Raw genomic sequence first — 99021 nt, 5'->3', positions numbered from 1 at the left:
TTACACGCCAAGATTGCAAATAGTCGAAAAGATCATTTGCATAAAGCAAGCACCAAGCTTGTGAATGAAAATGCATTGATTATTGTAGGTGACTTGAGTGCTAAAAAATTAGTAAAAACCAAAATGGAAAAATCTGTTTTGGATACAGGATTTTCGGCACTAAAAACAATGCTCAAGTATAAATGCGAGAACGCAGGCGTATTGTTTGAAGAAGTCCAAGAAGCCTATACCACCAAAATCTGTTCGTGCTGCGGTGAGATCACCTCAAGTAGTCCCAAAGGTAGTACAGATCTTGGAATAAGAGAATGGGAGTGCATGAGCTGTGGTACAGCTCATGATCGAGATATAAACTCAGCTTTAAACATTCTTGCGCTTGGGAATAAGCGTCTAGCTGTAGGAATCACCCTCTTTTAAGGGGGGGAGGATGTCAAAACCTCAAAACCGAGCACATGGTTTTACTGCATCGACCTCACCCTGAAAATGAAATCAAAGGTGGGGCATTGAAAGCTGTAAAGCAAGCACTCAAGCAGGAGGGTTTTTTATGAGTTATTTTAAATACAAAGGTTATCTCGGGACGATTGAACCAGACCTTGAAACAGGTGAGTTGTTTGGAAAATTGGCGTTCATTCGAGATCTTATTACTTATGAGGCTGAAACCTTAAAAACACTTGAGCAAGCTTTTCAGGAATCGGTAGATGGATATTTAGATTCTTGTGCAGAATTAGGGAAGAAACCTGATCAGCCATTCAAGGGAACATTTAATGTTCGTATCAGTCCTGAATTACATCGCAAAGCTGTTTTAGCTTCGGAGGAGAGTTCTTTGAATGCATTTGTGAGTGATGCAATTCAAGAGAAATTAATGCGCTTAGGTGTATGATTTTATCAATGCTATAAACTTTATTCTATATTCAATTTAAAGCATAGCGACCTATTGCTATACAGATCGCTATGTTTTTTTGTGTGAAAATTACTTCTTCTTACGTTTTAAGCGTTTCTTCGCCTGTTGTGCAGCAAGAGCCTCTAACGCCTCACGCAATTCTTCATCGCTAAAGGTGGTGATGTGTTGCAGCATCTGTAAAGTCACATCATCCAACACCAAATTGGCGTATTGTGCGACGTTTTTAAAGTTATCATCAAACACAATCGCATTGTCACTGTTGGTGCTGATATAACCTTGCTGAGTTAAGACTTTAATAAAGCTTTGGAACAAGGCTTTGTCAAAGAATTCAGGTGAGTTGAATTCATACAGCACCGACAAACGCTGACCGACCAAATGGCTGAGTTCTTCGACCTGACGTGCCGAAATATTGCCTGAGCCGCGTTGTGTAATCAGCGCCAGTGTCATGTAATAACGCTCTAAACTCTGCATTACAGGTGCAGCCAATACTACCAACTGGTTATGGTCTTCACTATTTGGTGCAGGTGAAATTAAGTTGCCTTCCGCATCTTCAGAAATCAATTTGGCCTGAATTAACGCTTCTACATAGGCACAAATCCGTTCTTTGAGTTCCTGATCTTGCCATTTCAAGAACAACTCGGCTTTCAGGAACGGATATAAGGTGCGGATGACGTTGATTAAATCGCCACGACGAATCGAACCATTATGTTTCACCAATGCTGCAATTAAAGATGGTAAGACAAAGGCATGCAAAATATTGTTGCGGAAGTAGGTGAGTAACACCGCCTGATGGTCTTCAATCGCGATAATATCGCCCAAAACGTGCTGCACTCGTTTAATCAGTTTGAGTTTTAAGCCGTAGGCAATAATTTCTTTACCTGATAATGGTGTGACTTGAGTGCGCTCATCATAAGGCAGGGCAGTGAGCAGATTACGGTAAGTGTCTAACTGCTTCACACAAATTTCTTCATCCAAGGTATGTTTTGGTGTTGCCAGTAAAATCAGCGATAACAAAGATACCGGGTTAATTACCGCAGCACGGTTAATGTTTTCCAAAATCGCATGTGCTGAAGTATTCACTGCATCTGACACTTGTGGTGGAATAGGATCATCATTTTTTTCAATGCTGATGTGTTCGGCATCGTGTTGTTTTAGAACATCATCTAAAAACACAGGTTCGCCAAAATTGACATGCACCTTGCCAAAAATCCGTTCAATCTTGCGCATGGTTTTTAAAATGCCCATTAGCGATTCAGATTCTTTTGGCTTGCCTTGCATTTCACCGACATAGGTTGAACCTTCCATCAGGCGTTCATAACCAATATAAGTTGGCACAAAAGCAATCGGTTTAGCACGACCACGCAAATGACTGTGAATGGTCATGGCGAGCATGCCTGTTTTTGGTGGCAACAAGCGGCCTGTACGTGAACGTCCACCTTCAATAAAGTATTCAAGCGGCGTGTTACGCGACAAAATACTGAATAAATATTCTTTAAAGACGGTTGTGTATAAGCCGTTGCCACGGAAAGTACGACGGATAAAAAACGCACCGCCACCACGAAGCAATTGACCTACAAATGGCATATTCAGGTTATCGCCCGCAGCAATGTACGGCACCATCATGCCGCGTTTGTAAATCACATAAGACAGCAATAAATAGTCGATATGACTGCGGTGACATGGGGTATAGATAATTTCATAGTCTTTGGCCAGTTCGCGCACGGTACTAAAATTATGCACTTCCACGCCATCGTACAATTGTGTCCATAAGCGGGTCAGTGCCATATCGGCAAAGCGTACCGCTGCATGAGAGTAGTCCGACACGATTTCATTTAAATAACCAATCGCACGACGCTCGGCTTCAATCACGCTAATTTTACTGCGTAAACTTTCACGACGAATGGCATCTTGCACATCGGGAGATTTAATCAGACTGAGCATGACATTGCGGCGGTCAGACAAGTCTGGGCCAAGTACGACTTCACGTTGTCCATCTAAGTAATTATTTAGCGTGTTAACAATAAAGGTCGCAGGCGACAGGTTGGGATGCTCGGTTTTGGCATGTTCAATCAAAGCACGTAAAGATTGCGGCTCATGAAACTCCAAATAAGACTGACGACCATGTACCCCAATATTCATCAATTGTTTGACTGTACCTGGGGTTGCCCATGTATCGGTAAACAGCAATTTAAACCATGAATCTTCTTTGTCGGGAGAGCGTCCCCACAACACGGTTACAGGCACCAACTCAATATCAATTTCTGGGTGCTGTTCTAATTGTTCAATTAAACGCAGCAAGCGTGGTGGGAAAGCATAAGGTGGTGGATTGAGTAGGTTGTTTTCATCGTGATGCTGTAAAAACAGAATCGAGGCTTTTTCCTTATGTGAACCCATCACTAAAGGATCCAGCGCAGGGCTGAGTTTTAAACGACGTGTTTCACCATCAACGACCAAGGCATTACTGCGAGAGTGGTTCTGCAATACATAACAGGTGATGGTAGTACGTGAGGTATCTGAGTCTGCATTTGCTGCATCCTTGACAGGGACTTCACCCAGAACATGCGGTGTCACCACAAGGTCAAGCAGCTTGCCTGAAAGCTGACGATACATTTGACCAAAACCACGCTTGGACATACTCACTCCTACTTCATCACCCAAGTCCCTAGCTGGTAGGGAATTTATTTTGCGCCATTGTATCTAATAATGGCACAGCATTTTTAGATAATTTGCATGAATATTGTTAGATTTTATCGTTAAAAATCGTCTTTTTAGCAAAATAAACGTAATTCAGGGTGACACAAGGGTCAGTCTTAGATGAGTAAAATACTCAGAATTTATGGCAAAATAGCGCTAAGATTTTACGGTTCAGTTTCTGAATCGATTTCGCTGCAACATCCCGCCGCTTGGCCATAAATAAGGTTAGTCATGAACGCACTTACGCAAGAATTGGTTGAACTTCTTCGTTTAGAAAAGTTGGAAGAAAATATCTATCGAGGCATTAGCCGCAACTTGGTAGGCAAGCGCGTCTTTGGTGGGCAGGTTTTAGGACAGGCTTTGCGTGCTGCTTCTTATACTACAGATCGTCCTGCGCACTCCTTACATGCTTATTTCTTGTTTGGTGGAGATGTCAACGCACCCATTATTTATGAGGTTGACCGCTTACGAGATGGTAAAAGTTTTTCTAGCCGTCAGGTGCGTGCCATTCAGCATGGACGTACTATTTTTACGGCAATAGTGTCGTTTGCGCCATTGGAAGAAGGCTTGAACTATCAAATTTCAGAGCCGAATTATCCCGCCGCTGAACTTTTAAAAAATGAAGCTGAATTAAAACAGCATATTGTTGAATTTGTACCTGAAAACGTTCGCGCCAGTTTTATGCGTGATCGTCATGTTGAAATTCGTCCAATTAACCCGAGCAATCCTTTTTTACCCCAGCCTGAAGCGCCTGTTTATGCGCACTACATTCGTACCCATGACAGCATTTCACCAGAAGTGGATGAAGTTTCTTTACATCAGGCCATTGCCGCATTTTATTCAGACTTCACGTTAATGACCACAGCACTGCGTCCACATGGTTTAAGTTATTTATCGCCAAGTTTGCAGTGTGCCAGTATTGACCATGCCATGTATTTCCATAAGCCATTCCGTGTAGATGACTGGATGCTATATGACATGGATGCGACCATTAGTAGCAGTTCGCGTGGTTTGAACTTTGGGCGTATGTGGCAAAATGGTGAATTGGTGTGTAGTACTAGCCAAGAAGGACTGATTCGTTTACGTGAAATTGAAACTCAATAATACATTTTGGGTGAAATTTACCTTAATTGGCCGACTGTCATGCAGTCGGTTTTTTGTTGCCTGTATACATGTGCTTGGGCTGTGCTCAAAAATATTTCTCGATTCAACCCACGCTGCATGGCATAGTCCACACATCACATTAAAAAATTAAACAGCGTATGAGCCTCAATACACAAATATTCATTGCCGCAATTTTGGGTGTGGTGTTTGGTTTTATACTGAATTTATTTCCTGATACCGCATTTTTTTCTGCCAGTTTGTATGGCATAGGCATTGTGAGCAGTATTTTTATCGGCTTACTGAAAATGCTGTTAATCCCGCTTATTTTTAGCTCGATTGTGGTCGGGGTATCGAATTTACAAGCCGTGGGGCAGTTAAGTCGAGTCTGGAAAATTACTTTGGCATGTTGTGTTACCACTACTACGCTGGCTTTAATTCTAGGTTTGGCCTGTGCGCATTTATTCGCTGTCGGCAAAGGTGTAGATATTGTAATGTTTCAGGATGCGATGGCGCAGCATCAACCTCCAGATACGCTTACACCTTCTTCTTTTTTTACCAACTTCATTCAAAACACCTTAATCAATCCATTTAAAGCTTTTGCTGAAGGCAATGTTTTGGCGGTAGTGATTTTTGCCTTGTTGGTGGGTGTGGCGTTGGTTAAAGGCGGTGAGCACTTTAAAACGGTACGTAAACTCAGCCAGCAATTTTTTGAAATTATGATGTTGATGATTGGCTGGGTAATGAAACTGGCACCATTTGGTATTTTTGCCTTATTGGCCAAGTTGGTTGCCACTGAAGATATTTCGGTGCTTAGCCGTTTGGCAGAGTTTGCCGCCGTTGTGACAGGTACCACCATTTTTCATGGTGTGGTGGTCTTGCCTTTGCTGTTATGGGTTTTTGGCAAGATGGATCCGATCACCTTTTTTAAAGGTACACGTGCGGCGCTGATCACTGCTTTTGCCACTAGTTCCAGTTCGGCCACCATGCCGCTGTCTATGAAATGTGCACAGGAAAATTTAGGTGTACGGCCGCAAACAGCAGGCTTTGTGATTCCGCTAGGTACACAATTAAATATGGATGGAACGGCCTTGTATGAGGCAGCCGCAGCACTGTTTATTGCCAACTTAATGGGGCTGGATTTAAGTTTGGGGCAACAACTGATTGTCTGTGCGACGGCCATGATTGCCTCACTCGGTGCGCCTGGTATTCCAAGCGCAGGTATGGTGACGATGATTATGGTATTACAATCGGTGGGTTTGCCTGCAGAAGCGATTGCGATTTTATTGCCGATCGACCGTTTGTTGGATACTGTGCGTACTGTGGTCAATGTGCAGGGCGATATGATGGTTAGTGTGGTGGTCGATCGGCATACTCGTGATGACCCTGCACTGCATTCCTGATAATGGGTTTAAAATCGAATCAAGTTTTCAGCATCATCCTGTTTTATTGTGCTATGTAAAGACATGAGCCAAAGCAGATTAATCCCAACATGGGCTGTAGGCCACTTCCCAAATATGACCATCTAAGTCCTGAAAATAACCTGCATAACCGCCGTAAAAGGTGCTCTGTGCAGGTTTTAAAATTTTCGCACCTGCATTTTTTGCTTGTTTCAATACCTGATCGACCTCGAGTGGGCTATGTACATTATGTCCTAAAGTGATTTGTGCAGCACTGCTGGCTGTACCTGTTAAGCCTGTATCTTGTTGTAAACTTTGTTTAGACCATAAAGTCAGTTTTAAGCCTGCTTGCAGTTCAAAAAAGACCACCGCACCTGGTTCAAATTCCTGTCCAATAATGCCTTCAGTTACAAGTCCTAAGCCGTCGCGGTAAAAGTCGAGTGCACGTTGTAAATCTTCTACCGCTAAGGTAATCACTGAAATGTGTGCTTGCATGTTTGATCTCCTTATCGCATGTAATTGTTTAATGTCTAATTGTTATGATCTTGACAGTAGGGCATTTCTGGCTGCGTTGTAAAGTGCAACTTTGGTGGTGAGAGAGATTGTGATTACGGCGTAAAACTGAAAGTGGACATACAAATAAAAAGTCCTATTCGAGATTGAACGAATAGGACTTTATGTTATCGACCAATAGTCAGTAATTTAACGGACTATTTGGTTTTGGTATCAGATGTGGCTGGATCGTCTATATCTAAAGATTCAGGCTGATCAACATCAACATCAACATCAACATCAACATCAACATCAACATCAACATCAACATCAACATCAACATCAACATCATCGCCAGTGGCTTCTGGAATGCTGTCTAAATCAAATTGATGCGCTTGTTCTAAGGTGAAGTTTAAGCGTCCGCCCATCACACTCGCAAGCTCTTCCAAACCTTGTTTGTTGAGTGATGAAAATAATTGAATCGAGAAATCTAGTTTCATCTTTTTCAACTGCTGTTTGACTTCAAGCAATACTTTATTGGCAGGGCCGCGGTTGAGTTTGTCCGATTTGGTGAGCAATACATGCACGAACAATTTACGTGAATATGCCCACTCCAGCATCATCACATCAAAGTGCTGTAAGGGATGGCGAATATCCATCAGTAACACCAAGCCTTGTAAACTTTTACGATGAATCAAATAATTTTCGAGTTCTTTTTGCCACACAATTTTCATGGCTTCAGGTACGGCTGCATAACCATAACCGGGTAAATCGACCAAACGCTGTTCGGGGTTGCCCAAACTAAAGAAGTTGATCATTTGAGTACGACCCGGTTTTTTAGAAGCACGTGCCAATTGTTTTTGATTGGTTAAAGCATTAATTGCACTGGACTTACCTGCGTTGGAGCGTCCTGCAAAAGCCACTTCGTAGCCAGTATCTTCTACACATAAATTCAGTTTAGGCGCACTCATTAAAAACTCGGCTTTACGCAGCCAGTTTAAGGCGCGAACAGAGTATTCAGTAATGGCAGGGTCTACTTTTTTCTCGTAGCTAATTTTCTGCCGTGGCTGTGCTGCTGCCTTACTGTTTTTCGATTTTCCTCTGCTATGGTGCATAACTTAACTTCAATTCATGGTCTACAAACAGGCATTATAAAGCAAGTCATACAGGCAAGCGACCTTTGCGCCCTGAATGCCCGAAAAAAGCAACATCTAGGATGATATTGCTTTGACCGTTTAAGTTACTTTAAAGATGAATCAGCGGGATTGGAGATTGTGTACTGAACTGTAAATTGGGTACAGGCTGTAGCACTTCACCCAAGCTGTATTGATCTAAGCTTTGATAAAACTGTTCCATTGCCTGATTGAGAATGCCTTTTAGTCCACATTGCGCACGCAGCACGCAGGGCGGGGTATTACACTCTACAATTTGATTTTCACCTTGCAGGATTCTCACCACATGACCTAAACGCAAAGGCAATGCTTCAGGATGCAAGCGAATCCCGCCACCTTTACCACGAGTGGTAATTAGCCATCCTTGCTTACCCATAAAGTGAACGATTTTTACCAGATGGTTCTGGGAAACATGCAAATCCTGTGCAATTTCCGCAATGGTATAGGGTACATCTCGAGGACGCGAGATATACATTAAAATACGCAGCGCATAGTCGGTGAATTTATTTAATTGCATGATCGCACAGATGTTTTTTTTAAATACAAATAAATTAAGGCTAGTCTAGCATAACTAGACTAGCCTTACCTATTAGCTTTTAACGCTTTAGATTAGTGGCGAACACCACCTGTACCAAACGCTTCGCTATGGATTTGCTCATCTTTGATGCCACGCGCAAGTAAAGCTTTACGCTGTTCTGCCATGAATGGCATTGGACCACATAAGTAGTAATCTGCATCGGCTGGTAACAGCGCTGCATCTACAGTGCTGAGGTCTAAACGACCTGCAACATCGTAATCTTGACCCAGTACATCACCTTCGTTCGGGAACTCATACGCAGTCAACGTATGAATACGTGGACATTTTGCAGTTAAGTCTTGGAGATGCTGTTTCATGGCATGTACTTGTTTGCTACGACATGCGTGAATAAATGTCACAGGTTGTGGCACATCTAAAGTCACCAATTGATTCAACATTGCAATCATTGGTGTTAAGCCAACGCCGCCACTAATGAAGACATTGCGTTTGTTGCTGTCGATGAGGAAGAAGTTACCTGTTGGTGCAGATACTTCAACTTCAGAACCTTCTGGTAATTGGTGCAATACGTTCGATACCCAACCTGCAACTTTATCTGCACCATTGCCTGGCTCACGTTTTACAGAAATACGTAAGTAATCTTGTTGTGGGCTAGTCGATAGCGTGTATTGACGTGGTTGCTTCAAGCCAAGTTCAGGTACAAATACGCGTACTGAAATATATTGACCTGCTTCGTATTTTGGTAAATCGCCACCATCTACTGGCTCGAAGTAGATTGAAGTGATTTCGTCACTTTCTACAACTTTCTTGGCAATTTTGAAATTACGCCAGCCTAACCAGCTGCCTTTAGTTTGTTCGTGTTGTTCGTAGATTGCACGTTCAGCATTAATAAACACTTCTGCTAACTGACCATAAGCAGCTGCCCATGCATCAATTAGAGGATCTTCCATTGAAATATTTAATACTTCGCTAATAGAGTGAAGTAGGTTTTCGCCCACAATATTATAGTCAGGTGCTTGAATGTTTAAGCTCACGTGTTTGTGGGCAATCAATTCAATCACAGGCGCAAGCACAGAAGGATCTTCAATGTTTTCAGCATAAGCCAATACAGCACCTGCAAGCGCTTGAGCCTGCGCACCACTACGTTGGTGACCCATGTTAAAGGTTTCTTTTAGATCAGGATTATTCCCCAACATGCGGTTATAGAAATAACCAGTCAGTGCGACACCATTTTCACGGAGTACAGGAACAGTTGCTTTTACAAGGTCAATTTGCTGTGGAGTCATGTTCGATCTCTCATGGCTGTTATTTATAAGATGTATTTAAAATACATCTTATAAATAAGGATTGCAAACATTTTTTTGTGAAACCTTAAAAAAATTATGGATTATAAAAATATCCCATTATTTTTAAAGTTTTTATGGGGTTTGTAGATGTGATAACTAGAGTTTTGTAAGTATTCATTCAGGTTTTGGGTGGCACATCCATGAATGAAATCTATGCAAACCTCATCGTTTATAACATGCTATTTCTTACCAAATAATGACCCTAACAAACCTCGTACAATTTTCTGTCCTGTAGCCCCCCCTAAGCTGCGTGCTGCGCTTTTGGCAAAGGTACCCACAATATCTTGAGTCAGTTTTTCACGCTGTTTGGCAGCGCGTTCTGCTTCTTTTTGCTGTTCGCGGGCTAGACGTTCTTGCTCGCGCGCTTGTTGTTTGGCGAGTGCTTCGGCTTCTTTTGCCTCTTGCTTGGCGCGAGCTTCAGCTTCTTTGGCTTCAATTTTAGCTTGTTCTGCTGCTGCGGCTAGTTGCTGACGTTGTTCAACTTTTTGTTGCAGCATTTCATAAGCACTTTCACGATCTAATTGCTGCTCATACACACCTGCAATAACACTCTGGCTGATACAGGCTTGACGTTCTTCTGTGCTAATTGGGCTAAACGATGAGTAGGGCGGCATTACCCAAGCGCGTTCTACAATTTGCGGTGTGCCTTGTTCATCTAAGCAACTAATTAAGGCTTCACCTACCGCAAGTTCGGTAATGGCTTGTTCAACTTTAAAGTCTGGGTTGGCACGGAATGTATCTGCGGCAGTTTTTACTGCTTTTTGGTCTTTGGGTGTAAAAGCACGTAAGGCATGCTGAACACGGTTACCCAATTGTCCCAATACGCTTTCAGGCAAGTCCAGCGGGTTTTGGGTCACAAAATAAATCCCCACGCCTTTAGAGCGAATTAAGCGTACCACTTGTTCAATTTTTTCTTGTAGCGCGCTGCTGGCATTGTCAAATAACAAGTGTGCTTCATCAAAAAAGAACACCAGTTTTGGCTTGTCCATATCGCCCACTTCAGGCAATTGTTCAAACAGTTCTGATAACATCCATAATAAAAAGGTGGCGTACAGTTTTGGCGTGTTCATGAGTTTGTCTGCAGCCAAAACATTAATATTGCCGCGTCCCTGACTGTCAGTTTGAATAAAATCCAAAATATCCAAACTCTGCTCACCAAAGAATTTATCACCGCCCTGATCAGCTAAAGCCAGTAAATTGCGCTGAATCGCACCCAAACTGGCTGGAGAAAGATTGCCATACTCAGCTTTAAATTCACTGGCGTGTTCGCTGACATAGGTCAGCATGGCTTTTAAATCTTTAAAATCAATCAGTAATAAACCCTGATCATCGGCAATACGGAATACCGCAGACAACACGCCCTCTTGGGTGTCATTCAGGTTCAGCATTTGCGCCAATAATAACGGGCCAATTTCAGAAATGGTGGTACGAATCGGATGACCTTGTTCGGCAAATAAATCCCAAAACACCACAGGAGATGCTGCAAACGGAATGCTTTCGATACCTAAGCTCTTAATACGTGCATCAAACTTTGGGCTGCTGCTGCCTGCTTTGGCTAGACTGGAAACATCGCCTTTGGCATCGGCTAAAAATACGGGTACACCAATTCGTGAAAAGCTTTCTGCCAAGACTTTTAAGGTGACGGTTTTACCTGTACCTGTTGCACCTGCAATTAAACCGTGGCGGTTGGCAAACTGTGAATGTAAAACCACGTCTTGTTGAACGTCGGCAGTTTTTTTACCAATAACGATTGGTGTATTCATTGACTTGAAAACCTCTATATAAATTTTTGTCTTTTGGAATACTTAAATTTCCCTTATGCACGGATTCGTGATTTAAGCCTCTTTTTTGGTTTATTGTGTTACATGTTAAGGTATTTTTACTTTATTGTTGAAATTGTATCCATTTTTTTTGTAATATTCACCATTCATTTTATTTTTAATAACATTATGAAAAATAAAATTTTAATTTAATAGCTTTTATTAAATAGTTTGAAAACGGTTAGAGGGTATAAATGAAACTTAACAAACAATTATTAGCAATGTTAGTGGGAACATCTGTATTTTTAACGGCATGTGGTGGTGATTCAGATAGCTCAATATCTACAAAGCCTACTGATCCAGTTCCACCAGAACAGCCAGACGAAACGCTTACTACTATTCAAGATGTTGCAACTGTAGTAAGTGAAAAGGCAAATATTGCAGTTTTTGGTGCAGTGAATCCTAAATATTTTACAGAGACAGCATTAACATCAGGTCGGACTGTTTTATTGTTAGATGATAATGTGACAAAAGCAGCTGGATTTGCTTCACAGGTTGATTTAACTGCTTCATCGGCACAGAATCAAGCGAAAGTGAGATCCGTTGTATTAAATCAAAATTTAGATGAATTTAGTAAATTCTATTTAGCTGCATTTACTGATGCTCTTATCCAGCAAAATGCAAAAGTCAATATTTTAACTAATCGTGTATCTACGAATGCTCAAGGTGAAGTGGTTAATGTAATCTTGGATATTGATTTTTCTAATGCCAATGAACTGACTAAAGTTCGTGATCTGTTGTTATCTGTATTAAATTCAAATTCATCTGTTACTACTCCTGTAGCCGTACAAGCAAGTGATAAAAAATTACGTCTCAATCTATCTTTTTGGCTTGCAAACCAATTAGGTTATATTTGGGGAAATACTTACGTAGCGAGTAATAGTGATCAAGTTAACCAAGTATATGGTGATTTGAATATTGCTAGTGCTTTAAGTAGCAATGCGGTTATTGAAGTGGCTACAGTAAAAGAAACTTTTACTCAAACAACACAATCTGCAAATGCGGTTGACATTTTATGGAATATTGATTCTTCAGGTTCAATGTCTGAAGAACAGCGTAACTTGGCTAATGGTGCTGCACAGTTCTTTAAATCATTGAATCAAGCAGGTGTAGATTATCGTTTAGCAGTGAATACGCAGGATGCGTACGCATGTAAGTCGCTTAGAACTTTAAAAGATAAAACGACTAATTTTATTGATAGAAATACACCTGATGCAGAGCAAGAGTGGGCAACCTTGGCTCAACCTGGAACTTATGGTTCAGCTACTGAAACAGGTTTTTACTGCGTTCGTGAAGCAGATTTGACTGGTTTTGACCGTCCAAACGTGAAGAATTTAGTGGTGTTTGTTTCAGATGAGCCTGAAAATGAAACATATTGGCAGTCCAGTCCAGTATATAGTAACTATACACGACGAGATTTTAATGATTATAAAAATTATTTCTTGTCTACAAACACTACCTACTTTTCGATTGTAGGTACATCTGATCATATTCGTCCAACTTTTGCAGATCCTACAATTTCTTGGAGTACACCAGGATTCGAATGTAATGGTCAAGGTGGATCAGCAGAGGGCGGTGGTCATTTTAAAGAGATTGCACGGTTGACTGGTGGGGCTTCTGCTTCAATTTGTGCGGATGCCACAAGCTGGAATGTAGTATTTGATGACATTATTCGTGTAGCAACCGGTCTTGCAAGTCAGTTTAGTTTAAAACAGGTACCAGTACCTTCAACTGTTAAAGTGACAGTAAATGGTCAAAATGTTGCGCGTGATACAACACATCGACAAGGCTTTGATCTAGTTTATAGTAATTCTGGCGTAAGTTTAGTGTTCTATGGAACAGCTTTACCAAAAGCAGGTGAGACTGTTTCAGTAAGCTATGATTACTTTAAGTAAAGCGAAACAATAATGTAAAAAATTGGGCAAATTGCCCAATTTTTTATGTCGATATTTAAGCTAAGACTTTTAAAGCTTGTTGAATATCCTGAATCAGATCTTCCGGATGTTCCAGACCAATACAGAAACGAACCAGAAAACCCTCCTTCAAATGTGAATGTTCAAGCACACGCATTTCTTTTAAGTTATATAGCATGACCAGACTGACAGGACCACCCCAGCTAAAGCCAAGCTTAAACAGTTTTAAGCTGTCACAGAAATTGCGAATATCTTGCAACTTGTAGTTATTGTCAAAAATCACGCTGACCAAACCTGCGCTGTGTCCATCGCGGCAAATTTCTTTCCAATACGCATGCCCCGCAGATGTGGCATCGGCAGGGTGCAACACCTGAGCAAATTGTGGTTGTAGTTTCAGCCAGTTGAGTAATTCAATTGTGCTTTTTGCTTGGTGCTCATAACGTAGTTGCATCGAAGCCAAACTGCGTTGTACTTGCGCGACATCATCCCCCGATACGCAAATACCTTGAATGGCATGCATACGAAACAGTTGATGATGTAAGTGTTGATCACGGGTCACGACAGACCCCATTAAAATGTCACCACCACCACTTGGGTATTTGGTCAGGGCATGCACGGTCATATCGACACTTAAATGTTCATTGCCAAAATCAAAAGCATTAAAGGCAAGACCTGCACCCCAGGTATTGTCCAGTGCAGTCAGAATGTTATGGGCTTGGGCTTTTTTTAACAGACCAACTAAGTCCGGAAACTCCAGTGTCACCGAACCAGCCGCTTCGAGCCATAACAGTTTGGCTTTATCGCTTGGGCTAAAGCTTTCTACCTCCAACGGGTTATAGACCTTGACGGCAATGCCATAACGCTGCTGCAGATTACGCAGATGCTCCATATTCGGACCATAAATATTGTCCGGAACCCAGACCTCATCACCCTGGCTTAACAAGCAGGAATTGACCAGATTAATCGCAGAGAGGCCGCTCGGCGCCAGCAGGTGATACAGACCGCCTTCGATCTGCGCGATGTGATCACCTAACGTAAAGGTCGTCGGTGTGCCATGTGTGCCATAGCTATAATCATAAGCATCAGTCCAGTGTCGATTAAACAGTGCATCTGTGTTTTCAAAGATAATGGTCGATGCACGAAATAGGGGAGGCTGTACCGTTTGAATATATTGTGGGGCACGTCTTGGTGCATGAATTAAAGCAGTTTGAGCATTTTTCTTCACAGGTTCACTCAGAAAATAAGCAAATATTGAGTTTAGCTTAAGAGAAATACTGGCTTTAGGCTATAAAAAGCTGCACTACAAGACATGCCTTGAACTTGGCGCTATTTTTGCAGAAGCTGAAGTATAGAAAATACAAAGGATGATCCAGATGAAAGCACCACTAAGCGTGCATTATTTTCAGCATAGTGCAGGTGAAGGTTTTGGAAGTTGCTATGACTATTTAAAGCAGATGGGGGCGAATATCACTGCAACCGAATTTTTTGCTTTACCGCCTGAGCAAAATATTGAAATTGAAGCCTTACCCAAAGTTGAAGATATTGACCTGTTAATTGTGATGGGCGGTGCCATGAGTGTAAATGATGAAGTACATTATCCATGGTTAAAAACAGAAAAACGCTGGATTAGGCGTTATTTGGCGATGGGTAAACCTGCAATCGGTTTGTGTTTAGGTGGGCAGATGATTGCCAATGCGTTGGGTGCAGCAGTGAGTCCTAATCCTGAACAGGAGCGCGGTTGGCATCCTGTCTATAAAGTCGAAAATATACCAGAAAGCTGTTTCCAAATGCCTGATCAAATCTCAGTGATGCAGTGGCATGGCGAAACTTTTGAATTACCTAAGGGCGCGGTAAGACTTGCCAGTAATGCCGCTTGCACCAATCAACTGTATCAAATTGGGAAAAACGTACTAGGATTTCAGTTCCATCCAGAAATTACCCCACGGGCTTTGCAGTTGTTTTTGGACAATGCTGAAATGAAACCTGCATTTTCAGGCATGTATGTACAACCCGCGCATGAATTAAAACAGATGTCTGCAGCACAATTTCAGGCAGGCAACCAATTAATGAATCGTGCAATAGATTATGTTTTAGCACAAAGCAAACTTAGGGAATAAAGTCATGGATTGTGGAGTGAACACAAAAAATGAAAGTTAGTCATGGTGAGGATGATTTGCGCTGTCAAGGTAGAGGAAATGGTCAAAAAGCAGATTACCTACATTTACACTCAATAATTGGATAGGAATGCTGCCTAACTCATATATAAAGTGCTAATCGTATATTTTAAAAAGAGAAATCGGCAGAGCGTGAAAAATAAAGCAATAAAGCCAAAAAGAGATTTGCTTATGCATTAAACAATCGTTATAATGGGCGACCCTTTATGCAAGGGGGTTAACTGCGAAGAAAGTAGTTAACATCGTGACAGTCGTGGCATCGATCATGACCTTAGTGATAATTCACTGCCTTTGACACTTGCCTTAAATTAGTGGGGTGAGATGCGTCAAGGGTGATTCTTTATATATTTGGCTTGGAGTTAACTGGTATGTCTAACCAGAGAATTCGTATCCGTTTGAAGTCTTTTGATCATCGTCTGATCGATCAATCTGCTCAAGAAATCGTAGAAACCGCTAAGCGTACTGGCGCACAAGTTTGTGGTCCAATCCCGATGCCAACTCGCATCGAACGCTTCAACGTTTTAACATCACCACACGTAAACAAAGATGCGCGCGACCAGTATGAAATCCGTACTTACAAGCGTTTGATCGACATCGTTCAACCTACAGATAAAACTGTTGATGCGTTGATGAAATTAGATCTAGCAGCTGGTGTTGATGTTCAGATTGCATTGGGTTAAGGCTTTCGGTTAATTAACACTCTAAGTTAATTAGGCCGCTTTTTTAGAGGTTTATGCACATGGCTATTGGTTTAGTCGGTCGCAAGTGCGGTATGACCCGTATCTTTACAGATGCTGGTGTTTCTGTACCTGTTACAGTGATTGAGGTTGATCCTAACCGCATCACTCAAATCAAAACGCTTGAAACAGATGGTTATCAAGCAATTCAGGTTACTACTGGTGAACGTCGCGAATCTCGCGTAACTAACGCTCAGAAAGGTCACTTCGCTAAAGCGGGTGTTGCTGCTGGTCGTTTAGTTCAAGAATTCCGTGCTACAGAAGCTGACCTTGAAGGTCGTGAAGTTGGCGGAACTATCGGTGTAGATTTGTTCACAGTAGGTCAGATCGTTGACGTAACTGGTCAGTCTAAAGGTAAGGGTTTCCAGGGTGGTGTTAAGCGTTGGAACTTCCGTACTCAAGACGCTACTCACGGTAACTCTGTTTCTCACCGTGTTCTAGGTTCTACAGGTCAAAACCAGACTCCTGGTCGCGTATTCAAAGGCAAAAAAATGGCTGGCCATTTAGGTGCTGAACGCGTAACTGTACAGGGTCTTGAAATTGTATCTATCGACACAGAGCGTTCAGTTCTTGTTGTTAAAGGTGCGATTCCTGGTGCGACTGGTGGTGACGTAACTGTACGTCCTACGATCAAGGCTTGAGGGGAAATAACGTGAATTTAAATACTGTTTCCGGCTCTGCTGTTGAGTTATCTGAAGTTGCGTTCGGTCGTGAATTCAATGAAGCACTTGTACACCAAGTTGTTACGGCTTACTTAGCTGGTGGTCGTCAAGGCTCTAAAGCTCAGAAATCACGTGCAGACGTTGCTGGCGGTGGTAAAAAACCATTCCGTCAAAAAGGTACTGGCCGCGCTCGTGCTGGTTCTATTCGTAGCCCAATCTGGGTTGGTGGTGGTAAAACTTTTGCTGCTCGTCCACAAGATTGGTCTCAAAAAGTTAACCGCAAAATGTACCGCGGTGCAATGCAATGTATCTTAGCTGAACTTGTTCGCCAAGATCGTCTTGTATTGGTTGAAGAGTTTGCTGTTGAAGCTCCTAAAACTAAAGAGTTGCTTGCAAAACTTAACGACTTGAATGCAACTCGCGCATTGATCGTAACTGAAGCTGTAGATGAGAATCTATATCTTGCAGCGCGTAACCTTCCACACGTTGATGTGGTTGATGCTACTGCAATCGATCCTGTTAGCTTGATCGCGTTCGACAAAGTTGTAATGTCTGTTGCTGCTGCTAAGAAAATTGAGGTAGAACTCGGATGAACAACGAACGTTTATATCAAGTCCTACAAGGACCTGTATTTTCAGAAAAAGCACAAGTTTTAGGCGAAACTGCTGGTGTTCAAGTATTCAAAGTTGCATTAAATGCAAACAAACTTGAAATCAAAAAAGCAGTTGAGCAATTATTTGGTGTGGAAGTTGTTAAAGTTAACACGACTATCACTAAAGGTAAGACTAAGCGCTTTGGTCGTACATTAGGACGCCGTTCTGATGTTAAAAAAGCATACGTCACCCTGAAAGCTGGCCAAGATGTTGAAATGGCTGACTTGGGCGATACCGCTGAAAGCGCAGCGGAATAAGGACGAAATTTATGCCGATTCAAAAATGTAAGCCAACGTCTCCAGGACGTCGCTTTGTAGAGAAAGTCGTTCACGACCATCTTCACAAAGGTGCGCCTTATGCGCCGTTGGTGGAAGCTAAAAAACGTACTGGTGGTCGTAACAACAACGGTCACATTACTACACGTCACGTTGGTGGTGGTCATAAGCAACACTACCGTATCGTAGACTTCAAACGTAACAAAGATGGCATTCCTGCTGTTGTAGAGCGTATTGAATACGATCCAAACCGTACTGCACACATCGCATTGTTGAAGTATGCTGACGGTGAACGTCGTTATATTATTGCGCCTAAAGGTTTACGTGCTGGTGATCAAGTTCAATCTGGTAACGATGCTCCAATCCGCCCAGGTAACTGCTTGCCACTTCGTAACATGCCAATCGGTGCTACTCTTCACAACATCGAACTTAAAATCGGTAAAGGTGCTCAATTAGCGCGTTCTGCTGGTACTTCAGTTCAATTGTTGGGTCGTGACGGTTCATACGCTATCGTTCGTCTACGTTCAGGCGAAATGCGTAAAGTGCACGTTGAATGTCGCGCTGTGTTAGGTGAAGTATCTAACTCAGAAAGCAACCTTCGTTCACTTGGTAAAGCAGGTGCTTCGCGCTGGCGTGGTGTTCGTCCTACCGTTCGTGGTATGGCAATGAACCCGGTTGATCACCCGCACGGTGGTGGTGAAGGGCGTACTAAAGGTATCCAACCTGTAAGCCCATGGGGTCAAAAAGCTAAAGGGTACAAGACACGTACCAACAAGCGTACGACTAAGATGATTATTCGCGACCGTCGCGTTAAGTAACAAGTAAAGGAATCTGACAATGCCTCGTTCTCTGAAAAAAGGCCCATTCGTCGATGCGCACTTGTTCGCTAAGGTTGAAGCGGCAATCGCGGCTAATAACCGTAAGCCGATCAAAACTTGGTCGCGTCGTTCGATGATCCTCCCAGATTTTGTTGGTTTAACAATTTCTGTTCACAATGGTCGTAACCATGTTCCAGTGATTATCTCTGAACACATGGTTGGTCATAAACTCGGTGAATTCGCGCCAACTCGTACCTATCGTGGTCACGGTGTTGACAAGAAGTCTAAACGTTAATAGGTGCTATGATGGAAGTAACTGCTAAATTACGCGGTGCCGCTATCTCGGCACAAAAAGCACGTTTGGTTGCAGATCTTATCCGCGGCAAATCTGTTGCGCATGCACTTAACATTTTAAACTTCAGCAACAAAAAAGCTGCTGTTTTAGTTAAGAAAGCATTGGAATCTGCAATTGCAAATGCTGAACACAATAACAGTTTAGATGTAGACGACCTTAAAGTATCTACGATTTACGTTGATGAAGGCATGAGCCTTAAACGTATTATGCCACGTGCTAAAGGCCGTGCAGATCGTATTACTAAGCGTACTTGTCACATCACCGTTAAGGTAGGGGTTTGATATGGGTCAGAAGGTTCATCCAATCGGTATCCGCCTAGGTGTTGTGAAACGTCATAACGCTAACTGGTATGCGAATCCGAAACAATACGCTGAATACTTGCTTAAAGACCTTCAAGTTCGTGAGTTTTTAACTAAAAAACTTAAGAACGCAATGGTAAGCAATATTCTTATCGAACGTCCAACGGGTGCTGCTAAAGTAACAATTAGCACTGCGCGTCCTGGTATCGTAATCGGTAAAAAAGGCGAAGACATTGAGAAATTACAACGCGAATTAACATCTATTATGGGTGTTCCTGCGCAAGTAAGCATCAACGAAATTGACCGTCCAGACTTAGATGCACGTTTAGTTGCTGAAGCAATCGCTTCTCAATTAGAAAAGCGTGTAATGTTCCGTCGTGCTATGAAGCGTGCGGTACAGAACTCTATGCGTGCTGGTGCTAAAGGTATCAAAGTTGAAGTTTCTGGTCGTTTAGGTGGTGCAGAGATTGCACGTACTGAATGGTATCGTGAAGGTCGTGTACCTTTGCATACACTTCGTGCGGACATCGACTATGCAACTATGCGTGCTGAAACTACTTACGGTACGATTGGTGTTAAAGTTTGGGTATTCCGTGGTGAAATCTTGGGTGGCATGAAGCAAGTCATGAACCCAGCACCTGCTGAAGAACGTCCAGCTAAACGCGGTCGCGGTCGTGGTGAAGGTCAAGAGCGTCGTGGTCGTCGCAATGATCGTTCTGCTGAAAAAGGAGAATAATCCATGTTGCAACCTAAACGTACTAAATTCCGTAAGGTGCAAAAAGGCCGTAACACTGGCTTAGCGCACCGTGGTAGCTCAGTATCTTTCGGTACTATCGCTCTTAAATCAGTTGAACGTGGTCAAATGACTGCGCGTCAAATTGAAGCGGCACGTCGTACAATCAGCCGTCGTATTAAGCGTGGTGGTAAGATCTTTATCCGTGTATTCCCAGACAAACCAATTACTTCTAAGCCTCTTGAAGTGCGTATGGGTAAAGGTAAAGGTTCTGTGGAATATTGGGTTTGTCAAATCAAACCAGGTAAAGTCTTGTACGAAATTGATGGTGTGAACGAAGAATTGGCGCGTGAAGCATTTACGCTTGCTGCTGCTAAACTTCCGTTTAAAACCACTATCGTGACTCGGACGGTAATGTAATGAAAACTAAAGATCTACGTGAAAAGTCGGTAGAAGAGTTGACAGCTTTGCTTGATGAGCAACAGCTTAACCAATTCCGTCTTCGTATGGCGAAAGCAACTGGTCAATTGGGTAAATCGCATGAAGTTGCGCTTACTCGTAAAACTATTGCACGCATCAAGACCCTCCTTACCGAAAAACAGGGGAACGGGCAATGAGTCAAAATACAGTCCGCACGTTAACTGGCAAAGTTGTAAGCGACAAAATGGAAAAATCTATTGTTGTCCTTATTGAACGCCAAGTTCAACACCCGTTGTATGGCAAATTGATTCGCCGTTCAACCAAATTACACGCTCATGATGAGAACAATACCGCCAAGATTGGTGATGTTGTAACCATCAAAGAAAGCCGCCCAATGTCTAAAACTAAGTCATGGACTTTAGTTGAAGTTGTTGAAGCTGCTGCTGAGTAATTAACGTTCTTGTTGCATCATCGGTCAATTTCGAGTACTCTTTGAGCCTTTCGAAATTGTGACCGGTGATGCTCGGTTTTGGAGTAGGGCAATGATTCAAACCGAAACGATGCTTGACGTAGCTGACAACAGTGGTGCTCGCCGCGTACAATGTATTAAAGTACTAGGTGGTTCACATCGTCGTTATGCTTCTGTTGGCGACATTATTAAAGTTACTGTAAAAGAAGCTATTCCACGCGCACGTGTTAAAAAAGGTGACGTGATGAATGCTGTTGTTGTACGTACAAAGTTCGGTATTCGTCGTCCAGACGGTTCTGTGATCCGTTTTGATGATAACGCTGCTGTTATTTTGAATAACAACAAAGCACCGATTGCAACTCGTATTTTCGGACCAGTGACTCGTGAACTTCGTACTGAACAGTTCATGAAAATCATTTCATTGGCTCCTGAAGTTCTATAAGAGGCAATCATGGCTAAGATTAAAAAAGGCGATCAAGTAATTGTGATCGCAGGTAAAGAAAAAGGCAAACAGGGTACTGTTCTGTCAGTTTCTAATGACCGTGTTAAGGTCGAAGGTCTTAACTTGGTTAAGAAGCACCAGAAGCCAAACCGTGCTACGGGCGCTGAAGGCGGTATCGTAACGCAGGAAGCTTCGCTTCATATCTCAAACGTGGCAATTTTTAATGCTACAACCCAAAAGGCTGACCGTGTTGGTTACCAAACGATTGATGGCGTGAAAACTCGCGTTTATAAATCGAATGGTGAATCAGTGGCGGTGGCGAAGTAATAGGTTGAAATAGGCAATGGCCAGACTTAAAACACGTTACAACGACGAACTTAAGGCTCAATTACAAGAACAATTGGGCGTTAAGAATGTGATGGAGATCCCTCGCATCACTAAAATTACCATCAACATGGGTGTTGGTGCTGCAGCTGCTGACAAGAAATTGTTAGATGGCGCTCTTTCTGATATGCAAGCTATTGCTGGTCAAAAACCAGTTTTAACATTAGCTCGTAAATCAATCGCTGGTTTTAAAATCCGTGATGGTTGGCCGATTGGTTGTAAAGTTACTTTACGCGGCGAACGTATGTACGAATTCTTAGACCGTTTGATCTCTATCGCGATCCCTCGTATCCGTGACTTCCGTGGTTTCTCTTCGAAATCATTTGATGGTCGTGGTAACTACTCTATGGGTCTCAAGGAACAAATCATGTTCCCTGAAATCGATTTCGATAAGATTGATCAAATTCGTGGTATGGACATCACCATTACTACGACTGCTCGCACCGATGACGAAGGCCGTGCGCTTATGCGTGCATTCGGCTTCCCGTTCAAATAAGAGGTCGATATGGCTAAGAAAGGTATGATTAATCGCGAATTGAAACGCGAAGCTACTGTTGCTAAATACGCTGCAAAACGTGCTGAATTAAAAGCAACGATTGCAAACGTAAATGCAAGCGACGAAGAGCGTTTCGAAGCGATGATGAAATTACAAGCATTACCACGTAATGCGTCTCCAGTACGTCTTCGTAACCGTTGTGGTTTAACTGGTCGTCCTCATGGTTACTTCCGTAAGTTCGGTTTAAGCCGTAACAAATTACGTGACACAGTAATGCAAGGTGATGTACCGGGCGTTGTTAAGGCAAGCTGGTAAGGAGCACTATAAATGAGTATGCAAGATACCGTTGCCGACATGCTAACGCGTGTTCGTAACGCTCAAATGGCAAAGAAACAAACTGTTTCTATGCCTAATTCTAAGTTGAAGGTTGCTATTGCAAACGTACTTCAACAAGAAGGTTATATCGCAAATGTAGAAGTGGCTGACAACGAAGGCAAACCTACATTAACGATTACTTTAAAATACTATGAAGGCAAACCAGTTATCGAAACTGTGAAACGCGTAAGCCGTCCAGGTCTACGTCAGTATCGCGGTAAAGATGCACTTCCAAGCGTTAAGCAAGGTTTAGGTATTGCAATCGTTTCTACAAGCAAAGGCATCATGACTGATCGCGCTGCACGTGCTGCAGGTATCGGTGGTGAAGTTATTGCTTTTGTTTCTTAATAATAGGTGATTCCTCATGTCTCGTGTGGCTAAAGCCCCAGTAACTGTACCTAACGGTGTTACAGTTACTCAGAACGGCCGGCAGGTCGAAGTGAAAGGCAGCAAAGGTACATTGTCTTTCAACCTGCATGCGCTGGTCGAGCTAAAACAGGAAGACGGTATTTTAGCTATTGCTCCTAAAGCTGAGTCGAAAGACGCTTGGATGCAAGCTGGTACTGCTCGCGCTGTGCTTAACAATCTTGTAAAAGGTGTGAGCGAAGGCTTCGAACGTAAGTTACAATTGATTGGTGTTGGTTATAAAGCTGCGGTAAAAGGTAACGTTGTTAACCTTAACCTTGGTTTTTCACACCCAATCGATTACACCCTTCCTGAAGGTGTAACTGCAGAAACTCCAACTGCAACTGAAATTATCCTTAAATCTGCTGACAAAGCAGCTTTAGGTCAAGTTGCTGCGGATATCCGTGGATACCGTCCACCAGAGCCATATAAAGGTAAAGGTGTTCGTTATTCGGATGAAGTTGTTCTTCGTAAAGAAGCTAAGAAGAAATAAGGCGCGAGGTTCTTATGAACGAAAAGAAACAATCCCGTTTGCGTCGTGCGAAAAGCACACGCTTGCACATCCGTGCATTGGGTGCGACTCGTTTGTGTGTAAACCGCACGCCGCGTCACATCTATGCTCAAGTTATTTCAGCAGATGGTGGCAAAGTTTTAGCGCAAGCTTCAACTTTAGATGCTACTTTACGTGCTGGTACAACTGGTAACGTTGAAGCAGCTCAAAAAGTAGGTGCTTTAATCGCAGAACGCGCGAAAGCAGCTGGCGTAACTAAAGTTGCGTTTGACCGTTCTGGTTTTAAATATCATGGTCGTATCAAAGCCTTGGCTGATGCTGCTCGTGAAAACGGCTTGGAGTTCTAATCATGGCTAAAGTTGAACAAAACGAAGGTCTTGTTGAAAAGCTGGTTGCCGTTGATCGCGTAGCCAAAGTTGTTAAAGGTGGTCGTATCTTCTCTTTCACAGCATTAACTGTTGTGGGTGATGGTAATGGTCGCGTAGGTTTTGGTCGTGGTAAAGCACGTGAAGTTCCAGCTGCTATTTCTAAAGCACTTGAAGCTGCACGTCGTAACATGATCACTATCGAATTGGCAGATGGTACTTTACAACACCCGATTCATGCGCGTCATGGTGCAAGCCGTGTTTACATGCAGCCAGCATCTGAAGGTACTGGTGTAATTGCGGGTGGTTCTATGCGTGCAGTTTTAGAAGCTGCAGGTGTACGTAACGTATTGACTAAATGCCGTGGTTCTACTAACGCTGCAAACGTAGTGAACGCAACTTTCAACGGTTTGCGTGACATGACAACTCCTGAAAAGGTTGCTGCGAAACGTGGTCTTTCAGTAGAACAAATTCAAGGGTAATCAATCATGAAAACGATTAAAGTTACCCAGACTAAATCTGCATCGCACCGCTTGAAAAATCACAAGCTTAGCCTTAAAGGTTTAGGTCTGCGTCGTATTGGTCATACTGTAGAAGTGCAAGATACGCCTTCTAACCGTGGTATGATCAACCAAGTCTACTATATGGTTAGTGTAGAGGAATAAGCCATGACTCTGCGTTTAAATGAACTTGCACCTGCAGAAGGTGCTAAGCGTGAAGCCCGTCGTTTAGGCCGTGGTATCGGTTCTGGCGTTGGTAAGACTGGTGGTCGTGGTATCAAAGGTCAAAACTCACGTAAGAGCGGTGGTACACGTCCTGGATTCGAAGGTGGTCAAACTGCGTTATATCGTCGTTTACCTAAATTCGGTTTCACTAGCCAAATCGCTTTGAAAACTGCTGAAGTACGTTTATCTGAGCTTGCTAAAGTGGAAGGCGACATCGTTAGCCTTGAAACTTTAAAAGCAGCGAACGTTGTACGTAAAGATATGGCTCGTGCTCGTATCGTACTTTCTGGTGAAATTACTCGCGCATTCACTATTCAAGGTGTTGCTGTGACTAAAGGCGCTAAAGCTGCTGTTGAAGCGGCTGGCGGTAAAGTCGAGGAGTAATCCCCAGTGTCTATGTCTCCTAGTTCTTCAGGTCATGTTCACATGATGAAAGGCCAACCATTTCACGTGAAATACCGTGAAATTATACGCCGAATGATGTTTCTCATTGGTGCGTTGTTGGTATTTCGACTAGGAGCGCATATTCCAGTACCAGGCATTAATAATGCCGCACTTGAACAATTGTTTAATGCAAACCAAGGTACAATCCTTGGTTTGTTTAACATGTTTTCGGGTGGTGCATTAGAGCGGATGTCGATTCTTGCTTTAGGGATCATGCCATACATTTCTGCTTCGATTATCGTACAGTTGATGTCTACCGTGGTTCCTTCGCTTGAAGCTTTGAAAAAAGAAGGCGAGCAAGGCAAACGCAAAATTAATCAATATACGCGCCAAGGCACATTGTTTCTTGCACTTGTGCAAGCGATTGGGATGTGTGCAGGTCTGATTGGTCAAGGTATTACCTTAACGTCAGGTCTGGCTTTTTACGTTCCAGCTGTGACCTCTTTGGTTGCAGGCACAATGTTCTTAATGTGGTTGGGTGAACAAATTACCGAACGCGGAGTGGGCAATGGTATTTCCATGATCATTTTCGCAGGTATTGTTGCAGGCTTGCCTAATTTAATTATGCAATCCTTCACATCTATTGACAGTGGCCAGTCAAGCCTGATTGGTTTGGCAATTTTTGGTTTATTGTCTTTGGGTGTACTTGCAGCAATTGTGTTTATTGAGAAGGCGCAGCGTCGTATTCCAGTAAACTATGCTCAAAAACAACAAGGTCGTCGTGTATTTACTGCTCAGCAAACGCATTTGCCATTAAAAATTAATATGGCAGGTGTGATTCCAGCAATTTTTGCCAGTTCATTGCTTTTGTTCCCAGCGAGCTTAGGTCAATGGGTCGGCAGTGCGGACCCTAATGCTGGATTAATCAAGCGTAGTCTACAAGACTTGGCATTGGTATTGTCGCCTGGACAACCGTTGTATTTGGTGCTCTTTGGTGCGTTAATTATCTTTTTCTGTTACTTCTACACTGCGCTGGTTTTCAGCCCTAAAGAAGTTTCGGAAAACTTGAAACGCAGCGGAGCTTATGTGCCTGGTATTCGCCCAGGTGAGCAAACTGCTCGTTACTTAGATCATATTCTCAGTCGTTTGACCTTTATTGGTGCGATTTACATCACTGTAGTCTGCTTAATGCCGATGATTCTACAAAGCTCATTTGGAATTCCATTTAGCTTAGGTGGTACATCATTATTAATCGTTGTAGTGGTTGTGATGGACTTTATGGCTCAGCTTCAAGCACATCTCACCTCGCACCAGTACGATAATCAAACGTTAATGAGAAAAACGACTGCTCATCCTAAGGGATAAGCGCACTTAGAGGTTTCATCATGAAAGTACAAGCTTCTGTAAAGAAAATTTGTGGTAGCTGCAAAGTTATCCGTCGTAATGGGGTTATTCGCGTAATTTGCAGCGCAGAACCTCGTCATAAGCAGCGTCAAGGTTAATTTGATTAAGACCTGTTGATTTCAGTAGGCTAATTAGGTTATTATCCGCCCCTCAAGATTTTTGTGGGGCGGTTGATTATCTTAACTGCCTTTTTGGAGAAAATTGAATGGCTCGTATTGCCGGTGTAAACATTCCGGATAACAAGCACGCTGTTATCTCTCTCACTTATATCTTTGGTATTGGTCGCCACACTGCTAAGACTATCTTAGCTGCTGCTGGTATCGCACCAACAACAAAGATCCGTGAATTAGATGACGCTCAGCTTGATGCGATTCGTGCAGAAGTTGCTAAGGTTCCGACCGAAGGTGACTTACGTCGCGAAATTTCCATGAACATTAAACGTTTAATGGATTTAGGCTGCTACCGCGGTCTTCGTCATCGTCGCAGCTTGCCTGTCCGTGGTCAACGCACCAAAACTAACGCACGTACCCGTAAAGGTCCGCGCAAACCGATTAAGAAATAAGATTTCTGGAAGCTAAAAGATGGCTAAAGATACTCGCACACGCAAGAAGGTCACTCGTACCGTCTCTGAAGGTGTTGCACACATTCACGCTTCTTTTAATAACACCATTGTGACCATTACCGATCGTCAAGGTAATGCACTGGCTTGGGCTACCTCAGGTGGACAAGGCTTCCGTGGATCACGTAAATCAACTCCGTTCGCTGCTCAGGTAGCTGCTGAAGTTGCTGGTAAAGCTGCTTTAGATTACGGTTTGAAAAACTTGGACGTCCTTGTTAAAGGTCCTGGTCCAGGTCGTGAGTCTGCGGTTCGTGCATTAGGTGCAGTGGGTTATAAAATTAACAGCATTACCGATGTGACTCCAATCCCTCACAACGGTTGCCGTCCACCTAAAAAACGTCGCGTGTAAGGAGAAACATTCATGGCTCGTTATATTGGTCCAAAATGCAAACTCTCTCGCCGCGAAGGGACAGACCTGCAACTAAAATCTGGCGTTAAACCATTTGACGTCAAAACTAAAAAACACGCTAAAGCTCCTGGCCAACATGGCGGGGCTCGTGGTGGTAAGCAATCTGAGTACTCACTACAATTACGTGAAAAACAAAAAGTACGTCGTATGTACGGTGTTTTAGAGCGTCAATTTAGTAACTACTATAAAGAAGCTGCTCGTGTGAAAGGCGCAACAGGTGAGAACTTGTTGAAATTGCTCGAAAGCCGTCTTGATAACGTTGTTTATCGCATGGGTTTTGGTTCTACACGTGCAGAAGCTCGTCAGCTTGTATCTCACCGTAGCATTACTTTAAATGGTCGTCGTGTTAACATTGCGTCTATTCAAGTTAAAGCTGGTGATGTAATTGCAGTTCACGAAGGTGCAAAACAACAATTACGTATTAAAAACGCAATTGAATTGGCTGCTCAACGTGGTATCCCTTCATGGATGGAAGTTGACCATTCTAAATTTGAAGGTACGTTTAAAGCTGCACCAGATCGTTCTGATTTACCTGCTGAAATCAACGAAAGCTTGATTGTAGAATTGTATTCTAAATAATCCTTGAGGTAGCAATAATGACGCGTACTGCAAATGAGTTTCTTACTCCGCAAGCGATCAAGGTCGAAGCGGCAAGCGGGACCTCGGCAAAAGTTATTCTAGAACCATTAGAGCGTGGCTTTGGTCATACTCTTGGTAATGCTTTACGTCGCATCCTTCTTTCTTCTTTACCTGGCGCAGCTGTGGTAGAAGTTGAAATTGAAGGTGTCGAGCACGAGTACAGTACTTTGGAAGGCTTGCAGCAGGACATCGTCGAGCTCTTGCTGAACCTGAAAGGATTGTCTATTAAGCTGTTCGATCAAAATGAAGCTTATTTGACATTGGAAAAACAAGGTCCAGGCGATGTAACTGCTGCAGACCTTCGTTTACCGCATAATGTTGAAGTGGTTAACCCTGAACACTTGATCGGCACTTTAAGTGCTACAGGCAATTTAAAAATGCGCCTGAAAGTTGCTCAAGGTCGTGGTTATGAAACATCTGACTCACGTTTCCCAGAAGGCGAAACTCGCCCTGTAGGTCGTTTGCAGTTAGATGCTTCTTATAGCCCAATTAAACGTGTGTCTTACATCGTAGAAAATGCGCGTGTAGAACAACGTACTGACCTTGACAAGTTGATCATTGATCTTGAAACCAATGGTACAGTTGATCCAGAAGAAGCAATCCGCAAAGCGGCAACAATCTTGCAACAACAAATTGCAATTTTTGTTGATCTTCAGAAAGATCAAGCTCCTGTTGCTCAAGAGCCTCGTGAAGAAGTTGACCCAATCTTGCTTCGTCCAGTAGATGATCTAGAGCTTACTGTTCGTTCTGCTAACTGTTTGAAAGCAGAAAATATTTACTACATTGGTGATCTTGTACAGCGTACTGAAGTTGAGCTACTTAAAACGCCTAACTTGGGTAAAAAATCGCTTACAGAGATCAAAGATGTTCTGGCTTCTAAAGGCTTACAGCTCGGCATGCGTTTAGAGAACTGGCCACCGGCTAGTCTCCGTATGGACGATCGTTTCGCCTATCGTAGCCGTTAATTAAGTAGGACTATCACCATGCGTCATCGTAATAGTGGTGTGAAATTAGGCCGTACAAGCAGCCATCGCAAAGCGATGTTCCAAAACTTGGCTAATTCTTTGTTCGAACACGAGTTAATCAAAACAACTGTTCCTAAAGCAAAAGAATTACGTCGTGTTGCTGAGCCTTTAATCACTTTAGCTAAAAACGATACAGTAGCAAACCGTCGTTTAGCGTTTGCTCGTACTCGTTCAGCAGCAACTGTTGGTAAATTATTTACCGTTCTTGGCCCTCGTTACAAAGAGCGTAACGGCGGTTATCTACGTGTTCTTAAAGCGGGCTTCCGTGCGGGTGATGCTGCACCGATGGCTTACGTTGAGCTTGTAGATCGCGAAGTTAAATAATTTCGCCAAGAATAACGCACGTTGTTCAGAAAAAGACCGGTTTTACCGGTCTTTTTTTATGAAAAAAATAAGTTGATCTCAAAAATGATCAAATTGTCCCGAATTGATATAAATTTTAGTAACTTTTGCTAAACTTGACATTGTGTATTGTCAAATTTATGCTTTAATAAAAAACATCATTCAAGCTGGACAATAAAACATGGATAAGCAGGTTGATATATTAATTATTGGGGCAGGGATTTCGGGCATTGGTGTAGCAGCACATTTAAGTCAAAACTGCCCACAGCGTTCTTTTGAAATTATTGAGCGTCGTCAAAGTTTTGGTGGCACTTGGGATTTATTCCAATATCCGGGCATTCGTTCAGATTCGGATATGTCGACCTTTGGTTATAATTTTAAGCCTTGGAAGAAAACCAATGTACTAGCCGATGGCGCATCTATCAAAGGTTATTTAGCAGAAGTCATTCAAGAAAAAGTCTTACATTCAAAAATTCATTTTCAGCATCGTGTACTATCTGCCAATTATGATTCTCAAACACGTAAGTGGACGTTACGCATAGAAAATGCAGCACAACAGATTGAAACTTGGGTGGCTAATTTTGTTTTAGGCTGCACAGGCTATTACAATTACGATCAAGGTTTTCAGCCTGACTTTCCGAATCAGCAGGCGTTTAAAGGCACATTTATCCACCCTCAGCATTGGCCTGAAAATTTAGATTATCGTGGTAAAAAGGTGTTAATTATTGGCAGTGGTGCAACTGCGATTACCTTAGTCCCTGCTATGTCAAAAGGTGGTGCAGCGCATGTCACCATGCTACAACGCTCGCCGACTTATATTGCTTCAGTGCCTGCAATGGATTTTGTTTATCAGCAAATGCGTAAAGTTTTGCCTGAAGATGTTGCTTACAAAATCACGCGCGCACGTAATATTGGCATGCAACGCGCCATTTATGCTTTAGCACAAAAACAGCCGAAATTACTGCGGACTTTGTTGCTGAAATCTATCCAAATGCAGCTCAAGGGCAAGGTAGATATGAAGCATTTCACGCCACATTATAATCCGTGGGATCAGCGTTTATGTGTTGTGCCTGATGGTGATTTATTTAAGATTTTACGCGAAGGGCATGCCTCGATTGAAACCAATCAAATTGCAAGTTTTACTGAAACAGGTGTGCAATTAAAATCGGGTAAACATTTGGATGCCGATATTATTGTGTCTGCGACAGGTTTGAATATTCAGATTCTAGGCGGTATTCAAGCCACAATTGATGGTGTGCCTTTAGACACCTCGAAGCACATGCTATATCAAGGTGTGATGATCAGCGATGTACCGAATATGGCGATGATTATTGGCTATATTAATGCCTCTTGGACGCTTAAAGTGGATGTGGCTGCGGATTATATTTGTCGTTTGCTCAATTATATGGATCGACAAGGTTATGACGAGGTAATTCCTCAAGGTGACCAAACAGAGTTATTGGAAGATACGGTGATGGGCAGTTTGAGTTCGGGCTATATCGCGCGTGCTGCTGATGTGATGCCAAAGCAAGGCAAACATGCGCCATGGCGAGTGACCAACAATTACTTAGAAGATCGCAAAACTTTAAAACAAGCAAGTTTTGAAGATGGTATTTTAAAATTCAAACAAGCTGTGCCTGCACAGCAGCGTAAACCTAAATTAGTGTCTTAAATCGTTGGGTGCAAAAATAATATGGCACAAGAAATTTAAAATTGCTTGCGCCATTTTTATGTTGAGGTGGAAATTTTATAAAGAACGTGAAATCAGCTCTTTCATAATTTCATTGGTGCCTGCATAAATACGATTGGCCCGATTGTCTAAGTAAGCATGTGCAATTGGATACTCAAGCATATAGCCATAACCACCATGCAGTTGTAGACATTCATCCACCACTTTGGAGTACATCTCTGAAATTTTATATTTGGCGGCCGCTGCAGCTTCAACACTGAGCTGATCTTGAAGTTGTAACTGCATACATTGATCTAAAAAAGCACGACAGAAATCAATTTCGGTGCGTAATTCTGCCAGTTTAAAGCGCGTATTTTGAAAGCTATGAATACTTTTGCCAAAGGCTTGACGTTGCTGAGTATATTGCAGTGTATGTGCAAAAGCAGCTTCTGCACCTGCTTGGCAAATAATCGCGACAATTAAGCGTTCCCAAGCCAGTTCTTTCATCAGCATGATAAAGCCCATGCCTTCTGCACCCAATAAATTGCTGCGAGGCACGCGGACATTATCAAAAAATAATTCGCAAGTGTCCTGACCTTTCATACCAATTTTATTCAGTGGTTTGCCTTTGCTAAATCCCGCACGGTCTGCTTCTACCAATATTAAAGACAGATTGGCTGAACCTTTGTCTGTGTTCGCTGTTTTACATACCACAATCGCCATGTCGCACAAATAGCCGTTGGTAATAAAAATTTTAGAACCATTAATCACGTATTCATCGCCATCCAATACCGCAGAGGTACGCACAGCTTGTAAGTCTGAACCTGTACCGGGTTCGGTCATGGCAATCGCGGTTATCACTTCGCCTGTGGCCATGCGGGGTAACCAGTGTTGTTTTTGTTCAGTTGTGCCAAAGTTATTAATGTAATTGGCGACAATATCTGAATGCAGTGAAAAACCGGTAGCACTGTCACCTGCATAGGCTTGTTCTTCAATCAAAATCATGCTGTATAAGCGGTCTACCCCTGAACCTGCATATTCTTCAGGCATGGTGCTACACAGCAAACCCAAAGTACCTGCTTTACGCCATAGCTCACGGTCTACATGCTGCTGCGCTTCAAATTTTTCAGTATGGGGGATGACTTCCTGCAAATAGAATTTTCGTACCAAATCACGAAAACTGTCGTGTTCAGCACTGAATAAGGTGCGCGGTAACATATTGGCAATGGGGCGAATTGCGGCAGATTGCATGGTTTTATCTTCCTGATGTTGTTATTTTGAATTCACCTTAGAAGAATTTATAGGGGGCAACAAGGTGCAAAAGTTTCAATTGCAAATGAAAGATGATGCTTTTGGTCAATGCTGCATAAAAGTCATCGAAACTTTAAAAGGGGTCGGTTAAACTAGCCTGAGTTTAATTTTAATGGGGAAACCGCATGAGTGATGACATCAGCTTAGAAGAACGCAAAGTGATTTACCGTGCCCGTCGTGGTTTAAAGGAAATTGATGTCTATTTTGACCCGTATGTGAAAAATCATTATTTGACTGCCAGTGCGGAAGAAAAACAAATGTTTGCCGATTTGGTTGAGCAGGAAGACCCAGATTTATTGGATTGGTTTATGGAAGTGTCTGAGCCACCACGTCCTGAGTTGAAAGATTTTATCCGTAAACTAAAGCATTATGTGCATGGCTAAGCAGCAGTTTCAGCTGAAACCTAGTGTCATCGCAATAGTGTTTCAGCTGATGATCGCTCTACTCATCGTTTGGCTTTTACTACAAGTGTTAAAGCCATGGCTTAGCGTTGTATGTATTGTCATTATGGGCTGGACATATTTTAAATTTGTTCGTGCAAACCGAATTGTTGGTTTAGATCAATTAGATGACCGTGAATGGTCAATTTCCTATCTCGCGCCTCGTGTAGTATCACAACAGATTAAAAGCACAGCTCGCCAAATTGAAATTCAGCGTGTGCAACTGCGTCAAGTGATAGATCATCAAATTTATATCGTCATGGAATTTCAGCAAGCCTTTAAACCTCTGGTGATTTGGTGTGATCAGGTTTCCAAGGCGGAATGGAAGGCTCTAAAAATATTGGCGAAAATGCTCTAATTTACAGACAGCTGTATATTTTTATAATAATAAAAAACTATAAGTATCATAAAGATAAAATTATCATCTATTTTTCGTGTCCTGATCAGTCATTTTATATTGGCATAAAAGATTACACATATCCCTATTTTTAGTTATATTCATTCCAGACAAGTGTAGATCAATACAAATCAGATTCCTGAAATGTGCAGATTTAAATTTAGTCGAAAGATTTTTTAAGATAAGCCCGAATTGGGCATCAGTTAATAAGTAGCATGTGCTGAACCGTCGCAATGCTACTTTTTTTTGCCTAAATTTTGTCGGATGACAGATTTCAGTCAATTTTAGTCACTTTAAAACATGGCAAAGTTATCCATCTGAAGCAGCAAGTAGACGCTTTTATTCAGATATTGCTTCTGCTATGTTTGTTGCAATGGACATAAACACAATTATAGAGGACAGGAAAATGTCGCAAGTCCAAAAAATAGGCCAGGGTGTGGCCGTATTTGCAATCACAAGTTTATTATTATCAGGTTGTTCACAAGTGATCAAAACAGGTGCCAATGTCGCACTTGGATTTACTGAAAAACATATTGTGCCGCCAATTTTAGCGATGGAAGATGCTGAAATGGTGTGTAATTCTGGTAATTCCTTAACCCCTGCCATTATGGCGACTAAAGATATGGGCGCAGACCCAACCCGTGTTGCGGTACTAATGTATTCGGCTGCGGGTATTTGTGCCGAAGAAAAAGCTTTGGATGCTGAATTGCGTTATTTACGTGCAGCAAAAGCAGGGCAAGTGGGCGAAGCGCAAGATGCGCGGATTCAGCAAAAACGTTGGGCGGCTTTGGCGGCACAGCGCCAATACACAGGCTATCAATTGTTTCAGCATCGTTGGGAAAAGAAATATCGGAAACCTTTGGGCGAAGGTTGTCCAAAAATGAACAGTGATATTGATCAAACTGTGTATATGTTGGGGATGTTGAGTGGCTTGCAAGCCATGACCAATGATATTAATTCAGGCGGGGCAGTGCATGTGCCTAAAGATATTGCCGCGATTGTTGAGCGTGGTATGACCTGTTTAAACAATGAAAAATTCTGGGGCGCACCAGAGGCTACACGTGCCGTAATTTGGACTTTGCTTCCAGGTGCGGGAGATGGCAAACCTGATCCGTATCAAACCTTAAAGCAGTCGATGCAAATTGGTGAAAATAAAGGGGTGCGTTTATCACACGCTTTATATGCGGTTGCTGCCCAAGCCAGTGGTGAAGATGCCAAAATCCGCGATGCACTCAAAGCCTTTTCTAATGCACGCAGTGACGAAAAACCTGTAAATCCACAATTTAAATTGATTGATGCCATGGCAGGAAGCATGGTACAAGGAATTTCAGACCGTTACTGGACTGAACATACAGGTGTGCGTACTGGTGATCAGCAACGTTTCTGGGATGAACAAGATGATTCATCTGAATTAGATGATTTATTTAATGAGGACACGGCAGCTCAATTGTAAAAATATCAAGATTGCCCAATTCAATATAGACAAGATGTTTTAGGATTGGGCAATCCATTTGCCGAAGCACATAACAAGAATAATTTGGAGGATGCCAGCGCCTATGCAATATTCATCTCAATTTCTCAGTCGAAAAATTGTGTTTATTGCGGCATGTATGTCAGTTTCGGCATGTTTGCAGATTTTTGCAGAGCATTTTATTTATTGGTCTACACATTTATTGGATGAATTCTGGCGCTTATGGACAGGACATTGGGTGCATGTGGGCTGGATTCATTATCTGCTCAATATGATCGCCTTTGCCTGTTTACCTTTTATTTTTCCGTATGCCAAAGTATGGCACTTTGTGGCACTTTTGCTGGTACTACCGCCTGCCATTAGTCTGAGTTTCTATTATTTCCTTGCCGATATTGATGCCTATGCAGGACTTTCTGGGGTGCTGCATGGTGCTTATGTGGCGGTGGCATGTGTGCATTTGCTCTATAAAAAAGAACGTGGTTTTGCGGCATTGGTGTTGCTGCTTATTTTATCTAAACTGATTTGGGAAAATACCGTGGGCAGTTTGGGTACAGCAGAATTAATCGGCAGTCCTGTGTTAGTTGAGGCACATTTATTGGGGGTGATTTGGGGTGTAATTTTTGCATTGGCTTATATTATTTGGGCCTATTGCATTGATCCGCACTAAAATTACATCAAAATGATGGCAAAAAGGGCTCACAAAAAATCTCACAATTGACCATTTTTACTTAAAAGAAAATCTATATTGTCATTTTAAAAATAACGTCGCTCATGCACATTTAAACTGAATACAAAAATGCTCAATGGAAGATGGACATTCCGTTGAATAAGGATAGACAGAAATTCGAGAGTCTCGGTTTCTGCGCAGAATAAAAACAGGAAAATATATGCACAATAACGGACAACGCAGGTCTGGCTTGGCTTTGCTCAGACATATATGGACAGAATGGATTTCTACATTCGTTATTTTGATCTTGTTGCTACTGACACTTATTATTGGTACAGGTGAAATGGTACATGGTCAGTTGTTGCGCATGGGTGAACGCCTATACGGTGACCCTGCAACGGGTATGCAGTATTCATTTTTGCGTGCCGAACCCACTGCACCTGACTGCGAACGCAACCCCGATATCGATGCACAAGTACATGCCCAAATGCAAGCCAATGCTGCTGATGAGTTTGCCGATATTTTTGGTACTGCCTCTGAATCAGATGTCCGCGCTTCCATTTTAGCAGCCAAACAAATTTGTGAAGAAAAATTTCAATTTCATGATCAGGCGATTCAGCATATTCAAGCCCATCCAAGCTTGAAAATGTATCGAACCATTGAAACCTCTTTTTTTGGTATTTTTAAATTTGGTACTGAAAACCGTGCCATTTTATTGGTATTGATGGTGGTCTTTGCTGCAATTAGTGCCACTTTAAAGACCCATCACATTGGTTTACGTGGCCCTGCGACCAAAATTGACTTCAAGGTGTATTCGACCTTAATGGTGGTGGCGAATGGTTTCTTAACCTCGTCAAGTATCAGTCAATATCGTTCAGTACTCAATTCAGGCGTACCGATGAGTGGTGAAACGCAAATCATTTACTGGATGTGGATGATTCTGTTTGCAACTCTGACTTTAATTAGTTTATTCCAGCTTATTAAGCCACCTGCACCGACCCGTGAAGGCGGTAGTTTAGGTCTTGCTTTCCTGAGCGTACCTTTGTATGCCTATATGGCAATTAGTACGGGTTTCTCTTTTACCTTCCTGATGGATTATCCAATGGGGCAAGGGATTTACCTAGGGCAACTGGTCGAATTCTCTAGTATTTTCTTGAACTTGGCTTTGTTTATTTGGGCGGGGATGTTGCTCAAACAAACCCGAATTGTGGATTTGTTCCTGAATATTCTGCGTCCGTGGAATTTGGCACCTGAAACTTTAACCTGGCTGATTCTGATTGCTGCTGCATTACCAACGGCTTATACCGGTGCATCGGGGATTTTTGTCATTGCTGCAGGTGCGATCATTTATAAAGAAGTTTGGAATGCGGGTGGACGACGTCAGTTTGCACTGGCGGCAACTGCCATGTCGGGTTCAATGGGGGTCGTGCTTCGCCCTTGCCTATTGATTGTTGTAGTGGCATCGCTGAATAAAGAAGTCACAACGGACATGCTATATCACTATGGTTTGTATGTGTTCCTCTTGACTTCAACCCTGTTTTTAGTGATTTCATTGTTCTTTGCTGAAAATAAATTCCGCATTGCTGCACCGCGTATAGCTGCGCCATTGTCCTTAGGTGCTTTTGGCCCAGTATTGCCATATATCCTCATTTTTGTGTTGATTTGGTTGTTCTATAAATATGCTTTAGACACCAATATGAATGAATTTACTGCACCTGTAATGATGCCGGTTATTTTATTGATGATGGTGTTGTTTGATAAATTGCGCCATGAACCTGCGCCTATTCCAGCGATAGGGCAGTGGGATCAGACTTTAGATCACAAGCCTGTAGCACAACAGACAGCAGCTTCATCTGAGCGCTCATTATTGACTGCACCTGATTCACCATTGCGTCAGTATGGTTTCTTCAAAGCTCTGCATTTATCGACCAGTGAAACGGTGGGACATATTGGGGCATTGGTAATTTTGATGGCGCTTTCAGTCAGTGTAGGTGGCTATTTAGAACGCATTGAAATTATGGAAGCGTTCCCAACCGACATTAGCAGCATCTTTATTGTGATTAGCCTGATTGTTGCCTTGATGATTTTTGTGGGCATGATTATGGATCCATTCGGTGCGGTGATTCTAATTTCTGCAACGGTTGCGCCTGTAGCTTATCAATATGGGATACATCCTGCGCATTTCTGGATGATTACCCTAATTGGTTTTGAATTAGGCTATGTGACGCCACCTGTAGCGCTGAATCACTTATTGGCAAGGCAGTCGATTGGAGATGAAGAAGTCGCTGCAGCCGATGCAGAAGTTCGTCATAAATCGTTCTATTATCGTTATGAGCGTTGGATTTTGCCTATGATTGTGATGCTTCCTGCGATGTTGATTATTGCCTATGCACCGTATGCGTTCAAGCTATTCGGCTGGTATGAATAAGCACATGGATACTTAATCACTGTCATCTTATTATTTAAAAACACCCTGTGGTTCACTACGGGGTGTTTTTTTAATAGGTTGATATGCAGGGAATACAAAGCAGCATTATGAATGCGGGGAGTGATGATTCAGGTGTTTTTGTAACAGTGGACTGCACAAAATAATGGCAAGCAAAATTAGGGCAAAGCCAATTAAACTAAATAAGTCTGGCGTTTCATGCCAAAAGCTAAAGCCCCAAATCCCTGCAAAAATAATCGCAATGTAATTGACAGGGCCAATTTGCCCAGCAGGGGCAAGACGGTAGGCATTGGACATAAAGATCTGACTGATATTGGCCAGCAATCCTGCACCAATTAAAAAACTCAATTCTTTTAAGTTGTAAGGACGCCATGACCAGAACATCGGTACAACAGAAATGAGTGTCCCAATCATGCAAAAATAAAACACAATGCGTTCAGGCGGTTCGGTTTGAGTCAGGGCGCGTACCGTGACAAAAGCCATCGCTGCTAAAAAACTGGCACTGAGTCCAATTGCGGACATGCTATTAAACATACCTGCATCGGGTTTGGCGACAAATAACACGCCAAATAAACCAATGAACGCAGCCCATAGCATTGGTTTGGTGATTTTTTCTTTAAGGAATAGCCATGCAATTAAGGGAATAAAAATAGGCGATGAATAGGTGAAGACCATCGCATTGGACAGTTTTAGATTGGCAATCGCGTAGAAAAAACCATACATGGCGGTTAATCCGACTACCGAACGCCAAGTGTGCATCCATAACTTTTCAGTTTTAAAAAAGCCCAAGCCTTTATTGAAAATGAGCGGGATAAAAATAAACAAACCAATGAAATTACGGAAAAATACCACTGTGGCATTATCTACCGTTTCTGATGCGTAACGAACGCACACTCCCATGAGTGAAAACAGAAAGGCAGAGCAGGTCAACAGCATAATTGCTTTGAGCAAATTTTGTTGGGCAGAACCAGAAGATGTCATACAAATAAAGCCAGAATAACCTCTGGCTATTCTAGCTTAAATTGGCTACAACACTGACCCTTTATCGTATTTTAAAATGACTGATGTGAAGCAGAGGAGGCTTACTGTGCCAGTTGGGCTTCCAGTATTTTGATTTGTTCTTCTTTCAGTTTAATCAATTCATCAGCATCGTTATGTTGCTGTTTTAATAAGGCACGTTGATCATTCAGCTGATTTTGAATGTCATCTAATTTAGCCACTTCTTCTTTGGCAAGCGCTGCATTCTCAGATATAGGTGCTTTGAGTAAATCTTCTGTGACCAACTGTTTTGGTGCTGCTTCATCTTCTTGCAATGGCGTTGCTTCAGCAGGTACAGCTTTCGCTACAGACGCCGTAGTTGGGGCAGTTTCTATAGGCGCAGTATTGTCGCTATCGCCCATCCATTGAAAGATAAATACGGCAATAATGACAATAATTAACCCACCCGTAATCGCCCATAAAAGCTTAGGGTTATGTCGTTGATCTTCAGTCATGCGTTGTTGAACCTTATTGTTTTACTTTGACTGACGCGGCTTAAACTGGATCACCCCAATTTCATCTGAAACCTCTGGGATTTCAGGTTCATCAATATGTGTTGGACGGTTTTCCGTATAATCACACTCGATACATTCGATCCATTCAGCTTCGTCAGCGGTGAGCATGACAACCCGATCCATCGCCTGACATTTCGGACATTTTGCGCCTGCAATGAAACGACGTTTAATGGTCATCACGACTCCCCTAACTTCATCTAAAGTTCTTAGTTTAAGCGTTTTTGACTATGTTCGTCCAACCTTGATGACGTAATAGTGCGTCTATTTTTGGCTCGCGTCCGCGGAAATTGATAAATGCGTCAAGCGCTGAATCTTTTCCGCCAACTGCTAGAATAAACTGTCTAAACTGCTTGCCAGTTTCGGTGTTAAATAGCCCTTCATTTTCAAAGCGATCAAAGGCATCGCTGGCCAAAACCTCTGCCCATTTGTATGAATAATATCCTGCAGCATAGCCGCCTGCGAAAATATGGCTGAAGCTGTGCTGGAAGCGGTTGTAAGCTGTAGTTGGCGCAACGGCATAGTTTTGACGAATATCATCTAGCATGGCTTGAATCTGTTCCGCATTTAAAGCAGGGTTGCTGCGATGAATACTTAAATCGAACAGGGCAAATTCAATTTGGCGCAGGCTCTGCATTCCCGACTGGAAGAAACGTGCATCTAACAGTGCTTTAAGCAGGTGTTCTGGCAGGGTGTCTTGGGTTTCAATATGCGCACTCAGCATATCTAAACTATCTTGATCCCAAGTCCAAAATTCCATGAATTGGCTTGGTAATTCCACCGCATCCCAAGCGACACCATGTGTACCTGCCACAGCAATATTATCTACTTCAGTTAGCATGTGATGTAAGCCATGTCCAAATTCATGGAATAGGGTGATGACTTCATCATGCGTTAAAAGCGCGGGTTGGTCTGCAACAGGTGGGGTAAAGTTACACACCATATAGCAAATTGGTTTTTGTAAACCTTGTGCCAATTGCATGCGTGAACGGAAACCACTCATCCATGCGCCGCCGCGTTTGCCTGTACGGGCATATAGATCAAAGTAAAAACCACCAATCACTTGACCTTGATCTTCAAGTTCAAAATAACGTGCATCAGGATGCCAAACAGGGGCAGCGCGCTCAATAATATCGACATCGTATAAACGCTTGACGATGCTAAATAGACCTTCAACCACTTTCGGTGCAGGGAAATATGGTTTTAACATTTCTTGTGAAAGGTTAAATTGCTGTAATTTTAATTTTTCAGAATAGTAGCCTGTATCCCACGGTTGTAAGGTATCAATCCCATCTTGGGCGGCAATGGCTTTGAGTTCGGCAATTTCTTGTTCTGCAGGTGCACGAGCATGTTCTGCCAGTTCACGCAGGAATTGATCGACTGCTTCGACACTTGGTGCCATTTTGCTGGCAAGGGATAATTCTGCATAGTTGTTAAAACCGAGCAATTGCGCCATTTCTTGACGTAAACGCAAGATTTCTTCCATGATCGGGGTGTTGTCAAATTCAGACTGGGCTGATTGATCGGACGCGCGAGTAGTGTATGCCTGATACAAGGTTTCGCGCAAAGCACGATCATCGGCATAGGTCATAATGGCTAAATAGGCAGGAATATCCAGTGTTGCCACAGCTTGTTCCAATTCGCGTTGCTGACCATATTGTTTCAGCAATTCAACGCTGCTTGGCGGTAAACCTTTGAGCTGATCTTCGGACAATACTTTGTAATAGGCTTGGGTGGCATCCAATACATGATTGGAAAAGTCTGATGACAGTTGCGATAAACGCGCTGAAATTTCAGCATAGCGTTTTTTAGCTTCACCTTCTAAGGCCACACCTGACAGTTTAAAGTCGCGCAATGCCAGTTGAATTGCGCTTTGTTGTGCAGCAGGCAAATCTTTAAAGGTGTTGGCGTCGTGAATATGTTGATAGCTTTGATACAACACCGTGTGCTGACCCAATTGAGTGTAGTAGTCGCTTAAACTTGGTAACAGCGCTTGATACACTTCGCGGGTTTCAGGATTATTCATGACCGCATTTAAATGTGACAGCACGCCCCATGCTTCGCTCATGTTATTTTCGAGCTGATCAATCTGTTCTAAAACATTTAATTGCGCCGTCGTATTTTCAGGTACTGCAGTCAGATTATTTAAAAAGTTTTGTCCCTGCTGAATGGCATGCTCAATTTTTTGTTTTAAATCTGCCAGGGTAATTTGATCAAATTGTGGAACAGGCAAAGTTGCCTTTTCTAATGTCATGTCGGTCTGCCGATTTATTTCCTGTGTTATTTGTAGAAGTAAGGCTTCTAGAAGGATAAATCAAGCCTTGGGTGCTATTTATTCGCTCTTGTTTCACCGTGGATAGATTGAATATCTTGGATGTAGGTGCCAAAGCGCCCCTCAATGACCGATAATTTTATGAATAGATTTTGATTTTTGTAGTGTTCATATTCATCTACATTGATTCGAAACATACCAGTAGAGTCATACGGTGTTTCAATAGAATAGTAGACACTTCCTTTTTTACCATGTTTTTTAACAGCGCTTGCTTCCAATGTCACCACAGTAGGTGTACCCAAAACTAGGGTATGAAGCAGAGGAGGATAGACAACTAGATTTAAGTAAAGAAACAGAATTACAAAAATAGGGAAGAGGAGTAAAAAATAGAATTTTGGCTTTTTTTGTACATTTGTCCATGTACGTGGAATGATCCATTGTCCGTATCTATGCAGAACATAAAAGTAGATCAAAACAGCCAAATAAATCAACGTTGCAACAATGAAGGCTGTGATTTTGACTTGATTTGTTGGGGTGAAGTCTATAAAAAAGAGAGCAATCAGTGCTGAAATACTAAGTACAAAGACTAAGCATATTACATATTCATGGTAATAGTATTTAGTAATTTTCTGTGATGTCATGATTTTTAAGTGGTTTATTTTTATAGAGATATATTAAATGAAAAAGAGCGCCGTAGCACTCTTTTTTATTTAGTAAAATTTACTCACCCTTTGCTTTGGCATTGGATTTTTTCTTTTTCACCTTGGTCTTTTTTTTGGCTTTGTCTTTCGGTTTAGCTTCCGACTTCGCTGAGGTTTTTTTACCGTAAGAACTCGGTTTGTTTTTTGGTTTTTTCTTCGGCACAGGTTGCTCACCGTTTTCACTTAAAGTCGCCTTGCTTGGACGCTCAGAAAAAACTTCTTCGGTGGCTTCACGGCTGAACGGTTTTGCCACGCGCGGTGCGCGCATACGAATAGCGCGACCTGCATGGGTAAGTTGTTGCATGAGTTCAAAATCAATTTTGCGGTCTTCTAAATTGACAGCCGCGACTTTAATTTTGACTTCATCACCCAAGCTAAAGCTTTGACCACGTGCTTGTCCAATTAGGCTTTGGCTGGCTTGGTCAAATACAAAGAAGTCATCGCCCAATTGGCTGACATGAATCATGCCATCGACATAAAGGTCTTTGAGAGTGACAAACAGACCGAATTCGGCTACTGCAGAAATTACGCCTACAAATTCTTCGCCCAAATGCTGCTGCATATAGTGGCATTTTAGCCATGTGGTGACAGAGCGCGAGGCTTCATCGGCACGACGTTCAGTTGCAGAATAATGTTCGCCTGCATCATCTAAAGCTGCACCTGAAAGTGGTGATGGCTTTTGTTTTAAATGCGCTTTAATGGCACGGTGTAACAATAGGTCAGGGTAGCGACGGATTGGTGAAGTGAAATGCGTGTAGGCATCATAAGCTAAACCAAAGTGTCCTGCATTGTTGGCACCATAATAGGCCTGCATCATGGAACGTAATAACACCGCGTGAATACTTGGCGCATCAATACGATCTTTAGTGGCTTCAATCACCGCTTGATAGTCGGCCTGAGTGGGTTGTTCTGGAAAATGTAGCCCAAGTAATTTGACAAAATCACGGACTTTTTGAATACGTGAAAACTCTGGCGGTTCATGCACACGGTACAGCATCGGCACATCATGTTTGAGTGCATATTCTGCTGCTGCGACGTTGGCGAGTAACATACATTCTTCAATCAGTTTATGCGCATCGTTACGGCTGCGCGGCAAAATTTCTTTAATTCCACCTAACTCATCAAAGGTCATGTAGGTTTCAACGGTTTCAAACTCCATGGCATGACGTTCAGCACGTAAACCTTTCAGCACTTGATACAGTTGGAACAGAGTATTTAATGATTTGCACACCTCCCGATCTTCTGGAATTGCCGCACTATCACCCTCAAAATATTGTGCCACTTGAGTATAGGTTAAACGCGCTTTGGAATGCATGACCGAAGGATAAAACTCAAAACCTGTGACCCGACCTGCGCGTGACAGTTTTAAATCGCAGACCATACACAAACGGTCAACCTGCGGATTGAGTGAACATAAACCATTCGATAAAGCTTCAGGCAACATCGGTAATACAAAATGCGGGAAATAGACTGAAGTCCCACGTTCCTGTGCTTCATCATCCAATGGTTTGCCTGTGCGGACATAATGGCTGACATCGGCAATTGCGACTACGACACGGTAACCACCGCCTGGACGTTTTTCGGCGTATACCGCATCGTCAAAGTCGCGGGCATCTTCACCATCAATAGTCACTAAGGCTAAATCGCGTAAATCAACACGTCCTTCACGGTCTTGGGCTGTCGGTTCTTGAAAGCTTTCGGCTTCTTGAATGACATCTTCAGGAAATTCATACGGCAGACCAAATTCTAAAATGGTTTGCGGAATAATAATTTCAGTTTCGGCTTTGTCTGCCATCGACTGAATAATATGTCCTGTGGCAAATTCTTCGCGGGTTGGATAGTCGTCAATGGCAATGCGCACGGAATCGCCCAATTTAACTTGGGCATGTTCAATTAATTCTTTTTCAAGGGTAATGGGTTGATGGCTATTTGGCTGGGCAGGCTGAATAAAATATTCACCATCGTATTCTGACAATTTACCAATGATTTGTTTGACACGACGCTGGGTGACTTCGGTAATAAAGCCCCATGCCTTGCCTTTACGATCTACCGAAGTCTGGCGGACTTTGACTTGATCGCCATTAAACACCAAACGTAGTTCGCGTTCAGGCAATAAAATATCTTCATGACCTGCAATATTGGCTGTGCCTAAACCTTTACTGTTGATGTAAACCGTGGCGTCATGAGTCGGTTGTTCTGCAGCCAGCTGGAACTTTAATCCATCTTTCATGAGCTGACCATCACGTACCATGGCAATTAAACGATGGCTCAGGGCATCAATACTTTTTTGATCGGCAATCGCAAAATGCTCTACCAAGTCTGCATGTGACTGTGCCGCCTGCAAGGTTTCAATGGTTTCTAAGATTAAGGTACGGCTTGGAATAGGATTTTCGTAGCGTTCGGCTTCAGCTTTCGCTTCAGGATCGACCCAATTTTTCATCATGGAATAAACTTCATGTCAGAAGATAGGTTTAGCATAAGTCATGTACGGAAAGACTGCACGTAAATGATTGCAATAATGTGTTTTCTGTCGTTATTTTACGATGTTTCTAGTTTTTGTGCAGCGATTGCCAAAAGTTCAGGCGTAATTCTGGTGATGAATCCTGAAAATTGTTTAAAAAATATTTAATTGAGCAAAAATATGCAAAAATTGTGGTATCGAAGCTTGCAGTGCTAGCACTTAATTTGTATTATGGCGGCACGTTACGGTGAGATGGGTGAGTGGCTGAAACCACGTCCCTGCTAAGGACGCATACGGGTAACTGTATCGAGGGTTCGAATCCCTCTCTCACCGCCACGCTTTACTTATGTCGCGCTCATAGCTCAGCTGGATAGAGCACTTGGCTACGAACTAAGGGGTCGGGAGTTCGAATCTCTCTGAGCGCACCAATAAGTAAACCGAACAGTAACGTATCGCCTAAATTGGCACACAAGTAATGCGCTCATAGCTCAGCTGGATAGAGCACTTGGCTACGAACTAAGGGGTCGGGAGTTCGAATCTCTCTGAGCGCACCAACTTGAACAATCAACCGCTTAAATGCGGTTTTTTTGTGCCTGAAATTTAGTAAACTCAAACAATAATCAGTTTATTAAAAAGAATAGCGTACTCATAGTTTTACGTTAAAATTCTTTTGAATCGTCCAATATCTGTGCATTTGATTGCAAAATGATGAATTAATACTTAACAGCCAGAAAAAAACACGTATAATGCACCCCATCAAGTCGTCGCGCTCATAGCTCAGCTGGATAGAGCACTTGGCTACGAACTAAGGGGTCGGGAGTTCGAATCTCTCTGAGCGCACCAACTTGAAATAAAAAACCGCACTTTTGATGCGGTTTTTTTGCATCTACACTATCTAAAAATGATGAAATTTCTGTGTCAAAAGCATGACCATTGTTTTACGTCTGGCTTTGAGCGAATAAACACGAAAAAAATAAGGAAAGTGCTCAATCTAGTGTAAGATTTAGCTCAATTTGAATGACTTGATGATGAGCTTATGTCTGACACGCAGCCAGCATTGTCTTTGCGCTATTTTTTAAATTTAGAAGAATCTCAAGACGGCTTTGCCCTTGCGACTTTTGGTAAAAAACAATTTACCCGTTTTATTACACCGTTGATTAGTGTGGCGATTATTGCTTGGGGCTTTTATTTGGGCTTCGATGGGGTAGGTCGCTATTATGTTGCACTCGGTGCTTTCTTTTTAATCTTGCAAACTTTAATGCGTTATTGGTTTTTGCCAATGATGTTTAAACGCCAGTTTGTAAAATACCAATTTGGAAAAAGCGAGCAAGGCATTGATTTATTTCAGGACTATGCCGAGCTGTATGCCAATGGTCGTAAACAGGTATTTCATTATAACGAGGTGCAAAATTTCGCTGTGGGTAAACTGACCTATATGCTGGAATTAAAAAATCGTACAGTGGTGATTGTACCGAAACGTGCATTTAATCAGCCTGCAGAACAAACGGTTTTTGAAAATACTTTTAAAAAGTAAGTTCTAATTTTCCCAATTTACGAATTATTTGAGGATGATCATGAGTACACGTCCATCTAAAATTGTCTGTGTCGGTCGCAGTTATGCAGACCATGCCAAAGAATTAGGTAATGCTGTACCTGATCGTCCTGTGTTATTTATTAAACCGCCAAGCAGTTTACGCAGTTTAAGTGATGGGATTACGTGGAATAAGGTCTGGGGCAATTGTCACTATGAATGTGAATTGAGTTTACGCATTGACCAACCTTTAAATGCAGACACAGATCCTGCCAAAGTATTGGATGCTGTAGGTGCAGTGACCTTGGGTTTGGATTTAACTTTGCGTGAATTGCAGGATGAACTTAAGAAAAAAGGACAGCCGTGGGAACGAGCCAAAGCGTTTGACGGTTCTTGTGTGTTGGCAGATTGGGTGGATGTATCGGAAATTCAGGACTGGAAAAACGTGCAATATCGTTTGGACATTAATGATGAATTACGTCAGCAAGGCGATACCAGTTTATTGATTTTTGATATTGCGGCATTGTTGGCAGATATTAGCCAAGTATTTAGTTTAGAACCTGGTGATGTGGTAATGACTGGTACACCTGCAGGGGTGGCAGCATTACAGTCGGGCGATCAGTTGAAGATGACCTTACAAGGACGTACTCAGGCATTTGTCTGGACGACTTTTGTAAAATAAATAGTGGTGTAAACGGTGATGTCATCAAAAGATGAGTATCACCGTTTTGTACTTGCTTTTAAATCCAATGGTTATACTTTCAGTAAATGCTGAAATTTACTGCGTAATTTATTCAGTTTCGGTGGAATGGAAAAATTGCAGTAGCCCTGATTTGGATTTTTGGCAAAGAAATTCTGATGATAGTCTTCTGCAGGGTAAAATTCAGGTGCTGCACTGAGTTCAGTCACAACATTCACAGCTTCAGCTTGTAAGGCTGCAATCATCTCGGCGGCAGCTTGTTGCTGTGTAGCATCTAAATAATAAATCACAGAGCGGTATTGTGTGCCGACATCATTGCCCTGACGGTTTAATGTGGTTGGGTCGTGTGTGGCAAAAAACACCTCAAGTAATTGTGAATAGCTGATCTGCTGCTCATCAAAATCAATCAAAATGACTTCTGCATGTCCGCTGTCGCCACGGCAAATATCTTCATAGCTTGGGTTTAAGGTATGTCCACCTGCATAACCGCTGGTGACTTTTTCTACGCCTTGCAGTTGTAAAAATACGGCTTCGACACACCAGAAACATCCGCCACCAAACAATGCTTGTTGCATGATTTTGTCCTTATATTTTATGAATAAACCATTTTAAGCCTGTCTATTATTAGGCTTAGCCGTTAACGTGCAGCCGTTGGTGTTTCAAATTGAATCAGTAAATTTCCATGGCGATCTAGCAATTTCAGGGTTTTACCATAGACCTGATAATGCGTCACTTTATTTAGGGCTTCATGAAATTTCTGATCTAAGTTGTTGTTATTTAAGCAAGCCATTCGCGTGGTTGCCAATTGCCCCAATTGTAGGGTGTCACGTCCTGCGACATAACTACCGCTGAGTCGGTTACAACTATCTGAACCTGTGACTGTTTGTGTGGCGGCATCAAAGTTTAAATATGGCAAGTTTTGGCGGTTTGCTTCTGTTTTTAACATGCTGTTGCCCAATTGCGTAGCAGTCCATGTACGTTGTACTAAGTTGGCTTGATTGATTGCGCTAATTTGGCTTGCACTCGTTTGAGTTGGCATAGTTTCACATCCTGATAAAGCAATCATTGCACCCAATAAGGTGATCCCGAAGTATTTTTTTAGCATGGAATGATCTCTAATTTTTTGAAATTGTTGCTATCTAAACAAATTATGCGCCGTGGCTCTAGTTAAACTTGTATGTTTGCTGCAACTTTTTCCAAGATATGGTGTGGTTTTTTCTCTGAATTGATTGTATCTGCGCAAAATGACCAAAATAGGTCAGGGCAGCACTTTGTTCTGATAAGTCGGATGCGAATAAGGCGTGCTGATGTTTGCTGAAGAATCGAGCTGCACGCCTTGTCGAATGAGCGCGGAAAAGTCTTGGCTGTGGATATCTTTTAAGTTTTCCACACGTGGGTTAATGTGGGCACGTTGATACCAAGTTTGCATATCCCAACGATGATCCAGCGCATGCAAATCATATAAATAATTGGGTAAATAACCCGAAGCAAACAGACGATAGTCGGCAGGGAAACGTTTTTGAGATACTGCCTGAATCATGTCAAACAGCAGCGTGGTGCAATTACTGGTCAACGTATTATACCAACGCGCTTTGGCGGCTAAAGCATCGGCTTTATGCAGATATTCCTGAAACAGTGCTTGTGCTTCTTGTGGATTGAGCTGGATCGGGAAAAAATAAACTTGCTCACCCCGAATATTGCTGCGGGTGTAGATGATATCTTTTTCATCGGCAGCGACAAGGCTCAGTTCATATTGCCGAAAGAAGCCGCCAATCGCAGAAAACTCTTCGTGTTTTTCTTTGCGAATTTCAATGGAAAAGGTGAGTGGCGCTTGATCGGCAAAGTCAAAACTGACTAAGGTATGCGCAATTTTTGGCCCCATCCAGTAAGAGGTGATGATATTCACCCCCGTAATCTGTTTCAGGTTAAATTGGCGGGTTTCCCAACGTTCGGTATAGCGACCATCGGCATGCCAGTCAAAATTGCGGACATTGTGCAGCGTGACCTGATCTTGTACTTGTTCATAATGCAGCATACGGGCTACTTCAGGGTTCCAGTCACGGTCTTGCTTGGCATCCATCCCAAAATACCAAAACAGCCCCAAGGTAAAACCCAAAAGATAAACCAAAATATCCTGATTGCGACTGAGCAAATGCTGAGTGATATAAATGCCCAAAATGCTGAGGGTGAAGGCTAGCCAAGTCCCAATCAGCACACGGCTCATTAACCAACCCAAAGGCTGATGAATCCACAAGGCCATACTGAGCCAAATAGAAGAAAGAACGACACCTAAACTGAAGATGAAATGCAGCATCCGCCATTCCTGAGGCAAAGTTAAATTCCGTTTAAGTCATCATAATCAAATATTGCCAAGGCTGTCAGCATTATTTTTGATAGCGGGCAAACTCAAAGGCAATCCCTGATTTTTCATCGACATGCTGTTCTGAGGCCACTTTTTTAAACTCGGCAGGAATGGCAGGATAATGCGCATCTCCCTGAACATCTAGTTCAATATGTGTCAGTTCCAAACGGTCAGCAATCGGCATAGTTTGGCTAAAAATTTCACCACCACCAATAATAAATAAAGTGTTTGGTTTTTCTGAGGCTTGAACATCGGCAACGGCTTGTTGCAAGGCATCTTCAATGCTATGCGCCACTTTTGTGCCTTCAAATGCCCAGTTTGGGTCGCGGGTAATCACCCAATTGACACGTTTAGGCAGGGTGCGTCCCATCGACTCCAAGGTTTTGCGTCCCATAATCACCACGCCACCTTGGGTGATTTCTTTGAAGTGTTTTAAGTCTGCCGAAATATGCCACGGCAATTGGTTACCCTGACCAATGCAGCGTTGTTGATCCATAGCGACTACGTGTACAACTTCTAAATTTTGAAATGACATAATTAGGCTCGTATTTTCTTAGTCTGCCAAGCATCTTTTGGGGACGTTGGGGCAATTTAAATGTTGAGATGCTAAATCTAGCAACAGGCAATTAAACAGCGACAGGTGCTTTAATTGCAGGATGTGACTCATAGCCTACAATTTCAATATCTTCAAATTTAAAATCGAAAATATCTTTGATTTCAGGATTGAGTTTTAACTGACATAACGCCAGTGGTTCACGGCTTAGCTGTAACTGTGCCTGTTCAAAGTGGTTGGCATATAAATGCGTATCGCCACCTGTCCAGACAAAATCTCCGACTTCTAAATCACAGACTTGCGCGATCATGTGGGTTAGTAAAGCATAGCTGGCAATATTAAAAGGCACGCCTAAAAACACATCGGCACTGCGTTGATATAGCTGGCATGAGAGTTTGCCGTTGTGCACAAAAAACTGGAATAAAGTATGGCAAGGCGGTAAAGCAACTTGACCTGCTTCTTTCGGGTTCCAGCCTGACACGATTAAACGCCGTGAATTTGGATTGGTTTTAATTTCATTGATTAACCATGCAATTTGGTCAAAACCATCTTGCTCATACAGACCATCGGCTTTTTGTGTTGCACCAAAATTACGCCATTGATGTCCGTACACTGGGCCAAGTTCACCTTCAGGACGACCAAAGCGCGCGGTTTGTTCTGCGGTAGACCATTCATCCCAAATACTGACTTTATGTTCTTGTAGATATTTGACGTTGGTATCGCCTTTTAAAAACCATAACAGCTCAATTACGATAGAACGGAAATGTACTTTTTTGGTAGTCAGCAGTGGAAAACCTTGTGCAAGGTTAAAACGCATTTGGTGCCCAAACACTGAACGTGTGCCTGTTCCGGTACGGTCACCTTTGTCGCCACCATGGTCAAGAATATGTTGGAGTAGGTCTAAATACTGGCGCATAGCGTTCTCTGGTCAAGCAAAAGAAATATTTTTTGTTTGGGCAATTCGATGCCCAGTAAATCAGAAAGAATAATAGCAGAGTTTTTAAAGTTGTGACTTTATTGTGTGTCGGAAGCGTGATGTTGATGCAGTAAAGCCAACGGCGAAAACAGGCAAATAGCCAAAGCGGTAAAGCCAATGCCTTGAGCGCCCGACAGTAAAATTTCACCGTGTTGAATCTGCATGAAAATTATTGCGAGTAACAACGCCAGTGGAATCCAAGTCAATAGTCGTGCCAACCAACCTGTGGGATGTTGTGCAGTAAAATGAATTTTGCAGTAACGACAAATTAAAAAAACAATACCTGTGGCCAGAAACATTAAAATCGCATCGAGCTTTAAGGGTTCTAAGAAGTATACCGCTGCAGTGACCAGCGCGATCACCATCAGCAGGGCAATTTTCTTTGTGACCGCAACCTGTGGGTTAAACCAAAATTCAAGCATGTGAGATATTGATGTCTGAAAAGTGTAAGTAATAGATAGCACTGTAGCATAAAAAAGGCGAAGATTGACTTCGCCTGAATGGATGAAACCTGCATTTAAATGGGTAGTAGCTTAGCTGTTTTTTTGCGGCCCCCAATCATAAATTTTCTTTTGATAGGCATACCACATCATCCAGAAACCGACCAAAATCATTGGTAAGCTCAGGAATTGTCCCTTACTCATCCATGCAATAAAGAGCTGACCATGATCGGGTTCGCGGAAAAATTCGACAACAAAGCGCGCCAAACCATAACCAATCAGGAATAGGGCAGACACTGCCATGCGTGGACGTGGCTTTGAACTAAACCACCACAGTACAATAAACAGGATTAGACCTTCACATAAGGCTTGATACAATTGCGATGGATGACGTACCAATTGTAAAGGATCGGTCGGGAAAATCATCCCCAAAGCAAAATTCGGATCGGTCACAGGGCGACCATATAATTCACCACCAATAAAGTTACCAATACGACCAAACATTAGACCTGTAGGTACACATGGGGCAATAAAATCCAAAGTTTGAAACCACGTCATTTTGTATTTTTTACACCAGAACAGCATGGCTAAAATCACGCCCAGAAAGCCGCCATGGAAACTCATGCCGCCTGTCCAGACTTGGAATAACCACAGTGGATTTTCCAAAAATTGTTCAAAGCCGTAGAAAAACACATAACCGACACGTCCACCAATCACCACGCCCAAAGCGCCGTAAAAGATCAGGTCGGAAACCATGTCTGGTGTCCAGCCACGTTGTTTGGCACGGTAAGTTGCCAAACCCCATGCAAATAAAAATGCCAGTAAATACATCAAGCCATACCAATGGACTTGTAAAGGCCCGAGCGAAATAGCAACGGGGTCAATATTTGGATAGGTGAGCATTCCTGTTCCTTTTGATTCTGTTTTGCACAGATTTTAGCTGAATGTGATGAAAAATGTTGTACATTCAATGTGTAAAGATCAAGAGTTTAAATTATGTGTATTGTGGCATTGGCTTGGCAGGTCTTGACAGACACACCACTGTGTTTGATTTCAAATCGAGATGAGTTCTATCGGCGTCCGACAGCAGCACTGGCAGCATGGTCTGATAGTCCAATTGTTGCAGGGCAAGATTTAGAATCGGGCGGTACGTGGATGGGCATTACCCCATCGGGACGCTGGGCTGTGATTACCAATTATCGTGATGCGAATGATGTTCGTGAATATCCAACTTCACGTGGGCATATTATTCAGGCTTTTTTAGAATCTGAGCAAACGCCTATCCGTTTTGCGCAAGCCTTAGAAAAACAGCAATGTGAATATGCAGGTTTTAATTTATTTGTGGGTGACACCACTCAAGCGGTGTACATGAGTAACCGTGGAGAAGCGCCGCAGGTTTTAGCTAAAGGCGTTTATGTGGTGTCGAATGGATTGATGAGTGACCCTTGGGAGAAAACTGCACGCTTACGCAAACGCTTTACGCAGGAGTTTTTACCGATGCTGCAATTGCCTGATCTTGCAACGGCAGAGCTAAATGCTGCGGCGTGGGATATTTTGCAAGATGAACGCAAAGTTGCATCTGAATTGTTACCGCAAACAGGGATTTCATTGGAGATGGAAGCGTTGTTGTCATCGACTTTTATTCAAAGTCCACTTTACGGTACACGTTGTTCCAATTTTTTACGTATGCAGGCGCAGCAATTTACATGGCTGGAAAAAACACAATATGGTGAGCAAAAGGGAGATATTGTGCAGCAACAGTTGAACATTGAGGCATAAAAAATGCCGACGTGATGTCGGCATTTTTAATTTATGGATGTTATCCAGCAATTGCTTTGCCGTCTTTACGGGTGATGACAACCGTTGCTGAACGAGGACGTGCAGTTTTATTGTTCATGTCAGTTTGTGTTGCAGGCCAATGGCTGCTTGGCGCATCAAAACTCTTTGAATCTTCACCTGGGTGCTGAACGTTAATAAAGATTGCTTTGTAGTCAGGTGTCATGGTTACACCTGTAATTTCACATTCTTTTGGCCCAACAAGGAAGCGACGTAAGTTTTTATCGGTGACTTGAGCACCAGCAATTGTACTTTGATCACCAACAGTTTTTACAACACCGCCATCACCAACTTGACCAGGTAGTGCTGCTAACATCATACAGTTTGTAACATCTGTATATGCGCCATCATCTGTTTGAATCCAAAGAACACCACGTGGGTCAAACCACATACCATCTGGACTTGAGAAGTCGTTTGCATCGCTTAAATTAGAAAGGTTAATTGTCGGATCCATACTTGCTTCAGCACCAAATAGATAGATATCCCATTCAAATGATGTTGCTGCAGTATTCTCTTCTTTAAAGCGGATAATATGACCATTGACGTTACCTTTACCACCTTCAGGATCGGTGTAGTTACGTGGGTTTGCAGGATCTGTTGCATAGCTTGAACCACGGTTCGAGTTATTGGTTAAAGTCACGTACACTTCACCATTTTCAGGGTTTACAGCAACCCATTCTGGACGATCCATTTTTGTAGCTCCTACAGCATCTGCTGCAAGACGAGCAAAAGTAAGGACATCCGCTTGTGAGCTAAATGGGTAAATAGCGTTTGTTTCGGTTAAGCCATTTTTACCATAAGCCAGTTCAATCCACTCTCCTGTGCCTGATGCATTAAATTTAGCGACATAGAATTTCCCTGAATTCATATATTTGTCGCCAGCTCGATAGCCACCATTCACATCTTTAGGATCCCATGTTGCATCTGATACAAATTTGTAGATGTACTCACCGCGCGAGTCATCGCCCATATAGAATGCAAATTTTTGCCCTTCAATTGCGCGGCTGGCGCGACAGTCTTCGTGAGCAAAACGACCTAATGCAGTACGTTTTACTGGGTTTGAGCGGCTATCGAATGGATCAATTTCTACAATCCAGCCAAATGTATTTGGCGCATTACGATAGTCTTGAGTTGCAGACTCTTTGGTTACGTTAGCAGCCCAACGATCATACATGTCTTGAGATTCAAAACCAGCTTCTGCTGTTTCCCAACCATAGCGTGAAGATTTATTCAAATACACGATGCGATCTTGCTCATCGCGTTCTGGAATTTTTTTACCATCAGCATCTAAAATATAAATGATGTTGTTTTTCGCATCACGTTTAACACTACCGTCTGCATTTTTTTCAGTTTGATAAGAGATCTCTAAGCCTAAACCATAGCGTTTAAGTGCTATTTTTTCAGCTTCACTACGGGCTGAGTATTGGTCTGTACCTGAGCGTTGGAAATAACCAATAAAATTTTCTTCAGCAGTTAAATAAGTGCCCCATGGTGTATAACCATTACCACAGTTATTTTGTGTGCCTCGAGTTTGACGACCAGCGGGAGAGAATGCTGTGTGCAGTAATGGAGAACCAGCTACAGGCCCTGCAAAATCCATGACAGTCGAAGCTGTAATACGACGGTTAAATGGTGATGACTTCACAATCTCTACAGCTTGAGTTTCAGCATTTTTCTTAATATGAACGACTGAAACACCGTGTGCATTTACTTCACGAATCACTTCATCTTCTGGGCGACGTCCATCCTTTTTAGTTGCGCCTTTTGGATGTAAGAAGGTTTGGTTGATATATTCGTGGTTCAAAACCAATAAGCCATGATCTGATGCATTTTCATCATAACGACCAGTTTTAGTACTTAAGCCAAAATAGCTCATGCCATCGTGACAGTCACCAGAGCGGAATTGGAAACTTGGGCCAGATGGAACATCTGCATCTGCATTCCAATTGCTATAAGAAGGATTGATTGAGTCACCTAAAGCATATAATACAGTTGCTTGGTAACCTTCAGGAACAGTAACAATATCATTTAAATTTTTATCTACAGCTTTAAATGTTAATGTTTCAGGCTTGGTATTGGGTTCTTCTTTACTTGTTGGTGGTGTTGCATTTGTATCTTCATCATCATCACTACATGCAGATAAAGAAGAAGCTAAAGCTAAAGCTGCTGCACCGCTTGCAGTTTTTTTAATTAAACTGCGACGGCTCATGCGTTGTTCTAGAATGTCACGAAAGTGCGTATTGTCTGAAGTGTTATTATCTAACTCTTGATCTTCATTGTAAGGCATAAAATCAGTCATTTTTTTTCCTAGCAAATTGCTTAGTCGTTTGAAAGTTATATGTAAATTAGTGGCTAAACATGACATGCGGGTTAAGCTTATGTGTCAAACTGATTAAATCCGTTCAGTTGTGATCTACACGCACAAAAAAAAGAAGCAACCATGTGCTTCTTTTTAAAATTCAATATTTTAGATTAGCTGTGACTGACTCGGCGCTTCTCAATTAATTTGCCAAAAAACAAACCAATTTCAAACAGCATCCACATCGGAATGGCAAGCATGATCATCGATAAAGCGTCTGGCGGTGTGACAAACATGGCCACAAAAAAACAGCCAACAATAATAAAGCGACGTTTTTCAACCAAAGTTTGCGTAGACACGACACCAATCATAATCAGCAAAAGTGTGACAATTGGAATCTCAAAGGTAAAACCAAAAACCAAAAACAGCTTCAAACAAAACGTAAGATAGCTATTAATGTCGGTCATCGGGGCGACTGTTTCAGGGGAAACGCTAATGAAAAAGTGCAGAATGGATGGCAAGGCGACAAAGTAAGCAAAGCTAATTCCGATATAGAACAAGCAAATACTGCCGATCAGCAAAGGCAGCGCCAAACTTTTTTCTTTTTCATATAACGCTGGTTTTACGAATGCCCAAATCTGATACAAAATAAATGGCATCGCAATGAACAGCGCGACAAAAAAGTTTAGTTTAAACGGCGCCATAAAGGTTGCGGTAACATCAGTCGCAATCATGGTTGATGTATGTGGCAACTGTGCACGTAATGGTTCCGACAATACTTGATAAGTTTTATTGGCAAAGGGCAATAAACAGAAGAATAAGGCAAGAATAAGCCCTACAATTTTAAAAAGATGATTACGCAGCACCATCAAGTGCTTGGTAATTGGCATTTCTTCTAATGCGGCTTGCTCTGCCTTCACAGGCAAATGTGAAAGCTCAGAAGCGTTTGATTGGCTCATACTGCAACCTTCATTTCAGTATAGGGCGCTGTAGTATGTTGTAGCGCAGATAAATTTGAATGTGATGTCATTTTAGTTTTAGGGAGTAACACCGCAGAGGTTTTTTCAGTATTTAAAACCAAGGTGTAATGATGCTGTTGTAAGGTATTTTTTGATACGGCATGCGGGGAATGTGTGCTTTTTGCAGTTATATCTTCAAATATTTTTTCTTGCTGCATTTCATGCATTTGTGCTTGCATCTTTGCTTCAAGTTCCTGAATACGCGCCATTTCTTGCTGCATTTGCTCGCGTAATTCAGATAAACGCAATTCGCGGTCAATGTCATTTTGAACATTACTGACCATACGTTTAATTTTAGCGTACCACTTGCCGACAAAACGCGCTGCTTCAGGGAGTTTTTCAGGACCCAGCACCAATAATGCAATGATGCCGAAAATCAGCAGTTCCGTCATTCCAATATTGAGCATAATCTCAAACCCTCAGCCTTAATGCTTTACAGTCGAATTTACATCACTGCTATTGGCTTGATGTTCAATCGTACGAGGTTCTTTCAGTTGCGCCGCTTCTGCCTCATCATCTTTTATTGATTTTTTAAAATCTTTGACCGCGCCACCTACATCTTTACCTAAGTTTTTAAGCTTAGATGTACCAAATAATAAAATGACCACAATTGCAAAAATCAGCACGTGCCAAATAGATAATCCTGCCATGATTTAGACCTCTCAATAGTTGAGCCTATCTCAACAGGTCTGTATGACAATGCGGTGACGAATGTGTTGCGATTTGACGACAAGGGATGTTTGACCTGATTTGTAAAGCTTGAAAATAAAACAGCCCGTGTTTGAAAACGGGCTGTAAGATCAATCACATCTGTTAAATCTAAGCTTGTAAACTTGCTTTAAACAGTTGCATCGCCTGACCACGGTGACTGATTTTATTCTTTTCTGCTTTCGACATTTCTGCGCTCGACACTCCCAATTCAGGCAACCAAAAGAGCGGGTCATAGCCAAAACCATTTTCACCACGAGCTTCTGCTAAAATCTCGCCTTTCCAAATACCTTGGAAAATTTGTGGTAATGGATCATCGGCATGTTCAACCAAAGCCAAAACACAAACAAACATACCTTCAATTGCTGCGCCGTCTTGACGTAGTGGTTTGAGTTTATTCAAAAGTTTTTCATTGTTGGCTGCATCATTGCCATGTTCGCCTGCAAAACGTGCAGAATAAATCCCCGGTGCGCCGCCTAAAATAGGCACACATAAACCAGAGTCATCTGCAATGGCAGGCTTTCCTGAAATTTTTGCGGCATGGCGTGCTTTTAAAATGGCATTTTCAACAAAGCTCAAACCATCTTCAACAGCATCTTCAATATTTAGTTGACCTTGCGGAATCACTTGCACAGGCAAGTCTAATTGCGCAAACAGGGTTTCAAATTCTGCAATTTTTCCCTTGTTATTGCTTGCTAAAACCAAAGTACCTTGAGCGCGCCAATCAGTTACAGCCATAATTCAGATCTTAATTCAAAATAATATTGGATATTTTAACGGATTTTGCAGACTTAAAAGTTTAATCTTGCACAGATTTGTTTTCATACATGCTAATAATATTTAGGTTTCAAAAAGTAGGGGAATCATGATGAGCAAAATATCAGAGATTTACCGTTATTCGAGTCAGCACCGCGCATTACTGCAGCAAAGTGAGCGTTGTGGCTGTTTTTACTGTCTGGAAACTTTTGCTTATAGCGAAATTGAAGATTGGTGTGATGATGAGCAAACCGCAATTTGTCCGCATTGTGGTATAGATGCGGTATTAGGTTCTGCTGCAGTAGAAGAATTCAGCCCTGAACTGCTACAGGCCATGCAGGCAGTTTATTTCGGATAAAACAAAAAGCACCCGAAGGTGCTTTGAGATCACTTCAAACGTAGTTAAATTTATTGCGCTTGAATCCATTGGTCAGCACGGTCACGTGCTTGACGAATTTGTTCTTGAGTTAAGTTGGCTGCCAAAGCGGTTTTCTTACCTTCAGACAAAGAAATTACTTTATTGTCGAGCATGCCATCACGGGTAGATAACTCATACCACTGATACGCGCCCATATAGTTTTTCTTTTGTTCTTCCATCATGGCAAGGTTAAAGCTGGCACGGTTATCACCACGGCTAGCCGCCTTTTCAAAATATTGACGTGCTAAGACTTCGTCTTTTTTCGTGCCAATACCATCCGCCAACATACGGCCTACATTTAATTGCGCAGCCGATAAACCTTGATCTGCCGCAGCTTTGTACCAAGCAAACGCTTGACGGCTGTCTTGTTGAACGTCTTTACCTTGTTGATATTTCGTCGCTAAGTAAAATTGTGCGCCTGCCTGACCTGCTTTGGCTGCTTTAATCAAGCCATTAATATCCATAGTTGAATATTGAGCCGCTTGCCTCGCTACAGAAGATGACGGTGAAACATAATCTGCATGGGCTTGAATGCTCAACAGTCCAACCAATAGCGTGGTGCTTAATAATAGTTTTTTCATAGAGCGCTCACTCGATAAATTGCGACTTCACCAAACAAATTAGGCAGATGCTTACTGAGTAAACTATCTTGTTGATTCCCATTCACGGCAAGTCGGTTAATGATGCGAATATTATTTTCGGCACAAAGTGCCTCAAAATCACGAAACGTACATAAATGAATATTTGGGGTGTTGTACCACATATAAGGTAATGCATCTGAAACAGGCATTTTTCCTTTTAAGGCAAGAAAAGAGCGAGTCTTCCAATGCGCAAAGTTTGGAAAGGTAATAATTGCCTGTTTACCCACACGTACCATATCTCTTAATAATACGTCAGGTGCATCTACTGCTTGTAAGGCTTGTGCCATGACCACATAGTCAAAAGACTGGTCAGCAAAACGGCTAAGCCCCAAATTCAAGTCTTGTTGGATGATATTTAACCCGCGACTGATCGCAATTGCAATCTTTTCTTGATCAATTTCTAATCCGTATGCACGAATATTATGCTGTTTGCTCATGTGTGCCAACAGTTCACCATCGCCACAACCCAAATCGAGTACTTTAGAATTGGGTTTAATCCACTTTTCGGCAAGTTGCTGATCAAGACGCATTATACGGCCTCCTGTGGGGTTGCTTGAAGATGTTCTGTTCCACCTAAGAACGCACGCATGGCTTTCACGTACAGTGGAATTGGGAACAAGAATGAGTCGTGTCCTTGTTCGGCATCAATATCTAAATAGCTGACAGGTTTATGATTGCTAATTAGCGCATCCACAATTTCCTGCGAACGCTCAGGGCTAAAACGCCAGTCGGTGGTAAATGACACCACTAAAAATTTGCATTTTGTATTCGCCATGGCTTTTTGTAAGGATTGCTCGTATTCACGTGCAGGATCAAAATAATCCAGTGCCTTGGTCATAATTAAATAGGTATTGGCATCAAAATTACGGCTAAATTGTTCGCCCTGATAGCGTAAATAGCTTTCGACCTGAAATTCGACATCAAAACCATACATAAACTTGCCAGATTTTAAGTCACGACCAAATTTCTGTTTCATGGCTTCTTCAGACAAATAGGTGATGTGTCCGACCATGCGTGCCAAAATCAATCCACGTTTTGGATAGCTGTCATGTTCCAAATAACGCCCATGATGAAAATCTGGGTCAGATAAAATGGACTGACGTGCGACTTCGTTAAAGGCAATATTTTGTGCAGACAGTTTTGGTGCACTGGCAATAATCACGCATTTTTTCAGACGGTCAGGATAATCTACCGACCACTGCAAGGCCTGCATACCACCCAAAGAGCCGCCAATAATCGAATACCAGACCTCAATCCCTAAACGATCAGACAGCATGGCTTGGGTTTTTACCCAATCTCGCACCGTAACTAACGGGAAGTCTGGGCCATAAGGACGGTTGTCATTTTCAGGGTTAGGCGATGTGGGGCCAGTAGAACCGTTACAGCCGCCAATATTGTTTAGCGCCACCACAAAGAAACGACTGGTATCAATGGCTTTTCCAGGGCCAATACAGGCATCCCACCAACCTGATTTTTTATCATCGGCATGATGATAACCCGCAGCATGGTGATGCCCTGATAGTGCATGACAGATCAGAATCGCATTGGATTTATCGGCATTTAGCGTGCCATAAGTTTCGACCATGAGTTCAAAGCGGGGCAGAACACGACCGCATTCGAGTTCTAAAGGTTCTTCAAATTGGAATTTTTCTGGAACAACAATACCTACTGAGTCAGCTGGAAAAGACACGGGAATAATTCGCCTTAAATCCTGAGGATGAATAAATAAAAGGATACCACTTGGGGTATCCTTTTCAAAATGCTTTTACATGTTAGCGCAAGATTATACTGCTGCTGCAACTACTTGATCTGTGCTTAATACGCCTTGTTCAATCAAGCGGTTGGTGCAGGCAATAATTGCATCAATAGATGAGGTCACGATGTTGTCATGTACCCCTGCACCAAAGGCAGATTTACCTGTGCCTTTGACTTGCAACTCAATCAATGCCAACGCTTTTGCATGTGCGCCAGAGCTAATGCTGCGTTCTTCATAATTCAAGACATCAATTGGTAATTGAAGTGCATTCAAAATTGCTGAAATTGGGCCATTGCCTTCACCGCGTAAGCGTTGCGTTTCGCCGTTCACGACCACATCTAACTCAATGACTTGATTGCCATTTTCATCAGATAGTTTGTAGTTTTTGGTCGCATAGTGCGCATCTTTTACTGCAACGTAAGTGTCTTTAAACAAGTTCCAGATTTCGCTTGCGCTAATTTCAGTGCCTTGCTCATCGGTACGTTGTTGCACAATTTGTGAGAATTCGATTTGTAAACGACGTGGTAAAGTCACGTTGTAGTTCGATTCTAACAAGTAAGCTATCCCGCCTTTACCCGATTGTGAGTTGACACGAATCACCGCATCATAGTCACGACCTAAGTCTTTCGGGTCGATTGGCAAGTAAGGCATATCCCAAATTTCTTCGTTTTTCTGGAATTCAAAACCTTTCTTAATCGCATCTTGGTGTGAACCAGAGAATGCAGTAAACACCAAATCACCTGCATACGGATGACGTGGATGCACTGGCAAACCTGTGCATTCTTCAACTGTGGCAATAATTTCGTTGATGTTCGAGAAATCCAATTCTGGTGCAACACCTTGGGTGTACATGTTCAAGGCAATTGCAGCAACGTCTACGTTACCGGTACGTTCACCATTACCAAATACACAGCCTTCTACACGGTCTGCACCTGCCATGATTGCCAATTCAGATGCGGCAATACCACAACCACGGTCATTGTGACAGTGTACTGAAATGATCACGCCATCACGACGCGCAATGTTGCGGTGCATCCATTCCACTTGGTCGGCATACACGTTTGGTGTAGACACTTCTACCGTTGCAGGCAAGTTTAAAATTACTTTATTGGTTGGCGATGCTTCCCAAATTTCAGTCACGGCATCACAAACATCTTTAGCCACTTCCAACTCAGTTGCAGTAAAACATTCTGGGCTGTACTGGAATACCCATTCTGTTTCAGGTTGCTTCGCTGCGTATTCTTTTACTTTGCTTGCTGCATTGATTGCCAATTGTTTGGCACCTTCAACATCAACATTCAAGACTTTGTTACGGAAGGTTGGTGAGTTGGCATTATAAATATGCACAATCGCACGTTTAGCACCTTGTAAAGATTCAAAAGTACGTTGAATTAAGTGGTCACGCGCCTGTACCAAGACTTCAATATACACGTCATCTGGAATATGACCTTCTTCAATCAATTTACGGGTGAAATCGAAGTCAACTTGAGATGCCGATGGGAAACCAATTTCGATGTGTTTAAAACCAATTTTCACAAGCATTTGGAACATTTTGAATTTTTGTTCGATGTTCATTGGCTCAAAGATCGCTTGGTTACCGTCACGTAGGTCGGTACTCATCCAAATTGGCGCTTTGGTAATTTCGTTATTCGGCCATTGGCGGTCTGGTAAATCGACACGCTGGTACATACGACGGTATTTTTTGCTTGGATCTGCCAACATCATGTGAAAACTCCTTGAATAGTAGCGGTTGCATCGCGTGGATAACGGCAACTTACTATAAATATAGATTGTGTCTATTCTATCAATTTACAAGCTGTTTTCAGGAGGCTATCGCTAAAAGTAGAATCATGGCACTTGTAAACCAATATCTGTATGTTAATCGATCTGCAAGCGTAATAATTCCCTGTTTTTTACATATACTGCATGTGCTGTGAAATATTTTTCTGCTATTGGCTGTTTTGGTGATAAATATAACCGCTGTTGATTTGTTCGATGCAGCTTGTTCCCATAAGTGCCATTGTGACCTCAAATTCTTCTTTTAATAGCTTAATGCTATGCGCTGCCCCTAGCGCGCCTGCAACTGCCAAGCCATAAATATACGGACGACCGACCAAAACCGCACTTGCTCCCAAGGCCAGTGCTTTAAAAATATCTGTGCCACGACGAATCCCACTGTCTAATAAAATTGGGAAATCGTGCGATAAAATTTTTCGCATCGTGCCTAAAATTTGAATTGGGCTGACCGCGGTATCTAAAATTCGGCCACCATGATTAGACACAATAATACCGTGTGCTCCGTACTGATATGCCTGCTGCGCATCGGCAGGATGTAAAATACCTTTGAGTAAAATAGGCAGTGGACTGTGTTGTAGCAACCAAGCAATATCTTCCCATGTGGCAGCCTGCTGCATCAATCCATCAAAAAGAGGGTGCTGATTTTCCTTAAGCGGAGTGGTATTTACAGATGATTGATATACCGCCCGAATATGTGCAGGCAATTGAAAAGCAGCGCGACGTTCCCGATCTCGAATGCCCATGTGCGGTGCATCAACCGTGAGTACAATGGCTTGATAGGCATAGTGTTGCGCTTGAAAAATCAAATCCAAAGCAGCTTTACGACTGCCTTGCCAATACAGTTGAAACCATTTTGCCGCGCCCGAAACCTGATTCAGTGTGCTCATTGAAGTGGTACTTAAATGACTGAGAATCATGGGGGCTTGTAGGGCGGCTGCCGCTTGCGCTGTAGCAATTTCCCCCTGTGGATGAAACAGTTGTTGGTAAGCCACGGGTGCTAAAAAAATTGGGTGTGGATACTGTTCGCCCAAGAGCTGAATTTGCGTATTTGCCCCTGCAAAAGTATTTAAATGACGGGGCAATAATTGAATATCGGCAAACGCACGTAAATTGTTGTTCAGACTATATTCATCGCCTGCAGCGCCTTCTAAATTGGCCCAAGTGGCTGCATCTAAATGTAATTGCGCCTGTTTTTGATAGTCGGCAATGGTGTGTAAATGTGGCGGGATGTGATTCAAAGCTGCCAATGGCGTGGTATTCATAACTGACTCCATTGACGAATCAGATTGTGATAATGTGCGGTTAGTGCCAATACTTCTGCTGTATCTCCAAGTTGTTGACGCAATTGCAAAATAGTCATATCTAAATTGAACAGCATACTGCGTTGCCAGTCATCTTTTACCATACTTTGACACCATGTAAACGCTGCAATTCGTTGACCTGCTGTAACAGGTTCGACCCGATGTAAACTGGTAGCAGGGTACACGATGGCATCACCTGCACTGAGTTTGACTTCATGACTACCGTAATTGTCTTCAATAATCAGTTCACCGCCCTGATATTCTTCAGGCTCACTTAAAAACAGGGTCATGGACACATCTGTGCGAATCGGACGTTGTACCTGTGCGCAATATTGCACGGCATTATCAACATGATTGCCATAGGCTGCTGTGTTTTGATAACAATTGAACATCGGCTGGAGGATATGCAAAGGGAGCGCGAACGACTGTATTAAAGTCTGCTGTTTCAGTGCGCTGAGGATGTCTTGTGACAGTGTTGCACAGCTCGGATGTTGCAGGTCAAACTGCAAATTCTGTTTAATTTTCTGTGCTTGAGCCCCTGCACTGAGTTGACCATTTTGCCATGCATCTGCGGTGTCCAATTCAGCACGAATTCGTTGGACTTGAATTTTGCTGAGGACCTCTGGAATGTGAAGCATCATACCGATTCTTCCTGAAAAAGTTTGAATTCAAACTGCTGAACATTCTACAGCGTTGTTCGGCATGCAAAGTTCGAGCAATAGATGGTATGAAAAATAATCTATCGCTCGAATCTAAATCTGTAGCCTGTTTTAAGCGGGCTACTACAGATTTGCTATAACTTAGAACTTGTAGTTTAAGCTGATTGCTGCCGAGCGTGGCTGCCCAAGCACGACGCGACCACCACCATTGTTTAGCGTGCTGATGTATTCTTTATCGGCAAGGTTATAAAGGTTTAAATTTAACGAGGCATTTTTGTTGAAGTTGTAGCCTGCCAATGCATCAAACACGACATAGCCTGGAATATTTGGCATGTTGGCTGGTGCGTTGCTGTCAGTCACAACACGTTTTTGTTCATCGACATAACGCGCGCCCAAACCTAATTTAAAGCCCGCCCAGTCGTAGGTTGACCATAAACTTGCAGTCCATTCAGGCGACCAACGTTCCGATAAGGTTGTGGCACTCGTTGAACGTTGATTGAGTTGTTTCACTTTCATGTGCGCAACGCCTGCAGACAAATTCCAGTTTTCGGTCATTTGACCAACGGCACTCAACTCAATGCCATCGACCCGTTTTTTACCCTCTTGTACAGCAAGCTGAGAAATTGGATCTATAGTCGATTGATTTTCATTTTCTGTACGATACGCTGCAGCAGCCAAAGCCAGCTTGCCTTGTAGTAACTCCCATTTGCTGCCTACTTCATAATGATGGGTTTCTTGAGGCTTGGCATTGATTGCGTCATTGCCCGATTCAGACAGGCTAAAGTTGGCGCTGCCGGGCGGAGTCAGCGATTTTGCATACGCAGCGTAAATGCTGCTATTTAACGTAGGCTTATACACAGCGCCAAGTTTCCAACTGAACAGCGTATCGTGGGTGCTCAGATCTGTGGCCACCAAAGCATTTCCCCCACGTGGCAGAGTAAGCCCTTGATAATCTGTTTCATAATAATCGACCCGTACGCCACCATTCAGTTGAAAACGCTCCCCAAATTTTAGAGTATCAAATAAATATGCGGCTGCCGTTTGGGTTTCACCATCGGTATAACCGCCATTATAAATAAGCGCTGGCATGGCTTGATTGCGGTCTGGGTGATAAAGATTGGCCCACGGTGTATCGGCAGTGGCTTCGCCAGGCATCTGGGTTGCCATGAGTTTGCTAGATTGCTGTTCTTTTAAAAACTCCATGCCTGCAACAACATCATGCTGTACTGCCCCCGTTTTGACACTCCAGTTTAAAGTGCTTTGATTGGCCAGAATTTTATTTTCTTGATCGACGCCTTGGCGGGAGCGGTTCACTTCCCATTCGGCAGGGTTTGATGAACCATTGGTTCGAAGACCATTTGCACCTGTATTGATGCCTGTTAAAACCCGATTCATGTGGGTTTTCGCTACACGGGTGATATTGGTCAGTTTGAGTTGATCGGTTAAATCACTTTCAATTTTTGCGGTGAACATATCAGCATCGACATCTTCATAGTCATTGACATGACCATAAAAATTCTCCCGATTAACTTTAGGCGCAGTGGCTAACAGTGAATCGGTATTGTAAAAGCCTTGCATGCCCACAGTTGGAATGCCACCATCTGGAATATTGCGTTGTCTGATGTGTTGAGAATATAAATAAAGGCGTGTGGCAGTGTTTAATCCAAAGGCAATAGAAGGGGCGATGGCATAACTATTGTTTTCAATATAGTCACGTCCTTCTATGCCGCCTTCTTGCCCCATTACATTTAGACGAAATGCGGTATTTGGATTGATGGCCTGGTTAATATCTGCAGAAAGTCTTGTATGTTGTGCTGTGTTGTAAGTTGCAGAAATTTCCTGACTGCTTTCACTTTGCGGTAATTTGCTGACTAAATTGATATAACCCGATGCTGCACCACGACCCGCTTCTGAACCCGATGGGCCTTTGACAACTTCAATTTGATCAATGTTAAATACATCACGGCTGATTGCGCCTAAATCTCGGACACCATCAACATAGGTCGAGGTTTGGGTGGAAAAACCACGCATTTGAAAGGCATCGCCAGCACTAGTATTGCCATTTTCTCCCAATTGTAGAGTAATGCCTGGTGTATTGCGTAAGGCTTCAACTAAGGACGTTGCGCCTTGTTCTTGTAGCATTTCTTTTTTAATCACAGAAATTGTTTGTGGGGTATCCAACAACGGCTGTGTATATTTTGCAGAACTTAAACGGTCTGCCTTGTATTTGCTTTCGGCTTCTGATTTAACCGTAATGGTGGGTAAGTGGGTGACGTCATCTTCAGGGCTTGCGGCATGTGCAAGTAGTGGAAGAGAGGCGGCTAAAGCCATCAGTTGCGCAGAGCGATTGTGTTTGCGGCTTTTGATCTGTGCCATTTATGGTATTTCCCTAAATGTAAACCAACAGGAGGCCACGCTTTATTCAGCGTTTTTAGTTCAAAATGAATAAAGTGTGAAGTTGTTGTTATGACGTCTATAACAATTGTTGCTAATTGTATTGAGAATCATTATCAACAACAATGTGCGGAACGGCACTTTTTTCTAATTCTTATTTGAAAATAATAATCATTATCAATATTTTTATTTAATAAAACGATGTGAACGTGAAAGGCTTGGGAGTAAAGACAGAAAACCCTGCCGAAGCAGGGTTTGAGATGAAGTTTTAAGACTTAGAAGTCATAAGAAACAGAGAGCCAGTAGTTACGACCTGCTAAATATGTACCTTCAGAACTGCGTCCGATAGATAGATATTTATATGCCTGTTGTGTATCACCATTGATATCGATGTAATCCATATTTTGGGTAAAGTCTTTATCTAGTAAGTTGTTTACCGCAGCATTAATACGAATGTGATCGTTAAATTGATAGCTTGTGCCTAAGTTAAAGAGGTTATACCCAGAGAACTCATTATTTGTTTGTACTTCAATGCTTTGTGAGCCGGCATCTGTTGGTTTGGCAGTAAAGCGAGGGCGACCAGATTGGTACTCATGTTGTAACCAAATATCAAATGCATCATTAATATGCCAAGTTGAAGTCAAGTTAAGTAAATGTTTAGCAGTTGATTCTAAAGCATACCCTTTATCATCACCTTTGGTGATTTCTGATTCTGTAAAGGTGTAGGAGGCTTTGATATCCCATTCTGGGATAATTTGGTACTGCAATGAAGTTTCTAATCCGTAAATTTCTGCTTCATCAGCATTAAAGCTTTTACTAAAAGAGGTAACTTTGTTGCTGAAGTTAGAACAGTTATTGGTTTGACAGCTAAATGTTTTAGAAATAATTTTATCTTCAACTTGGTTGAAGAATGCTGTTGCCGTTAAATTTAAAGCATCAGTCGGTTGATAATTAAAACCAAGTTCATAGTTGACTGAAGTTTCTGGATCTAGATCAGGATTTCCGAGACTTGGTGTTGCACCTTGTCCACTATAACCATTGATACCGTTATACAAATCTTTGGCTGATGGAGTTTTATAGCCTGTGCTGACGCCTCCTTTAATCGTTAAGTCATCAGTTGTATTCCATACTAAATATGCGCGCGGGCTAAACTGTCCACCAAAACCACTGTGATCCTCAAAGCGTCCACCAAAGGTAAAATAAAGGTTATCTCTTAATTGCCATTCATCTTCAGCATACAGTGACCAAGTATCTTGAGTAAATTCTTTACCAATGCCTGCGATATCATCTGCAATAGTAGTGTCTTTATATTCGGTGCCAATAGTGAGTTTGTGGTTCGCAATTGGAGTGACTAAATGTGAGTCAAAGACTAAATCAGTATTTTCTAATTTGCGGGGTTGTCCTGCAAGTGCTGGAAATGCATCCGTTGGAATGGTGCGTCCTTTAGTCTCAGTTGTATTCTGACTGATATAAGTTTTCCACAAACCGAAGTTATATTGTCCATCATGACCTGCAGCAATTTGAATACGATTAAACTCAAGTTCATCTTCATATCCTGCAATACCGCCACGAGAAATGAAGTTACCCAAACGTTGATCTGAATTGTCATATTTTTGAGTTGATGAAAAACCATCGATCCAAAAAGAGTTTTGATCATCAAGTTTAAAGTCTAATTTTGCACCGATATCATAATTATCAGCTTTGCTTGGGCGTGGGTCACGACCTGTTGAACCCTGAATACGCTCTGAACGTTGACGGTCTAAATAGCTGCCACGTAGTTGCAAACCTAAACGGTCATTGATCAGTGGTCCATTGACGACAAAACTGGTTTTCCATGAGTCTGCTTCGGCATTACTTTCCATGACATTACCGCTGACAGTGACATTCCCATTCCACTCATCAGACACTTTTTTGGTAATGATATTGATCACACCACCCATCGCTTCTGAGCCATAGCGAGTAGCCATAGGTCCACGAATCACTTCAATTCTTTCGATTGCAGCCAGTGGGGGTAAAAATCCGTTTGATGTTTCTCCAAAACCATTTGGGGTAACATCTGAAGAGGTAGTTTGACGACGACCATCAATTAAAATTAAGCTGTAATCATTTCCAAGACCACGCATTTTTATATTTAGACCAGAGGTTTTACCGACACCAGAACGTATATCGATACCAGGAACATCTGCCAGTAAGTCTGCAATGCTGGTCGCATTTTTTTTCTCAATATCTTCTTTACTGACTATACTTATAGATGCGGGTGCATTTTTTAGCTCTTGTTCAAAACCTGCCGCTGAAACCACAATTGTGGAAAGTTGGTGGGTTGAAGTCGCATCGGTAGAGGTATTTGCGAAAACAGCAGTAGAGGTTGCCCCAAGTAATGCAAGACACAGCGGGTGTAGGTTGAACTTAGCCATAAAATTATATCTCTAATATGAATCAATGATCCTAATTCAGACCTATATGGTAATTAGAATCATTCATGAAGGAGTTGGCTAATAATAATGATAAGGATTCTTATTTACAACAAGAAATATACACAAAGTTGAAAATTTACAGAAAATAGCGTGCCGATTAAAAAAATTCAGTCGAGATCAGAACGTATTTTGTATATCCTTTAATGTTGTCATATAATGTGGCACTTTTTTATAAACTGTTATTACTAACTATATCGAGGAAGCCATGCAAGTAACTTCTGAAGCGGTTTCGGGCGTTGCCCGTCGTTTAAATGTATCTGTACCGACGAGCCGTATTAACGAGCAGTTTGAAGCTCGCTTGAAACGCACTGCCAAAACTGTGAAGATCAACGGCTTCCGTCCAGGTAAAGTGCCTCTAAACGTTGTTCGTCGTGAATACGGTGCGGGTATTTATCAAGAAGTGGTCAACGACATTATTCGTGACACCGTGTTTGAAGCAATCCAACAAGAAAAAATCAATGCTGTGGGTATGCCAAACATCGAAAAAACTGAAATGAAAGACGACGCTTTAGTATATGAAGCGACTGTTGAAGTTTATCCAGAAGTTGAAGTGAAATTTGACGGTTTGGAAGTTGAACGCAAGTCTTCTGAAGTAAATGATAGCGATGTTGAACAAATGCTTGAAAACCTTCAAAAGCAACGTGCTTCTTGGGTTGAAACCAAAGGCATGGCGAAAAAAGACATGCAAGTGACTTTTGACTTTGAAGGCACTGTAGATGGCGAGAAGTTTGAAGGCGGTGAAGCTGAAGACTTTAAACTGGTACTTGGTTCTGGTCGCATGATTCCTGGTTTTGAAGATGGTATCGTGGGCATGAAAAAAGGCGAAGAGAAAGTGATTGATGTAACTTTCCCTGAAGACTACCAAGCAGCGAACCTTGCAGGTAAAGCAGCACAATTCAAAATCACATTGAAGCTGGTTGAAAAGCAAAAACTTCCAGAAATTGATGCTGAATTCCTACAAATCTTCGGTATTTCTGAAGAAGAAGGCGTAGAAAAGTTAAAAGCTGACGTTCGTAAAAACATGGAACGTGAAGTGAAAAACGGTTTACGTAACCAAGTAAAAGGTGCAACTTTTGATGCACTCGTTGCGGCAAACGAAGTTGAAATTCCGTCTGCAATGGTTGCTCAAGAAATTGACCGTCAACGTCAACAAATGATTCAGCAATTCACACAGCAGTTTGGTGCGCAAGGTGCAAAAGCATTTGACTCAAGCATGCTTCCAGATGAATTGTTCAAAGAACAAGCTGAAAAATCTGTAAAACTTGGCGTATTGGTTAGCAAAGTATTAGAAAATGCTAAACTTGAAGTAGATCAAGCGCGTGTAGATGCTTACATCGAAGACATGGCTTCTTCTTATGAAGATCCAAGCGAAGTGATTGAATACTTCAAAAACGACAAACAACAACGTTCACAAATTGAAGCTGTTGTTTTAGAAGACCAGGTTGTAGATCACATCTTAGCTTCTGCAAAAGTTACAGATACAACTGTAAGCTATGAAGACTTATTGAAAGAGCAGCAAGCTCGTCAACAAGGCTAATAGGCTTTAGGTAAAAAAGGCGCTTTGTGCGCCTTTTTTATTGCATCGCGGTTTTCAGTTTTTCAGAGATTGATCGCATTTAACTCAAAATATCTACGATTTAAGCCGTGAATATTTTGCAATTTAGACAATTATCCCTCATATTGTGAACATGAGTCGTGTCACAAGAATTTAGGAATAAATAACCATTATGTATGTTCCAACAATTGAAAATGCTTTAGTACCCATGGTGGTCGAACAATCATCTCGTGGTGAGCGTTCTTTTGATATTTATTCACGTCTTTTACGTGAACGTGTCATTTTCTTAACGGGTGAAGTCGAAGATAATATGGCCAACTTAATTGTGGCGCAGATGTTGTTTTTAGAAGCTGAGAACCCAGATAAAGATATTCACCTTTACATTAACTCACCAGGTGGTTCAGTGACTGCAGGTATGGCAATTTACGATACCATGCAATTTATTAAGCCTGACGTTGTGACTTACTGTATGGGACAAGCAGCATCTATGGGTGCATTCCTGTTAAATGCAGGCGCAAAAGGTAAGCGTTACTGTCTTGAGAATGCCCGCGTTATGATTCACCAACCATTGGGTGGTTTCCGTGGTCAGGCATCAGATATTGAAATTCATGCGCGTGAAATTCTATTCATTAAAGAGCGTTTGAACCGTTTAATGGCAGAACATAGTGGTCAGGACTATGAAACTGTCGCAAGAGATACCGACCGTGACAACTTCATGACTGCGCAGGCAGCGAAGGAATACGGTCTTGTGGATGAAGTTTTAACAAAACGTCCATAAGTTTTAAAGATTGAGATATTGGAGTGACTATGTCCGAACATCCTCAGGGACAAAAACATTGTTCATTTTGCGGTAAAACGCAGTCTGAAGTCGGGAAGCTGATTGCAGGCGAGGACGCATACATCTGTAATGAATGTGTGGACGTATGCTTAGACTTGGTTCAGACCAGTCAACAAGTTGAGTCGGGTGATTGGGCAACACGTCCATTGCCAAAACCACATGAAATTCGTGCTGCGCTTGATCAGTATGTAATTGGTCAAGATACTGCGAAAAAAACCTTATCGGTTGCAGTATATAACCATTACAAACGCCTAAAAGTGAGCAATCAGGCGCATAAAGCAGGCGATGCTGTCGAAATCTCAAAAAGTAACATCATGTTGGTAGGTCCAACGGGTTCGGGTAAAACCTTACTTGCACAGACTTTGGCGCGCCTATTGGATGTTCCTTTTGCAATGGCAGACGCGACCACATTAACCGAAGCGGGTTATGTGGGTGAAGATGTCGAAAACATTGTGCAAAAGCTGTTACAAAAAGCTGATTACGATGTAGAAAAAGCACAAAAAGGCATTATCTATATCGATGAGATCGACAAAATCACGCGTAAGTCTGAAAATCCATCTATTACCCGTGATGTATCAGGTGAGGGTGTTCAGCAAGCCTTGCTTAAAATGATTGAAGGCACGGTCGCATCTATTCCACCTCAAGGTGGACGTAAGCATCCGCAGCAAGAATTCATTCAAATTGATACCTCAAATATCCTGTTTATTTGTGGTGGTGCATTCTCTGGTTTAGAGAAAATTGTACAGCAACGTCAGGAAAAAGGTGGGATTGGTTTTACTGCAGACGTGAAGAAAAAAGATGAAGGCAAGAAATTGTCGGATTTATTCCGTCAGGTAGAAGCAACCGACTTGGTGAAGTTTGGTTTAATTCCAGAATTTATTGGTCGTTTGCCAGTGATTGCAACACTAGATGAACTGGATGAAGATGCATTATTGCAAATTCTGACTGAACCAAAAAATGCCCTAACCCGTCAGTATCAATACTTATTCGAGATGGAAAATGTCGATTTAGTCTTTGAAGAGGCGGCTTTACGTGCAGTGGCGAAAAAAGCCCTTGAACGTAATACAGGCGCACGTGGTTTACGTTCTATTTTAGAAAATGCTTTGCTTGAAACCATGTATGACCTACCAAGCCGTACCGATGTAGGCACGGTGGTGGTGACTGAGGCTGTGATTGATGAAGGTGCGAAGCCTGAATTTCAGGTCGAGCGTCAAGCCAAAGCTGAAGAGCCAGTTGAAGAAAAAGTCGACTTAAAAGTATTAGACAGCAAAACAGCTTAATTCGCTGTTCGTCTGAAACGTGCCGAAACGCTAAGTTTCGGCACGTTTTTTATTGTCAAAAAAAACAAGGCGGTGTTAATCTTAGTTCAAGGCGCGGACGCCTATTATTCAAAACAACAATTGCAAAATGAATTTGCAGCTTGATTTGCAAAAACTTAATTTACAAAAATAAGAAACGCAGTGAGGGATAGACATGCGTGGTGTCGCAATCTTGGTCGTGACCAGTTTAATGTTAGTGGGATGTCATGGCAAAAAAAACGTGGTGCAACAAACGCAACCACCGAGTACCTTAAAAGTTTTAGATTTAGAACAAAAGCCTGGTTTTGTAGAGCAGCACCGCTTAGGCATGATGACCATTGGTGGTTGGGTCAATCAAAAACTAGGGCAAAATTTTAAACCTGTTCAGGCACAGCATCAAGATGCGGCCATTGTGTATTTGTATCGCCCTGACTCTAAGTGGAATAGGCAGGAAATTGTCGCAGCCAGTATGTTTATCAATAAGCATCGGATTCCAAGTTTATTGCACAATCATTATTACTGGATTGAACTTGCACCAGGTGAGTATCGTTTAAGTGTAAGTCGGCCTTTGGGGGCATTGCATTTTCAAAAACCGAAGTATTTAGATTTTCAGGTACAAGCAGGGCAGTCGTATTTTATTAAGTATGACGAAGAAAACTTGAGCACACGTAAGGAGGTTTCAGGGCCTTTAATTTTAATGCCTACAAGTACCGCACAACAGGAAATCGCATTTACTCAACTCAAAACAGAAAGCTATAACTTTGTTGCGGAAGATCAGCACACAGGCAAGTTACGCAAAAAGCCACAAAAAATTAAGCATGAGAAATATGACCCTGCAGAAGATGTGCATTTAACCCAACCCTTTAAATTGTGGGATCCGAGAACGTGGTAAGGTTTTGCATCTTTATCTCATGCATTGCTTTTATTTATTTCCAGTAAGCATAAAAAAGCACCCAATGTTGGGTGCTTTTTCGCTTATTACTAAATTGGAATATTATTCTGCTGCAGCATCTACAACGGGAATCTTGCCAATTTTAGCTTGCCAGATTTTTGGTGCAATCGCGTGGATAGATGTACCATTGACATCTACCGCAACAGATACAGGCATATCTTCAACTTTGAACTTGTAGATTGCTTCCATACCTAAGTCTTCAAAAGCAACCACTTCTGCTTCACGTACAGCTTTAGATACAAGATAAGCCGCACCACCTACTGCCATAAGGTAAGTTGCTTTATGGTCTTTGATGGCTTCAATTGCTGCAGGACCACGATCCGCCTTACCAATCATACCGAACAAACCAGTGTGCTCTAATACTTGGCGTGTGAACTTGTCCATACGTGTTGCTGTTGTCGGACCTGCAGGGCCAACCACTTCATCACCAACAGGATCAACTGGGCCAACGTAGTAAATGAACTTGCCTTTTAAGTCGACTGGTAATTCTTCACCATTGTTGATCATGTCTACCATGCGTTTGTGCGCAGCATCACGACCTGTGTAAATCGTACCGTTTAATAATAAAGTATCGCCCGGCTGCCAAGTGTTCATTTCTTCTTGAGTGATGTTGTCTAAATCTACACGTTTAGATTTAGAAGAGTCCCAAGTCACTTCTGGGTAGTCATCCAGTTTAGGTGCTTGAATGTGTGCAACACCTGAACCATCTAACTGGAAGTGTGCGTGACGTGTTGCCGCACAGTTTGGAATCATACCCACTGGTTTGCCCGCAGCGTGGCAAGGATAGTCTTTGATTTTAATATCAAGAACGGTAGTTAAGCCGCCTAAACCTTGTGCGCCAATACCCAATGCGTTTACTTTCTCGAAGATCTCGATACGGAGTTCTTCCATTTTGTTTTGTGGGCCACGACGCAATAATTCGTCCATGTTGATTTCTTCCATGAGTGCTTCTTTTGCAAGCATCATGGCTTTTTCAGCAGTACCACCAATACCAATACCCAACATACCTGGTGGACACCAGCCTGCACCCATGGTCGGAACAGTTTTAAGTACCCAGTCTACAATTGAGTCAGATGGATTTAGCATGGCCAATTTAGATTTGTTTTCTGAACCGCCACCTTTAGCAGCAACCGTAATATCAACTTTGTTACCCGGAACGAGTTTGTAGTGAATGACTGCTGGGGTGTTGTCTTTGGTGTTTTTACGACCAAATGCAGGATCAGCCAATACAGATGCACGAAGCACGTTTGAGTTTTCTAGGTAACCCTGACGTACACCTTCGTTAATTGCATCATCTAAGCTCATGGTTAAATCAAATTTAACGTCTAAGCCCACTTCAAGGAATACGTTTACGATACCAGTATCTTGACAGATTGGACGATGGCCTTCTGCACACATACGTGAGTTAATTAAGATCTGTGCAATCGCATCTTTCGCAGCTTTGTTTTCTTCACGATCATAAGCACGGCTCATCGCTTGGATGAAGTCTTGTGGATGATAGTAGGAAATAAACTGAAGCGCGTCTTTGATCGAAGTGATCAAGTCATCTTGCTTGATAATAGTTGTCATATCAAAAATCTCTTGAGCGGGCGGATAGCTAGCGGACTAAATTATAAGATAAAAACAGAAAGTTGTGGGCGTTTATACAGCGTTTTGGGTCTAAAGTTTAATAGGCCATCTATGTGTCATATTTATGTTAAAAACTGTCATATATGACAAGAAAAGCGTCATCTTCGCTGTCATATTTCATTTATTACAGGTTGATTTTTCATTTAAATTATCATTAAGTTATTGAAAATTATATTTATATTAAATATTACAATGAATTTTATATTGTCATATAACTGTCATAAAACTTTCGCATAATGCACTCATCGAAACTTGAGTATGTTTTTATGATTACAGTCGTTGCATCAGTTATTGGTTTTTCTATGTTTATCGCAGCTACTTGGTTCTACGGTCAACAAGAAGATCAAGCCTAAGCTTCATCTTCTTTTTTATGTCTTTAGTATTGATCATAAAAATAATCGAATATTTAAAATCACAAAAAATTAATTTTTAAGATTTAATTTCATTTTCACAAATATATTCAATCATTCCTGAGTCATTTTTCTCCAATTTAAAGCTTTCTGGATTGGCCATTTCCCAGACCATGGTGCCATTTTGGTAACGGCTTAAGCGTGAAATGTATTCACGGTTTGAAGCGCAGTCCAAAATGAAATCTGAGCGTAATTCATTATATTTGAGAGCGCCTTCTGTTTTGGTGTTATTAAATTTTTGCGCCACAACGACATGGTGATATTGCCCTTGTTTCTTAATGCTATCTAAATCAATCTGGAAAGTAATTCCATTATTTCTCAGCATGGTTTTAAAGTTTTCAGCATATACACTTTGGATCGCGATGATACTCATTAGTATAAGAAGTAGTTTTTTCATTTTTATTTTCATCCTAATTTAAAAAGACTTTTTTGATAAAATTTTCTGTTTGTATTTTATTTTGACGGTAGTCTGAAATCCCTTTGGCAGAAAAAATTGCATAATCACATCTGATTATCGGTGCAACATTTGGCTTTGTAGGGTTGGTTTTGCAGTTAATCGGTGAGACAGCTTGATCGACTCTATATTCATGGTCAAAATTGACTTGAAGATATATTTCACCATTATCTTTATAGATTTGGACTGAACCAAATTGATGCCCAAGTTTTTGTGCTAATTGTTCAGTTTTGAGTTTCGACTTAAATTCAATACGATCATAATATCCGAAGGTGGATTTCAAAAGGTTTTGATCTAGCACGCCAACGGAGCTATAGACATTGGGAACCTCAATTTTTGAGAGTGCAAAACTTTGCTGATGCTGGTCGACGTTAATACCCTCAAAATTAATCTGATAGGCTGAACCAATGTCTTTGACATGGGTTTTTAAAGTGACTTCACTGCATGAGTTAGAGACAGAAGAAGGCTGTCTTCGATCTTCAGCAAAAGTACTGTTACAAATACGAAGCTTTGTCGTGGTATCAGAGAGTGATCTTAAAGTTGAATAATAACGTTTCCAAATATGATCAAAATATTGACTACGCGCTAAACTAGAGAAGTAGTTTTGGTTTGACACCAATCCCTTAAAACGTGTGGTTTCATTGACACTACTTTTTGGCACAATAATACTAAAACGATTTTGTGCGCCATTTAAGGGTTCGCTTTTGGTAGATTGACCTGAATAGCTTAAAACTTTTTGATAAAGATTATTTTGTTCGCCTGTCACTTGGCAGCCTGTGAGTAACAACAGACTTGATGTGAAGATTAAAATTTTCTTATTCATGATAATTACTCAAATACATAACTGACATCGACAGACAAGATTGGCGTTAGGCTTTGAATAATGCGTTGATTTTGATGATCAAAATAGACTTTCCAAGGGTTGGCAATATTTTGACATTCAAATAAACCATAATATTTTTGTAAGTTTGGTGTATCTAAAATTTCTGCCCCACGATATGGATATAAAGATTTAGGATGTTGTTCAATTTGAACCAGTTGTCCTAAGTCTTTTTCACAATATTGTTGAGCGCGTTCATACATCACCACACCAGCCTTGTATGAAACATTATTCAATGCAATTTGACGTGGACTTTTAAATTTATCGTGAAAATACTCTTGAACTGTTGGATATTGAACGAAAATATTTTCATTTAGGTCGCTTGACGAGTTCCATTTGTCTATGGCTTTGGTGAGCCAGCCAGCTTGAGTAAAGGTGCTAGTCAAGGTGAAACAGCCAAGTAGCATGAGTTGACGAATCATGTTTTATTCCCTCTAAAAAATAAGTTAGAAATTATTTTATTTTTAAAGTTTTAGTTAAAAATTACTTTATATATCAATGAGTCGTATACATAAAATAACGAATCTAAAAGATACAGTAAACATAGTTCAGATACAAATAGACCATTCAATTTTTACATCATTGAATGGTCTGATTTGAATATCAGGCAGATATTTGATTAGCTCGACTGTTGCTCTGCCTGAATCGCAGTCAATGCAATCGTGAACACAATGTCATCTACCAATGCACCACGTGACAAGTCATTCACTGGCTTGTTCAAGCCTTGTAGCATTGGGCCAACACTCACCACGTTAGCAGAACGCTGTACTGCTTTATACGTCGTGTTACCTGTGTTCAAGTCAGGGAAAATGAACACATTGGCGCGACCTGCAACTTGAGAGTTTGGTGCTTTAGAGCGACCAACACTTTCAACCGATGCTGCATCGTACTGTAATGGGCCATCAATCAGTAAGTCAGGACGACGTTGTTTCGCAATTTCAGTCGCTTTCGCTACTTTTTCTACGTCAGCACCTGCACCCGAAGTACCAGTTGAGTAAGAAATCATGGCAATACGTGTGTCAATACCAAACGCTTTTGCAGAGTCAGCAGATTGAATCGCAATTTCAGCCAATTGTTCAGCATCTGGGTCTGGGTTAATCGCACAGTCACCGTACACATATACTTCATCTGGTAACAGCATAAAGAATACTGAAGATACCAATGAATAATCAGGTGCAGTTTTAATGAGCTGGAATGCGGGACGAACTGTATTGGCTGTAGTATGCACAGCACCAGACACCAAACCATCAACCTGATCAAGTGCTAACATCATCGTACCTAATACGACAGTGTCTTGCAGCTGTTCACGTGCTTGATCGTCAGTAAGTTTGCCTTTACGCATCGCAACCATTTTTTCGACATAGTTTTCACGAATCAAGTCAGGATCAATGATTTCTAAGTCGTGTGGAAGCTCAATACCGCGTGCTTTGGCAACATCGACTACCGCTTCTGGTTTTGCCAATAATACGCAGTGGGCAATACCACGTGATTGACAAATCGCTGCAGCTTGAACGGTACGTGGCTCATCACCCTCTGGAAGCACGATACGTTTTTTCGCTGCAATAGATTTTTGCACCAATTCATGGCGGAACGCAGAAGGCGATAAACGTGGTTTATGCGTATCGCTGATTAATTGGGTTAACCATTCTGCATTGATGTGACTGGCCACAAAGCGGGTAACTTGTTCTGCACGCTCAGTATCATCTACAGGAATTTCGTTGCTCAGGTTTAATAACTGTTGTGCAGTTTCAAAGGTGCTCAATTTAGTATGTAAAATTGGCAAGCCATTTTTCATTGCTGCTTGGCAGAACTCTAAAGCTTGTGCGCTTGGTGCTTGATGTTCAGTTAACACCAAACCTGCAAGTGGAATACCATTGCTGCTGGCTAAGCTACTGGCAAGCAATACATCGACACGGTCAGAACCACTGATAATCAGCTCGCCTGCAACGAATTTATGCATTTCGTGTTCAATATTCGATGCAATTAAGCTGCTGTGTAATACACGGCGCTGCGCTGCTTCACCTTGGTTAATCCATTCTGCAGAAATGTGTGCAGCCAAGTCCGACATGCGTGGCACACTTAAAGTATTGCTGAATGGCACCAAGCCAATCACTGGCATGCAATCTTTACCAATCATTGGATGTGTAGTTTGAATTTTGCTGACAAACTGGTTGGTGTCGCTAATTAAACGTAAGTTTGGATCAAGCGTAACAGGAATTTGTGCAGAATCTTCTGGTAAACCTTTGGTACGCATAAACAATACGCCCGCAGTACGCTCACAAGTTGCACCACCAAAGAAACGTAATTGATTGTCTACTTTTGACGCTGTTTTAACAGCATTGTTGATGTCGGCATTGCTGACAATAATGACTTTTGCATCAAGTGCTTTAGCCAAATTTGCATTCAATTCAGTTGCAAATGGATCACGTCCGTTTGGCAACACGCCTTCTACAATAATGATATCGTGATGTTTAGAAATTTCACGAAGTAAACGAACTGCATCTTCAAGCAATTCGTCATTTTCATCATTTTTTAAACGCTCAGTCAGCGCAGTATAAGAAATCGGCTCAACTGTTTCATGCTTGAACAGGTGACGATACAACGCAGTTGTGCGGTCTGCTTCAGGTTGTAATTCTTGTGAAAAAGGCTTTAAGAAACCTGCTTTTACGCCTTGGCATTCCAAAGCGTAAATTAAACCTAAACATGCTGATGTTAAACCAACACCAATTTCTGTAGGAACCAAAAGTATTGTTTTCATAATTTTTTCTAAATCGTAAAGGGACTGATTGAAAGTGGCTGAGCACTACGATTGCTTAAGCAATCGCAGCGTCACATTCAGACTTTTTTGCAGCTGACTTTAGCTCCTCTGCAACTTGCGCAGTTTCTTTCGCAATACGGCCTTCTTCGTCAGTTGGTACAACCCAAATTTGTGGACCGCCTGTACCTGCATCAATACGACCTTCAGTACCGCGTTTTAAGCTGTCATTGCGTTCTTTGCTGAAGTTAAAGCCAAAGTGTGGCAAGTAAGATACAGTTTTTTCACGGATGTACGCAGAGTTTTCGCCAATACCACCTGTGAAGAATAAGCCATCTAAGCGTGGTAAACCACAGCTAAGTGCAGCTAAAGATTTAGCTAAACGGTAGCAGAATACTTCAATTGCAAGCGTTGCATCTTCGTTGCCTTGTTCAGATGCTTCAATCAGGGTACGCATGTCGTTCGATAAGCCTGACAAACCAAGTAAACCACTTTGGCTGTTTAGCATTTTGTCAATTTTGTAGATATCCCAACCTAAGTTGCTTGCAAGGAAGCTGTGTAAGCTTGGGTCTACATCACCACTACGAGTACCCATCACCAAACCTTCAAGTGGGGTTAGGCCCATCGATGTGTCTACACTTTGACCATTCCAGATTGCACAAGTCGAGCTACCGTTACCCAAGTGAGCAGTTAACCAGCCACCTTGTTTGAAGCTGCCAGCCAACTCTGAACCGCGCTCTGAAACGTATGCGTGACTTGTACCGTGGAAGCCATAACGACGTACGTTGTGGTCGGTATATAAGAATTTAGGCACTGCATAACGGTAAGCGTGAGCAGGCATCGTTTGGTGGAATGCAGTATCAAATACAGCCACTTGCGGAAGTTCTGGGAACAAACGCATTGTTGCTTCAATACCCACCAAGTGTGCAGGGTTGTGTAAAGGTGCAAGCGGAGTTGCTTCACGAATACGTTGCACGATTTCTTCAGTTAATAATTCTGCTTTGGTTAAAGTACCGCCGTGTACAACGCGGTGACCAATGGCTTGTGGCTTATATTGAGATAAGCGACCAAGAATAGTTTCCAATGCTTTTTCATGGTCAGCATGTGGAATAGAAAGTTCGAGCGGCTCACCACCTGCGGTAATGCCTTTAATGCGCGCATCAGCAGAACCTAGATTTTCTGCCAAACCAAAGATACGATCTCCAACGCTTTCAGATACAAGCGCATATTTGATAGAAGAAGATCCGCAGTTAATCACTAATACTGATGTAGTCACTTTTATGTACCCGAATTCTAATTGAAGTTATCCCTAGTCAATCAAGCTGCATTGCAAGATATGGCAAACGGCAATCTATTGTGTTGCAATCTTGATCATTACGTATGTTTTATCATGGGTTTTTTATTGCTCCTAGATAGACTTTAGGAGATTAGACTTAAGCATTATCGACCATGAAATCAGAAATAATTAAAATTTATCAGCCCGAAACTTTCATTTTTTCATGAAATGATGGTCTAAAATTTCTGCTTAATTCCTGTTGTATTCTCTTAACATAGCACACTTCATTCTGCAGGCGAGTGGCAAACTGTTTTAAATTATTTCCTCAATCTTTGTCGGTTTATTTTGATTTGGCAGCGTATTTAATTTCCGACCAACGGACAATCACATAAGCAATCAGTGCCACCATAAAAAACACCAACATCATCCACGCCAAGCCTTGTAAGGTTTCAATAATGGTGCGGTAAATTTCCAATACCCAGCGTTCTTGCGTCAGTTCAATCACAATTCTTTTGTCATTTTCGGCATAGGTGAGTGGGGTAATGTATTTTTCCATATCGTAAATACGAATGCCTGAAGATGTGCCGACCACCATGCCTGCAAATTTGGTGTACTTTGCCCATGCTTCATGAATTGGGTCGTGGATGATACGCGCCAAAATTGCATTGATGGAGCTGGAAAACAGACGCATGACAATGAACGACACCAACAGTGCTAAAGCAAAGGTACTAATAATCAAATAATAAAACATAAGCATCGCCACTCTTTTTGATGATTTTTCTAATCTTGATGGTGTTTTTATTTTAAGTGAGCGTGAGGCAGAAATGTGTAGTGGAACTGTGTCTTAAAACAATGTCTAAAAAATAGAAGGGAATAATGTTCAGCTTCCTGTGAAACTGAACATTATATTTGGATATTGCAAAATTACAGATGGATTTTATTGGCGGATTTGACCATCGCCAAACACGATCCATTTTTGTGAGGTTAAACCTTCCAAACCGACAGGGCCACGGGTATGAATTTTATCGGTAGAGATTCCAATTTCAGCACCTAAACCATATTCAAAACCATCAGCAAAGCGTGTAGAAGCGTTAATCATGACTGAACTAGAATCTACCGCAGCCAAGAATTGACGCGCCAAACTAAAGTTTTCAGTAATAATGGCATCAGTATGATGTGAACCATATTTATTGATATGTTCAATTGCCTCATCAATTCCTGAAACCACTTTAACTGCCAAAATTGGGCCTAAATATTCGGTGTACCAATCTTCTTCGGTTGCTGTTTTAACACTTGTACCCAAAATCTTTTGGGTTGCAGGACAGCCGCGTAATTCGACTTGTTTTTCTGCATATAGCTCGGCAATACGTGGCAAGAATTGTGCGGCAACAGCCTCATCGACCAACAATGTTTCCATGGCATTACAGACGCCATAACGGTGAGTTTTTGCATTCAGGGCAATAGGCAGGGCTTTTTGTAAATCGGCCTGTGCTTCTACAAATACGTGACAGTTACCATCCAAATGTTTAATCACTGGAATACGCGCTTCATTGCTGATGCGTTCAATCAGACTTTTACCGCCACGTGGCACAATTACATCTACATATTCAGACATGGTAATTAATTGCCCAACGGCAGCACGGTCTGAGGTGTTAATCACTTGCACCGATGTTTCTGGCAAGCCTGATGCTTTTAAGCCGTGTTGAATCGCGGCAGCAATCGCTTGGTTAGATTCCAGTGCTTCAGAACCACCACGTAAAATAATCGCATTGCCTGATTTTAATGCCAAAGACGCAGCTTCAAGGGTTACGTTTGGACGTGATTCGTAAATCATGCCCACCACACCTAGCGGTACACGCATTTTGCCCAATTGAATACCAGATGGACGGTAAGCCATATCGGTAATTTCACCAATTGGATCCATGAGACCAATCACATCTTTCAGACCTTGTAACATGCCTTTAAAGCGTGCGGGGTTAAGTTCTAAGCGATCAAGCAGTGCGCTATCCAAGTTGTTGTTACGACCTTTGGTCATATCAATTTGGTTGGCAGCTAAAATAGCGGACTCGCTATTTTCCAATGCCGTATAAATAGCCGATAACGCATTGTTTTTAGATTGGGTAGAAGCGCTTGCTAAGACACGAGAGGCTTGGCGTGCTTGTTGTCCTACCGTTTGCATATATTGTTCAATAGACTCTTGCATAGCGGTTTGATCACTTAGAAATTTCAACTCGATATTAACAGTCTGTGCCTGCACAATGAAGCGTCTCAGCGGAAAATCGACTAAATTGTTCAATCTTTTCATATTTTTCAATGCTTTCATCACAAAAATTAATATTTTGAAATGCTTTATGATTTAAAAGTAGATGAGCGGTCATAGAAAATGTTGCGTATAAAATCAGCACCTGTATAGAATGATGCGATAACGACATTGATGTCATTCACAACAATAAGCAGGATGCCACTTTAATTCAGATAAGTGGGTAATCGTTCAATGACGAACACTTGCACAATAAAAATAAAATGCGCATGGAGGTAAGGAATATGAATTCCATGATCCAGATGGACACGGATGTACAGGACGCAAGTTCGCATGTCTGTTTTTTTGATATTTACGATAAACACAGCTTTAAACAACCCGCTCGTACCACTTGGATCAACGGCTGGAAAGTGGAATACATGGCAATTGCTCAGCCAGAAACCGCACATTTAACTCCAATTGTGATTATTGGTGGTGCATTCCAAAACTTTAATTCATATAAATATTGTGTCGAGCAGCTTTTTCGTGCAGGGCCAATCATTTTAATTGATATGCCATCTATGGGCGCCAATCAGCAAATGACCAATGTGGAAACAGGTGAGTCGGCAGGAACGCTAGAACTGCATGATTTAGGTCAGATGTTGGGTGATTGGCTGGATATTGTCGGCTTAGATAAAGTATCCGTCATGGGCATGTCATTGGGTTCGGTGGTGGCATCGTGTCTAGCAGATCAGCGTCCTGAATTGATTGATCGCATGATTTTAATGGGGGTTATGCAAAAGACCCGTAAAAGTTGGCGCATGTTGCTTGAAGAATCACTGCATTTAATGAAAGAGCAGCGCATGGATGAATTTGGTCAGGCGGTGATTTTATACTTGGTCAATCATGCCAAAATGGAACAAACTCGCATGTCACCGACTGCAAAGCGTTTGTTTTACCGACAAATGGCCGACTTTACCGCTACAGAGCAAGATCGCTACGATGTGAACTGCAACCGTTTATTGCGGTTAACCAATGTGCCTATTCCGCAATGTAAGGTTTTGGTGGCGTGTGGGCAATATGACAGTTTTACCTTGCCGCATGAAAATGCCAATTTTGCCTTACAGTGCCCGAACATGGAATTTGCCATGATTGCCAATGCAGATCATGTGCCGCAATTACAGCGCCGTAAAGAAACCATGAATTTATTTGCGACCTTTTTAAGCGATGAATCTATTCAGGACTTAGATGGCATTATTCCAATGACACGTGCGCAACTATTGACGATGGAACGCCGTGGAGAAGCGCGTATTCGGGTGCAAAATCCGCAAAGTCATTTGCAGTATCGTCATTCTGATTTGAAAATTGCCACGCACATTGTCGATTTAAACTTCTTTGGTGTATTGCTTGATTTTGAAAATGCTGCGTTGGCGGCACAAGCAGCACAGTTTGAACGAGATATGGCCTTAGAATTACAGGATGAGGAAGGCAGTTTTAGCATTGAATGTTTAATTTTTGAAAGCCAAGGGCAGCAACTACGCGCATTATTTAAGCATGGTAGTTTTGAGGTGGCAGAACGTTTGTTGCGTTATGTGGAACGTCAAAAAGCGGCTGCACAAAATTTGGAATATGCCCGTTAGTAGATAAAATCAGTGCTTGGTTTAAAATTATCCAAAGAAAATAGAATCAAAATAGCGTGTTAAACCACGCTATTTTTTTTGTAGGCATGAACCATCCAGACTAAATCGCCTAAATGTTCTGCGGTTGTTTTTTCTAAAGAGCTGTTGGAAAAATACAGTTGTGGTTGTTGTAGCTGCACTTGCTCAAAACCTGCATTTTGAAAAAACTGAGTTAATTCCTGCGGAGATTGAAAGTGAAAGGTGAAAGCACTGCGTGACATAAATTTCAATAATCGGCTGCAGTTCCAAATAAAATTGGCGAGCTTGTTTTTGACGGGTTCAGGGTAAATATCGGTTAAATAATGCAGTTCTGGAAAGTCTTGGGTGTAGTTACACATGCCATTTAACAGCTGTTGTAGCATGTCTTTGCTGAAGTAGTTAATTAAACCTTCACTAATAATTACTAAGGGCTGCGAGTGATCAAAATATTCAAAGGCCTGTTGAAAGGATTCACTAAAAATATCGGCGGTGAGAACTTCAGGTGCGTCGTGGTCAATTTGTCGTAACGCTTGAGTTTTAATTTGCGCCATATCAGGCAAATCCAGTTCACGGTAATTCAGTTCAGGATATTTTTGTCGAAAGTTCCAGCTGCGTGGTGACAGCCCAGATGCAATTTCGAGCACTTGTAATTGCGGATGTTGCTGAATCAGTGCGGTTAAGTGTGCATCAATCATTTGGTGACGTTGTTTGAGGGTGCTGCGCATACTGCCGCCCACATGACGTTCTGCCCAGTTTTCTAAAGGATGTACCAATTTGGCTAAAAACTTGCCTTTTCGGGTCGCAAATACAGGATGTGAAATCCCCCTTTGATACCAGATATATCCCGTATAATGTGCGGTAAAAGAAATATGCCGATGTTTGGACAATGCAGTCGTGTCTGAGCGAGTTGGCTTGGCATCCGAGTTGTGCATTTCAGTCCTTTTTTCTGTCGTGATTTTGCTGTTCAGCAATGTTTTTGTCATTTTCGTATAGACCTTAATTGTTTGTATGGTGGTCGTTGTCTTTTTAGGCATGCTTTGACACTCAAGCTGCGGTGTCAGGCATATACTCAAAATAGAATAAGTTTATCATAATCAAAAAGGAATAAGCTGTCGTGTTCCTTTGTCGTATAAATGCTGTGAAAAAGTGAAGGCGTATAGGGTCTGTTGACATTTCATAAATGGCTTGCGCTGTAGGCTAAAACTGAGCAGATCAGGCATAAAACGCAGGGAATAGTGGACCTATTTTCAAGTTCCATAACGCAATCTGAGAAAGTTTTAGCCACATGAGCAAGAACAAAGCGTTGCTTTGTTTGCTGCGCAAGGGGGCGAGCATATTTTTTGCTGCTATTGCGTTATGTGCCAGTCATTTAGAATGACTAAATTTCCTGTCCCATGCCTTATATCAGCTAAAAAATATGTGTCGTCGCAAACATAGACGAATTGTCAACAGACCCTAGTTAGTTTGTGGTGATCTCAAGTCGCAGCGTTTTTAGTGGTACTTGAATAATTGGTCGGGTCGTGACTAGTTTGTGCTGCCAGTAGCGTGGCACTTTGTTCTTTAAATACCAAGATACGATCACGGACGCTTCGCCATTCATCACCCAAGTCTAAAACTTCAGCAATGCTAAACTCTGCACTAAGCTCAGGGATTTTACCGCGCATGCGTTCTAAACGTGCCTGATTCGGCAAGGGTAAATCGGCAATCGCATTTAAAGCCAATCGTTGTGCAGCACGGTTGTTGCAGACCAATCCCATGTCACAGCCTGCAAGCAAAGCGGCATGAATACGTGCATCGGCATCGCCTGCTACACAAGCCGCCTGCATGCTTAAATCATCCGAAAAGAGTACACCATCATAGTCCAAGTCTTTGCGAAGCACTTGCTGTAACCAAAACTCAGAAAAACCTGCAGGGTTCGGATCGACCTGATCATAAATGACATGCGCAGGCATGAGCGCATCCAGTTGATTTTGCAGTTGGATAAAGGTTTGCATATCCTGTTGTTGAATTTCGGCAAAAGAACGTGAATCTATCGCGGCAGCAACGTGAGAGTCTGCTTTAACCGATCCATGTCCAGGAAAGTGTTTGCCTGTGGTTGCCATTCCTGCACGATGCATTCCACGTAAAAAAGCATCTGCCAAAGCAATAATATCGACAGGACGCGCAGCAAAAGCACGATCTCCAATGACATCACTGATGTCATTTAAATCTAAAACGGGTGCAAAACTAAAATCAATGCCTACGGCTAATACTTCGGTGGCCATCAACCAGCCACATTCTTCGGCTAAATCTAAGGCACGTTCAGGTTCGTTTTGGTATAACTCGCCAAATCTACCCATAGCAGGCAATAGGGTAAAACCTTGTTTTAAGCGTTGTACGCGTCCGCCTTCCTGATCGACTGCAATTAAAATATCAGGGCGTACCTGACGCATGTGGTCGGTCAAGGCGCGTACTTGCGCAGGAGATTGGATATTTCGGGCAAATAAAATGACTCCACCGACTTGCGGAGCGCTTAATAGTTCAATATCTTCTTGAGTAAGTTCTGTGCCAGCGATGTCGAGCATCAATGCGCCAATCATATTGGGTGTCCGTATTCGATTTTTATCAATAAAAAAACAATACCTGAATTCTGCAATGATTTGCTACATTTTGACAGCACAGATTATGATAAAACTACACGACAGATCCAAATTAAGTTGTATAAGATTTTGAATCTGCTCAATTCATTGTGAAAAGCAGAGATTGGTCAAAAACCAAGGACGTAAATATTTTTATGAAACTTCAAACCATCGCTTGTGCGGTTGCAATAGCAACTGGCGGTTTTTTCTTTTCTCACGCCATTAACGAGGCAATTGCAGCCAATAATACCGCTGTCGTTGCTAACAGTATTGTGCCGACGCAGGAACAAGCTTTGGTTTCGCGTCAATTGGCGACCTTGGTCGATCGTCAGCATTATTTAAATCAGCGTTTAGATGCCGCAACGTCGCAGCGCATTTTTGATTTTTATATCGACAGTTTAGACCCAGACCATACTTTGTTTTTGGCTAAAGAAGTTGAGCAATACCGCAAACAATATGCAGCAACATTTGGCGCTTCATTAAAAGCAGGCAATTTGGCGGGGCCGTATCAAATTCATGCACAGTATCGTGAACGCTTAAAACAGTTTTATCATTTCATGTTGGCAGAGCTGAAAAAACCACAAAATTTAAAACAGCCAAATGTCACGATTGAAACAGATCGGGAAAAAGCACCGTTCTTTAATACTGAAGCAGAAATGCGTAAGCATTGGCAAAAAATGTTGGTGTCACAGCTCATTAACCTGACCATTAGCAAAGAAGAAGAATTGGCAAAACAAAAAGCCATTAAAGATAACCCTGAATTGACCAATGGTCAGGATTTGGCAAGTCCAGAAGATTTGACTCCAGTGCAGACTTTAACTAAGCGTTATACTCGTCAGTTAGAGCGCATGGATCGTTTAAAGAGCGATGATGTGCTGGATAAAACTTTGAATGCGATGATGCTGACTTATGATCCGCACAGCAATTATTTCCCACCTGTTGATGCGATGGAGCTGAATCGTCAAACGACTTTGCAGCTTGAAGGGATTGGGGTGTCGATTCGTCCTGAACGAGGCAATGAAGACTACACTAAAATTGAAACCATTGTTGAAGGTGGCCCTGCCAGTAAAACAGGGCAGGTGAAATCGGGTGACCGCATTATTGGTGTGGCGCAAGATGGCGAAAAAATGGTGGATGTTGTGGGTTGGCCGAGCAATGAAATTGTGGGGCTGATTCGCGGTAAACGTGGCACCAAAGTCACTGTGCGTTTGTTGGGTGCGGGTGCGGCGATGAATCAGGCGCGTAATGTGACCATTGTGCGTGATGTGATTCAGGAAGAAGATGCGGGAGTTCGCTCACGAACGATTGACATCAAACGTGATGGTCAAACTTATACCTATGGTGTGATTGAAATTCCATCGTTTTATTTGAATTACCGTGCGCGTCGTGCAGGTAATGAATATCGCTCGGTGTCGGAAGATACCAACAATGCCCTGAAAAGTTTGGCGGCCAAAAATGTCGCAGGGATTATTGTCGATTTACGTAACAACCCTGGCGGTTCACTAGAAGAAGTGGCACGTATGCTTGGGCAAGTAATCAAATCAGGCCCTGTAGTGCAAATTCGTGATGGCAATGGCAACGTGAGCGTATTTGAAGATGACGATGGCGGTGCACAGACTTATGCAGGCCCATTGGCAGTGATGATTAACCTTGCTTCTGCTTCGGCCAGTGAAATTTACTCTGCTGCAATTCAGGACTATCAGCGCGGGATTGTGATTGGTAGCACCACCACAGGTAAAGGTACAGCGCAGGTACAACTCGACACCTTAGCCTATGGGCAGGCGACCTTAACTCAACGTAAGTTCTACCGTATTACAGGTGGAAGTACCCAAAACAAAGGTGTGATTCCTGACATTAAACTGGTGGATATTTACAATGAGGAGTTTGGTGAACGCAAAGCGAAAAATGCTTTGAAGTGGGATACCATTCCAACTGCGCCATTTAAGCGTGAAGGTTCAGTACAGCCATACATCACCAAGTTGGGTCAATTGTCACAGCAACGTGTCACGCTTGATCCACAATTTCAATATTTGGAACAACGTAAGCAAATTGCCAAACAAACTGAAGATCGCAAAAGCATTGTGTTAGATATTGAACAACGCAGAGCAGAGTTGTTAGCTTTGGAGCAACAAACGCTGACTGCGGAAAACAAACGCCGTCAGGAAACAGGTTTGAAACCATTTGCTAATTGGGAAAGCTATCAGGCATCTATTGATGCTTTGGCAGAAGCGCGTGCCAAAATGAAAGCGGCACAACGCCCTGCTTTACCTGAGGAAGAAGCTTTTGTGATTGAAGCAGCGCAGGTGTTGCAAGACTATGCCATGTTACAAAAAGGTGTTTCTGAGCCGAATCAACCTTAAAACAATGTTAGAATCTTAATCAAATAGAACCAGCAGCGAAAAGTTGCTGGTTTTTTTCATCCTAAAGCGAAAAGTAAAGTGACAAGATGCATATAGCTTTGAGTCAGACAGCTATTTTTAGCAGTTTTGAATTGCCATTATTTCATGATGACATATTATATATTTGACTATTGACCAAAGCGGAATAGTATTAGACTCTTAAGTCAATGCAGTCTTTGCTAGATCAATCCGTCGTTCAGGTTGCTTTTTAGTTATTATTTATAAGAGAGTGTGAGATTGAGTAGCCGAAAAACAATAAAATATGACAGAGATGGATACATCTAATGATGCATGTACATTATGATCTGAGCTTGGTAATTGGCTCGGTAGCAATCTCAGTATTGGCCTGCTATTTTGCAGTGTCTGTTGGGCAAATGCTTTTTCAAAATGTACAACAACAACTAAAAAAAATTGCATTAATCATGAGTGGTTTGCTGCTGGGTGCGGCAGTGTGGAGTATGCATTTTGTGGGCATGTTGGCCTGCCAGTTACCTGCACCGTATCAATTTGATCTTAGCTTTACGACCCTATCTTTTGTTATTGCATTTATCGCCTCTACGTTTGCGGTTTGGCTGACCACGCAATCGACCTTGCCTGTGGCGCGTTTGATCCTGAGCGGCATTTTAATGGGGTTGGGTATTTCAGGCATGCACTATACGGGCATGATGGGAATTCAGGTAGAAGGCTACCGTAGTTATTATGATCCTACCATTGTTTTGCTGTCTGTATTAGTGGCCATTGGCGGAGCAATACTTACCTTTTGGTTTATGTTTCATTCCAAGTGCAGAATGGGGCGTCAGGCACAATATAAAATTTTCATTGCGGTGCTCATGAGTCTGAGCATTGTTGCCATGCACTATATAGGCATGGAAGCACTGCATTTTTACTCTACAGCAGATTTGCCTCAATCAGGGCACTTCCAGATCGGGCAAGGGCCAGCTCTGTTGGTGGTTATTTTAGTGACCAGTCTGATTTTTGCTGCTGCGGTGGGCGTATCTCTGCTGGAGCTGCGCTTAGAAGAAAAAAGCAGACAATTGTCTTTAGCCAACCGTGAATTGGCCAATCAGGCAGTCAAAGATAACCTGACCAAATTGCCCAACCGTTTATATTTAGCTGAATATGCACAATTGCTTTTTTCTGAGCATCGGCAAAAAAACACTAAAATTGCATTTTTGTATATCGACTTAGACCGCTTTAAAGCGGTGAATGACGTATTTGGGCATCATGTTGGCGATCAATTGCTGATTCAGTTGTCTAAACGTGTGCAATCCCACTTGGGCGAAAATACCCAGTTATTAAGAATTGGTGGCGATGAATTTCTTTTGGTGATTGAACATACCGACATTGCAGAAGCCACTGTCATTTCTGAAAAAATATTAGAACTGATTCAGCAAAGTTTCTTAATTGCAGGCAAGGTCATTAATATTTCAGGCAGTATTGGCATTGCGATGTATCCAGAGCATGGCACCAATTTGCAAGATATTTTAATGAATGCTGATGCGGCGATGCTGACCTCTAAATATCAGGGGCGTAACACCAGTTCGGTATTTAATTATGATCTGGAGTTACTTGAGGCCAAAAGCCAAAGTAAGTTGATTAATGATTTATATAAAGCGGTTGAACAACAACAATTTGCGTTGTTCTATCAGCCAAAGTTTAAAGCCGCTGACCATAAAATTTGTGGCGTAGAAGCTTTAATTCGTTGGTATCACCCCGTACATGGTTTACTTACCCCAAATATGTTTATTAAAGGGGCTGAAAAGACGGGGTTGATTATTCAAATTGGCTATTGGACGCTAGAAGAAGCCTTTAAACAAATTCAAATTTGGGAAAGATCGGGTGCACCGTTATTTCCTGTGGCTGTGAATTTATCGGCAGTGCAGTTTGAACATAAACACTTATTTTCGACGTTAGAAAACTTGTTTAAACGCTATGAGATTCAACCCCATCACCTGATGATTGAAGTGACTGAAAGTACAGCAATGCATCATATTGAATCGAGTATTCGTAGTTTTGAGCGTTTGCGTCAAATGGGGATTCAATTGGCGATTGATGATTTTGGTACAGGACATTCGAGTTTCTTGTATTTGAAAAAATTGCCAGTCGATGAGTTGAAAATTGACCGTGCTTTTATTTTAGATTTGTGTTTGGACAGCAAAGAAGAATTAATTTTAGAAAGTATTATTCAGTTAGCCATTAAACTGGGTTTAACTGTGACCGCTGAAGGGGTGGAAACGCCATTGCAAGCTGAGATTTTAACCCGTTTAGGCTGTCAGCAATTACAGGGCTACTTATTAGGCTTACCAATGGATGTTGAGCGTTTAGAAGAGCTGTTTAAACATTCGGCTTAAGCTAGCGATCATGCTACCGCTCAAGATAGCGTACAAGTGAGCGACCAAGTCCAGCGTTTAATTTCAGTGATGAAACAAGATGAATATAGTTTGGCTGAGTTGATGCAGTTGTTAGGTTTAACTCATAGCGCAACATTCCAAAAGAACGATATGAATCCTGCCATAGAAGTAGGTTTGATTGAACGTACGATTCCAGAAAAACCGAAAAGCCAAAAGCAAAAGTATAGATTGAAAAAATAACTATATTCTCAGTTGTGGATAAATTAGAACATATCAACAATCAATAAAATTTGATTCAAATCTGCTACAATTACGCCAATTTTTCATATTGATCATTTTGATCTTATACACTGCGGTTCTGCAGTAGGTGTCTTGCATGAGTTTTAAAGATGAGTTAGCGGCGCAGGTCGCACAGCGACGTACTTTCGCGATTATTTCCCACCCCGATGCTGGTAAAACCACCATGACAGAAAAACTGCTGTTATGGGGACAAGCCATTCAAGTTGCAGGGATGGTAAAAAGCCGTAAGTCAGATCGTGGCGCAACATCTGACTGGATGGAAATGGAAAAAGAACGTGGTATTTCCATTACAACTTCGGTGATGCAATTCCCGTATAAAGACAAAATGATTAACCTGCTCGATACCCCAGGGCACGAAGATTTCTCTGAAGATACTTACCGCACTCTAACTGCGGTGGACTCTGCACTGATGGTGATTGATGGTGCGAAAGGTGTCGAAGACCGTACCATTAAATTAATGGATGTGTGTCGTATGCGTGACACACCCATCATTTCATTCGTCAACAAAATGGACCGCGAAATTCGTGAACCATTAGAGTTGTTGGATGAAATTGAAAATGTCCTCAAAATTAAGTGTGTGCCAATCACTTGGCCAATGGGTACAGGGCGTGATTTCGCAGGGGTGTTTAACCTCATCGAAGAAAAGTTTTATGTGTACAAATCAGGTTTTGGTTCAACCATTCCTGAAATTGAAGTACGTGATGGCTATAACCATGCAGACCTACGTGAAAAAGTAGGTGAATTGGCATGGGCGGCATTTGAAGAATCACTTGAATTGGTACAAATGGCGAATGAGCCTTTAGACCGTGAAGAGTTTTTAGCGGGTCGTCAAACACCAGTGCTGTTTGGTACGGCTTTGGGTAACTTCGGTGTAGATCATGTATTGAATGCATTCAGTGAATATGCGCCGCCGCCAAAAGCACATCCAACGCAAGACCGTATTGTAGAAGCCAATGAAGAAGGCTTTAGTGGTTTTGTTTTTAAAATTCAGGCCAATATGGATCCGAAGCACCGTGACCGTATTGCTTTCATGCGAATCTGTTCAGGCAAGTATGAAAAAGGCTTAAAAATGAAGCATGTACGTATTGATAAAGATGTACGTATCAGCGATGCCTTGACCTTCTTGGCAGGTGACCGTCAGCACCTCGAAGAAGCTTGGCCGGGCGACATTATTGGTCTACATAACCACGGGACGATTCAAATTGGCGATACCTTCACTTCGGGTGAAAAGTTGCAATTTACAGGGATTCCGCACTTCGCACCTGAAATGTTCCGTCGTGTACGCTTGAAAGACCCATTGAAGTCCAAACAGCTGCAAAAAGGCCTTAAAGAGCTTTCAGAAGAAGGTGCAACGCAAGTCTTTATGCCACAAAACAGCAATGATTTAATCGTAGGTGCTGTTGGTGTGCTACAGTTTGAAGTCGTCGCCTATCGCCTGAAAGAAGAATACAAAGTCGATTGTATTTACGAGCCTGTCAGCATCAACACGGTACGCTGGGTGTCTTGTGCCGATGAGAAAAAGTTTAACGAATTTAAGAAAAAAGCCCACGATCAGTTGTCTGTCGATGGTGGTGGTCACTTAACTTATCTCGCGCCAAGTCGTGTGAATTTACAGTTAATGCAAGAGCGTTACCCTGACATTGAGTTTAGAAATACACGCGAGCACTAAGCCTCAGGTTGATGATGCTTAATCTGGCAGATGCAATCAGCGTAGCGCAGATGAATGTTCGGCATGCCTAAAAGTTTCAAAATTAAAACAGCTTCTTTAGGAAGCTGTTTTATTATGGGGGCGGTAAAAGATTAAAGATTATTTTTGATAAATGAATTGGGGAAATCATGCAGCAAAAATCGGTTTATCTGGGTGCAATTTTGAGCGGGATGGTTTTGCTTAGCGCCTGTGACTCATCTAAACAAGATCAAAACTCAGATGAGCAAACGTCTATTTTTCAGAAAGATCAAGCGGATGTTTTACCGTATTTGAATATCAAGCAACAGGCGGCAGAAATTGCCTTGCCATTTTGTGAAAATAAAAACTGCATTGAATTAGAAGTACAAACTTTAAATACCCAAGATACATGGCTCAACAGTTGGATTGCAAAAAATCAGGCCATGGTGATTCAAGACCAAATTGGCTTAAAACAAAACATGAATTTGCAGCAAGCCGTAGATGCCTATGTGAAAAAATCCGATGCTTGGCAGGCACAATTAGATCAAAATAAAGCTTATGAATTGGCGATGTACACCCGTATGGCATATCAACGCAATCAATATGTTTTGTTGCAAGTCGGGGTAGATAGCAAACAGGAAGGCACGCAAGTCAAGGAACGCTATTATTTCTTTGTGGCAGATCGGAAGCAGCAAAAAGCCTTGTCTGTTTTAGATGTGATTGATGCCAAACAACAAACCCGTATGAATACTTTTGTACAGCAGGCCTATCAGGATTGGCTCAAAACACAAAGCAGTGACGTGCAAAAAGCAGCACCTGCCAAATTATACTGGGGGCAGGCAGATTGGTTTTTTGATGATCAGGGCTTAGGATTGCATTATCGCACCCATGAAATTGTCAAAGATGGCACGCAGTTAGATATTTACCTAAGCAAAGCACAAACACAACAAGTTTTAAAAGCAGACATCTATCCATCTATGTTTTAGTAGGTGAGTACGGTGACAAGCAAAAATAGATGAAATCAAGGTTGGATCCATGTTGAAAAATAAAAGTATTTTGGCGATCAGTATTTTAATTACAACGCTAGGGATTACTGCATGTCAGCCAAAGAAAACCGAACCAGAAACAGTCGAGCCAGAGCAGACGCAGGCGGAACAACAAAGCTTAAAACTGGTCGGGGATACTGAAAAACTGAATTTGTCGTTGCCTAAATGTGAAGGGAATAACTGCCCTGAAATTTCAATTGAGCGTTTGAATAGTAATCAGGCCTTTATCGACCATTTTATTGATCAGAAAATTATTCAAGAATTGGCACAAATTTTAGAAATTGCACCACAGCAGGCGGCTTCTGAGGCTATAGCAGTTGAGAATGCAGCCAGTGAAAATACAGCAGCCAGTGCTGCAGATGCACCTGCCAGCAACCCCACTGCAGCAGCCATTGCACAAGTGGAAACTTTGGCGCAAAAATTAGAAAAACAAACTGTGCCTTATGTGCAAAGCTTTTTGGTACTTGATCAGGAACTGAAAGCTTTAAGCTCAAATCATAAAATCAGTTTGATGATTAAGCCTAAAATTTTGAATGCAGATCAGCCTTTGGCAACCGTGGTACTGAATAGCAGTAGTTATTTGGGAGGAGCGCATGGTGCATCGGCACAGCAATACTATAATTTTGATTTAGAACAGAAAAAATTAGTATTGTTAAATGACATTCTGTTAGAGAAGCAGCGTCCACAATTGGAGCGCAAAGCCTACGAAGCGTTTAAACAATGGGTCATCGCATCTGAACTTTCCACCAATGTGCAAGAATATGAACAAGCGTGGAAATTTAAGCTGTCGGAAAATTACTATTTAGGTCAACAGGGTTTAATTCTGCAATACGCAGAATATGAAATAGGCCCTTATGTCGTTGGTTTACCGCGTTTAACCATTCCGTATGCAGAACTGCAGGGGATTTTAAAAGCTGCGTATTTGCCTGTAACAGAAGCAGCCTCTGAAGCAACCGCAAAATCTGCCGAAGCCAGTGCAGTAAACACAACCAAAGCGAAATCTTAATATGAGCATTGCGCTGTTTGATACGCATACCCATTTTGATGTACCTGATTTTGACTCAGATCGGGAGCAATTGGCGTATGCGGCCAAGGCAGCAGGCGTAGAACATTTGGTACTGATTGGCTTTGTACAATCACGTTTTCAAGATTTAATCTCTACACAACAGTTTTTAAACCAACTTGAGCATGTGCCACAAAGTCATCTTGCACCAGGCTTGCATCCTTTTTATATCGAACAACATCAAGACCAACATTTACAAGATTTAGAACAGTTTTTGCAACAACAGCATTGTGTCGCGGTGGGTGAAATTGGCTTAGACACTTTTTTGGTTGAACATAAACAGCCTGAAGCGTTTCAAAAGCAGCAAGATTTTTTTGCCGCGCAATTGGAAATCGCACGCCATCGACAAAAACCTGTACTGCTACATATTCGTAAGGCTCATGCCGAAACCTTAAAAATACTCAAACAGCAACAATTTCAGTTTGGTGGCATTGCACATGCTTTTAGCGGTGGGGTAGAAGAAGCCAAAGCACTGATCAAATTGGGCTTTAAAATTGGTGTGACAGGGCAGATTACCAATCCCAATGCAAAAAAACTGCGCCGTGTTGTGCAGGAAATTGGTGCTGAACATTTGGTTTTGGAAACCGACTGCCCCGATATGACGCCTTTATGTTGTCAGACAGATACTCAATCACGAACCCGAAATACCCCTGCGAACCTGATTTATGTGCTTGAAGGTTTAGCGGATTGTTTAGATATTGCACCGCAAACTTTAGCCGCACAGCTTTGGCAGAATAGTGTTCAAGTATTAGACCTGCCTAAACTTTAGATGAAACAACACGAAGTCTGCGAAACGCAGTAAAATGCCCACACTTTGAAATTAAATTTGATTGCAGCATGACAGATCTTCTTCAAGATGATGAATATGAACGCCGTTTTGCAGGTGTGGCCAAAATTTATGGCGACAGTGCTTTTCAGCATTATGCCCAAAGTCATGTCATGGTGATAGGAATTGGCGGTGTCGGCTCTTGGGCGGTTGAGGCGTTGGCACGTACGGGTATCGGCGAGCTGACATTGGTGGATATGGATGTGGTCGCAGCATCTAACATTAACCGTCAATTGCCTGCCATGAGCTCAACCTTGGGGCATGAAAAAATTAATGTCATGGCAGAGCGTTGCCGTTCTATTAATCCACGTATCAAAATTAATTTGGTCGATGATTACCTCAGTCCAGATAACGTCAAAGCGTTATTGGCGACTGCACCTGATTTGATTTTAGATTGCATTGATGACGTAAAAGCTAAACTAGCGTTGATGCTGCATTGTCGTTTTAACAAGATTCCACTGATTGTTTCGGGTGGTGCAGGTGGCAAACTTGATCCGTTGAAAATTCGAGTGGCAGATTTATCTAAAACCGAACAAGACCCAATGTTGGCCAAATTGCGCGCCCAATTACGCAGCAAAGGTATTTGTAAAAAGCCAAAAGAAAAGTTTGGGATTACCTGTGTGTATTCCATCGACAATCCATTTTCTAGTGCCGATGTATGCCCAAGCGCAGGCTTGCGCTGTGGCGGCTATGGTTCGGCGGTGGTGGTCACGTCCAGTTTTGCGATGGTAGCTGTGGCAGAAGTGTTGAAAAAGTTAGATGCCTTACAGGCTAAAAATACATAAATCAAAGCCATGCGAGGCATGGCTTATAAAAAAGTTCTTTGATTTTGCACATCGCCAATGACTTTATTCAGTAGGTCGTTGTAGCTGCTGCTGTTCCTTAAAATGTATTCAAACATAGTCAAGGACTAATTCGCACTCTGTTAATGTCTTGTTGCCAAGCGTGTAACTAGAGCCTGAGTCGGTCAGTTCCGACTTGTAGCGGTCAGTCCGTTCTTGCAATATACGCTTTACAGTTTTGTAAGGCGTATAACGACTTATCTCATTGTCGTTTAATCTTGCAAGCACGTTTCTCGCAGCATTCCAATCAGCTTGCACAACTTCCCCATTGAAACGGTGAAAACGATCTCCCTTACGTGTACCTATTAAAAGGCCATGCAAGAAAGAATCACTTTGCGAAGTATATGCAGAATTGACTAGATGCACCGTAGAACCTCTACGGTGAGATATAGAAGTTAGGGCATTAGCTAACAAACCTTTAGCCCATGTATTTAAGCGTCTATTGGTGTTTTTGCCATAGTTGCGTTTAC

Annotated in this window: 101 protein-coding genes, 4 tRNA genes and 1 pseudogene; 61 read left to right on the top strand and 45 right to left on the bottom strand. The window is 42.1% G+C overall.

Features of this window, described 5'->3' with window-relative positions:
- Window positions 1–414, top strand: a 414-nt coding sequence (locus FTT71_RS09175) for an RNA-guided endonuclease TnpB family protein (RefSeq protein ID WP_180160893.1), incomplete at its 5' end; no start/stop codon positions are given.
- 127 nt (window positions 415–541) lie between these two features.
- Window positions 542–877, top strand: coding sequence for a type II toxin-antitoxin system HicB family antitoxin (locus tag FTT71_RS09170; protein WP_004974672.1), 336 nt, complete (start codon window positions 542–544; stop codon window positions 875–877).
- Between the two features lie 90 nt (window positions 878–967).
- Here the strand turns inward: FTT71_RS09170 and plsB are convergent, their stop codons facing one another.
- Complete coding sequence (gene plsB, locus FTT71_RS09165; protein WP_180160892.1) at window positions 968–3532, bottom strand: glycerol-3-phosphate 1-O-acyltransferase PlsB; 2565 nt, start codon at window positions 3530–3532, stop codon at window positions 968–970.
- 291 nt (window positions 3533–3823) lie between these two features.
- On the opposite strand from plsB, the gene FTT71_RS09160 reads away from it, so the two are divergent.
- Together FTT71_RS09160 and FTT71_RS09155 are read left to right on the top strand one after the other, a co-directional pair.
- Entirely contained in the window at window positions 3824–4696 is an 873-nt protein-coding gene (locus FTT71_RS09160; RefSeq protein ID WP_180160891.1) for an acyl-CoA thioesterase II, read from the top strand.
- 158 nt (window positions 4697–4854) lie between these two features.
- Window positions 4855–6096: a dicarboxylate/amino acid:cation symporter gene (locus FTT71_RS09155; protein ID WP_180160890.1), complete on the top strand. Its 1242-nt coding sequence runs from the start codon at window positions 4855–4857 to the stop codon at window positions 6094–6096.
- Between the two features lie 78 nt (window positions 6097–6174).
- On the opposite strand, the gene FTT71_RS09150 is transcribed toward FTT71_RS09155, so the two are convergent.
- The 5 genes from FTT71_RS09150 to FTT71_RS09130 form a co-directional block, all read right to left on the bottom strand.
- Complete coding sequence (locus tag FTT71_RS09150) at window positions 6175–6588, bottom strand: VOC family protein (RefSeq protein ID WP_004974684.1); 414 nt, start codon at window positions 6586–6588, stop codon at window positions 6175–6177.
- Window positions 6589–6803: 215 nt separating this feature from the next.
- Entirely contained in the window at window positions 6804–7700 is an 897-nt protein-coding gene (gene yihA, locus FTT71_RS09145) for a ribosome biogenesis GTP-binding protein YihA/YsxC (RefSeq protein ID WP_180160889.1), read from the bottom strand.
- A gap of 130 nt (window positions 7701–7830) precedes the next feature.
- Window positions 7831–8274, bottom strand: coding sequence for an Rrf2 family transcriptional regulator (locus FTT71_RS09140; protein ID WP_004974689.1), 444 nt, complete (start codon window positions 8272–8274; stop codon window positions 7831–7833).
- Window positions 8275–8366: 92 nt separating this feature from the next.
- A complete protein-coding gene (gene hmpA, locus FTT71_RS09135) occupies window positions 8367–9578 on the bottom strand; it encodes an NO-inducible flavohemoprotein (protein WP_004974691.1) in 1212 nt (403 codons plus the stop codon).
- A gap of 239 nt (window positions 9579–9817) precedes the next feature.
- Window positions 9818–11401, bottom strand: a complete 1584-nt coding sequence (locus FTT71_RS09130) for a helicase HerA-like domain-containing protein (RefSeq protein ID WP_180160888.1) — start codon at window positions 11399–11401, stop codon at window positions 9818–9820.
- Between the two features lie 251 nt (window positions 11402–11652).
- Here FTT71_RS09130 and FTT71_RS13350 point away from each other — a divergent pair, with 251 nt between their 5' ends.
- On the top strand, window positions 11653–13353 hold the full coding sequence (locus FTT71_RS13350) for a vWA domain-containing protein (RefSeq protein ID WP_225543809.1): 1701 nt from the start codon (window positions 11653–11655) through the stop codon (window positions 13351–13353).
- 55 nt (window positions 13354–13408) lie between these two features.
- Here FTT71_RS13350 and FTT71_RS09120 read toward each other — a convergent pair whose 3' ends face one another.
- Window positions 13409–14596 carry a PLP-dependent transferase gene (locus FTT71_RS09120; RefSeq protein ID WP_180160887.1) on the bottom strand — a complete coding sequence of 396 codons (1188 nt, stop codon included), beginning with the start codon at window positions 14594–14596 and terminating at the stop codon, window positions 13409–13411.
- Between the two features lie 148 nt (window positions 14597–14744).
- Here FTT71_RS09120 and FTT71_RS09115 point away from each other — a divergent pair, with 148 nt between their 5' ends.
- From FTT71_RS09115 to FTT71_RS08970, 30 genes are all read left to right on the top strand, one after another.
- Window positions 14745–15488, top strand: coding sequence for a type 1 glutamine amidotransferase (locus FTT71_RS09115; protein WP_180008678.1), 744 nt, complete (start codon window positions 14745–14747; stop codon window positions 15486–15488).
- A 425-nt stretch (window positions 15489–15913) separates the two neighbouring features.
- Window positions 15914–16225 (top strand): 30S ribosomal protein S10, encoded by a 312-nt coding sequence (rpsJ, locus tag FTT71_RS09110; protein WP_000070912.1) that lies wholly within the window; start codon window positions 15914–15916, stop codon window positions 16223–16225.
- A 59-nt stretch (window positions 16226–16284) separates the two neighbouring features.
- Window positions 16285–16923 carry a 50S ribosomal protein L3 gene (rplC, locus tag FTT71_RS09105; RefSeq protein ID WP_026438075.1) on the top strand — a complete coding sequence of 213 codons (639 nt, stop codon included), beginning with the start codon at window positions 16285–16287 and terminating at the stop codon, window positions 16921–16923.
- An 11-nt stretch (window positions 16924–16934) separates the two neighbouring features.
- Entirely contained in the window at window positions 16935–17537 is a 603-nt protein-coding gene (rplD, locus tag FTT71_RS09100; protein ID WP_004974702.1) for a 50S ribosomal protein L4, read from the top strand.
- The gene (rplW, locus tag FTT71_RS09095; protein WP_004974703.1) at window positions 17534–17854 is read left to right on the top strand and encodes a 50S ribosomal protein L23; all 321 of its coding nucleotides are present in this window, start codon (window positions 17534–17536) and stop codon (window positions 17852–17854) included. Before rplD ends, rplW begins: the two co-directional genes overlap by 4 nt.
- 11 nt (window positions 17855–17865) lie before the next feature.
- Window positions 17866–18690, top strand: a complete 825-nt coding sequence (rplB, locus tag FTT71_RS09090) for a 50S ribosomal protein L2 (protein WP_004974706.1) — start codon at window positions 17866–17868, stop codon at window positions 18688–18690.
- A 19-nt stretch (window positions 18691–18709) separates the two neighbouring features.
- Window positions 18710–18985, top strand: a complete 276-nt coding sequence (rpsS, locus tag FTT71_RS09085; protein WP_004673001.1) for a 30S ribosomal protein S19 — start codon at window positions 18710–18712, stop codon at window positions 18983–18985.
- An 11-nt stretch (window positions 18986–18996) separates the two neighbouring features.
- Window positions 18997–19326, top strand: coding sequence for a 50S ribosomal protein L22 (rplV, locus tag FTT71_RS09080; protein WP_001982638.1), 330 nt, complete (start codon window positions 18997–18999; stop codon window positions 19324–19326).
- A gap of 1 nt (window position 19327) precedes the next feature.
- Window positions 19328–20080 carry a 30S ribosomal protein S3 gene (gene rpsC / locus FTT71_RS09075; protein ID WP_004974711.1) on the top strand — a complete coding sequence of 251 codons (753 nt, stop codon included), beginning with the start codon at window positions 19328–19330 and terminating at the stop codon, window positions 20078–20080.
- A gap of 3 nt (window positions 20081–20083) precedes the next feature.
- Window positions 20084–20497 (top strand): 50S ribosomal protein L16, encoded by a 414-nt coding sequence (rplP, locus tag FTT71_RS09070; protein WP_004691317.1) that lies wholly within the window; start codon window positions 20084–20086, stop codon window positions 20495–20497.
- Entirely contained in the window at window positions 20497–20694 is a 198-nt protein-coding gene (gene rpmC / locus FTT71_RS09065) for a 50S ribosomal protein L29 (protein WP_004650482.1), read from the top strand. Before rplP ends, rpmC begins: the two co-directional genes overlap by 1 nt.
- The gene (gene rpsQ / locus FTT71_RS09060; RefSeq protein ID WP_004974714.1) at window positions 20691–20948 is read left to right on the top strand and encodes a 30S ribosomal protein S17; all 258 of its coding nucleotides are present in this window, start codon (window positions 20691–20693) and stop codon (window positions 20946–20948) included. The genes rpmC and rpsQ overlap by 4 nt, the downstream gene beginning before the upstream one ends.
- Window positions 20949–21039: 91 nt before the next feature.
- The gene (rplN, locus tag FTT71_RS09055) at window positions 21040–21408 is read left to right on the top strand and encodes a 50S ribosomal protein L14 (protein WP_001982634.1); all 369 of its coding nucleotides are present in this window, start codon (window positions 21040–21042) and stop codon (window positions 21406–21408) included.
- 9 nt (window positions 21409–21417) lie between these two features.
- Window positions 21418–21735 (top strand): 50S ribosomal protein L24, encoded by a 318-nt coding sequence (gene rplX / locus FTT71_RS09050; protein WP_004974717.1) that lies wholly within the window; start codon window positions 21418–21420, stop codon window positions 21733–21735.
- Window positions 21736–21751: 16 nt separating this feature from the next.
- Window positions 21752–22288 (top strand): 50S ribosomal protein L5, encoded by a 537-nt coding sequence (gene rplE / locus FTT71_RS09045; protein ID WP_004974719.1) that lies wholly within the window; start codon window positions 21752–21754, stop codon window positions 22286–22288.
- Between the two features lie 9 nt (window positions 22289–22297).
- Window positions 22298–22603 (top strand): 30S ribosomal protein S14, encoded by a 306-nt coding sequence (rpsN, locus tag FTT71_RS09040; protein ID WP_004825185.1) that lies wholly within the window; start codon window positions 22298–22300, stop codon window positions 22601–22603.
- A gap of 12 nt (window positions 22604–22615) precedes the next feature.
- Window positions 22616–23011 carry a 30S ribosomal protein S8 gene (gene rpsH, locus FTT71_RS09035; protein ID WP_004974720.1) on the top strand — a complete coding sequence of 132 codons (396 nt, stop codon included), beginning with the start codon at window positions 22616–22618 and terminating at the stop codon, window positions 23009–23011.
- A gap of 16 nt (window positions 23012–23027) precedes the next feature.
- Complete coding sequence (gene rplF / locus FTT71_RS09030; protein ID WP_004974722.1) at window positions 23028–23561, top strand: 50S ribosomal protein L6; 534 nt, start codon at window positions 23028–23030, stop codon at window positions 23559–23561.
- Window positions 23562–23575: 14 nt separating this feature from the next.
- On the top strand, window positions 23576–23926 hold the full coding sequence (gene rplR, locus FTT71_RS09025) for a 50S ribosomal protein L18 (protein ID WP_004281497.1): 351 nt from the start codon (window positions 23576–23578) through the stop codon (window positions 23924–23926).
- 2 nt (window positions 23927–23928) lie between these two features.
- Window positions 23929–24426, top strand: coding sequence for a 30S ribosomal protein S5 (gene rpsE, locus FTT71_RS09020; protein ID WP_004974725.1), 498 nt, complete (start codon window positions 23929–23931; stop codon window positions 24424–24426).
- Between the two features lie 6 nt (window positions 24427–24432).
- Complete coding sequence (rpmD, locus tag FTT71_RS09015) at window positions 24433–24609, top strand: 50S ribosomal protein L30 (RefSeq protein ID WP_004786899.1); 177 nt, start codon at window positions 24433–24435, stop codon at window positions 24607–24609.
- Between the two features lie 3 nt (window positions 24610–24612).
- Complete coding sequence (gene rplO / locus FTT71_RS09010; protein WP_004974728.1) at window positions 24613–25053, top strand: 50S ribosomal protein L15; 441 nt, start codon at window positions 24613–24615, stop codon at window positions 25051–25053.
- Between the two features lie 45 nt (window positions 25054–25098).
- Window positions 25099–26418 carry a preprotein translocase subunit SecY gene (gene secY, locus FTT71_RS09005; protein WP_171257418.1) on the top strand — a complete coding sequence of 440 codons (1320 nt, stop codon included), beginning with the start codon at window positions 25099–25101 and terminating at the stop codon, window positions 26416–26418.
- A 20-nt stretch (window positions 26419–26438) separates the two neighbouring features.
- Complete coding sequence (gene rpmJ, locus FTT71_RS09000; RefSeq protein WP_000867907.1) at window positions 26439–26555, top strand: 50S ribosomal protein L36; 117 nt, start codon at window positions 26439–26441, stop codon at window positions 26553–26555.
- Window positions 26556–26662: 107 nt separating this feature from the next.
- Window positions 26663–27019, top strand: coding sequence for a 30S ribosomal protein S13 (gene rpsM / locus FTT71_RS08995; protein WP_004974734.1), 357 nt, complete (start codon window positions 26663–26665; stop codon window positions 27017–27019).
- Window positions 27020–27038: 19 nt separating this feature from the next.
- Window positions 27039–27425, top strand: coding sequence for a 30S ribosomal protein S11 (rpsK, locus tag FTT71_RS08990; protein WP_001040166.1), 387 nt, complete (start codon window positions 27039–27041; stop codon window positions 27423–27425).
- A gap of 12 nt (window positions 27426–27437) precedes the next feature.
- Window positions 27438–28064 (top strand): 30S ribosomal protein S4, encoded by a 627-nt coding sequence (gene rpsD, locus FTT71_RS08985; RefSeq protein WP_004974744.1) that lies wholly within the window; start codon window positions 27438–27440, stop codon window positions 28062–28064.
- A 17-nt stretch (window positions 28065–28081) separates the two neighbouring features.
- Window positions 28082–29089, top strand: a complete 1008-nt coding sequence (locus tag FTT71_RS08980) for a DNA-directed RNA polymerase subunit alpha (RefSeq protein ID WP_004974745.1) — start codon at window positions 28082–28084, stop codon at window positions 29087–29089.
- 18 nt (window positions 29090–29107) lie between these two features.
- A complete protein-coding gene (gene rplQ, locus FTT71_RS08975; RefSeq protein ID WP_004974746.1) occupies window positions 29108–29473 on the top strand; it encodes a 50S ribosomal protein L17 in 366 nt (121 codons plus the stop codon).
- A gap of 199 nt (window positions 29474–29672) precedes the next feature.
- Complete coding sequence (locus FTT71_RS08970; protein ID WP_180072680.1) at window positions 29673–31163, top strand: NAD(P)/FAD-dependent oxidoreductase; 1491 nt, start codon at window positions 29673–29675, stop codon at window positions 31161–31163.
- Window positions 31164–31238: 75 nt separating this feature from the next.
- Here FTT71_RS08970 and FTT71_RS08965 read toward each other — a convergent pair whose 3' ends face one another.
- Window positions 31239–32411 carry an acyl-CoA dehydrogenase family protein gene (locus FTT71_RS08965; protein WP_180072682.1) on the bottom strand — a complete coding sequence of 391 codons (1173 nt, stop codon included), beginning with the start codon at window positions 32409–32411 and terminating at the stop codon, window positions 31239–31241.
- 185 nt (window positions 32412–32596) lie between these two features.
- Between FTT71_RS08965 and FTT71_RS08960 the strand changes: the two genes are divergently transcribed.
- The 5 genes from FTT71_RS08960 to FTT71_RS08940 all read left to right on the top strand — a co-directional run bounded on the left by FTT71_RS08960 (window position 32597) and on the right by FTT71_RS08940 (window position 37874).
- On the top strand, window positions 32597–32854 hold the full coding sequence (locus FTT71_RS08960; RefSeq protein ID WP_004974752.1) for a succinate dehydrogenase assembly factor 2: 258 nt from the start codon (window positions 32597–32599) through the stop codon (window positions 32852–32854).
- The gene (locus FTT71_RS08955; RefSeq protein WP_179997378.1) at window positions 32847–33269 is read left to right on the top strand and encodes a protein YgfX; all 423 of its coding nucleotides are present in this window, start codon (window positions 32847–32849) and stop codon (window positions 33267–33269) included. The genes FTT71_RS08960 and FTT71_RS08955 overlap by 8 nt, the downstream gene beginning before the upstream one ends.
- Window positions 33270–33714: 445 nt before the next feature.
- Window positions 33715–34761 (top strand): hypothetical protein, encoded by a 1047-nt coding sequence (locus tag FTT71_RS08950; protein WP_004974758.1) that lies wholly within the window; start codon window positions 33715–33717, stop codon window positions 34759–34761.
- Window positions 34762–34864: 103 nt separating this feature from the next.
- Complete coding sequence (gene rrtA, locus FTT71_RS08945) at window positions 34865–35446, top strand: rhombosortase (RefSeq protein WP_180072684.1); 582 nt, start codon at window positions 34865–34867, stop codon at window positions 35444–35446.
- A gap of 220 nt (window positions 35447–35666) precedes the next feature.
- Window positions 35667–37874, top strand: coding sequence for a TRAP transporter large permease subunit (locus FTT71_RS08940; RefSeq protein WP_167846333.1), 2208 nt, complete (start codon window positions 35667–35669; stop codon window positions 37872–37874).
- A 105-nt stretch (window positions 37875–37979) separates the two neighbouring features.
- Here FTT71_RS08940 and FTT71_RS08935 read toward each other — a convergent pair whose 3' ends face one another.
- The 6 genes from FTT71_RS08935 to rnr form a co-directional block, all read right to left on the bottom strand.
- Complete coding sequence (locus tag FTT71_RS08935) at window positions 37980–38873, bottom strand: DMT family transporter (protein WP_004974770.1); 894 nt, start codon at window positions 38871–38873, stop codon at window positions 37980–37982.
- A gap of 101 nt (window positions 38874–38974) precedes the next feature.
- Complete coding sequence (locus FTT71_RS08930; protein WP_004974772.1) at window positions 38975–39385, bottom strand: hypothetical protein; 411 nt, start codon at window positions 39383–39385, stop codon at window positions 38975–38977.
- Between the two features lie 21 nt (window positions 39386–39406).
- Window positions 39407–39616, bottom strand: a complete 210-nt coding sequence (locus tag FTT71_RS08925) for a YheV family putative zinc ribbon protein (protein WP_171324836.1) — start codon at window positions 39614–39616, stop codon at window positions 39407–39409.
- 40 nt (window positions 39617–39656) lie between these two features.
- Window positions 39657–41696, bottom strand: coding sequence for a M3 family metallopeptidase (locus tag FTT71_RS08920; protein ID WP_131260579.1), 2040 nt, complete (start codon window positions 41694–41696; stop codon window positions 39657–39659).
- A 74-nt stretch (window positions 41697–41770) separates the two neighbouring features.
- Window positions 41771–42355 (bottom strand): hypothetical protein, encoded by a 585-nt coding sequence (locus tag FTT71_RS08915; RefSeq protein WP_111885424.1) that lies wholly within the window; start codon window positions 42353–42355, stop codon window positions 41771–41773.
- A 79-nt stretch (window positions 42356–42434) separates the two neighbouring features.
- The gene (gene rnr / locus FTT71_RS08910) at window positions 42435–44858 is read right to left on the bottom strand and encodes a ribonuclease R (protein WP_180072686.1); all 2424 of its coding nucleotides are present in this window, start codon (window positions 44856–44858) and stop codon (window positions 42435–42437) included.
- Between the two features lie 264 nt (window positions 44859–45122).
- Here rnr and FTT71_RS08905 point away from each other — a divergent pair.
- The 6 genes from FTT71_RS08905 to FTT71_RS08880 all read left to right on the top strand — a co-directional run bounded on the left by FTT71_RS08905 (window position 45123) and on the right by FTT71_RS08880 (window position 47089).
- Window positions 45123–45212 (top strand) — tRNA-Ser (locus FTT71_RS08905).
- Between the two features lie 15 nt (window positions 45213–45227).
- Window positions 45228–45304: transfer RNA gene (locus tag FTT71_RS08900), tRNA-Arg, on the top strand.
- Between the two features lie 49 nt (window positions 45305–45353).
- Window positions 45354–45430 (top strand) — tRNA-Arg (locus FTT71_RS08895).
- Window positions 45431–45642: 212 nt separating this feature from the next.
- Window positions 45643–45719 (top strand) — tRNA-Arg (locus FTT71_RS08890).
- Between the two features lie 193 nt (window positions 45720–45912).
- Window positions 45913–46410, top strand: a complete 498-nt coding sequence (locus tag FTT71_RS08885; RefSeq protein WP_179993954.1) for a YcxB family protein — start codon at window positions 45913–45915, stop codon at window positions 46408–46410.
- 34 nt (window positions 46411–46444) lie between these two features.
- The gene (locus tag FTT71_RS08880) at window positions 46445–47089 is read left to right on the top strand and encodes a fumarylacetoacetate hydrolase family protein (RefSeq protein WP_286428345.1); all 645 of its coding nucleotides are present in this window, start codon (window positions 46445–46447) and stop codon (window positions 47087–47089) included.
- 71 nt (window positions 47090–47160) lie between these two features.
- Here the strand turns inward: FTT71_RS08880 and msrA are convergent, their stop codons facing one another.
- From msrA to lgt, 7 genes are all read right to left on the bottom strand, one after another.
- Window positions 47161–47682, bottom strand: a complete 522-nt coding sequence (msrA, locus tag FTT71_RS08875; protein WP_179993955.1) for a peptide-methionine (S)-S-oxide reductase MsrA — start codon at window positions 47680–47682, stop codon at window positions 47161–47163.
- A 62-nt stretch (window positions 47683–47744) separates the two neighbouring features.
- Window positions 47745–48212: an META domain-containing protein gene (locus FTT71_RS08870; RefSeq protein ID WP_004974787.1), complete on the bottom strand. Its 468-nt coding sequence runs from the start codon at window positions 48210–48212 to the stop codon at window positions 47745–47747.
- 153 nt (window positions 48213–48365) lie between these two features.
- Window positions 48366–49421: a DUF4105 domain-containing protein gene (locus FTT71_RS08865; RefSeq protein WP_004974789.1), complete on the bottom strand. Its 1056-nt coding sequence runs from the start codon at window positions 49419–49421 to the stop codon at window positions 48366–48368.
- Between the two features lie 70 nt (window positions 49422–49491).
- Window positions 49492–50004, bottom strand: a complete 513-nt coding sequence (locus tag FTT71_RS08860; protein WP_004974792.1) for a dihydrofolate reductase — start codon at window positions 50002–50004, stop codon at window positions 49492–49494.
- 91 nt (window positions 50005–50095) lie between these two features.
- On the bottom strand, window positions 50096–50938 hold the full coding sequence (gene thyA / locus FTT71_RS08855) for a thymidylate synthase (protein ID WP_004974795.1): 843 nt from the start codon (window positions 50936–50938) through the stop codon (window positions 50096–50098).
- Between the two features lie 98 nt (window positions 50939–51036).
- Entirely contained in the window at window positions 51037–51420 is a 384-nt protein-coding gene (locus FTT71_RS08850) for an AzlD domain-containing protein (protein WP_004974797.1), read from the bottom strand.
- Window positions 51421–51531: 111 nt separating this feature from the next.
- Window positions 51532–52341 carry a prolipoprotein diacylglyceryl transferase gene (gene lgt / locus FTT71_RS08845; RefSeq protein WP_096901379.1) on the bottom strand — a complete coding sequence of 270 codons (810 nt, stop codon included), beginning with the start codon at window positions 52339–52341 and terminating at the stop codon, window positions 51532–51534.
- Between the two features lie 93 nt (window positions 52342–52434).
- Here lgt and FTT71_RS08840 point away from each other — a divergent pair, with 93 nt between their 5' ends.
- Window positions 52435–53217, top strand: coding sequence for an NRDE family protein (locus tag FTT71_RS08840; RefSeq protein ID WP_004974805.1), 783 nt, complete (start codon window positions 52435–52437; stop codon window positions 53215–53217).
- 40 nt (window positions 53218–53257) lie between these two features.
- On the opposite strand, the gene FTT71_RS08835 is transcribed toward FTT71_RS08840, so the two are convergent.
- The 5 genes from FTT71_RS08835 to rdgB form a co-directional block, all read right to left on the bottom strand.
- Window positions 53258–55573, bottom strand: a complete 2316-nt coding sequence (locus FTT71_RS08835; RefSeq protein ID WP_179995935.1) for a PhoX family phosphatase — start codon at window positions 55571–55573, stop codon at window positions 53258–53260.
- A 173-nt stretch (window positions 55574–55746) separates the two neighbouring features.
- Window positions 55747–56532: a twin-arginine translocase subunit TatC gene (gene tatC, locus FTT71_RS08830; RefSeq protein ID WP_004974811.1), complete on the bottom strand. Its 786-nt coding sequence runs from the start codon at window positions 56530–56532 to the stop codon at window positions 55747–55749.
- Entirely contained in the window at window positions 56529–56999 is a 471-nt protein-coding gene (tatB, locus tag FTT71_RS08825) for a Sec-independent protein translocase protein TatB (RefSeq protein ID WP_167846331.1), read from the bottom strand. The genes tatC and tatB overlap by 4 nt, the downstream gene beginning before the upstream one ends.
- 18 nt (window positions 57000–57017) lie before the next feature.
- Entirely contained in the window at window positions 57018–57242 is a 225-nt protein-coding gene (gene tatA, locus FTT71_RS08820) for a Sec-independent protein translocase subunit TatA (RefSeq protein ID WP_004974820.1), read from the bottom strand.
- Between the two features lie 169 nt (window positions 57243–57411).
- A complete protein-coding gene (rdgB, locus tag FTT71_RS08815; RefSeq protein ID WP_154320316.1) occupies window positions 57412–58038 on the bottom strand; it encodes an RdgB/HAM1 family non-canonical purine NTP pyrophosphatase in 627 nt (208 codons plus the stop codon).
- Window positions 58039–58168: 130 nt separating this feature from the next.
- Between rdgB and FTT71_RS08810 the strand changes: the two genes are divergently transcribed.
- The gene (locus FTT71_RS08810) at window positions 58169–58414 is read left to right on the top strand and encodes a cytoplasmic protein (protein ID WP_242769824.1); all 246 of its coding nucleotides are present in this window, start codon (window positions 58169–58171) and stop codon (window positions 58412–58414) included.
- 50 nt (window positions 58415–58464) lie between these two features.
- On the opposite strand, the gene FTT71_RS08805 is transcribed toward FTT71_RS08810, so the two are convergent.
- The 8 genes from FTT71_RS08805 to FTT71_RS08770 all read right to left on the bottom strand — a co-directional run bounded on the left by FTT71_RS08805 (window position 58465) and on the right by FTT71_RS08770 (window position 69436).
- On the bottom strand, window positions 58465–59055 hold the full coding sequence (locus FTT71_RS08805) for a tetratricopeptide repeat protein (protein WP_218955395.1): 591 nt from the start codon (window positions 59053–59055) through the stop codon (window positions 58465–58467).
- Window positions 59052–59645, bottom strand: a complete 594-nt coding sequence (gene metW, locus FTT71_RS08800; RefSeq protein WP_004974832.1) for a methionine biosynthesis protein MetW — start codon at window positions 59643–59645, stop codon at window positions 59052–59054. Before metW ends, FTT71_RS08805 begins: the two co-directional genes overlap by 4 nt.
- Complete coding sequence (locus tag FTT71_RS08795) at window positions 59645–60805, bottom strand: homoserine O-acetyltransferase (protein ID WP_180061134.1); 1161 nt, start codon at window positions 60803–60805, stop codon at window positions 59645–59647. The genes metW and FTT71_RS08795 overlap by 1 nt, the downstream gene beginning before the upstream one ends.
- 93 nt (window positions 60806–60898) lie before the next feature.
- Window positions 60899–62596: a 2-isopropylmalate synthase gene (leuA, locus tag FTT71_RS08790; RefSeq protein WP_131260575.1), complete on the bottom strand. Its 1698-nt coding sequence runs from the start codon at window positions 62594–62596 to the stop codon at window positions 60899–60901.
- Window positions 62597–62820: 224 nt separating this feature from the next.
- On the bottom strand, window positions 62821–63930 hold the full coding sequence (locus tag FTT71_RS08785) for an alpha-hydroxy acid oxidase (RefSeq protein ID WP_180061133.1): 1110 nt from the start codon (window positions 63928–63930) through the stop codon (window positions 62821–62823).
- The gene (locus tag FTT71_RS08780; RefSeq protein ID WP_131260574.1) at window positions 63927–64610 is read right to left on the bottom strand and encodes a Fe2+-dependent dioxygenase; all 684 of its coding nucleotides are present in this window, start codon (window positions 64608–64610) and stop codon (window positions 63927–63929) included. The genes FTT71_RS08785 and FTT71_RS08780 overlap by 4 nt, the downstream gene beginning before the upstream one ends.
- A gap of 159 nt (window positions 64611–64769) precedes the next feature.
- Window positions 64770–67004: a catecholate siderophore receptor Fiu gene (locus tag FTT71_RS08775; protein ID WP_179988893.1), complete on the bottom strand. Its 2235-nt coding sequence runs from the start codon at window positions 67002–67004 to the stop codon at window positions 64770–64772.
- 293 nt (window positions 67005–67297) lie between these two features.
- Window positions 67298–69436 (bottom strand): TonB-dependent receptor domain-containing protein, encoded by a 2139-nt coding sequence (locus tag FTT71_RS08770; protein ID WP_004974851.1) that lies wholly within the window; start codon window positions 69434–69436, stop codon window positions 67298–67300.
- A gap of 265 nt (window positions 69437–69701) precedes the next feature.
- Between FTT71_RS08770 and tig the strand changes: the two genes are divergently transcribed.
- The 4 genes from tig (at window position 69702) to FTT71_RS08750 (ending at window position 74079) form a co-directional block, all read left to right on the top strand.
- The gene (gene tig / locus FTT71_RS08765; protein ID WP_004974853.1) at window positions 69702–71033 is read left to right on the top strand and encodes a trigger factor; all 1332 of its coding nucleotides are present in this window, start codon (window positions 69702–69704) and stop codon (window positions 71031–71033) included.
- 190 nt (window positions 71034–71223) lie between these two features.
- The gene (gene clpP, locus FTT71_RS08760; RefSeq protein WP_004974855.1) at window positions 71224–71829 is read left to right on the top strand and encodes an ATP-dependent Clp endopeptidase proteolytic subunit ClpP; all 606 of its coding nucleotides are present in this window, start codon (window positions 71224–71226) and stop codon (window positions 71827–71829) included.
- A gap of 29 nt (window positions 71830–71858) precedes the next feature.
- Complete coding sequence (gene clpX, locus FTT71_RS08755; protein WP_180158773.1) at window positions 71859–73169, top strand: ATP-dependent protease ATP-binding subunit ClpX; 1311 nt, start codon at window positions 71859–71861, stop codon at window positions 73167–73169.
- 193 nt (window positions 73170–73362) lie between these two features.
- Window positions 73363–74079: a DUF2846 domain-containing protein gene (locus FTT71_RS08750; RefSeq protein WP_180158774.1), complete on the top strand. Its 717-nt coding sequence runs from the start codon at window positions 73363–73365 to the stop codon at window positions 74077–74079.
- A 102-nt stretch (window positions 74080–74181) separates the two neighbouring features.
- Here the strand turns inward: FTT71_RS08750 and FTT71_RS08745 are convergent, their stop codons facing one another.
- The 8 genes from FTT71_RS08745 to FTT71_RS08710 form a co-directional block, all read right to left on the bottom strand.
- Window positions 74182–75708, bottom strand: coding sequence for a fumarate hydratase (locus FTT71_RS08745; protein WP_168417897.1), 1527 nt, complete (start codon window positions 75706–75708; stop codon window positions 74182–74184).
- A 489-nt stretch (window positions 75709–76197) separates the two neighbouring features.
- Complete coding sequence (locus tag FTT71_RS08740; protein ID WP_067763650.1) at window positions 76198–76575, bottom strand: surface-adhesin E family protein; 378 nt, start codon at window positions 76573–76575, stop codon at window positions 76198–76200.
- 13 nt (window positions 76576–76588) lie between these two features.
- Window positions 76589–77455, bottom strand: coding sequence for a hypothetical protein (locus tag FTT71_RS08735; protein ID WP_067763647.1), 867 nt, complete (start codon window positions 77453–77455; stop codon window positions 76589–76591).
- 5 nt (window positions 77456–77460) lie between these two features.
- The gene (locus FTT71_RS08730; RefSeq protein WP_067763644.1) at window positions 77461–77934 is read right to left on the bottom strand and encodes a hypothetical protein; all 474 of its coding nucleotides are present in this window, start codon (window positions 77932–77934) and stop codon (window positions 77461–77463) included.
- Between the two features lie 197 nt (window positions 77935–78131).
- Window positions 78132–80270 carry a phosphate acetyltransferase gene (pta, locus tag FTT71_RS08725; protein WP_180160886.1) on the bottom strand — a complete coding sequence of 713 codons (2139 nt, stop codon included), beginning with the start codon at window positions 80268–80270 and terminating at the stop codon, window positions 78132–78134.
- 55 nt (window positions 80271–80325) lie between these two features.
- A complete protein-coding gene (locus FTT71_RS08720; RefSeq protein ID WP_096901391.1) occupies window positions 80326–81543 on the bottom strand; it encodes an acetate/propionate family kinase in 1218 nt (405 codons plus the stop codon).
- A gap of 340 nt (window positions 81544–81883) precedes the next feature.
- Window positions 81884–82294 carry a hypothetical protein gene (locus FTT71_RS08715; RefSeq protein ID WP_026438428.1) on the bottom strand — a complete coding sequence of 137 codons (411 nt, stop codon included), beginning with the start codon at window positions 82292–82294 and terminating at the stop codon, window positions 81884–81886.
- A 186-nt stretch (window positions 82295–82480) separates the two neighbouring features.
- Window positions 82481–83746, bottom strand: coding sequence for a glutamate-5-semialdehyde dehydrogenase (locus FTT71_RS08710; protein WP_096901406.1), 1266 nt, complete (start codon window positions 83744–83746; stop codon window positions 82481–82483).
- A 341-nt stretch (window positions 83747–84087) separates the two neighbouring features.
- On the opposite strand from FTT71_RS08710, the gene FTT71_RS08705 reads away from it, so the two are divergent.
- On the top strand, window positions 84088–85422 hold the full coding sequence (locus FTT71_RS08705; protein ID WP_004974874.1) for an alpha/beta fold hydrolase: 1335 nt from the start codon (window positions 84088–84090) through the stop codon (window positions 85420–85422).
- Between the two features lie 59 nt (window positions 85423–85481).
- Here the strand turns inward: FTT71_RS08705 and FTT71_RS08700 are convergent, their stop codons facing one another.
- On the bottom strand, window positions 85482–86372 hold the full coding sequence (locus FTT71_RS08700) for a class I SAM-dependent methyltransferase (protein WP_004974878.1): 891 nt from the start codon (window positions 86370–86372) through the stop codon (window positions 85482–85484).
- Window positions 86373–86915: 543 nt separating this feature from the next.
- On the bottom strand, window positions 86916–88019 hold the full coding sequence (gene nagZ / locus FTT71_RS08695) for a beta-N-acetylhexosaminidase (RefSeq protein ID WP_096901392.1): 1104 nt from the start codon (window positions 88017–88019) through the stop codon (window positions 86916–86918).
- Between the two features lie 194 nt (window positions 88020–88213).
- Between nagZ and FTT71_RS08690 the strand changes: the two genes are divergently transcribed.
- From FTT71_RS08690 to FTT71_RS08655, 8 genes and pseudogenes are all read left to right on the top strand, one after another.
- The gene (locus tag FTT71_RS08690) at window positions 88214–90418 is read left to right on the top strand and encodes a carboxy terminal-processing peptidase (protein ID WP_096901393.1); all 2205 of its coding nucleotides are present in this window, start codon (window positions 88214–88216) and stop codon (window positions 90416–90418) included.
- A 323-nt stretch (window positions 90419–90741) separates the two neighbouring features.
- Window positions 90742–92808 carry a bifunctional diguanylate cyclase/phosphodiesterase gene (locus FTT71_RS08685; RefSeq protein WP_096901394.1) on the top strand — a complete coding sequence of 689 codons (2067 nt, stop codon included), beginning with the start codon at window positions 90742–90744 and terminating at the stop codon, window positions 92806–92808.
- Window positions 92809–92811: 3 nt separating this feature from the next.
- Window positions 92812–93048: pseudogene (locus tag FTT71_RS08680) on the top strand (Fic family protein); the annotation flags it as partial.
- 136 nt (window positions 93049–93184) lie between these two features.
- The gene (locus FTT71_RS08675) at window positions 93185–94777 is read left to right on the top strand and encodes a peptide chain release factor 3 (RefSeq protein WP_004974887.1); all 1593 of its coding nucleotides are present in this window, start codon (window positions 93185–93187) and stop codon (window positions 94775–94777) included.
- A 167-nt stretch (window positions 94778–94944) separates the two neighbouring features.
- Entirely contained in the window at window positions 94945–95760 is an 816-nt protein-coding gene (locus tag FTT71_RS08670; RefSeq protein ID WP_004974888.1) for a hypothetical protein, read from the top strand.
- A gap of 49 nt (window positions 95761–95809) precedes the next feature.
- On the top strand, window positions 95810–96826 hold the full coding sequence (locus tag FTT71_RS08665; protein ID WP_096901396.1) for an RsiV family protein: 1017 nt from the start codon (window positions 95810–95812) through the stop codon (window positions 96824–96826).
- Window position 96827: 1 nt separating this feature from the next.
- Window positions 96828–97652: a TatD family hydrolase gene (locus tag FTT71_RS08660; RefSeq protein WP_096901397.1), complete on the top strand. Its 825-nt coding sequence runs from the start codon at window positions 96828–96830 to the stop codon at window positions 97650–97652.
- A 68-nt stretch (window positions 97653–97720) separates the two neighbouring features.
- Entirely contained in the window at window positions 97721–98494 is a 774-nt protein-coding gene (locus tag FTT71_RS08655; RefSeq protein ID WP_096901398.1) for a ThiF family adenylyltransferase, read from the top strand.
- Window positions 98495–98602: 108 nt separating this feature from the next.
- Here FTT71_RS08655 and FTT71_RS08650 read toward each other — a convergent pair.
- Window positions 98603–99021: zinc ribbon domain-containing protein (locus FTT71_RS08650; RefSeq protein WP_180160885.1), on the bottom strand; the 419-nt coding region annotated here is incomplete at its 5' end.

It is taken from the genome of Acinetobacter sp. YH01004 (assembly GCF_013420455.1).
Lineage (GTDB): Bacteria > Pseudomonadota > Gammaproteobacteria > Pseudomonadales > Moraxellaceae > Acinetobacter > Acinetobacter towneri.
This window is presented reverse-complemented; position numbering and strand designations above follow the sequence as displayed.

Bases quoted from the DNA above. Each gene is read 5' to 3' on its own strand.
- FTT71_RS09170 (WP_004974672.1), top strand. From the start codon at position 542: ATGAGTTATTTTAAATACAAAGGTTATCTCGGGACGATTGAACCAGAC.
- FTT71_RS08735 (WP_067763647.1), bottom strand. From the start codon at position 77,455: ATGAATAAGAAAATTTTAATCTTCACATCAAGTCTGTTGTTACTCACA.
- FTT71_RS08710 (WP_096901406.1), bottom strand. From the start codon at position 83,746: ATGCAAGAGTCTATTGAACAATATATGCAAACGGTAGGACAACAAGCA.
- FTT71_RS09115 (WP_180008678.1), top strand. From the start codon at position 14,745: ATGAAAGCACCACTAAGCGTGCATTATTTTCAGCATAGTGCAGGTGAA.
- FTT71_RS08965 (WP_180072682.1), bottom strand. From the start codon at position 32,411: ATGCAATCTGCCGCAATTCGCCCCATTGCCAATATGTTACCGCGCACC.
- hmpA (WP_004974691.1), bottom strand. From the start codon at position 9,578: ATGACTCCACAGCAAATTGACCTTGTAAAAGCAACTGTTCCTGTACTC.
- rpsH (WP_004974720.1), top strand. From the start codon at position 22,616: ATGAGTATGCAAGATACCGTTGCCGACATGCTAACGCGTGTTCGTAAC.
- FTT71_RS08915 (WP_111885424.1), bottom strand. From the start codon at position 42,355: ATGACATCACAGAAAATTACTAAATACTATTACCATGAATATGTAATA.
- yihA (WP_180160889.1), bottom strand. From the start codon at position 7,700: ATGCACCATAGCAGAGGAAAATCGAAAAACAGTAAGGCAGCAGCACAG.
- leuA (WP_131260575.1), bottom strand. From the start codon at position 62,596: ATGATGTTGGCAGATCCAAGCAAAAAATACCGTCGTATGTACCAGCGT.
- rpsE (WP_004974725.1), top strand. From the start codon at position 23,929: ATGGCTAAAGTTGAACAAAACGAAGGTCTTGTTGAAAAGCTGGTTGCC.
- rplR (WP_004281497.1), top strand. From the start codon at position 23,576: ATGAACGAAAAGAAACAATCCCGTTTGCGTCGTGCGAAAAGCACACGC.
- FTT71_RS08745 (WP_168417897.1), bottom strand. From the start codon at position 75,708: ATGACAACTATTATCAAGCAAGATGACTTGATCACTTCGATCAAAGAC.
- FTT71_RS08940 (WP_167846333.1), top strand. From the start codon at position 35,667: ATGCACAATAACGGACAACGCAGGTCTGGCTTGGCTTTGCTCAGACAT.
- FTT71_RS09130 (WP_180160888.1), bottom strand. From the start codon at position 11,401: ATGAATACACCAATCGTTATTGGTAAAAAAACTGCCGACGTTCAACAA.
- FTT71_RS08810 (WP_242769824.1), top strand. From the start codon at position 58,169: ATGAGCAAAATATCAGAGATTTACCGTTATTCGAGTCAGCACCGCGCA.
- FTT71_RS08885 (WP_179993954.1), top strand. From the start codon at position 45,913: ATGTCTGACACGCAGCCAGCATTGTCTTTGCGCTATTTTTTAAATTTA.
- rpsK (WP_001040166.1), top strand. From the start codon at position 27,039: ATGGCTAAAGATACTCGCACACGCAAGAAGGTCACTCGTACCGTCTCT.
- rplB (WP_004974706.1), top strand. From the start codon at position 17,866: ATGCCGATTCAAAAATGTAAGCCAACGTCTCCAGGACGTCGCTTTGTA.
- FTT71_RS08785 (WP_180061133.1), bottom strand. From the start codon at position 63,930: ATGAATACCACGCCATTGGCAGCTTTGAATCACATCCCGCCACATTTA.
- rplW (WP_004974703.1), top strand. From the start codon at position 17,534: ATGAACAACGAACGTTTATATCAAGTCCTACAAGGACCTGTATTTTCA.
- FTT71_RS08930 (WP_004974772.1), bottom strand. From the start codon at position 39,385: ATGACTGAAGATCAACGACATAACCCTAAGCTTTTATGGGCGATTACG.
- FTT71_RS13350 (WP_225543809.1), top strand. From the start codon at position 11,653: ATGAAACTTAACAAACAATTATTAGCAATGTTAGTGGGAACATCTGTA.
- rplF (WP_004974722.1), top strand. From the start codon at position 23,028: ATGTCTCGTGTGGCTAAAGCCCCAGTAACTGTACCTAACGGTGTTACA.
- clpX (WP_180158773.1), top strand. From the start codon at position 71,859: ATGTCCGAACATCCTCAGGGACAAAAACATTGTTCATTTTGCGGTAAA.
- rpsM (WP_004974734.1), top strand. From the start codon at position 26,663: ATGGCTCGTATTGCCGGTGTAAACATTCCGGATAACAAGCACGCTGTT.
- FTT71_RS08960 (WP_004974752.1), top strand. From the start codon at position 32,597: ATGAGTGATGACATCAGCTTAGAAGAACGCAAAGTGATTTACCGTGCC.
- FTT71_RS08705 (WP_004974874.1), top strand. From the start codon at position 84,088: ATGAATTCCATGATCCAGATGGACACGGATGTACAGGACGCAAGTTCG.
- rplX (WP_004974717.1), top strand. From the start codon at position 21,418: ATGGCTAAGATTAAAAAAGGCGATCAAGTAATTGTGATCGCAGGTAAA.
- clpP (WP_004974855.1), top strand. From the start codon at position 71,224: ATGTATGTTCCAACAATTGAAAATGCTTTAGTACCCATGGTGGTCGAA.
- rplC (WP_026438075.1), top strand. From the start codon at position 16,285: ATGGCTATTGGTTTAGTCGGTCGCAAGTGCGGTATGACCCGTATCTTT.
- rrtA (WP_180072684.1), top strand. From the start codon at position 34,865: ATGCAATATTCATCTCAATTTCTCAGTCGAAAAATTGTGTTTATTGCG.
- FTT71_RS08850 (WP_004974797.1), bottom strand. From the start codon at position 51,420: ATGCTTGAATTTTGGTTTAACCCACAGGTTGCGGTCACAAAGAAAATT.
- FTT71_RS08970 (WP_180072680.1), top strand. From the start codon at position 29,673: ATGGATAAGCAGGTTGATATATTAATTATTGGGGCAGGGATTTCGGGC.
- FTT71_RS08880 (WP_286428345.1), top strand. From the start codon at position 46,445: ATGATCATGAGTACACGTCCATCTAAAATTGTCTGTGTCGGTCGCAGT.
- thyA (WP_004974795.1), bottom strand. From the start codon at position 50,938: ATGCGCCAGTATTTAGACCTACTCCAACATATTCTTGACCATGGTGGC.
- pta (WP_180160886.1), bottom strand. From the start codon at position 80,270: ATGAAAACAATACTTTTGGTTCCTACAGAAATTGGTGTTGGTTTAACA.
- FTT71_RS08685 (WP_096901394.1), top strand. From the start codon at position 90,742: ATGATGCATGTACATTATGATCTGAGCTTGGTAATTGGCTCGGTAGCA.
- rpsJ (WP_000070912.1), top strand. From the start codon at position 15,914: ATGTCTAACCAGAGAATTCGTATCCGTTTGAAGTCTTTTGATCATCGT.
- FTT71_RS08660 (WP_096901397.1), top strand. From the start codon at position 96,828: ATGAGCATTGCGCTGTTTGATACGCATACCCATTTTGATGTACCTGAT.
- FTT71_RS08805 (WP_218955395.1), bottom strand. From the start codon at position 59,055: ATGAAAAAACTATTATTAAGCACCACGCTATTGGTTGGACTGTTGAGC.
- FTT71_RS08950 (WP_004974758.1), top strand. From the start codon at position 33,715: ATGTCGCAAGTCCAAAAAATAGGCCAGGGTGTGGCCGTATTTGCAATC.
- FTT71_RS08655 (WP_096901398.1), top strand. From the start codon at position 97,721: ATGACAGATCTTCTTCAAGATGATGAATATGAACGCCGTTTTGCAGGT.
- nagZ (WP_096901392.1), bottom strand. From the start codon at position 88,019: ATGATTGGCGCATTGATGCTCGACATCGCTGGCACAGAACTTACTCAA.
- rplP (WP_004691317.1), top strand. From the start codon at position 20,084: ATGTTGCAACCTAAACGTACTAAATTCCGTAAGGTGCAAAAAGGCCGT.
- rpmD (WP_004786899.1), top strand. From the start codon at position 24,433: ATGAAAACGATTAAAGTTACCCAGACTAAATCTGCATCGCACCGCTTG.
- FTT71_RS08770 (WP_004974851.1), bottom strand. From the start codon at position 69,436: ATGGCTAAGTTCAACCTACACCCGCTGTGTCTTGCATTACTTGGGGCA.
- FTT71_RS08700 (WP_004974878.1), bottom strand. From the start codon at position 86,372: ATGCACAACTCGGATGCCAAGCCAACTCGCTCAGACACGACTGCATTG.
- tatB (WP_167846331.1), bottom strand. From the start codon at position 56,999: ATGCTCAATATTGGAATGACGGAACTGCTGATTTTCGGCATCATTGCA.
- metW (WP_004974832.1), bottom strand. From the start codon at position 59,645: ATGCGTCTTGATCAGCAACTTGCCGAAAAGTGGATTAAACCCAATTCT.
- secY (WP_171257418.1), top strand. From the start codon at position 25,099: ATGAAAGGCCAACCATTTCACGTGAAATACCGTGAAATTATACGCCGA.
- rplE (WP_004974719.1), top strand. From the start codon at position 21,752: ATGGCCAGACTTAAAACACGTTACAACGACGAACTTAAGGCTCAATTA.
- rplN (WP_001982634.1), top strand. From the start codon at position 21,040: ATGATTCAAACCGAAACGATGCTTGACGTAGCTGACAACAGTGGTGCT.
- FTT71_RS08860 (WP_004974792.1), bottom strand. From the start codon at position 50,004: ATGTCATTTCAAAATTTAGAAGTTGTACACGTAGTCGCTATGGATCAA.
- rpsS (WP_004673001.1), top strand. From the start codon at position 18,710: ATGCCTCGTTCTCTGAAAAAAGGCCCATTCGTCGATGCGCACTTGTTC.
- FTT71_RS08865 (WP_004974789.1), bottom strand. From the start codon at position 49,421: ATGCTGCATTTCATCTTCAGTTTAGGTGTCGTTCTTTCTTCTATTTGG.
- FTT71_RS09150 (WP_004974684.1), bottom strand. From the start codon at position 6,588: ATGCAAGCACACATTTCAGTGATTACCTTAGCGGTAGAAGATTTACAA.
- FTT71_RS08775 (WP_179988893.1), bottom strand. From the start codon at position 67,004: ATGGCACAGATCAAAAGCCGCAAACACAATCGCTCTGCGCAACTGATG.
- rpsC (WP_004974711.1), top strand. From the start codon at position 19,328: ATGGGTCAGAAGGTTCATCCAATCGGTATCCGCCTAGGTGTTGTGAAA.
- FTT71_RS08840 (WP_004974805.1), top strand. From the start codon at position 52,435: ATGTGTATTGTGGCATTGGCTTGGCAGGTCTTGACAGACACACCACTG.
- FTT71_RS08955 (WP_179997378.1), top strand. From the start codon at position 32,847: ATGGCTAAGCAGCAGTTTCAGCTGAAACCTAGTGTCATCGCAATAGTG.
- rdgB (WP_154320316.1), bottom strand. From the start codon at position 58,038: ATGGCTGTAACTGATTGGCGCGCTCAAGGTACTTTGGTTTTAGCAAGC.
- FTT71_RS08670 (WP_004974888.1), top strand. From the start codon at position 94,945: ATGCAGCAAAAATCGGTTTATCTGGGTGCAATTTTGAGCGGGATGGTT.
- rnr (WP_180072686.1), bottom strand. From the start codon at position 44,858: ATGATGAAAAATTGGGTCGATCCTGAAGCGAAAGCTGAAGCCGAACGC.
- rplQ (WP_004974746.1), top strand. From the start codon at position 29,108: ATGCGTCATCGTAATAGTGGTGTGAAATTAGGCCGTACAAGCAGCCAT.
- rpsN (WP_004825185.1), top strand. From the start codon at position 22,298: ATGGCTAAGAAAGGTATGATTAATCGCGAATTGAAACGCGAAGCTACT.
- rpmJ (WP_000867907.1), top strand. From the start codon at position 26,439: ATGAAAGTACAAGCTTCTGTAAAGAAAATTTGTGGTAGCTGCAAAGTT.
- FTT71_RS08980 (WP_004974745.1), top strand. From the start codon at position 28,082: ATGACGCGTACTGCAAATGAGTTTCTTACTCCGCAAGCGATCAAGGTC.
- rpmC (WP_004650482.1), top strand. From the start codon at position 20,497: ATGAAAACTAAAGATCTACGTGAAAAGTCGGTAGAAGAGTTGACAGCT.
- tig (WP_004974853.1), top strand. From the start codon at position 69,702: ATGCAAGTAACTTCTGAAGCGGTTTCGGGCGTTGCCCGTCGTTTAAAT.
- FTT71_RS08690 (WP_096901393.1), top strand. From the start codon at position 88,214: ATGAAACTTCAAACCATCGCTTGTGCGGTTGCAATAGCAACTGGCGGT.
- rplO (WP_004974728.1), top strand. From the start codon at position 24,613: ATGACTCTGCGTTTAAATGAACTTGCACCTGCAGAAGGTGCTAAGCGT.
- rpsQ (WP_004974714.1), top strand. From the start codon at position 20,691: ATGAGTCAAAATACAGTCCGCACGTTAACTGGCAAAGTTGTAAGCGAC.
- FTT71_RS09155 (WP_180160890.1), top strand. From the start codon at position 4,855: ATGAGCCTCAATACACAAATATTCATTGCCGCAATTTTGGGTGTGGTG.
- lgt (WP_096901379.1), bottom strand. From the start codon at position 52,341: ATGCTCACCTATCCAAATATTGACCCCGTTGCTATTTCGCTCGGGCCT.
- FTT71_RS09140 (WP_004974689.1), bottom strand. From the start codon at position 8,274: ATGCAATTAAATAAATTCACCGACTATGCGCTGCGTATTTTAATGTAT.
- FTT71_RS08730 (WP_067763644.1), bottom strand. From the start codon at position 77,934: ATGATTCGTCAACTCATGCTACTTGGCTGTTTCACCTTGACTAGCACC.
- rplV (WP_001982638.1), top strand. From the start codon at position 18,997: ATGGAAGTAACTGCTAAATTACGCGGTGCCGCTATCTCGGCACAAAAA.
- FTT71_RS08920 (WP_131260579.1), bottom strand. From the start codon at position 41,696: ATGACATTAGAAAAGGCAACTTTGCCTGTTCCACAATTTGATCAAATT.
- FTT71_RS09160 (WP_180160891.1), top strand. From the start codon at position 3,824: ATGAACGCACTTACGCAAGAATTGGTTGAACTTCTTCGTTTAGAAAAG.
- FTT71_RS08740 (WP_067763650.1), bottom strand. From the start codon at position 76,575: ATGAAAAAACTACTTCTTATACTAATGAGTATCATCGCGATCCAAAGT.
- FTT71_RS08935 (WP_004974770.1), bottom strand. From the start codon at position 38,873: ATGACATCTTCTGGTTCTGCCCAACAAAATTTGCTCAAAGCAATTATG.
- FTT71_RS08750 (WP_180158774.1), top strand. From the start codon at position 73,363: ATGCGTGGTGTCGCAATCTTGGTCGTGACCAGTTTAATGTTAGTGGGA.
- FTT71_RS08835 (WP_179995935.1), bottom strand. From the start codon at position 55,573: ATGACTGATTTTATGCCTTACAATGAAGATCAAGAGTTAGATAATAAC.
- tatA (WP_004974820.1), bottom strand. From the start codon at position 57,242: ATGGCAGGATTATCTATTTGGCACGTGCTGATTTTTGCAATTGTGGTC.
- FTT71_RS08870 (WP_004974787.1), bottom strand. From the start codon at position 48,212: ATGCTAAAAAAATACTTCGGGATCACCTTATTGGGTGCAATGATTGCT.
- plsB (WP_180160892.1), bottom strand. From the start codon at position 3,532: ATGTCCAAGCGTGGTTTTGGTCAAATGTATCGTCAGCTTTCAGGCAAG.
- FTT71_RS08780 (WP_131260574.1), bottom strand. From the start codon at position 64,610: ATGATGCTTCACATTCCAGAGGTCCTCAGCAAAATTCAAGTCCAACGA.
- tatC (WP_004974811.1), bottom strand. From the start codon at position 56,532: ATGAGCCAATCAAACGCTTCTGAGCTTTCACATTTGCCTGTGAAGGCA.
- FTT71_RS08675 (WP_004974887.1), top strand. From the start codon at position 93,185: ATGAGTTTTAAAGATGAGTTAGCGGCGCAGGTCGCACAGCGACGTACT.
- FTT71_RS08665 (WP_096901396.1), top strand. From the start codon at position 95,810: ATGTTGAAAAATAAAAGTATTTTGGCGATCAGTATTTTAATTACAACG.
- msrA (WP_179993955.1), bottom strand. From the start codon at position 47,682: ATGCAACAAGCATTGTTTGGTGGCGGATGTTTCTGGTGTGTCGAAGCC.
- rpsD (WP_004974744.1), top strand. From the start codon at position 27,438: ATGGCTCGTTATATTGGTCCAAAATGCAAACTCTCTCGCCGCGAAGGG.
- FTT71_RS08715 (WP_026438428.1), bottom strand. From the start codon at position 82,294: ATGTTTTATTATTTGATTATTAGTACCTTTGCTTTAGCACTGTTGGTG.